Source organism: Arthrobacter sp. UYCu712, assembly GCF_040547005.1.
Lineage (GTDB): Bacteria > Actinomycetota > Actinomycetes > Actinomycetales > Micrococcaceae > Arthrobacter.
Genome location: NZ_JBEPOZ010000017.1, coordinates 1 through 96,782 on the forward strand (window position 1 = coordinate 1; position 96,782 = coordinate 96,782).

At 67.4% G+C, this 96,782-nt stretch carries 95 protein-coding genes and 2 pseudogenes; 40 read left to right on the plus strand and 57 right to left on the minus strand.

The genetic code is table 11. The annotated features are described in order from the left end of the window. Positions 1 to 675 precede the first annotated feature (675 nt). Genes rpsN through rpmB form a run of 3 tightly spaced genes read right to left on the minus strand, consistent with a single transcriptional unit; the run spans position 676 to position 1,390 of the window. Positions 676 to 981, minus strand: coding sequence for a 30S ribosomal protein S14 (rpsN, locus tag ABIB51_RS15545; RefSeq protein ID WP_026266887.1), 306 nt, complete (start codon positions 979 to 981; stop codon positions 676 to 678). 5 nt (positions 982 to 986) lie between these two features. Then, positions 987 to 1,154, minus strand: coding sequence for a 50S ribosomal protein L33 (gene rpmG / locus ABIB51_RS15550; protein WP_164204159.1), 168 nt, complete (start codon positions 1,152 to 1,154; stop codon positions 987 to 989). Beyond that, the gene (gene rpmB, locus ABIB51_RS15555) at positions 1,154 to 1,390 is read right to left on the minus strand and encodes a 50S ribosomal protein L28 (RefSeq protein ID WP_011693744.1); all 237 of its coding nucleotides are present in this window, start codon (positions 1,388 to 1,390) and stop codon (positions 1,154 to 1,156) included. The genes rpmG and rpmB overlap by 1 nt, the downstream gene beginning before the upstream one ends. A 526-nt stretch (positions 1,391 to 1,916) precedes the next feature. On the opposite strand from rpmB, the gene ABIB51_RS15560 reads away from it, so the two are divergent. The 3 genes from ABIB51_RS15560 to ABIB51_RS15570 are packed head-to-tail and all read left to right on the plus strand — an operon-like array spanning position 1,917 to position 4,664. Continuing rightward, complete coding sequence (locus tag ABIB51_RS15560) at positions 1,917 to 3,326, plus strand: ferredoxin reductase family protein (protein WP_354189563.1); 1,410 nt, start codon at positions 1,917 to 1,919, stop codon at positions 3,324 to 3,326. Further along, positions 3,323 to 3,844, plus strand: a complete 522-nt coding sequence (locus tag ABIB51_RS15565) for an FMN-binding protein (RefSeq protein ID WP_354189565.1) — start codon at positions 3,323 to 3,325, stop codon at positions 3,842 to 3,844. The genes ABIB51_RS15560 and ABIB51_RS15565 overlap by 4 nt, the downstream gene beginning before the upstream one ends. Before the next feature lie 55 nt (positions 3,845 to 3,899). Then, complete coding sequence (locus ABIB51_RS15570) at positions 3,900 to 4,664, plus strand: FAD:protein FMN transferase (protein ID WP_502916157.1); 765 nt, start codon at positions 3,900 to 3,902, stop codon at positions 4,662 to 4,664. On the opposite strand, the gene ABIB51_RS15575 is transcribed toward ABIB51_RS15570, so the two are convergent. The 3 genes from ABIB51_RS15575 to ABIB51_RS15585 are packed head-to-tail and all read right to left on the minus strand — an operon-like array spanning position 4,661 to position 7,838. Further along, on the minus strand, positions 4,661 to 5,422 hold the full coding sequence (locus ABIB51_RS15575; RefSeq protein WP_354189569.1) for an SGNH/GDSL hydrolase family protein: 762 nt from the start codon (positions 5,420 to 5,422) through the stop codon (positions 4,661 to 4,663). The two genes, ABIB51_RS15570 and ABIB51_RS15575, sit on opposite strands and share 4 nt — an antisense overlap. A gap of 42 nt (positions 5,423 to 5,464) precedes the next feature. Continuing rightward, entirely contained in the window at positions 5,465 to 7,291 is a 1,827-nt protein-coding gene (glsA, locus tag ABIB51_RS15580; protein ID WP_354189571.1) for a glutaminase A, read from the minus strand. 52 nt (positions 7,292 to 7,343) lie between these two features. Then, positions 7,344 to 7,838 (minus strand): MarR family winged helix-turn-helix transcriptional regulator, encoded by a 495-nt coding sequence (locus ABIB51_RS15585; RefSeq protein WP_354189573.1) that lies wholly within the window; start codon positions 7,836 to 7,838, stop codon positions 7,344 to 7,346. A gap of 102 nt (positions 7,839 to 7,940) precedes the next feature. Here ABIB51_RS15585 and ABIB51_RS15590 point away from each other — a divergent pair, with 102 nt between their 5' ends. Then, entirely contained in the window at positions 7,941 to 8,228 is a 288-nt protein-coding gene (locus ABIB51_RS15590) for a YciI family protein (RefSeq protein WP_354189575.1), read from the plus strand. Positions 8,229 to 8,254: 26 nt separating this feature from the next. Here the strand turns inward: ABIB51_RS15590 and ABIB51_RS15595 are convergent, their stop codons facing one another. From ABIB51_RS15595 to ABIB51_RS15635, 9 genes are all read right to left on the minus strand, one after another. Next, entirely contained in the window at positions 8,255 to 9,076 is an 822-nt protein-coding gene (locus ABIB51_RS15595; protein WP_354189577.1) for an SGNH/GDSL hydrolase family protein, read from the minus strand. A gap of 148 nt (positions 9,077 to 9,224) precedes the next feature. Continuing rightward, complete coding sequence (locus ABIB51_RS15600; RefSeq protein ID WP_354189726.1) at positions 9,225 to 10,232, minus strand: siderophore-interacting protein; 1,008 nt, start codon at positions 10,230 to 10,232, stop codon at positions 9,225 to 9,227. A gap of 65 nt (positions 10,233 to 10,297) precedes the next feature. Next, a complete protein-coding gene (locus ABIB51_RS15605; RefSeq protein ID WP_354189579.1) occupies positions 10,298 to 11,140 on the minus strand; it encodes an ABC transporter ATP-binding protein in 843 nt (280 codons plus the stop codon). Between the two features lies 1 nt (position 11,141). Then, a complete protein-coding gene (locus tag ABIB51_RS15610; RefSeq protein WP_354189727.1) occupies positions 11,142 to 12,173 on the minus strand; it encodes a FecCD family ABC transporter permease in 1,032 nt (343 codons plus the stop codon). 71 nt (positions 12,174 to 12,244) lie between these two features. Then, positions 12,245 to 13,318, minus strand: a complete 1,074-nt coding sequence (locus ABIB51_RS15615; protein ID WP_354189581.1) for a FecCD family ABC transporter permease — start codon at positions 13,316 to 13,318, stop codon at positions 12,245 to 12,247. A 10-nt stretch (positions 13,319 to 13,328) separates the two neighbouring features. Continuing rightward, the gene (locus tag ABIB51_RS15620) at positions 13,329 to 14,417 is read right to left on the minus strand and encodes an iron-siderophore ABC transporter substrate-binding protein (protein ID WP_354189583.1); all 1,089 of its coding nucleotides are present in this window, start codon (positions 14,415 to 14,417) and stop codon (positions 13,329 to 13,331) included. A gap of 239 nt (positions 14,418 to 14,656) precedes the next feature. Next, positions 14,657 to 18,121, minus strand: coding sequence for an ATP-binding protein (locus tag ABIB51_RS15625; protein WP_354189585.1), 3,465 nt, complete (start codon positions 18,119 to 18,121; stop codon positions 14,657 to 14,659). After that, positions 18,118 to 18,921, minus strand: a complete 804-nt coding sequence (locus ABIB51_RS15630; protein ID WP_354189587.1) for a DUF4194 domain-containing protein — start codon at positions 18,919 to 18,921, stop codon at positions 18,118 to 18,120. Before ABIB51_RS15630 ends, ABIB51_RS15625 begins: the two co-directional genes overlap by 4 nt. A 2-nt stretch (positions 18,922 to 18,923) precedes the next feature. Next, positions 18,924 to 20,372 carry a DUF3375 family protein gene (locus ABIB51_RS15635; protein WP_354189589.1) on the minus strand — a complete coding sequence of 483 codons (1,449 nt, stop codon included), beginning with the start codon at positions 20,370 to 20,372 and terminating at the stop codon, positions 18,924 to 18,926. Between the two features lie 153 nt (positions 20,373 to 20,525). Here ABIB51_RS15635 and ABIB51_RS15640 point away from each other — a divergent pair, with 153 nt between their 5' ends. The 4 genes from ABIB51_RS15640 (at position 20,526) to ABIB51_RS15655 (ending at position 24,715) form a co-directional block, all read left to right on the plus strand. Further along, complete coding sequence (locus tag ABIB51_RS15640; protein WP_354189591.1) at positions 20,526 to 21,062, plus strand: PepSY domain-containing protein; 537 nt, start codon at positions 20,526 to 20,528, stop codon at positions 21,060 to 21,062. 185 nt (positions 21,063 to 21,247) lie between these two features. Next, positions 21,248 to 21,562, plus strand: a complete 315-nt coding sequence (locus ABIB51_RS15645; RefSeq protein ID WP_354189593.1) for a hypothetical protein — start codon at positions 21,248 to 21,250, stop codon at positions 21,560 to 21,562. 63 nt (positions 21,563 to 21,625) lie between these two features. Next, the gene (locus tag ABIB51_RS15650; RefSeq protein WP_354189595.1) at positions 21,626 to 23,656 is read left to right on the plus strand and encodes an acyl-CoA dehydrogenase family protein; all 2,031 of its coding nucleotides are present in this window, start codon (positions 21,626 to 21,628) and stop codon (positions 23,654 to 23,656) included. Between the two features lie 168 nt (positions 23,657 to 23,824). Beyond that, positions 23,825 to 24,715: a hypothetical protein gene (locus ABIB51_RS15655; RefSeq protein WP_354189597.1), complete on the plus strand. Its 891-nt coding sequence runs from the start codon at positions 23,825 to 23,827 to the stop codon at positions 24,713 to 24,715. Between the two features lie 96 nt (positions 24,716 to 24,811). Here ABIB51_RS15655 and ABIB51_RS15660 read toward each other — a convergent pair whose 3' ends face one another. Continuing rightward, positions 24,812 to 25,222 carry a YchJ family protein gene (locus ABIB51_RS15660; protein WP_354189729.1) on the minus strand — a complete coding sequence of 137 codons (411 nt, stop codon included), beginning with the start codon at positions 25,220 to 25,222 and terminating at the stop codon, positions 24,812 to 24,814. Between the two features lie 247 nt (positions 25,223 to 25,469). On the opposite strand from ABIB51_RS15660, the gene ABIB51_RS15665 reads away from it, so the two are divergent. The 5 genes and pseudogenes from ABIB51_RS15665 to ABIB51_RS15685 all read left to right on the plus strand — a co-directional run bounded on the left by ABIB51_RS15665 (position 25,470) and on the right by ABIB51_RS15685 (position 29,755). Continuing rightward, positions 25,470 to 26,042, plus strand: coding sequence for a hypothetical protein (locus tag ABIB51_RS15665; RefSeq protein WP_354189599.1), 573 nt, complete (start codon positions 25,470 to 25,472; stop codon positions 26,040 to 26,042). 40 nt (positions 26,043 to 26,082) lie between these two features. Beyond that, complete coding sequence (locus ABIB51_RS15670) at positions 26,083 to 27,087, plus strand: aldo/keto reductase family protein (protein ID WP_354189601.1); 1,005 nt, start codon at positions 26,083 to 26,085, stop codon at positions 27,085 to 27,087. Between the two features lie 4 nt (positions 27,088 to 27,091). Further along, a pseudogene (locus ABIB51_RS15675) lies at positions 27,092 to 27,946 on the plus strand (SDR family oxidoreductase). 172 nt (positions 27,947 to 28,118) lie between these two features. Beyond that, positions 28,119 to 29,258 carry a sulfite oxidase gene (locus tag ABIB51_RS15680; protein ID WP_502916151.1) on the plus strand — a complete coding sequence of 380 codons (1,140 nt, stop codon included), beginning with the start codon at positions 28,119 to 28,121 and terminating at the stop codon, positions 29,256 to 29,258. A 44-nt stretch (positions 29,259 to 29,302) separates the two neighbouring features. Further along, positions 29,303 to 29,755 (plus strand): DUF1003 domain-containing protein, encoded by a 453-nt coding sequence (locus tag ABIB51_RS15685; RefSeq protein WP_354189603.1) that lies wholly within the window; start codon positions 29,303 to 29,305, stop codon positions 29,753 to 29,755. On the opposite strand, the gene ABIB51_RS15690 is transcribed toward ABIB51_RS15685, so the two are convergent. The 4 genes from ABIB51_RS15690 to ABIB51_RS15705 form a co-directional block, all read right to left on the minus strand. Then, a complete protein-coding gene (locus tag ABIB51_RS15690; RefSeq protein ID WP_354189605.1) occupies positions 29,749 to 30,528 on the minus strand; it encodes an SDR family NAD(P)-dependent oxidoreductase in 780 nt (259 codons plus the stop codon). The two genes, ABIB51_RS15685 and ABIB51_RS15690, sit on opposite strands and share 7 nt — an antisense overlap. Positions 30,529 to 30,610: 82 nt before the next feature. After that, positions 30,611 to 32,359, minus strand: a complete 1,749-nt coding sequence (locus tag ABIB51_RS15695; RefSeq protein WP_354189607.1) for a DUF4389 domain-containing protein — start codon at positions 32,357 to 32,359, stop codon at positions 30,611 to 30,613. Between the two features lie 83 nt (positions 32,360 to 32,442). Then, positions 32,443 to 33,498: a zinc-dependent alcohol dehydrogenase family protein gene (locus tag ABIB51_RS15700; RefSeq protein WP_354189609.1), complete on the minus strand. Its 1,056-nt coding sequence runs from the start codon at positions 33,496 to 33,498 to the stop codon at positions 32,443 to 32,445. Next, entirely contained in the window at positions 33,495 to 33,866 is a 372-nt protein-coding gene (locus tag ABIB51_RS15705) for a hypothetical protein (protein ID WP_354189611.1), read from the minus strand. Before ABIB51_RS15705 ends, ABIB51_RS15700 begins: the two co-directional genes overlap by 4 nt. A 337-nt stretch (positions 33,867 to 34,203) precedes the next feature. On the opposite strand from ABIB51_RS15705, the gene ABIB51_RS15710 reads away from it, so the two are divergent. Continuing rightward, on the plus strand, positions 34,204 to 35,709 hold the full coding sequence (locus ABIB51_RS15710; RefSeq protein WP_354189613.1) for an amidohydrolase: 1,506 nt from the start codon (positions 34,204 to 34,206) through the stop codon (positions 35,707 to 35,709). Positions 35,710 to 35,762: 53 nt separating this feature from the next. Here the strand turns inward: ABIB51_RS15710 and ABIB51_RS15715 are convergent, their stop codons facing one another. Continuing rightward, positions 35,763 to 36,272, minus strand: coding sequence for a hypothetical protein (locus tag ABIB51_RS15715; RefSeq protein WP_354189615.1), 510 nt, complete (start codon positions 36,270 to 36,272; stop codon positions 35,763 to 35,765). 258 nt (positions 36,273 to 36,530) lie between these two features. Between ABIB51_RS15715 and ABIB51_RS15720 the strand changes: the two genes are divergently transcribed. After that, complete coding sequence (locus ABIB51_RS15720) at positions 36,531 to 36,758, plus strand: hypothetical protein (protein WP_354189617.1); 228 nt, start codon at positions 36,531 to 36,533, stop codon at positions 36,756 to 36,758. A 300-nt stretch (positions 36,759 to 37,058) separates the two neighbouring features. Here the strand turns inward: ABIB51_RS15720 and ABIB51_RS15725 are convergent, their stop codons facing one another. The 4 genes and pseudogenes from ABIB51_RS15725 to ABIB51_RS15740 all read right to left on the minus strand — a co-directional run bounded on the left by ABIB51_RS15725 (position 37,059) and on the right by ABIB51_RS15740 (position 39,064). Beyond that, positions 37,059 to 37,337: a hypothetical protein gene (locus ABIB51_RS15725; RefSeq protein ID WP_354189619.1), complete on the minus strand. Its 279-nt coding sequence runs from the start codon at positions 37,335 to 37,337 to the stop codon at positions 37,059 to 37,061. Further along, on the minus strand, positions 37,301 to 37,747 hold the full coding sequence (locus ABIB51_RS15730; RefSeq protein WP_354189620.1) for a hypothetical protein: 447 nt from the start codon (positions 37,745 to 37,747) through the stop codon (positions 37,301 to 37,303). The genes ABIB51_RS15725 and ABIB51_RS15730 overlap by 37 nt, the downstream gene beginning before the upstream one ends. Beyond that, positions 37,744 to 38,678, minus strand: a pseudogene (locus ABIB51_RS15735) (ABC transporter ATP-binding protein). The gene ABIB51_RS15730 and the pseudogene ABIB51_RS15735 overlap by 4 nt, the downstream one beginning before the upstream one ends. Next, complete coding sequence (locus tag ABIB51_RS15740) at positions 38,675 to 39,064, minus strand: GntR family transcriptional regulator (protein WP_354189622.1); 390 nt, start codon at positions 39,062 to 39,064, stop codon at positions 38,675 to 38,677. The pseudogene ABIB51_RS15735 and the gene ABIB51_RS15740 overlap by 4 nt, the downstream one beginning before the upstream one ends. Positions 39,065 to 39,270: 206 nt before the next feature. Between ABIB51_RS15740 and ABIB51_RS15745 the strand changes: the two genes are divergently transcribed. Then, positions 39,271 to 39,888, plus strand: a complete 618-nt coding sequence (locus ABIB51_RS15745; RefSeq protein WP_354189624.1) for a uracil-DNA glycosylase family protein — start codon at positions 39,271 to 39,273, stop codon at positions 39,886 to 39,888. A 3-nt stretch (positions 39,889 to 39,891) separates the two neighbouring features. Here ABIB51_RS15745 and ABIB51_RS15750 read toward each other — a convergent pair whose 3' ends face one another. Together ABIB51_RS15750 and ABIB51_RS15755 are read right to left on the minus strand one after the other, a co-directional pair. Continuing rightward, positions 39,892 to 40,887, minus strand: a complete 996-nt coding sequence (locus ABIB51_RS15750; protein ID WP_354189626.1) for a cation diffusion facilitator family transporter — start codon at positions 40,885 to 40,887, stop codon at positions 39,892 to 39,894. Continuing rightward, positions 40,884 to 41,219 carry an ArsR/SmtB family transcription factor gene (locus ABIB51_RS15755; RefSeq protein ID WP_354189628.1) on the minus strand — a complete coding sequence of 112 codons (336 nt, stop codon included), beginning with the start codon at positions 41,217 to 41,219 and terminating at the stop codon, positions 40,884 to 40,886. Before ABIB51_RS15755 ends, ABIB51_RS15750 begins: the two co-directional genes overlap by 4 nt. Positions 41,220 to 41,384: 165 nt before the next feature. Between ABIB51_RS15755 and ABIB51_RS15760 the strand changes: the two genes are divergently transcribed. After that, entirely contained in the window at positions 41,385 to 42,701 is a 1,317-nt protein-coding gene (locus ABIB51_RS15760) for an ATP-binding protein (protein ID WP_354189630.1), read from the plus strand. A 124-nt stretch (positions 42,702 to 42,825) separates the two neighbouring features. After that, entirely contained in the window at positions 42,826 to 43,440 is a 615-nt protein-coding gene (locus tag ABIB51_RS15765) for a transmembrane-type terpene cyclase (RefSeq protein ID WP_354189632.1), read from the plus strand. Here the strand turns inward: ABIB51_RS15765 and ABIB51_RS15770 are convergent. The 3 genes from ABIB51_RS15770 to gluQRS are packed head-to-tail and all read right to left on the minus strand — an operon-like array spanning position 43,437 to position 46,021. Beyond that, positions 43,437 to 44,438 carry an NADP-dependent oxidoreductase gene (locus tag ABIB51_RS15770; RefSeq protein WP_354189634.1) on the minus strand — a complete coding sequence of 334 codons (1,002 nt, stop codon included), beginning with the start codon at positions 44,436 to 44,438 and terminating at the stop codon, positions 43,437 to 43,439. The genes ABIB51_RS15765 and ABIB51_RS15770 overlap by 4 nt on opposite strands. 2 nt (positions 44,439 to 44,440) lie before the next feature. Next, a complete protein-coding gene (locus ABIB51_RS15775; protein ID WP_354189636.1) occupies positions 44,441 to 45,115 on the minus strand; it encodes an HD domain-containing protein in 675 nt (224 codons plus the stop codon). Between the two features lie 9 nt (positions 45,116 to 45,124). Beyond that, positions 45,125 to 46,021 carry a tRNA glutamyl-Q(34) synthetase GluQRS gene (gluQRS, locus tag ABIB51_RS15780; RefSeq protein ID WP_354189638.1) on the minus strand — a complete coding sequence of 299 codons (897 nt, stop codon included), beginning with the start codon at positions 46,019 to 46,021 and terminating at the stop codon, positions 45,125 to 45,127. Positions 46,022 to 46,367: 346 nt separating this feature from the next. Between gluQRS and ABIB51_RS15785 the strand changes: the two genes are divergently transcribed. The 4 genes from ABIB51_RS15785 to ABIB51_RS15800 all read left to right on the plus strand — a co-directional run bounded on the left by ABIB51_RS15785 (position 46,368) and on the right by ABIB51_RS15800 (position 48,412). Further along, complete coding sequence (locus ABIB51_RS15785) at positions 46,368 to 46,841, plus strand: Lrp/AsnC family transcriptional regulator (protein WP_354189733.1); 474 nt, start codon at positions 46,368 to 46,370, stop codon at positions 46,839 to 46,841. A 113-nt stretch (positions 46,842 to 46,954) separates the two neighbouring features. After that, positions 46,955 to 47,761, plus strand: coding sequence for a hypothetical protein (locus ABIB51_RS15790; RefSeq protein ID WP_354189640.1), 807 nt, complete (start codon positions 46,955 to 46,957; stop codon positions 47,759 to 47,761). 92 nt (positions 47,762 to 47,853) lie between these two features. Next, positions 47,854 to 48,177: a hypothetical protein gene (locus ABIB51_RS15795; RefSeq protein WP_354189642.1), complete on the plus strand. Its 324-nt coding sequence runs from the start codon at positions 47,854 to 47,856 to the stop codon at positions 48,175 to 48,177. Positions 48,178 to 48,283: 106 nt separating this feature from the next. Beyond that, on the plus strand, positions 48,284 to 48,412 hold the full coding sequence (locus tag ABIB51_RS15800; protein WP_354189644.1) for a hypothetical protein: 129 nt from the start codon (positions 48,284 to 48,286) through the stop codon (positions 48,410 to 48,412). A gap of 36 nt (positions 48,413 to 48,448) precedes the next feature. On the opposite strand, the gene ABIB51_RS15805 is transcribed toward ABIB51_RS15800, so the two are convergent. Then, positions 48,449 to 48,904, minus strand: a complete 456-nt coding sequence (locus ABIB51_RS15805; protein WP_354189646.1) for an Lrp/AsnC family transcriptional regulator — start codon at positions 48,902 to 48,904, stop codon at positions 48,449 to 48,451. Positions 48,905 to 49,008: 104 nt separating this feature from the next. Here ABIB51_RS15805 and ABIB51_RS15810 point away from each other — a divergent pair, with 104 nt between their 5' ends. Next, positions 49,009 to 49,665, plus strand: coding sequence for a LysE family translocator (locus tag ABIB51_RS15810; protein WP_354189648.1), 657 nt, complete (start codon positions 49,009 to 49,011; stop codon positions 49,663 to 49,665). A gap of 36 nt (positions 49,666 to 49,701) precedes the next feature. On the opposite strand, the gene ABIB51_RS15815 is transcribed toward ABIB51_RS15810, so the two are convergent. Beyond that, positions 49,702 to 50,058, minus strand: coding sequence for a nuclear transport factor 2 family protein (locus ABIB51_RS15815; RefSeq protein ID WP_354189650.1), 357 nt, complete (start codon positions 50,056 to 50,058; stop codon positions 49,702 to 49,704). 85 nt (positions 50,059 to 50,143) lie between these two features. Further along, positions 50,144 to 51,145 carry a hypothetical protein gene (locus ABIB51_RS15820; RefSeq protein WP_354189652.1) on the minus strand — a complete coding sequence of 334 codons (1,002 nt, stop codon included), beginning with the start codon at positions 51,143 to 51,145 and terminating at the stop codon, positions 50,144 to 50,146. A gap of 25 nt (positions 51,146 to 51,170) precedes the next feature. Between ABIB51_RS15820 and ABIB51_RS15825 the strand changes: the two genes are divergently transcribed. Further along, a complete protein-coding gene (locus tag ABIB51_RS15825) occupies positions 51,171 to 52,649 on the plus strand; it encodes a S10 family peptidase (RefSeq protein ID WP_354189654.1) in 1,479 nt (492 codons plus the stop codon). 48 nt (positions 52,650 to 52,697) lie between these two features. On the opposite strand, the gene ABIB51_RS15830 is transcribed toward ABIB51_RS15825, so the two are convergent. The 5 genes from ABIB51_RS15830 to ABIB51_RS15850 form a co-directional block, all read right to left on the minus strand. Then, entirely contained in the window at positions 52,698 to 53,195 is a 498-nt protein-coding gene (locus tag ABIB51_RS15830) for a DUF456 domain-containing protein (RefSeq protein ID WP_354189656.1), read from the minus strand. Positions 53,196 to 53,257: 62 nt separating this feature from the next. Next, positions 53,258 to 53,593 carry a hypothetical protein gene (locus ABIB51_RS15835; protein WP_354189658.1) on the minus strand — a complete coding sequence of 112 codons (336 nt, stop codon included), beginning with the start codon at positions 53,591 to 53,593 and terminating at the stop codon, positions 53,258 to 53,260. Positions 53,594 to 53,955: 362 nt separating this feature from the next. Further along, positions 53,956 to 55,167, minus strand: a complete 1,212-nt coding sequence (locus ABIB51_RS15840) for an NAD(P)-dependent malic enzyme (protein WP_354189660.1) — start codon at positions 55,165 to 55,167, stop codon at positions 53,956 to 53,958. Between the two features lie 293 nt (positions 55,168 to 55,460). After that, positions 55,461 to 56,102 carry a TetR/AcrR family transcriptional regulator gene (locus tag ABIB51_RS15845; protein WP_354189662.1) on the minus strand — a complete coding sequence of 214 codons (642 nt, stop codon included), beginning with the start codon at positions 56,100 to 56,102 and terminating at the stop codon, positions 55,461 to 55,463. 152 nt (positions 56,103 to 56,254) lie between these two features. After that, on the minus strand, positions 56,255 to 57,535 hold the full coding sequence (locus ABIB51_RS15850; RefSeq protein ID WP_354189664.1) for an MFS transporter: 1,281 nt from the start codon (positions 57,533 to 57,535) through the stop codon (positions 56,255 to 56,257). Positions 57,536 to 57,638: 103 nt separating this feature from the next. On the opposite strand from ABIB51_RS15850, the gene rraA reads away from it, so the two are divergent. The 3 genes from rraA (at position 57,639) to ABIB51_RS15865 (ending at position 61,706) form a co-directional block, all read left to right on the plus strand. Next, positions 57,639 to 58,115 (plus strand): ribonuclease E activity regulator RraA, encoded by a 477-nt coding sequence (gene rraA / locus ABIB51_RS15855; protein ID WP_354189666.1) that lies wholly within the window; start codon positions 57,639 to 57,641, stop codon positions 58,113 to 58,115. A 131-nt stretch (positions 58,116 to 58,246) separates the two neighbouring features. Further along, the gene (locus ABIB51_RS15860) at positions 58,247 to 59,905 is read left to right on the plus strand and encodes an MDR family MFS transporter (RefSeq protein ID WP_354189668.1); all 1,659 of its coding nucleotides are present in this window, start codon (positions 58,247 to 58,249) and stop codon (positions 59,903 to 59,905) included. Between the two features lie 313 nt (positions 59,906 to 60,218). Further along, positions 60,219 to 61,706 carry a sugar porter family MFS transporter gene (locus ABIB51_RS15865; RefSeq protein ID WP_354189670.1) on the plus strand — a complete coding sequence of 496 codons (1,488 nt, stop codon included), beginning with the start codon at positions 60,219 to 60,221 and terminating at the stop codon, positions 61,704 to 61,706. 11 nt (positions 61,707 to 61,717) lie between these two features. Here ABIB51_RS15865 and ABIB51_RS15870 read toward each other — a convergent pair whose 3' ends face one another. Both ABIB51_RS15870 and ABIB51_RS15875 read right to left on the minus strand, forming a co-directional pair. Then, on the minus strand, positions 61,718 to 62,209 hold the full coding sequence (locus tag ABIB51_RS15870) for a MarR family winged helix-turn-helix transcriptional regulator (protein ID WP_354189672.1): 492 nt from the start codon (positions 62,207 to 62,209) through the stop codon (positions 61,718 to 61,720). Between the two features lie 66 nt (positions 62,210 to 62,275). Then, entirely contained in the window at positions 62,276 to 62,809 is a 534-nt protein-coding gene (locus ABIB51_RS15875; protein ID WP_502916152.1) for a GNAT family N-acetyltransferase, read from the minus strand. Between ABIB51_RS15875 and ABIB51_RS15880 the strand changes: the two genes are divergently transcribed. After that, the gene (locus ABIB51_RS15880) at positions 62,724 to 64,163 is read left to right on the plus strand and encodes an amino acid permease (RefSeq protein WP_354189674.1); all 1,440 of its coding nucleotides are present in this window, start codon (positions 62,724 to 62,726) and stop codon (positions 64,161 to 64,163) included. The two genes, ABIB51_RS15875 and ABIB51_RS15880, sit on opposite strands and share 86 nt — an antisense overlap. 101 nt (positions 64,164 to 64,264) lie before the next feature. Here ABIB51_RS15880 and ABIB51_RS15885 read toward each other — a convergent pair whose 3' ends face one another. From ABIB51_RS15885 to ABIB51_RS15895, 3 genes are read right to left on the minus strand one after another with little or no spacing between them, the layout of a single operon-like run. After that, complete coding sequence (locus tag ABIB51_RS15885) at positions 64,265 to 65,413, minus strand: mannitol-1-phosphate 5-dehydrogenase (RefSeq protein ID WP_354189676.1); 1,149 nt, start codon at positions 65,411 to 65,413, stop codon at positions 64,265 to 64,267. Beyond that, positions 65,413 to 67,455: a PTS mannitol transporter subunit IICBA gene (locus tag ABIB51_RS15890; RefSeq protein WP_354189678.1), complete on the minus strand. Its 2,043-nt coding sequence runs from the start codon at positions 67,453 to 67,455 to the stop codon at positions 65,413 to 65,415. The genes ABIB51_RS15885 and ABIB51_RS15890 overlap by 1 nt, the downstream gene beginning before the upstream one ends. Positions 67,456 to 67,513: 58 nt before the next feature. Beyond that, positions 67,514 to 68,242 carry a TetR/AcrR family transcriptional regulator gene (locus ABIB51_RS15895; protein ID WP_354189680.1) on the minus strand — a complete coding sequence of 243 codons (729 nt, stop codon included), beginning with the start codon at positions 68,240 to 68,242 and terminating at the stop codon, positions 67,514 to 67,516. Between the two features lie 173 nt (positions 68,243 to 68,415). Between ABIB51_RS15895 and ptsP the strand changes: the two genes are divergently transcribed. The 3 genes from ptsP to ABIB51_RS15910 all read left to right on the plus strand — a co-directional run bounded on the left by ptsP (position 68,416) and on the right by ABIB51_RS15910 (position 70,959). Then, on the plus strand, positions 68,416 to 70,101 hold the full coding sequence (ptsP, locus tag ABIB51_RS15900; protein ID WP_354189682.1) for a phosphoenolpyruvate--protein phosphotransferase: 1,686 nt from the start codon (positions 68,416 to 68,418) through the stop codon (positions 70,099 to 70,101). A gap of 55 nt (positions 70,102 to 70,156) precedes the next feature. Next, complete coding sequence (locus ABIB51_RS15905) at positions 70,157 to 70,579, plus strand: helix-turn-helix domain-containing protein (protein WP_354189684.1); 423 nt, start codon at positions 70,157 to 70,159, stop codon at positions 70,577 to 70,579. A gap of 74 nt (positions 70,580 to 70,653) precedes the next feature. Then, positions 70,654 to 70,959, plus strand: a complete 306-nt coding sequence (locus ABIB51_RS15910; RefSeq protein ID WP_354189686.1) for a hypothetical protein — start codon at positions 70,654 to 70,656, stop codon at positions 70,957 to 70,959. A 21-nt stretch (positions 70,960 to 70,980) separates the two neighbouring features. Here ABIB51_RS15910 and ABIB51_RS15915 read toward each other — a convergent pair whose 3' ends face one another. Continuing rightward, on the minus strand, positions 70,981 to 72,201 hold the full coding sequence (locus ABIB51_RS15915; protein WP_502916153.1) for a PucR family transcriptional regulator: 1,221 nt from the start codon (positions 72,199 to 72,201) through the stop codon (positions 70,981 to 70,983). 215 nt (positions 72,202 to 72,416) lie between these two features. On the opposite strand from ABIB51_RS15915, the gene ald reads away from it, so the two are divergent. Continuing rightward, entirely contained in the window at positions 72,417 to 73,535 is a 1,119-nt protein-coding gene (ald, locus tag ABIB51_RS15920) for an alanine dehydrogenase (protein ID WP_354189688.1), read from the plus strand. Positions 73,536 to 73,629: 94 nt separating this feature from the next. On the opposite strand, the gene ABIB51_RS15925 is transcribed toward ald, so the two are convergent. The 6 genes from ABIB51_RS15925 to ABIB51_RS15950 form a co-directional block, all read right to left on the minus strand. Next, entirely contained in the window at positions 73,630 to 74,685 is a 1,056-nt protein-coding gene (locus tag ABIB51_RS15925) for a Gfo/Idh/MocA family protein (RefSeq protein WP_354189690.1), read from the minus strand. 138 nt (positions 74,686 to 74,823) lie between these two features. Then, entirely contained in the window at positions 74,824 to 76,521 is a 1,698-nt protein-coding gene (locus ABIB51_RS15930; protein WP_354189692.1) for an ABC transporter family substrate-binding protein, read from the minus strand. A 50-nt stretch (positions 76,522 to 76,571) separates the two neighbouring features. Further along, the gene (locus ABIB51_RS15935; RefSeq protein ID WP_502916154.1) at positions 76,572 to 78,818 is read right to left on the minus strand and encodes an ABC transporter ATP-binding protein; all 2,247 of its coding nucleotides are present in this window, start codon (positions 78,816 to 78,818) and stop codon (positions 76,572 to 76,574) included. Then, positions 78,815 to 79,786: an ABC transporter permease gene (locus ABIB51_RS15940; RefSeq protein WP_354189694.1), complete on the minus strand. Its 972-nt coding sequence runs from the start codon at positions 79,784 to 79,786 to the stop codon at positions 78,815 to 78,817. The genes ABIB51_RS15935 and ABIB51_RS15940 overlap by 4 nt, the downstream gene beginning before the upstream one ends. Before the next feature lie 2 nt (positions 79,787 to 79,788). Then, on the minus strand, positions 79,789 to 80,775 hold the full coding sequence (locus ABIB51_RS15945; protein ID WP_354189696.1) for an ABC transporter permease: 987 nt from the start codon (positions 80,773 to 80,775) through the stop codon (positions 79,789 to 79,791). Positions 80,776 to 81,140: 365 nt separating this feature from the next. Next, positions 81,141 to 81,761 carry a TetR/AcrR family transcriptional regulator gene (locus ABIB51_RS15950; protein WP_354189698.1) on the minus strand — a complete coding sequence of 207 codons (621 nt, stop codon included), beginning with the start codon at positions 81,759 to 81,761 and terminating at the stop codon, positions 81,141 to 81,143. Between the two features lie 122 nt (positions 81,762 to 81,883). On the opposite strand from ABIB51_RS15950, the gene ABIB51_RS15955 reads away from it, so the two are divergent. The 3 genes from ABIB51_RS15955 to ABIB51_RS15965 all read left to right on the plus strand — a co-directional run bounded on the left by ABIB51_RS15955 (position 81,884) and on the right by ABIB51_RS15965 (position 84,356). Next, positions 81,884 to 82,447 carry an NAD(P)H-dependent oxidoreductase gene (locus ABIB51_RS15955; RefSeq protein ID WP_354189700.1) on the plus strand — a complete coding sequence of 188 codons (564 nt, stop codon included), beginning with the start codon at positions 81,884 to 81,886 and terminating at the stop codon, positions 82,445 to 82,447. Between the two features lie 130 nt (positions 82,448 to 82,577). Next, positions 82,578 to 83,870 carry an aminotransferase-like domain-containing protein gene (locus ABIB51_RS15960; RefSeq protein WP_354189701.1) on the plus strand — a complete coding sequence of 431 codons (1,293 nt, stop codon included), beginning with the start codon at positions 82,578 to 82,580 and terminating at the stop codon, positions 83,868 to 83,870. A gap of 54 nt (positions 83,871 to 83,924) precedes the next feature. Next, positions 83,925 to 84,356 carry a universal stress protein gene (locus ABIB51_RS15965; RefSeq protein WP_354189703.1) on the plus strand — a complete coding sequence of 144 codons (432 nt, stop codon included), beginning with the start codon at positions 83,925 to 83,927 and terminating at the stop codon, positions 84,354 to 84,356. Between the two features lie 21 nt (positions 84,357 to 84,377). Here the strand turns inward: ABIB51_RS15965 and ABIB51_RS15970 are convergent, their stop codons facing one another. Continuing rightward, a complete protein-coding gene (locus ABIB51_RS15970; protein WP_354189705.1) occupies positions 84,378 to 85,985 on the minus strand; it encodes an AMP-binding protein in 1,608 nt (535 codons plus the stop codon). A gap of 181 nt (positions 85,986 to 86,166) precedes the next feature. On the opposite strand from ABIB51_RS15970, the gene ABIB51_RS15975 reads away from it, so the two are divergent. Beyond that, the gene (locus ABIB51_RS15975) at positions 86,167 to 86,547 is read left to right on the plus strand and encodes a hypothetical protein (protein ID WP_502916155.1); all 381 of its coding nucleotides are present in this window, start codon (positions 86,167 to 86,169) and stop codon (positions 86,545 to 86,547) included. Positions 86,548 to 86,585: 38 nt separating this feature from the next. Here ABIB51_RS15975 and ABIB51_RS15980 read toward each other — a convergent pair whose 3' ends face one another. The 4 genes from ABIB51_RS15980 to ABIB51_RS15995 all read right to left on the minus strand — a co-directional run bounded on the left by ABIB51_RS15980 (position 86,586) and on the right by ABIB51_RS15995 (position 91,600). After that, the gene (locus tag ABIB51_RS15980; RefSeq protein ID WP_354189707.1) at positions 86,586 to 88,079 is read right to left on the minus strand and encodes a dihydrolipoamide acetyltransferase family protein; all 1,494 of its coding nucleotides are present in this window, start codon (positions 88,077 to 88,079) and stop codon (positions 86,586 to 86,588) included. A gap of 27 nt (positions 88,080 to 88,106) precedes the next feature. Continuing rightward, complete coding sequence (locus ABIB51_RS15985) at positions 88,107 to 89,087, minus strand: alpha-ketoacid dehydrogenase subunit beta (protein ID WP_354189709.1); 981 nt, start codon at positions 89,085 to 89,087, stop codon at positions 88,107 to 88,109. Beyond that, positions 89,087 to 90,334, minus strand: a complete 1,248-nt coding sequence (gene pdhA / locus ABIB51_RS15990) for a pyruvate dehydrogenase (acetyl-transferring) E1 component subunit alpha (RefSeq protein ID WP_354189711.1) — start codon at positions 90,332 to 90,334, stop codon at positions 89,087 to 89,089. Before pdhA ends, ABIB51_RS15985 begins: the two co-directional genes overlap by 1 nt. Before the next feature lie 147 nt (positions 90,335 to 90,481). Further along, complete coding sequence (locus tag ABIB51_RS15995) at positions 90,482 to 91,600, minus strand: histidinol-phosphate transaminase (RefSeq protein ID WP_354189713.1); 1,119 nt, start codon at positions 91,598 to 91,600, stop codon at positions 90,482 to 90,484. Between the two features lie 60 nt (positions 91,601 to 91,660). Between ABIB51_RS15995 and ABIB51_RS16000 the strand changes: the two genes are divergently transcribed. Further along, entirely contained in the window at positions 91,661 to 92,089 is a 429-nt protein-coding gene (locus ABIB51_RS16000) for a phage holin family protein (protein ID WP_354189715.1), read from the plus strand. An 11-nt stretch (positions 92,090 to 92,100) separates the two neighbouring features. On the opposite strand, the gene ABIB51_RS16005 is transcribed toward ABIB51_RS16000, so the two are convergent. Further along, positions 92,101 to 93,519, minus strand: coding sequence for an alpha/beta hydrolase family protein (locus tag ABIB51_RS16005; protein ID WP_354189716.1), 1,419 nt, complete (start codon positions 93,517 to 93,519; stop codon positions 92,101 to 92,103). Then, positions 93,519 to 93,827: a hypothetical protein gene (locus ABIB51_RS16010; RefSeq protein WP_354189718.1), complete on the minus strand. Its 309-nt coding sequence runs from the start codon at positions 93,825 to 93,827 to the stop codon at positions 93,519 to 93,521. The genes ABIB51_RS16005 and ABIB51_RS16010 overlap by 1 nt, the downstream gene beginning before the upstream one ends. Before the next feature lie 160 nt (positions 93,828 to 93,987). Here ABIB51_RS16010 and purB point away from each other — a divergent pair, with 160 nt between their 5' ends. From purB to ABIB51_RS16025, 3 genes are all read left to right on the plus strand, one after another. Then, on the plus strand, positions 93,988 to 95,430 hold the full coding sequence (gene purB, locus ABIB51_RS16015) for an adenylosuccinate lyase (RefSeq protein ID WP_354189720.1): 1,443 nt from the start codon (positions 93,988 to 93,990) through the stop codon (positions 95,428 to 95,430). Continuing rightward, a complete protein-coding gene (locus ABIB51_RS16020) occupies positions 95,427 to 96,095 on the plus strand; it encodes a histidine phosphatase family protein (protein WP_354189722.1) in 669 nt (222 codons plus the stop codon). Before purB ends, ABIB51_RS16020 begins: the two co-directional genes overlap by 4 nt. 94 nt (positions 96,096 to 96,189) lie before the next feature. Further along, on the plus strand, positions 96,190 to 96,693 hold the full coding sequence (locus ABIB51_RS16025; protein WP_354189724.1) for a GNAT family N-acetyltransferase: 504 nt from the start codon (positions 96,190 to 96,192) through the stop codon (positions 96,691 to 96,693). Positions 96,694 to 96,782 lie beyond the last annotated feature (89 nt).

Consider the following 96,782-nt stretch of genomic DNA (forward strand, 5'->3'; position numbering starts at 1 on the left):
AACAAAAACAGACACAACCAACACCCCCGGGAAAACGGGACGTGCAGGCCGCACAAAATTTGAAACCAGCTGTAAAAACCAGACCACACCACGGGGTGGCATAATCCAGTCAATTCAACCAATCCATATAAATAAATTGGTATCAACAAACTTGGCACACTATTGAGTTCTCAAACAACAGACACACCCGGCACCACCACAACAACTCAGCCGTGGATCGCTCCGGAGCAACTTTTCAAACTTACCCGGTTCCAGCCCCCGATGCAAATCCCGCTTCCAGGACCACACCAGCAACCAAACCAACCCCACCCGAACCCGCAGCGCACAAAACGCCAACCAGATCCTGGCCTTGAAAATTTAGGGGATTGGCCGCCTCCGGTTCCCAGCATTTCCGCTGGTCTCCCTCGCGGCGACTTAGAAAACAATACACCCACACACCCCCCACCGCAACTCCGATCCGCAGGGTCCTCGGCCACCGGCCAGACCTGCCGATCAGACCCTGCTGGCTGGCCGCCAAAGTCCCCCGGCTCGCCGCCGGATCACCGGCAGCAACCGTCCGGCAACAAACCGTCCGCCGTGAGCCGTCGCCACAGCGACGTCGGATTAAACGCAAGAAGGGCCGGCAACCAAACGGTTGCCGGCCCTTCTCAAGCCACTGGCTTCAGGAGTGCTGAATTACCAGGAAGACTTCGTGATGCCCGGGAGCTCACCGCGGTGAGCCATGTCGCGGAAGCGAACACGGGAGATGCCGAACTTCTGGAAGGTACCGCGGGGACGGCCATCGATGATGTCGCGGTTACGCAGACGTACCGGTGAGGCGTTGCGGGGCAGCTTCTGCAGGCCGAGGCGAGCAGCTTCGCGTACTTCGTCGGTTGAGTTGGGATCAACCAGAGCCTTCTTCAGTTCGAGGCGCTTTGCAGCATAACGCTCGACGATGACTTTACGCTGTTCGTTCTTAGCGATCATTGACTTCTTAGCCATAGTGTTTAGCGCTCCTCTCGGAATTCGACGTGCTGGCGGATTTTGGGGTCGTACTTCTTCAGAACCATACGGTCCGGGTTGTTACGACGGTTCTTGCGCGTCACGTAGGTGTAACCCGTGCCCGCGGTCGACTTGAGCTTGATGATCGGACGTACGTCCTTGTCCTTTGCCACTAGAGCTTCACTCCTCGTGCCAGGATGGCGGCTACGACTACGTCGATGCCACGCACGTCGATGGTCTTGATGCCACGCGCAGAGACCTGCAGCGTGACGTTACGGCGCAGGGACGGAACCCAGTAGCGCTTCTTCTGGATGTTCGGGTCGAACCGGCGCTTGTTGCGGCGGTGCGAGTGCGAAATGCTGTGTCCAAAGCCCGGCTCGGCTCCGGTCACCTGGCAGTGTGCTGCCATGACGACTCTCCTCAAAAATAAACGAAACGGTTGGCGGAGTTCCCACCTCACCGTGCAACAGGCAGCGTCCGCATCCAGCCCCCACCGTGATCGGTAGCCCGCAGGGTTCAGGCAGACGGGATGAACCGGCTGTTTCCTCACTGCGGCGAAGATTGTGGGCCACGGTCACGGGCTGCGGAAACCTTTCGGAAAGCCGCTGCGAAGTGCCGGGATACTGGGCGAATACAGGAGTGCACGCAACTTGAGCCCCTAACTACCGGCCATCGGGACTGTCGATATTGCTGACAAATCCCGCCAACCGGAGCAATTGCACACGCTCCGCGCCACCTAGCGCCTACCAAGTCTACGAGCTAGGCGAATTAAAGGCCAATCCAGCGTTGCGGGGTGTATAAGGGCCCGCCCCGCAAACCCCCGTCAGTCACATCAGCGCCTTAGCGGTTTCACAGCTAATTGAAAGGCCCAAAGCGGACGATGGAGTCATGAATCCGCCACCCCAGTCGACTATTGCCGCCCCAGGCTCCCCGGCTTGACGAACCGTGCAACCGGCTCAGCCGACCCGTTCCGGGCACAGTCCCGCCGGAGGCTGCTCCGGTCGGATCTGCTGACCGTGCTGGCCTGGGCCTCCGTCGCCGGGGCCGTGGCGCTGTGGCTCGCCGACGGCGGCGCTTCCGGGTTCTCAACGGTTGCCGGGTCCTTCACTGCGGTGGGCATCGTCGCCGGACTCACCGGCATGGACCTCGTCTTGCTGATGCTCCTCCTGACGGCCCGGATCCCGGTCATCGACACCACCGTCGGCCACGACCGCGCCCTCGAGTTCCACCGCAAACTCGGGAAGCCGGCGCTGTACCTCCTGCTCGCCCACGGAATCCTGATCGCGGCAGGCTACGGAATGGCCGAGGGCCTGGACCCCGTCAGCGAGGCCGTCGCCTTGTGGGTGCTGGTACCCGACATGTGGCTGGCATTCGTGTCGATCGCCCTGTTCGTCGCCGTCGTGGTCACTTCCCTCGTGGCGGTCCGACGCCGGTTCCCCTACGAATTCTGGTACGCCGTCCATCTGCTGAACTATGCCGCCGTCCTGACTGCGATCCCGCACCAGTTCAGTGTTGGCGGACTCTTCGCCGAAGGCACCTGGCAGCGCTGGTACTGGCTCGCCATCTGCATTGCCACCGGCGCAGCACTCCTGCACTACCGGGTGCTGGAGCCTCTCGTGGCCACGTTCCGGCACCAGCTGACGGTGAGCCGCGTGGTCCAGGTCGCCCCCGGCGTCGTCAGTATTGAGATGAGGGGACGCCACCTCCATGACCTGGCGGGAAGCGGCGGCCGGTTCTTCATCTGGCGGTTCCTCGCCCCCGGCCTGTGGTGGCACCCGCATCCCTTCAGCCTCTCCGCAGAACCCATACAGTTCGACGCCGCGGGAACCGGGGTCCTGCGGATCACCGTCCGCAATCTGGGCCGTGGCTCGAGGCAGCTGGCGGCCGTGAAACCGGGCACCAAGGTGGCTGTGGAAGGCCCGTACGGCCTGTTCAGCACAGCAGCGCGCAGCCGCAGCCGGGTGGTGATGATCGGTGCCGGAATCGGGATCACGCCGCTCCGCGCCCTGCTCGAGCGCACCCCGTTCACGCCCGGCAACGCAACGGTCCTGCTCCGCGGCCACAGTGAGACCGAGCTGTACCTGGGCAAGGAAATCCTGGACCTCTGCAGGCAACGCGGCGCCACCTTGTTCCACCTGACCGGGCCGCCGCCCGCCGGCGGACGAAGCTGGCTCCCGGAGACCGCCGCCCGTGCGGGGCACGGGCTGGCCGACTACGCGCCGGATCTTGGCGATTCCGACATTTACATCTGCGGGCCGGCGGCCTGGGCCCGCAGCGTCATCCACGACGCCCGCGCAGCCGGTGCCGGGGAGGACCAACTCCACTACGAAAGGTTTGACTGGTGAGAATTCGCGCAGCGGTTTCAGCAGCACTCGCGTCCGCCGGAATTCTTCTGGTGGGCTGGCAGTCCGGCGGACAAATCGCCGAAACGGCCAGCACCGCCACGGGAAGCTCGGCCGGCAGCGGCGGGGCCACATCCGGTTCCGCCGGGACGAGCGCTTCGGGCGGCACGACGGGTTCCTCAGGCGCCTCGGGCCCGTCCGGCGCCGCCGGCAGCTCCGGCGCTGCGGCCAAAGCGGCCGGAACGGCCGGAACGTACGACGGCGCCGTCGTCCAGACCCGCTTCGGCGCCGTCCAGGTGCAGATCACGGTGCAGTCGGGCACCATCACCGAGGTAACAGCGCTCCAGCTGACCGATGCGGAAAGAAAATCGGTGCAGATCAGCAACCGGGCGGCACCCCTGCTGCGGGCCGAGGTCCTCAAGGCCCAGTCCGCGAGCGTGCAGACCATCAGTGGTGCCACGGTGACCAGCGTTGCCTATCTGGATTCGCTTCAGGCGGCCCTCGATGCAGCCAACCTCTGAGCAGCAGACCCCGGGTGTGGAACACCCCGCCCTGACGGCCCGGACCTTCGGCTGCATGGGCACGGTCATCAGCCTGGCGATGCCGTCCGCAGCCGCCGCCGCTGGAACTTTGCCCCGGACGAACGTCACAGAACACCCGATCGAGGCGGCCGCCGGCGCCGTCGAACGGGTGTTCGCCGGGCTGGACGGAACATTCAGCCTCTACCGCCCGGCGTCAGAGGCCAGCAGGCTGGCCCGCGGCGAAATCACCCTGCGGGAAGCATCGCAGGAGATGCGGGACCGGAACGCGGAGGCCGCCGGCTGGCGGCTGCTGACGGCGGGCGCCTTCACTCCGGAACGGCCGGACGGGGTGCTGGACCTTTCCGGGATCATCAAGGGCCATGCAATCCAGCAGGCCGGCGACACACTCCGGGCATCGGGGTTTCGGGACTGGTGCCTGAACGCCGGCGGCGACGTCCTGGTGGGCGGCTCCCCCGTGCCGGGGTCCCGGGTATCGTGGCAGTCCGGGATTGTCGACCCGACGGACCGGACGGCGCTCGTGTCGGCGTTTCCGCTGGGCGGTTGCAGCCGTTTCTCCGTACTGGCGACGTCCGGCTCGGCAGAGCGCGGGGAGCATATCTGGACCGCCGGAGCGGGCCGGTCGGCGTTCCTCCAGGTGTCCGTGGCGGCCACGGACATTGTCACCGCGGACGTGCTGGCGACGGCGATCGTGGCCGGCGGGCACACGATGCTGGACCGGGCGGCGGACGAGTGGGACGTGGAAGTCCTGGCCGTGCTGGGCGACGGCGGGCTGCTCGCGACGCCGGGGTTCCGGTCCTAGAGGTGGGCGGGTGTGGCGTAGCGCGGCGCCAGGTTGTCGCCGGAGGACTTGCCGGTGAGCCGGCGGACCACCCACGGCGCGGCGAATTCGCGGACCCAGCGGGCGTTGGCCCGGACCGTCTCGGCCCGGTTCAGTTCCGGCACGGGCGTCATGGGCGGGACGTCGATCGAGTGTTCGTGCTCGAGGACGGTGAGGACGCGTTTGGCCATGTTCGCGTGGCCGGCCGGAGACATGTGCATCCGGTCCGTGGCCCACATGCCCCAGTCGTAGTACTCGCTGAAGCGCCAGTAATCCACCAGCAGGGCGCCGTGGTCGCCGGCGATTCCGCGGACCAGTTCGTTGTAAATGGCGGTGCGGCCGCGCGTCGTGCCGAAGATCTTCGAGCCGCGGGAGTCGAAGCCGGTGAACATGACAACCGTGGCGCCGGTGGCCTTGAGCTTGCGGATGCCGGCGTCATAGTCCGCCAGCAGGTCGTCGATGTCGACCTTGGGCCGGAGGATGTCGTTGGCGCCGGCGTAGATGCTCACGATTGTGGGTTTGAGCGCGACGGTGGCGTCGACCTGTTCGGCCATGATCTGCCGCAGTTTCCGGCCGCGGATGGCAAGGTTCGCGTACCCGAAGCCCGGATCGGCGGCGCCGAGCTGCTCAGCCACGCGGTCTGCCCAGCCCCGGACGCCGTTGGGACGGGTGGGGTCGTCGTCACCGACGCCTTCCGTGAAGGAGTCTCCAAGGGCTACATAGCGGGACGTGAAATCCATGGATCCAGTCTGACAGCAGTTGCCCCAAGCAAACAAAAGCCGCTACTCCCGGATCCGCACCGCCGATTCGCGCAGGTACTGCTCCACGCGGGTGTACGCGTCCCGGGTGAGCGCCTTCCACAAGGCGATGGCCAGCCGCGGGTTGCTGCCTTCCAGTTCTGTGATGGCCTCGGCGCTGAGCACCATGACCCCCACCGGTCCGACCGCCCTGACGGTGGTCTCCTGCCGGCTGCCGCTGCCGAGCGCGAGCTCCCCGAAGGTCATCCCCGCGCTGAGGGTGTTGAGTTTGACCCGTTCGGCGGTGGGCCCCGGGGAGGTGCTGCTGACCTTGCCGGAGGTGATGAAGTAGACCCCGCCGAACCGCAGCCCGACGCGGCGGATGACGTCGCCGTCGCCGTATTGCTTTGCCGTCATGAGCGCCGCCAGGGCCTCGGCGTCCGCCGCGTCCAGCGGCGCGAGGGCCGGCGAGGCAGTCACGGGGACGTGGTCCGGCAGCAGCAGCCGGGTCCCGTAGCGCACCAGCAGGCTGTTTTCGCAGTATTCGACGGCGGCGCTCCGGGTGGCGAACGACGGAACCCCGGGCCCGTCCGCTCCCGAGGTCTCCTCGAGCGCTGCCGCCACCGAGCCGTCTGTTTCGACCAGCACGAGTTCGCGGCCTGCATCGGCCATCCCCTGCCGGGCCAGGGCCAGCATCCTCAGGGCGACTTCGCTCACCAGGTCCGTTCGGCGCAGGTCCAGGACGGCCAGTTCGACGTCGTCCTCGAGGTCGCTGAGCTCGCGCACCATGGATTCGGTCCCGGCGAAGAGCAGGTCGCCGTTGAGCTCGATCACGCGGGCCCGGCGGCCGTGTTCCCGGAGGACATCGGCGGCTTCGTCGTTGCGGCGGATCCCCGACGGCGTCTCGGTGACGTCGTAGGCGGCGCGGATGGCGGAGCGGCCGGTCCGGGCGGCCCGGACAAAATGCAGTTCCATGTCCCGGGACAGCCGCTGCGCCGTCGCAAGCCCGCGCACGCTGCTGCCGTGTTCATCCAGCGGCGGCGAGTAGACCGCCAGCCCGACCTGCCCGGGCAGGACAGCGATGATCCCGCCGGCCACCCCGCTCTTGCCGGGCATTCCGACGCTGCTGATCCAGGCACCGGCGTCGTCGTACATGCCCGAGGTCATCATCACCGACAGCACACGCTCCACCGGGCCGATCTCCAGGACCCGCTTGCCGTTGAGCGGATTCCGGCCGGCGTTGGCGAGCGTAGCGGCCATGATCGCGAGGTCCACGCAGTTCACCAGCACCGAGCACTGGCGGAAATAGTCCTCGAGGACCGGTGTGGGGTCGTCCTCGATGATGTTGAAGGAGCGCAGCAGATGGGCCAGGGCCGTGTTGCGGTGGCCGTGCTTGAGTTCGGATTCGTACACCCTCTCGCTCACCGAGAGCTGCCGGCCGGCGAAGGCAGAGTACGTGCTGAGGATCCGCTTGAAGCCGGACTGGCCGCCGGAGCCCTTGATCAGGGAGGTGGCGGTCAGGGCGCCGGCGTTGATCATGGCATTCGCCGGACGCCCGGTCCCCTCGGCCAGCGAGATCTCGTTGAAGGAATCCCCTGACGGCTCAACGTCGACCTTGGCGTCGACTGCCTCATTGCCCAGGTCCTCGAGGGCCAGACCGTAGGTGAAGGGCTTGGAGATCGACTGGATGGTGAACTCCTCGCGGGTGTCCCCTATCTCGTACACCTTCCCGTCCACGGTGGCGAGGGCGATGCCGAAGTTGTCCGGATCGACATTCGCCATCGCCGGAATGGTGCTGTACGGCTTGCCGTCCCTGAGCTGGGCTATCTCGGCGTGGATCTGGCGCAGGTAGCTCTGGATCGGCGATTCCATAGGACCAACACTAGGCGACGCCGTGCGGCCGGCCGACGGCTGACCTTCTGGCTTACTGCCCGTCCTGGTCGCTCTCTCGCAGGATCCAGTGGTCGTCATCGAGGCGGGCCACGATTTTTTCGCCGATCCGGGCGAGGTCGGCGACGTCTTCCTCGCTGAGGGCGTCGAGGAAGAGCGAACGGACGGCCTCGACGTGGGCCGGGGCGAGCTGTTCGATCGTGGCCATTCCGGTGTCGGTGAGGTGCGCCGTCGTGACCCTGGCGTCCCCGGGGTGCGGGCGGCGCTCCACCCAGCCACGGTTCTGCAGCTTGGTGACCACATGCGAAAGCCGCGAAAGGGAGGCGCTGGTGCGCGCGGCGAGTTCGCTCATGGGCAGGAACCGGCCCTCGGTCTCGGACAGCATCGCCAGCACGTTGTAGTCGAAGAGGGAGAGCTTCCCGGAGTGGTGCAGCTGCGTGTCCAGGGCGGCGGGAAGCAGCGTGTTGATGCTGAGCTGGGCCAGCCAGGCCCTGCGTTCGTCGGCGTTCAGCCAGCGCGGTTCGGTCATGGCTCCATTCTAGGAGACCTGAAGCTTGACATTTCAACTTCACGGATCGGCGTCCGTGGCCCCGCCCGGGTGGGGGCTTTTGGCAGGCGGTAGGCTGACCGTATGTACGTAGTCTCCCTGACCTATAAGGTCCCCGAAGAGATCGTTGACTTCCATCTGCCGGCCCACGTGAAATGGCTGCAGGACGCCTTCGACGAGGGCGTCTTTATGGTTGCGGGACGCAAGATTCCCCGCACCGGCGGGCTGCTGCTCTCCAACGCCGACCGCGCCGACCTGGATACATCGCTGGCCCGGGACCCGTTCTACGTCAACGGGGTGGCCGACTTCGAGGTCATGGAGTTCCATGCCAACCGGGTGGCTCCGGGGTACGAGAACCTGCTGGACAGTTAGAGTTACCGCGGCCCCTTCCGGGCGCTTCAGCCGCGGACAAGTTTCTTTAGTCCCTTCCGCGGGACCCGGACTGGATCCGGCCAGCGCGGAGTCAGCTGGTCACCGAGGGTGACGCCGCGGAGTTTGCGCCCGAACAGCGGAAGCACCCAGTCGAGCACCCAGCGCCGCTGCCGCCGTTCCCAGTCCAGGAGCCCCTGCCGGACGGGGGGATCCCATTCCTTGGGGGTGATTTTGTGGGGCACGCCGAGCTGGTCGAGGACTTGCCCGGCGAGATACCGGTGGCCGGCCTTGGACATATGCAGCCGGTCCGTGTCCCACATCCGCGGGTCATGGAACGCGTCAAAGCACCAGTAGTCCACCAGCACGGCTTCGTAGCGGGCCGCCATGTCCCGCACGCGCTGGTTGTAAACGGCGTTGCGCTTCTTCAGAGGTTCCAGAAGGGGCGAGACCTTGACGTCGAAGCCCGTGAACACCACCACGGTGGCCCCGCTCGCGGCCAGCGTGGCGACAAGCGTTTCGTAGTCCTTCATGAGGGCGTCGATGTCGGTCCCGAAGTCGAGGATGTCGTTTCCGCCCGCGTACAGGGTGACGAGCGTCGGTTCCATGGCCAGCGCCGGCTGCAGCTGCTCGGCGATGACGTGGCGCAATCGTTTGCTGCGGATCGCAAGGTTGGCGTACTCCCATCCCGGTTCCGCCTTGGCCAGCTTCTCCGCCACCCGGTCCGCCCAGCCGCGCACCCCATTGGGCAGCCGGGGGTTGTAGTCCCCCACCCCCTCGGTAAAGGAGTCCCCCAGGGCAACATAAACCCGCCGCCCGCCGGCGCCGCGGGATAGAAAGTTCTCGGTCATGGCGCCACGCTAGCCCCGCCGGACGACGTCGGGGTTAACTAGCGGGGCACGTCAGGTGAGCTGATCACCGGCCACTGCCGGTGGTTTGCGAAGGAGCGCATCGCCGACCAGAGCGGAAGCCCGAAAGGGCCTGGGTCCCGCGACCGCGTCAGAGCTCGGCTTTCCCCTGCCGCCAATACCCCATGAACGCAACCTGCTTCCGGTCGATGCCCACGTCCCGCACCAAGTACCGGCGCAGCTCCTTGATGGCCCCGGCTTCGCCGGCAATCCAGGCGTAGAAGGGCATCACGCCGGCCGGTTTGTCCGGATTCCTGCTGGCTCCGAGTGCGGCGGTATCCATCCGGGCCGGCGTTTCCCACAGGATGTCCTGATCCACGTTGACGTCCTCAGGCTCCGGTCCGGCAGCGTTGCCGGTGGTCTTGATGCCCACCCAGCCGGGCACGGGCACAGCGGCGCGGACCGCTTCGTCCAGGAGTTCGCCGTGCGGCCGCGAACGGCCGATTGCCGCACCGCGCGCCAGCCAGGTGACCGTGATGTCGGCGGCAGAGCTGAGGTCCTGGAAGTCACCGGCCTCCGGGACCTCAAGGATGGCGTGCCCGCTCATGTAGGCCGGGAGGCTTTCGAGGATGGCGCTGATCGCCGGAACAGCGGTTTCGTCCCCGGCGAGCAGCACACGCTGGGCCAGGCCCGGCCGCCACTCGATGCCGGAATAGGTTTCCGCGGTGATGCAGTGGGCGGCCCGGTTGTTGGGTCCGATGAGGGTGAGGGCGTCCCCCGGCTTGGCCGTCAGCGCCCAGTTCGCGGCGGGGCCGCCGTTCCCGGAATCGTCGAAGTGCAGCACGAAGTCGACGTCGATTTCCGGGTAGACGGCGTCGAGCCGTTCCTGCCGCACGGTGTAGGTGCGCATGGATCCCCGGGTGGCCGGGTCCATGGCGAGCCATTCCCGGTACCAGCCGGACTCCGCCATCCGGAACTCCGGCAGCGGCACCTGCGTACCGTCCGCGGCCAAAGAAGGAATCATCAGCTTGATCCGCAGATCCATGGTGCTGCCGTGGACACCGAATCCGCGCAGCGAGTAGCCGCCGAACGTGATCCGGCGGAAGTTGGGGCTGAGCTCCTGGACTGCCGTGACCTGGACATCGAACGCCAGCGTCATCGGCTCGGTGGCCGGCGCGGATTTCACGGACGCGGCCCCGCGGGCCGGGTTTTTGTTGACTGCGCTCATGGGATCAGCTCCAGAGTTGTGGGGACGGCGTTCGGGGACTCGGCGTGGTGGCGGCCGAGCGGGATGATGAGCGGGGTTCCGGAAACCGGATCCGGGACGACGCGGGATTCGAGCCCGAAAACGTCGCGGACCAGTCCCTCGGTGACCACCTCGAGGGAGGTGCCCTCGGCCACGATCCGTCCCGCCTTCATGGCGATGACGTGGTCCGCATAGCGGGCGGCGAGGTTGAGGTCATGCAGCACGATCGCCACCGTGGTGCCGCGCCGGCGGTTGAGGTCGGTAATCAGGTCCAGCACTTCCACCTGGTGGGCGAGGTCAAGGTATGTGGTGGGCTCATCCAGCAGCAGCACTTCGGTCTCCTGTGCCAGGGCCATCGCGATCCACACGCGCTGCCGTTGCCCGCCGGACAGCTCATCGACGTTCCGCGCGGCGAGATCAAGCGTCTCCGTGGCCGTGAGAGCGTCCTGCACTGCCCGCTCGTCGTCTGCCGAGCCGCCCGTCGACCCGGACCGGAAGAAACTCTGGTGCGGGTAGCGGCCGCGGCTCACCAGATCCCGGACGGTGATACCGTCCGGCGCGGTGGGATGCTGCGGAAGCAGGCCGAGGATCCGGGCGACCTCCCGGGCGGGGCGGCGGTGGATGTCCTTCCCGTCCAGGGTGACCATGCCGGAAGCGGGTTTGAGCAGCCTGGACAGGCCGCGGAGGAGCGTGGACTTTCCACAGGCGTTGGCGCCGACAATCATGGTCACCTTGCCCTCCGGGATTTCGGCGGACAGCCCCTCGATGACGGTGCGCTGATCGTACTTGAGCGTCAGGGCTGAGGCGTTCAGAGCGGTCATCTCAGGCATCCTTTCGGTTGGACGTGACGAGGAGCCACAGCAGGAAGGGCGCGCCGAGCGCACCCGTGACGACGCCGACGGGCAGGGCGGTTCCGTCCAGCAGCAGCGGGGCGATGTTCGCGGCGAAGTAGTCCGCGGCGAGGACAATAAGTACCCCGGTCAGGGCCGACGCCGGCAGGCTCGCCTTGCGGACGAACCGGCGCGCAATCGGCCCGGCGAGGAACGCGACGAACGCCACGGGTCCGGCGGCCGCCGTCGCCGCGGCAGCAAGCCCGACGGCGGTGATCACGATGCCCAGCCGGGCCGCACGGACCCGAATACCGAGGCCTGCGGCGGTGTCGTCGCCCAGTTCGAGGATGCGCAGCGGGCCGGCGAGGAGGGCGACGGCTGGAAGCAGCACAAGCATTGCGATGCCGAGGGTTCCGGCCCGGTCCCAGCTTGCGGAATTGAGGGAGCCGTTGAGCCAGATCAGGACTTCGGCGGCGGTACGGATGTCCGCCCGCGTCATCAGGAAGCTGACCACGGCGTGGAGGGCGGCGGCGATGCCGACTCCGGCCAGGATCAGCCGGCTGCCCGCGGCGTCGCCCCGCTGCCCGCCGGACCCGAGGGATCCGCTGCGGGAGATGGCGTAGATGAGGGCGGCCACCCCAAGGGCGCCGGCAAAGGCGGCGCCCGAAACGACGGCACCGGTGGCGCCGAAGACGACAATCGCCGTCACGGCTGCGGCACTGGCCCCGTAGCTGATGCCGATCACGTCCGGGCTGGCCAGGGGGTTGCGGAGCATGGTCTGGAACAGCGCGCCGGAGAGCCCGAACGCGGCGCCGATCAGCGTTCCCACGACGGCGCGCGGCAGCTTATGCTCCATCACGATGAAGCTTGCGCCGGGGATCTTCTCCCCGCCGGTGAGGTGCGCTGCCAGGATCTTGAAGAAGTCGGGGATGGTGACCGTGTAGCTGCCCAGGAGCACGCTCGCGGCGAAGAGCGCCACGACGGCAAGGGCCAGCGCGGCGGTCCGCCAGTGTTGCGCTATCAGTTTTGGTCGCTCAGCCGCGGTTTTGACGACGGGAAGTGATAGGTCAACGGGGGTTTTGGTTTCGGCGAGTGTCACAGTCCGGCCCCCTTGCTGCGCCGGACCAGCCAGACGAACACCGGAGCACCGACGAGGGCCGTCATGATCCCGGCGGGCACTTCACCCGGGAGCAGGATGACGCGGCCGATCACGTCCGCACCCAGCAGCAGGGCCGGGGCCAGGACCAGCGAAAAGGGCAGAATCCAGCGGTAATCAGGACCGGTGAGGAAGCGGACGGCGTGCGGAATGATGAGGCCCACGAACCCGATGGGGCCGGCCAGCGCAGTGGCTGACCCGCAGAGCAGGACGATCCCGAGGGCGGTGATCCCGCGGGACAGCCCCACACGTTGGCCCAGGCCGCGGGCGATGTCGTCACCGAGGGCAAGGTTGTTGAGGATCCGGCCCGTGACGAGCACAATTGCGGCTCCCAGCAGCAGGAACGGCAGGCCCGGGAGGATCACTGACCAGTCGCGGCCGGCGATCCCGCCGACCTGCCAGAACCTGAAGCGGTCGAGGGTGTCCCGGCTGGAGACCAGGATGACGTTCATCAGGGAAAAGAGGCCCGCGCTCAAGGCGGCGCCCGCGAGGGCGAGCTTCACCGGCGTCGCGCCTTCCCGGCCGAACGACGCGATCAGGTAGACCACGACGGCCGCGGCCGCTGCGCCGATGAACGCGAACCAGATGTACCCGGTCAGCGAGGTCACGCCGAAAACGTAGATTCCGGTGACGACCGCCAGCGCAGCCCCGGCGTTGATGCCGATAATGCCCGGGTCCGCCAGGGGGTTGCGAGTGACACCCTGCATCGCGGCGCCCGCGAGCCCGAGGGCGCCGCCGGCGAGCAGGCCCAGGACGGTGCGCGGGATGCGGGCGTGGACTACGGCGTGGTCGCCGTTGGCCGGATCGAACTGGGTCAGCGCCTGCCACACGGTTTCCAGGGCCAGGCCCCGGGCTCCGATGGCGAATGATGCCAAGGTTACGAGCGCAAGTACGACGACGGCGGCCAGCAGCCACAGGAGGCGCGGCCCCCGGGCAGGGGCTGATGCAGCCACGGCTGGGTCCGGGGCGGACCGGGCGGCGGTGCTGCCCGCCGTCGTCGTAAGTGGGCTCATGGAACGGTGCTTACTTGACTTTGTCCGCTGCGCTGGCGAGCTGTGGCAGGAACGTGTCGAGTGCCCATGGCAGGCTCAGCGGCGAGGACGCGGAGATGGACAGTGTCAGGGCGTTGTCCGAGTCGGCAACGAGGGCACCGTTCTTGATGGCCGGGATCTGGCTGAGCAGCGGGTCGGTCTTGATGGCATCGGCGGTCGTTGCGTCGGGGACCCAGGTCACGAAGACGTCGGAGGCGAGTTCGTTGGCCTTCTCCGCGGACCACGGGATGAAGAACTCCTTGGAGCCCTTGGAATTGTCTTCGACGACGGGGGCCAGCTTCATGCCGATCTCGCTGAGGAAGCGGGGGCGGTTGTCATTGGCGGTGTAGACGTTGACGCCGTCGCCCTTGGCGGGCTCCAGGTTGCCGTAGATGAAGCTCTTGCCGGCCAGCTGCGGGTACTTCGAGACCTTGTCCTGGATGGTGGCTTCGGTGTCTGCGACCAGCTTGGTGGCTTCGGCGGTCTTGCCGAGGGCCTTGCCGATGATGGTGGTGGAATCCTGCCATGGCGTTCCGTAGGCGATCTCCGGGTGGGCTACCACGGGGGCGATTTCGCTGAGCTTCTTGTAGTCCTCCTCCGTGAGGCCGGAGTAGGCGCCCAGGATGACGTCCGGGTTGAGCTTGGCGATTTCGGTGAAGTTGACACCGTCAGCCTCGGAGAACTGGACCGGGGCCTTCTCGGTACCGAAGCCGGCGCCGAGCTTCTCGAGCGCGGCGTCCTTCCACGGGGTGGATCCCTTGTCGTTGCCGCCCCATTCGTTCTTCGGGACACCTACCGGAACCACACCGAGGGCAAGCGCCACATCGTCATTGACCCAGGACACGGTGAGGACCCGCTTGGGCTGTTCCTTGATGGTCGTCTCGCCGAACACGTGCTTGATGGTCACCGGGAACGCGGAGCTGGCCGACTGGCTGGGGGCATCCGTCGCCGTGGAGCTGGCCGGACCGGTGGAGCAGGCGGTCAGGGAGAGCGCGACGGCGGCCAGGGCAGCAGTCGCCTGCCCGGTGGCGCGGAGGAACCGGCGTCGGGGCACAGCGCTGCTTGGGGTAGGGAGAGGCATGGGATTCCTTAGGTCAATGATGCGAACCTGAGTAAGGCTAGCCTATCCTTCTGTGAATTAAGCAAACGTTTCGTAACGTAATTGTCTCGATCCGGCTATCCGGGCGGTTTTCGGGCGGTACCGCGGCGTCGAAGACGGTGGCGGTGGACGCCGTTGCCGGGCTGGACGTGCCGCCCCCACCAGACTTCCCGCAGTAATTCCATCGATTTGTTATATTTCCGTGCCCGGCGGCCCGGAGGTCAGCGGAGGACGATGTCCACGGGGTTGGCTTCGGACCGCCAGGTTCCCCCGGAGCCGGGACGCGGACCGATCACGGGAGCCGTGAGCACCCCGGAACGGTTGGTGCGCTTGTCCCGCAGGATCTCGGTGACGGAGCCAAGGTGCCGGGACAGGTCGATCACGTTTTCGGGGGCGGCCAGGAGCAGCTGGAACCCGAACTCGTGCAGGGCCTTGATGCCGGCACCGGCAAACTCCTCCGAGGCGAGCACGAACGCCTCGTCCATCATCACGGTGCCGTAGGTGGTGAAGCCCTGCTCGGCGATGCCCAGCTGGTAGCTCAGGGCCGCGGCCATGATGAACGCGGTGAAGCGCTGCCGCTCGCCGCCGGACATGGAACCGGTGTCCGCATGCATAAAGACGTCGGTCTTTTTGCGGCCGCCCCGGGATCCGGAGCCGTGGGCCTCGCGGTGCTCCTTGCACTGGATGAACAGGTGGCCACGGACGTCGAGCACTTCGGAGCGCCAGCGCCGGTCCTCGGGTGTCTGGGAGCCCAGCCGCTTCACGAGCGTTTCGAGCGACTTGTAGCGGTTGGTGAGCTCGGCGTCGTCATCCGCGTCCGCCCCGGGGGCGGGGCCAACTGCTTTGCCCGGCCGCGTGTGCCGGACCTTTAGCGCGTTCTGGATGGCGTCCTTGAACTGCTTGGCCGTGGCGGGCAGGGTCTGCTTGATGTCGAGTTCCAGGAAGCTGCCCTCGTGGAAGTTGACCTCGGACAGGATCCCGTTGAGCGGCAGGATGCGGCTGGTGATGGAGCGGCGTTCCTCGTCCAGCAGGTGCAGCAGCGTGCTGAAGGACTCGTGGGTGCGCTGGTTGAAGAACTGCCGGAATTCGGCCTCCTGCGCGGGCAGCCCGTCGCTGACAATGGCGTGGTAGCGGCCCTCGAACTCGCCCGCGGCCCCGATCGAGGTGCCGTGGTCCGCGGAGACCGCCGTGCCCCATTCGCGGACGAATCCTTCGAAGATGCGGGTAAGCCGCTCAGAGGTGGCCTGGCCGCGGGACTCGGCGGCGTGCAGCTCGGCGAGGAGCCGGGTCCGCACCTGGTTGGCCAGGTTGTCCAGCTCGTGCATCTCCAGGACGTCGCCGAAACCGGCGAAATACGGTTCCAGCGCGGTCACGGTGGCGTCCGACGGCGGCGACTGCGCCAGGCGGGCCCGCGCGGCGTCCAGCAGCGCATCGGCGGCCGTGAGCTGCGTGTCGAGGGCTTTGTATTCGCTCTGCAGCACGGCCGCGGCCTCGGTGCTGGACTGGTGCTTGTGCCGGGCCGCCTCGATGTTGGCGCGGAGCGGTTCGAGGTCCGCCTGCGCGGCCAGGGCGTCCTTGAGCCGCTGCTCGATCCGGGCGAGCTCGTCCGCGGCCACGGCGGCCGAAACCTGCTCCCACGGCCGGTGGTCGTCGGCGACGCGGCGCAGTGCCTCGAGCTGCCGGGTCATGCCCTGGTGCGATTCCTCCCGGCTCTGGGCCAGTTCGGTGGCCTTGGCCAGTTCCTGCTGGAGATCCTCGACCTGCGCCGCCACAAGTTCCAGCTTGGAGGCGTTGTCGAAGCCGAGGACATAGTCCTGCCGGCCGGTGAAGCGGTCGTCCTTTTCCACCGTGTGGCGGTTGCGTTTGACCACCCCGCCCAGGCTCAGGCCCTTGTCCAGCCGGGCGAGCTCGTCCGGGTCCTCGACGCAGGGGTAGGCGAAGTCGAGGGCGATCCGCTCGCGGATCCACTCGCCGGCCTCCCCGGCCGGTCCGGTGGTGAGGATATCCAGTTTGCCCAGCAGGTCGCCGTCGGCCGCATCCTCCACGGCCAGCGCACCGCCGGCGAGCGGCCTGGACACGTCCACGGCACGGAGCGCGCCGCGGACGGAGTGATCGTTCAGGTACCGGGTCACGGCGGCGAAATGCTCGCCCGGGACCAGCAGCGTAGTGGCGAGGCTCCGCAGTGCACGCTCGGCGGCCGGACGCCATTGTTCCTGGCCCTCGGCAAGGTCGATCAGCTCGCCGCCGAAGGGCATCTGCTCCTCCGACACGCCCGTGGCGGCCGCGATGGCGCTCCGGTTTTCAATGCTCGACGGCGGCAGCAGCGACTTGCGGGTCTTGAGGGAGACCAGCTCCTGCTGGGCCGCGGCCAGTTCCCGCTTCCTGGTGGCGTGGCCGTCGAAGGCCTCGAAACGCAGCTCCTTGAGCGCCTCGGCATCGTCCTGCAGCTCGGCGGAACGTGCGGCGGCGTGCTCGTGCGCCTGCTCCCAGCCGGCCGCTGTCCAGTCGAGTTCCAGGCCGGCGTCGGACAGCGCCTTGCGGGCCGATTCCTCCACCTGCTGGCGGAGCTTGAGCCCCACCCGGGCGTTTTCGAGCGACTGCTCGATCGCGGAGATCGCATTGCCGCCCTGGTTGTTGTAGTCCGCCTCCAGCTGGCGCAGCCCCTTGGCCAGGCCGTCGCGGACGCCGCGCTCGGCGCCGAGCTCCTTGGCCTTCGCCTGGGCGAGGTCCTTGAACCGGGAGAGCGTTTTCTCATGCACGGTGACGGCCAGCTGCTGCTTATACGCCTCGAATTCCTCGCCTGAGAGGTCCCGCAGCCGGTTAGCGTCGAGCAGGGACTGGGCGTATTCCTTATTCAGGCCGGGAACGGGGGCCAGCTGGTCGCGCTGCTGCCGGACGTCCTCGAGGCGCTGCCGGATGGACATCAGGTTGCTGAATTCCTCGACGACGTCGTCCGCGGCGGACAGCGTCGCGGGGGCGTCCAGGACCTGGTCCCGGAAGAAGGTGTTGACGCTGCCGCCGAGGCCCTTGCCGGCCTGGATGACGCGCAGCAGCGGGAGTGCCTGGTCCGAGTTGATGCCGAGAAGGCGTCGGAAGCGTTCCGCGAAGGCCTTGTGGACGTCGAAGACCTGGGCGTCCGGGAAGATCGCGTCGAGGGCGGACTTGGTGAACCGCTTCTCCGCGATGCCTTCGATGGCTGTGAGGTCCAGCGGCTTGTTGTCGATCACGTAATACCGGCCGACGCTGGACTCCGTGCCGTTCTTGGGCAGGTCGAACAGCGCCGAGACCGTCACCCGGGTGCCCGCGGCGTTGTCGAAAGTCAGCCCGACGGCGGACCAGGTGGCGCCGGGGCGCTGGAAGGCACTCGCCGAGCCCTCGCCGACGGCCTTGTCCCCCACTTTGCCGCGCATGTACGTGAACGTGGTCCGCTTGTCCTCAACCGCACCTCCGGCGCGCTGCGCCGCGGCCTCGTTGGAGCGCGGCCGGGCGTCGAAAACCCGCAGCATCGCGTCGAACAGCGTGGACTTGCCGACGCCGGAATTGCCCGTGAGCAGGGTGCCGTTGCGGTCCACGTGCATCGTGTGGGCGCCATGGAACGTGCCCCAGTTGACCACTTGGACCAGGGCGAGGCGCATCTGGCCCGGGTTGGTGAGCTCGCCCATCGGCAGCATGGATGCGATGCTCACTTGGATTCCCCCGCTTCCTCAGTGTGGTCGCCCTCGGTGTCATCCTCCGCCGGAGCTGCCGCGTCGGCGTCGAGCTCCAGCAGGGGTTCTGTTCCTGACTGGTCGGTGGCGGCGGCTATGAGGGCTTCGATTTGGGCCGGGATGTCGCCGATGTTTTCGAACGGGAGGGCCAGCGGGAGGGCGTTGGAGATCGTGTAGACCTCGTCCAGGCCGGTGGTGAGCAGGAGCTGGCGGGCCAGGAGCTTGGTGATGGCGCGGTTGACGACGTCGGAATCGCGCAGGGCGTCCTGCTGCCCGGAGGGCTGGTAGTGGGCCACGAGCTCGGCGATTTCCTCGCGGGTGATCGTGGGGTCCGTCTGGGCTGTGACGTGACGGTCCAGGAGCAGGCGGAGGCGGAGCAGCACGATGGTTTCCACCCGGCTCAGGGCGCGCTGCTGGCGCAGGATGCTGGAACGGGTGCTCCCGCCGATGGCCTCGGGATCCACCGGGCGCAGCACGGCGACCTTGCGTTCGTGGTCCAGCTGGAGGGTCAGGAACAGTTCGGAGAGGCGGCTGCGCAGGATCAGCTGGTTGTCCAGCAGCGTGGTCCACAGTTTCTCGTCCCGGCCGCCGTCGATATAGGGCCCCTTGAGGAGCTTGACGAGGGCCTGGCGGACCTTCATCGGCAGGACGCCCGTGTCACCGGGGAACAGCGCGGCGCCGTCGACGAAGGTGTCACGCGGGCTGACGGTGTAGGGGTCGGCGTGGACGTGCTGGGCAGGCTCCGCAGCGGGGGCCGCCGTCGTGATGTCTTCAGTCATCTTCAATCCTTCTTGAGCGTGACCACAGGCAGGTACGCGGTGCGCGTGGAGCCGTCGATCTGTTCGAAGTCGAGGGTGTCCCAGGCCTCGCGGTCGAAGCCGGCGCCCTCGTGCAGCGCATGGGACAGCAGGGCGCGGATGGAGTTGATATGCCGCTCCCCGGCCGGGAGCTCGGCCCAGGCCGCCGCCAGGGAAGAGGCGCCCGCAAACGCGGCCCGGATCGCGGCGGGGCTCGCTTTGCCTGTCCGCGGCGAGCGCACCCGGTCCGAGTCGCTGAACGCGATGGGATCGGCGAGCTTCGGCGGCGCCGCGAACTCGTCCGGGTCAAAGAGCTTGACCATGGACAGGGACTCGAACCCTGCGTTGAACAGCACCGGGCCGCGTACCAGGCCGGGACGTTCGCGCTCGTACGGGAGCGAGCGGATGGCCTGCTCGGCCTCCCGGAGCACCTTCCGGAGCCGGACCGACTGGCGGAAATCGTCGCTCTGGACATACGTGTTGAGGCTCTCGCTGAGCTTGCCGTAAATCCTCTGGATCTGGCTGTGCTGCGTGCGGAGTTCGGCCACGAGGTTCTTCAGGGTCTCGCGTTCCTCGTGGCTGAGGTCGTCGGCGAACTGCCGGCTGAGCACCTCACCGATCGCCGAGCGGAACCGGAGCTGCTGCTGCGGATCCTCCAGGAACGCCGTGAAGGAGCGGAAGGTCCTGCCCTCGGGACTCTGCCGGAGCCGTTTGTCCGCGTCCAGCACCTGCGCCATGGTGGCGCCCTTGCTGAGCGACTCCTCGATGATCTGGTTGCGGAGCTCCCCCACCAGCTCCTCGATCCGGTCACGCATCTTCTTGTAATCGGCGGGCAGGCTGGCGGCGAGGTCCAGGATGTTGCCGGCGGCCTCCACGGCCTCGTCGTCGTCAAGCAGGCCGTCAAAGTCCCCCGAGCTGATGTCCTCGATGAGCTGCCGGCGTTCGCCGATCTCCTCCTCGAGGGACTCCAGCCGTGCGCTCTGGTCCGGGTTCGTCTCATTGGCGAGCTTTTCGACGTCGCCCAGCAGCGTCCCGAGCCGCGACCCGTTGAGGGTGGAGCGTTCGCTTGAAAGGCTGTCCAGGAACGCGAGGACGCGGGCTGCCGGTTCGGTGACCTCGTAGACGATCTGGCCCGACTGGTTGCGCCGGGTCAGGAAGTTCTTCCGGGTCCACTCGTCGCCGAACGACTTCCCGTTGGCGCTGCCGCCCAGCCCCGGGTCCTGGCGGCGGAGCTGTTCAAGGAAGGCGTCGACGTCGGCGTGGAACTGCTCCAGCGGCAACTGCGGCCGGGTGCGGGTGAAAGAGGCCTGCAGCACGGCGATCACCCAGGGCGCGGAGCGGGTCAGTGCCCAGGCGGGACCCTTGGTGAGGAGTTCAAGGTCGCGGAGGCGGGCGCCGATGGCGTCGGCCGCGGACACGGCGGAGCGGGACACGCATTCTCCTTCAGCTGCCTTGGGGGTCTTGGTGGGCAGCGGATACGGAAAAACTGCCAGCTACAAGGTTAACTCAGGCCCCGGTTTGCATTTATCGTTGTCTGCTTTGCGGTTCAGGAGCAGACTGTTCTCACGACATGCGAGGAGTGAATCATGCGCAAAAAGGCGCTGGTGATCACCGGGGTGGCGGCGGCCGCCGTGATTCTGGGCGGCACGACGGTGGCGGCCGCGAGCGGCACCCTGGCCACCGATGACCAGCCCTTGGGCGGGACGGAACTGCAGCGGGCCAGCGACGCCGCACTCGCGAAGACCGGCGGGGGAACGGTGACCAAGGCGGAAGCGGAAAACGAGGGCGCCACAGCCTACGAGGTTGACGTCCGGCTCCCGGACGGCAGTAGGGTCGAGGTCAACCTCGACAGCTCGTTCCAGGTGGCGGGAGTCGAAGGTCCCGAGCTCGGCGACGATGATGACAACGCACCCGCCCTGAACTCTGCCGACTGGGACCGGGCCGCGAGCGCCGCACTCGCCAGGGTCGGCCAGGGCCGGGTCAGTGAAGTGGAGCGCGAGACTGAAGGCGCCACCGCCTACGAGGTGGAGGTGCGCCTGGATAACGGTTCCGAGGTCGAAGTACGGGTCGGTGCCGATTTCCAGATCGTGGGCCAGGACGCCCCCGAGTTCGACGACGACTGACGGTCTGCGCGGGCACCAAGACGCGGGCGGTGAGGCTTTCGCAACCGCTCCGTGACCTACGCCCCGGTAGCATTTCGATCCCATATCAAGGATCCCGGCACACCCCGAGGACACTGGTTACCTGCGCCTCCTGCACCCTACGCTCAGCCTACTGATTCGGCCGAGGCAACGGTGCAGGAGGAAGAATGCAGTTCGATCTAAGCGCAGTGGAAACGGCAACCATGGTGTTCATTGGAACTCTCGTGTTTGCCCTGGTGATCACACTCTTCATGATGGCGGCAGCCTTCATTTCCCTGGTGATGGTGGGCGTCGGACGCCTCGCCTGGTTCCTCGGGGCCTATCTCCTGCTCGGACTCGTCCAAGGCCTGAACCACGGGTGGGACCGGCTGGTCCACCACGCGTCCACGGTGGAGTTGCCCGGTGAAATCACCGGTGAATTTATGGGTCAACCGGCCCCTAGTACAGGCACCTACCCGCGGGTAGTATTGCGTGACAGCTAAAGGGTCCTCCACCCACGGCGGATCCAGGGCTCAAGCCGGCCACCCGGTTAGAGGAGATGCCCGATGAGCTCCGCCGTCGAAAATCCAGCCACTGAAAATCCCTCAACTGGCATTCCCGCCACGGACAGTCCGCCCTCGGATGTTCCCGTCGCCTCGGACGCCATCGGGCCGGACGCCACGGCGGCCGACGCCCGGGCCATCACCGAGGCCGCCCGCGAGACCAGCTGGGACCGGCCAAGTTTCGCCAAGGGCCTGTACCTCGGCAGCTTCGACCTAAGCCTGATCCACCCGTGGCCGGAGGCCCCCGCGGACGACGTCGAACGCGGCGAGGCATTCATGGCCCGCCTGACGGCCTACTGCCGGACGATGTCCGGACGGGCCATCGAGCGCGACGCCCTGATCCCGGACGAATACCTCAGGAGCCTCGCGGAGCTGGGTGTCTTCGGGATGAAGATCCCCCGTGACTACGGCGGGCTGGGTCTCTCGCTTGTCTACTACGGCCGGGCGCTGGCCCTGTTGGGTTCGGTGCACCCCAGCCTCGGCGCCCTGCTCTCCGCCCACCAGTCCATCGGCGTCCCGGAACCCGTGCGGGTGTTCGGCACGCCCGACCAGAAGCAGGAGTACCTGCCGCGCTGCGCCGCCGGCGCCATCACCGCGTTCCTGCTCACGGAGCCCGACGTCGGCAGCGACCCTGCCCGGATGGGCAGCACCGCCGTCCCCTCGGACGACGGAGAGTCATACGTACTGGACGGCGTGAAGCTCTGGACCACCAACGGCGTGATTGCCGAACTCGTCGTCGTGATGGCGCTTGTCCCGGCCCACACCGATGCGGACGGCACAGCCCACAAGGGCGGGATCAGCGCCTTCGTGGTGGAGATGGACTCCCCGGGCATCACGGTGGAAAACCGCAACGCCTTTATGGGTCTGCGCGGCATCGAAAACGGCGTGACCCGCTTTCATCAGGTCAGGGTGCCGGCGGCAAACAGGCTGGGACGCGAGGGCCAGGGCCTGAAAATCGCGCTCACCACTTTGAATACCGGCCGGCTCTCGATTCCCGCCCTCTGCGTCGCTTCCGGACGGTGGAGCCTGAAAATCGCCCGCGAGTGGTCCAATGCCCGCACTCAATGGGGCCGTCCGGTCGGCAAGCATGAGGCCGTGGGCAAAAAGATCGCCTTTATCGCGGCCAGCGCCTTCGCCCTGGACGCCGTGTTCGAGCTCTCAGCCGAAATGGCGGACGCCGGGCAGAAGGACGTCCGGATCGAAGCGGCCCTCGCCAAGCTGTGGTCCACGGAGATCAGCTGCAGGATCGCCGATGAGCTCGTGCAGATCCGCGGCGGCCGCGGCTTCGAGACGGCGGACTCGCTGGAGGCGCGCGGCGAGCGCGCCGTTCCGGCCGAACAGCAGCTGCGCGACCTCCGCATCAACCGGATCTTCGAGGGGTCCTCGGAGATCATGAAGCTGCTGATCGCGCGGGAAGCCGTGGACGCGCACCTGGCGGCAGCAGGCGACCTAGCGTCGGAGGACGCCAGCCTGTCGGACAAGGCAAAAGCCGCCGTCGGCGCCTCAGGTTTCTACGCGCGATGGCTGCCCAAGCTCGTGGCCGGCGCCGGCATGGATCCGCGGTCCTACAGCGATTTCGGCCGGCTCGCGAAGCAGCTGCGCTTCGTCGAACGGTCCTCGCGACGGCTGGCCCGGCAGACCTTTTACGGGATGGGCCGCTGGCAGGCCAGGCTCGAACACAAGCAGGCGTTCCTGGGCCGGATCGTGGACATCGGTGCCGAGCTGTACGCCATGGCGGCGTGCTGCTCGCGTGCGGAGATGCTGTTGCGTACCGCACCGGAACGGGGCGCGTCGGCCTTCGAGCTCGCCGAGGCCTACTGCGAGCAAGCCCGTGTGCGCGTGGACGAGTACTTTGACCAGCTGTGGAGGAACACGGACGACGGCGACCACGTGCTGGCCCGTAAGGTCCTCGACGGCGAGTTCACCTGGCTTGAGGCCGGTGTCCTGGACCAGTCCGAGGGCACCGGCCCGTGGATTGCCGACGCCAGCCCGCGCGCCTCGACGAAGGAGAACCTGCACCGGAAATACCGCTGAGGCCGGGCGTCGCACGCACGGCTGCCACACCCGCTGAATGATAAGCAACCTTGCTAACCGGCTTTTAGGCGTGGTTAGGTTTAGCGGAGACCTGCACACCGGTCTCCGCAGTGCGGTGCCCGGTCCAAACAATGGATCCGGGTCGATCAGTGAAAGCGAGCAGTCCTCATGAGCAGCACAGCAGGCCCCGAAGATCCAACGCCCCGTCGCGCCGCGGACGGGACCCCCACGCAGGAGGCCCGGATTCACGACGCACGCCAGGACGCAACCCAGAGCCAGCCGGTCAGCAGCGAGCCCATCCGGGATGAGCCCGTCCGCAGCGCTCCGGCGGACGACACGCGGGCCTTCCCGGCCGCCCCGGCGACCGGCCCGGCCACAGCCCGGATGGACACGCCCGTCGGCGGCGAGTCCGTGACGGCGGTCCGGCCCGACGACCCTTCGCGCAGGACCGCCCGGGACGAGGCGGTCCGCGAGGAGGTCCCCACGCGCGAGACCGTGGTTGCCCGTGAGAAGGAGCAGTTCGGCGGGGTCAAGATCGGCTCGGCGTTCTTCGGCTGGCTTGCCGCCACCGGCACCGCAGTCCTGCTGACAGCGTTCGTCGCCGCGGCCGGAACCGCCGTCGGCCTCGCCACCAACACCGACGTCAACGTTGCCGTGTCCGGCGGCAACGAGACGGTGGGATTCGTCGGCGTCATCGTGCTGCTCGTGATCCTGTTCGTGGCGTACTACTGCGGAGGCTACGTGGCCGGCCGGATGGCCCGCTTCAACGGTGCCAAGCAAGGCCTCATGGTGTGGGTCTGGGCCATCATCGCCGCAATCGTCGTGGCCATTCTTGGCCTCGTGGCCGGCCAGAAATACAACATCCTGGCCAACCTGAACAGCTTCCCCCGCATCCCGGTCAATGAGGGCCAGCTCAACACCATGAGCATCATCGCCGCTGTGGTGATCGCTGCGGTTGCCCTGGTCGGTGCCGTGCTGGGCGGACTTGCCGGAATGCACTTCCACCGCAAGGTGGACCGCGCCGGCTTCACCCCGGTGGACACTGTCGAGGAGCGCTAGGCCGCCCGCCAGGCGAAACGTCCGGATCCTGCCGGGCGCCGGGCAACGATGCCCGGCGCCCGGCAGTCCTTTAACCCCGTCAGTCTGATAACCCCGTCAGTCTGACCAGAGCGCGTCCAGGTAGTACCACCGGCGGTCCACCCGCAGGAAACGGCTCTTCTCGTGGTGCACGCCGCGTTCGCCGTCGTGCCGGAAATGGGCCTTGAACTCCACTGTCCCTTCGTTGTCGAGCGGGCCGCCACGGCCGGTCGAGACGATATCCAGACGGCGCCACTGCATCGCCGGATCCAGTTCCAGACCGGCCGGCCGGGTGTCCGGATGCCAGGTCCGCAGCAGGTATGCGGCGTCCAGGAGGACGAAGGCGCTGTACCGGGAACGCATCAGCTGCTCCGCCGTCGGGGCCTCGGATCCCCCGCGGTGGAAGCGGCCGCAGCAATCGCCGTATTGCTCCCCGGAAAGGCACGGGCAGTTCCGGTCCAACGGAGTGTGGTCCTGGGGGTCCGGCACGGGAGGGCCGGAAGCGGGGTGGGTCACAGAGTGTCCTTCCGGGAGGCCGGACGACGCCGGCAGGGCTTACTCCGACTATAGATGCCGGCTCCGACGGCCCTTCCGAATAACAGCTTTGACACGTCTTGGCGGACACCGGTGATCCCTGCGTGTCCGAGGAAAAAAGTCCGTATGGTTAAGAGGTGCTGTCGCCCGCCACGAACTTTTGCGGCGGGCGCGTCGCTGCGGGCCAGACTGGAGAGGTGAAATGGAAGATCCTACAACCATCGCCATAAACCTGACCTTCTTGGGAACCCTCGCAGTGGCGTTCGTCATGTTCCTCGGTCTGTTCGCCGTCTTCGTCACCACACTCGTGATCGCCGGAATCGGCCGGCTAACCGCCGTGATCGTCATGGCCCTCGCAGCCGGAGTTGCCAGGGCCGCCCGGGCGCCCGCCGAACGCAAGTCCCGCAAACTTCCCAAGCAGGCCAAGGCCACCCGGAAGGAAGCCCCCCAGCTGTCGCCCGAGTGGTCCGCCGCCGTCGCGCGGGCGGACGCACGGGCCACCGCGAGGGCCACAGCGGAAGCGCCCCCGCCCGTCAGGGTTTCCGTCCGCGACCTCCCCAGCCCGACGGCTCCGGTGAACGACATCAGCAAAGTGGCGCCGCTCGTGGCGTCGGCCACGGACCGGAACGGCGAGCTCAACGCCGTCCCGCGCTCGTTCAAGAAGCCGCCGATGCCCGCCGCAAAGTCGCTGCTGGACACGGGCTCCTTGGTGTCGCTCGGCCGGCTGCCGCTCGGCACGGACAAGCGCCCCGTGCAGGAGCGCAAAGCCGGCTGAGCCCTTACCGGCCGCTGGCAAGTCGGCTACGGTGAAACCCATGGAATTCAGATACCTCGGGAACAGCGGCTTCAAGATTTCGGAAATCACCTTCGGCAACTGGCTCACGCACGGTTCCCAAGTGGAGAACGACGTCGCCACCCAGTGCGTCCGGGCAGCGCTCGACGCCGGTATCAGCACCTTTGACACGGCGGACGTCTACGCCAACACAGCAGCCGAGACCGTGCTGGGCAAGGCCCTCAAAGACGAACGGCGGCAGTCGCTGGAAATCTTCACCAAGGTATTCGGGCCCACCGGACCCAAGGGCCACAACGATCTGGGTTTGTCCCGCAAACACATCATGGAGTCCATCGACGGCTCGCTGACCAGGCTCCAGACGGACTATGTGGATCTGTACCAGGCCCACCGCTACGACTACGAAACCCCGCTGGAAGAGACCATGCAGGCCTTCGCGGACATCGTCCGGCAGGGCAAGGCGCTCTACATCGGCGTCAGCGAGTGGACGGCCAGCCAGCTCCGGGACGGCCACGCCCTCGCCAAGGAGCTCGGGTTCCAGCTGATATCCAACCAGCCGCAGTACTCGATGCTCTGGCGGGTCATCGAAGCGGACGTGGTCCCCACGTCCGAAGAGCTGGGCATCTCCCAGATCGTGTGGTCCCCGATGGCGCAGGGCGTGCTCAGCGGCAAATACCACCCGGGCAAACCGGCCCCGGAGGGCAGCCGCGCCACGGATGCCAAGGGCGGTTCCAAGATGATCGAGCGCTGGATGTCCGACGAGGTCCTCACCGGCGTGCAGCAGCTCAAGCCCATCGCCGAGGAGGCCGGGCTGACCATGGCCCAGCTGAGTATCGCCTGGGTGCTGCAGAACAAGAACGTCTCCTCCGCGATCATGGGCGCGTCCCGGCCGGAGCAGGTCGAGAAGAACGTGGCCGCCGCCGGCGTGAAGCTTGACCCGGCCATCATGGACAAGATCGACGCAGCCATCGGATCCCTGGCCGAGCGGGATCCTGCCCAGACCAAGTCGCCCGCCTCGCGGGAGGGCTAGGACCATGGCCGGCGCACCCGAGCTCGCCATCACGGGGTCCACCGGACAGCTGGGCGGACTGGTCGCCCGGCAGCTGGCCGGGGCCGGCTCCCCCCAGCGGCTGCTGGTTCGCGACGCCGGGAGGGCTCCCGAGCTGGACGGCGCCGTGCCGGTGGTGTTCACCTACGCCGACCCGGCCCTGGCGAAGGCTGCGCTGGAGGGCGTGAAGACGCTGTTCATGGTCTCCGCCGCCGAGGCCGAGGACCGGCTGCAGCAGCATCACACCTTCGTTGACGCCGCGGCCGCCGCAGGGGTGGAACACATCGTGTATACGTCGTTTTTCGGTGCGGCACCGGACGCCACGTTCACGCTGGCCCGGGACCACTACGCCACGGAGGAGCGGATCAAGGCCTCCGGCATGAACTTCACCTTCCTGCGGAACGACTTCTATCTGGACTTCTTGCCCCTGCTGGCCGGGGACGACGGCGTCATCCGCGGACCAGCCGGGAACGGCATCATGGCCGCAGTAGCCCGGGCCGACATTGCCCGTTCCGCCGTCACGGTGCTCCGGGACCCGGCCCTGCACGTGGACAAAACCTACAGCCTCACCGGGCCGGAGGACATTTCGCTGGCGACGGCCGCCGAGCTGCTGACCGCAGGAACGGGCCGGACCATCACTTTCCGCAACGAATCCCTCGATGAGGCCTTCGCCTCCCGCGCGTCCTAGGGCGCCCCGCCGTGGCAGGTGGACGCCTGGGTGAGCACCTACACCGCCATCGCCGCCGGGGAACTGGCCGGGCCGACGTCCGCCGTGCACGAACTCACCGGCCGCGAGCCGCTGGGACTCGCCCAGTTCCTGGCGGAGGCGCACTCGCTCTAGGCACGGCACTCGCAGCCGCGGCCAGCCGCCGGGCGGCCGCACTCGCCCGCGGCCGGCCGGCTGGGCATGCCGGGCTGAGCCGGTATTGACGGCATCGGGGCTGCGGCGTAGACCTGAAAACGGGTGACACCGGCCAAGACCGGGCTGGTCCGGAGCAGAATCGCAGCACGCCATGCCGAAGCAGATGTCCAGGCGCTCATCCATCCTGAAGGCGCCGCGCCGCCAGGCCAGGAAGCTCACACCTCATCCCGGCGAACCGACTCATGGTCCGCTGACGGCTGAGGAACTCCAGCTCGCCGTGCGGAACCATTCGATGCCACTCGAGGCCCTGCGGAGTGACACCACACCGGCCGGGCTGCACTACCTGCTGAACCATTTCGACATCCCGTTCATCGATGCGGACCACTGGCACCTGCGGATCGGCGGCGCGGTTCAGCGTGCCGTCGAACTGAGTATGCGGGCACTCCGCCGGGCACCCAGCATCACCCTTCCGGTGACCCTGGAGTGCGCCGGCAACGGCCGCTCCCTGCTGCGGCCCCGCCCACTGAGCCAGCCCTGGACGCTGGAGGCAGTCGGCACCGCCGCCTGGACCGGCGTCCCGCTGGCCTACCTGCTGACCCAGGCGGGGGTGGACGACGATGCCGTGGAGGTGGTGTTCACCGGGGCGGACTCCGGAATCCAGGGCGGTGTGAGTCAGCAGTACGCCCGGAGCCTGCCGATCGCCGAGGCGCTGCGGCCCGACGTCGTACTTGCCTACCGGATGAACGGCGCCCAACTGCCGCCGCAACACGGGTACCCGCTCCGGCTGGTGGTCCCCGGCTGGTACGGCATGGCGAGCGTCAAGTGGCTTTCCTCGATTCAGGTGCTGACCCATCACTTCGACGGATTCCAGCAGCAGGTCGCGTACCGCTACCAGCAGGACGCCGACGACCCCGGCACCCCGGTCACGTGGATCAACGTCCGCTCGCTGATGGTCCCGCCAGGGGTGCCGGACTTCTTTACCCGGCGCCGGTTCCTGCCTGCCGGCCCGGTGATGCTCAGCGGCCGGGCCTGGTCCGGACAGGGCGCCGTGCAGCGCGTGGAAGTGGGGATCGACGGCAAGTGGGCGCCGGCGCAGCTCGAGTACCCGGCAGCGCCGTTCGCCTGGTGCGCATGGTCGATGCCGTGGGTGGCCGACGCCGGCGATCACGAGCTGTCCTGCCGGGCCACCGATGCCAGCGGCGCGACACAGCCTCTGGAGCAGGCATGGAATTACCAGGGCATGGGCAACAACGCGGTACAGCGGATCAAGGTCACGGTCACGGTCGAATAGCCTGGTCCGGCCGGCCGGTTTCCCCGGGCGCTTACGCTTGGCACATGAGCGAACAGCGCAAGACCTGGCATGCGACGCACAAAGCACAGCTAAGCAAAGGCCAGCGGGCAGCCGACGTCATGCGGAACGGGATGGGAAGCTGGCCGTTCGTGGGTTCCTTCATCGGCTTCATGATCATCTGGGCACTGTTGAACTCCGCGGTGCTGGCGTCCCACGCGTGGGACCCGTACCCATACATCCTGCTGAACCTCTTCCTGTCCATGCTCGCCGGGCTGCAGGGCGCCATTCTGCTCATTGCCGCCAAACGCCAGGACGCTATTGCAGCTGCCATGGCCCAGCACGACTACGACACGGATCTGCGGTCCAAGGCCGGGATCGACCGTCTCACTGCGATCAACAACCAGCAGCTGGAGATCCTGCGGGAGCTCCGCGAGCTCCGGGGCGGGCGTGTACAGGCCAGCCGGGAGACCCAAGGCGAAGGCACCCCGCGTCAATAGTCGACAATCGCGCCGGCGGAGATGTTCACCGTGGCATCGGTGATGGCCCCGGCCTTGTCCGAGGCGATGAAACACGCGACGCTGCCGACGTCGGCCAGGGTGGCGGTGCGGTTCAGATGCGCGGCCTTGGCGATCTCCTCCACGATCTCCCCACGCCCCTCGGCCTGCCAGGGAATCGTCTCGATGATGCCGCCGGAGACCATGGTGACCACCCGGATCCCGTGTTGTCCCAGTTCAAGCGCCCATTGCCGGCGCAGCCCCTCCATCGCGTCCAGGGCAATCTTAGATCCGCCCAGTCCGGGCAGGGTCTGCGGGCCGGAACCGCCGAACATCAGCACCACCCCGGAGCGCTGCTTGATCATGTGCGTGGCCGCGGCCCGGGTGGTGAGGAAATGGGTACGCGTCGCCAGGGTCACGGGCTGGGTGAAGTCGTCCACATTGATTTCCATCAGCGGCGCCTGGATGTCGCCGAACGAGATGACGTTGAAGGAAATGTCGATCCGCCTGCTCTTCTTGGCCACGCGGGCCACGAAGGCGTCCACCTGTTCCTCGTTGAGGGCATCGACGACGGCGGTCTCGGCTTTGCCGCCGTCCTCGACGATGTCCCGGGCCACCTTTTCCAGCCGTGACTCGGTGCGCCCCGCGAGGTGGACGAAGGCGCCCTCCGCAGCGAAGGCGCGGGCCACGGCTCCGCCGATCGCGCCGCCCGCACCGTAGATCACGGCCGTCTTGCCCTGCAACAAACCGTTTCCCGGTGCTTCGTCGTTCAGCATCGCCGCCTGCCTCCTGCCGCGGGGTGGTAAATTCCCTCAACTATGTTCTTGCCGGGGGCGCGGTGGCAAGGGGCAGGAGACGCTAGGGACGGGGCGGGGCGGTCGGCCCCGTCTCGGGCGGGGCGTCCGGGCCTCCCGGTCCGCCTGTCCCGTCATGATCCTCCGGGCGGACGGACGCCGCGGGGCCGCCGCCCCCGTAGAAGCCGTCCCGGCCGCCGGCCGGCGCCCCGGGTCCGGCGTCGGAAACCGGGTTGCTGTCCGCGGCGGCTACCGGCGGAGTTGCCGCCGGAGGCCCTGCCGGGAGACCGGAAGGGGGAAGCGCCTGGGCGTGGCCCGGTTCCGCTGGCCCCAGGTCCAGGCGGAACGGCGGGTATTCGTCCCGCATCAAGGCAACGTAGGCGACCACGCGGTAGATCCAGCGGTTCAGGCCCAGCAGCAGGTCGAACAGGCCCGGCCAATACTTCCCGGTGAACAGCAGAATGACCCCGGCGATGAATACCAGCAGGCCCAGGAGGGAGATGCCGACGCTTTGGCGCACCCACTCGCCGTCACGCATGACCCACGTCTGTGCCGTCCCCGTCAGCACGGCGACGATGAGCAGGTGGGGAATGGCGAGCAGCCAGGACTTCACCAGCACCAGCCCCCGGGACAGCCGCTCGGGATAGTCGACGTCGAAGTCGGCCGGGTAGTCCGTGCGTGCGAGGGTGAAGGGCGGGTAGCGGTCCGTGCCCAGCGCGCCGTAGGCGTAGAAGGACACCCGCCAGCTCCAGCGGATCACCCCGACGCTGAAGTTGAACAGCGAGCGCGGGTAGCGGCCGGTGAAGAGGATCGCGAACCATGCCACGATCGTGACCACCATGACGGCGAACCAGAGAAAGAACAGGACGATGAAATGCGGGATCGCCAGCAGCCACTTCACGAGCCACAGCCAGCGGGACACGTTGGGGTCCAGGTTGCCGGTGAGCCGCGCCGGGTAAGACCGAACCGCATCGGACTGGGCCGCGAGCGCAGCTCCGGCAAACGGCGGGGAGGCATAGAGCGGACCGGAAGTCGGCTGGCCCGCGGGCGTTTGCCCCCGCGAGCCTTGCGCCCCGTAGGCCGCACCCGGGGTTTGCCCGGGACGTCCGGCAGGTCCGGGAGCGGATGGCCGGGGCCCGCCTCGTCCCAGCCCGGCGGCTCCCGCCACGATCAAGGGCACGCCGACGACGAGGAACAAGAGCCCGGCAGTCAGCAGGCCGATGAAAATCGGCCAGAGCAGGTCCGTGCGGGCTCCGGCTTGAAGGTCAACGGCCACGGGAGTGCCGGCGTCGGCGTTCATGATGACGACGGCCCAGTTCCCCGACCGCAGGTCCCATTTGAGCTCCTGGGTCCCCGGCCCGGAGGCCGACGCCGTCCAGAAACTCTGACCGGCCGGCCGCAGCGGGGCCCTGACTCCGGTGACCTCGCGGTACAGGGCGCGGAATGGGGCAAATCTCACGTCGACGATCTCGGTGTGCCTGACGCCGGCCAGATACGCCGCCACCTCAGCCTGCGGGGCAATCCCGATGAAGATCGTCCTGGCCGCATCGGCCGCGGAACCCCGGATCACGATGCTGCCCGGCACGTTCACGGGACGCGCCCCGGAAAAGCGGCCGTCGGCAATGACATCGAGGGGTGGACTGCTGAGGGCGTAGGAGTTCGCGGTGAAGCGTTCCGTAGGCGTGGTGAAGTATCCGTTGTTGCACTGCACGGAATTGGCCCACCCCGCACCGGCGGCGCCGGCCAGCAGCCCCAGTCCCAGGAGCGCGCTGAGCGTACCCAACACCAGCATGACAATCCGGCCTGGTCGCATGGCCGCCGTCCTTTCACAAGGTCCTTGCCGGACTCCCGGTCCTGCGGGGAAGCAGCCTCATCCTCCCGAAGGGCTGAGGGCGTTCATGCGGTGATCACTACCTTGAGCGCCTTCGTTTCAGCGGCGCGGGCAAAGGTGTCGTAGGCCTCCAGGAACTGGTCGAAACGAAAATGGTGGGTGGCGAACTTTTCCGCCGGCACCTTCTGCTGGGCCACGAGCTTGAGCAGCATCGGGGTGGTGTTGGCGTTGACCAGACCCATGCTGATGTTGATGTTCTGGATCCACAGGTCCTCCACGTGGAGTTGGACCGGTTTGCCGTGCACACCGATGTTGGCCACGCTGCCGCCGGGCCGGACGATGTCAGTGCACATGCTGAACGTCGCCGGGATGCCGACTGCTTCGATGGCGACATCCACGCCTTGTCCATCGGTCAGCGCCAGCACCTGCTCTTTCCAGCCGGCGTCGCCGGACAGGACGACGTCGGTGGCACCGAATTCGCGGGATTTCTCCAGCCGGTTCGCATCGAGGTCGACGGCGATGATGGTGGCGGCACCGTAGAGGCCGGCGGTGGCGATCGCGGCGAGTCCGACGGGCCCGGCCCCCACCACGGCGACCGTGTCACCGGGCTTCACCCTGCCGTACTGCACGCCGATCTCGAAGCCGGTGGGAAGGATGTCCGAGAGCATGACGGCCTGCTCGTCACTGACCCCTTCCGGAAGCAGGTGCAGGGAGTTCTCGGCGTACGGGACGCGGACGAACTCGGCCTGGGTACCGTCGATCAGGTGCCCAAAGATCCAGCCGATGCCGGGCTGCCCCTCCTCGCCCAGGCAGTGGGAGTACAGCCCGGTCTTGCAGTTGGCGCAGTGTCCGCAGGACTTGATGCAGGAGATGATGACGCGGTCACCCACCTTGAGGCTGGTCACGGAGGAACCTGTTTCGGTGATGGTGCCCACGCCTTCGTGACCCAGGATCCTGCCCTTGGCCACGGCCGGGACGTCCCCCTTCAGGATGTGGAGGTCCGTTCCGCAAATGGTGGTGGTGTCCACTTTGACGATTACATCGCTCGGGTTCTGGATGGTGGGATCGGGCACATCCGTCCAGGACATTTCGCCCGGGCCGCCGTAGACGAGCGCTTTCATACGTTGGCCTTGACCCTGAGGATGACCGGTGGATCCACGATCCGCAGCCGGCACGGCGTCACCGAGGCATCGATGCCGGAGGACAGGATTGACTGCCGGGCATGCTCCCGGAGTTCCTCAAAGGCATCGGCCGTCACCCGGGCATGGCCCAGATCGACGACGATTTCGTACCCCGGCAGTTTGGAGACGACGCGTCGGCAGACCACGTAGAGGGCACGGATGTTGGCGGGCGTCACGACACCCCGTACCTCGACCTTCGCAGACTCCGCAGCGGCATCGATGCGGACAAGCACTTTGATGCGCGGATCCCCATGTGACGGGTGGGCGTAGTACGCGCTGGCGCGGTTTGCGTGGTGGCTGTGAGTCACGGGGCATCGGTGCTCCCGCCCAGAAAATGAGTCCCGAAGGACTCGTGGTGAATGTTCATATGGCCGTGGTCTCCTGCCTTTTCCTGCTGAAGCCGGAAAGTGCAAAGTGCCATTTCCTTCCCCAAGGTTCTAGCGAGACCGGTACTGCGGATCGACAAAGCGGTTCATCCCAATGGCCGTGCAGGAACCGCCCCAAATCCAGAATGGCCCCCGGGCTGGCCTCGGGCAAGAGGGCGAAAGTCCCTTGTGCGCCGCGCGGTCCCGGCCGGGTGGGTGGGCGGCGGGACCGGCGGCGTGGAATTGCCACCGCCGGGAGATGCCCCGATAGCCTGTTGCCATGCGTGCACCCGTCGATGTCGCCTCCCGGCCCGATCTCATCCTCGCCTCGGCCCGCCTCCCCGGGGCGGTGGATTCTTGCGACCTTCACATCGCCGACGGGGCCGTCTCGCGCATCACGGACGCCGGGCCCCGGCCCGCGGGTGTGCCTGTGGTGGAGCTCGACGGCCGGTACGTCATCCCGGGGCTCTGGGATGAACATGTCCATATGACGCAGTGGGCCCTCAACGCCAACCGGATCGACCTGTCTGGCGCCGGCACCGCCCGCGAGGCGGCCGACGTCGTCCGTTCGTATCTTGCCGGCCGCAGCCCTGCGCCAGAAGATCGCAGCGCACCGACGCTGGTGGGCGTCGGGTTCCGGGACGCCGTCTGGGCTGACGCTCCGAGCCTGGAGCTGCTCGACGTTGTCACGCAAGGCCTGCCGACGGCCCTGATCAGTCATGATCTGCATTGCGTGTGGCTCAACAGTGCGGCAGCGCAGCGCTACGGCGTGGCGGTGGACGCGAGCGGCCTGCTGCGTGAAGAACCGGCGTTTGGCCTGACCCGCGAGCTGGGCAAACTGCCCGACGCCGTAGTGGATCTGTGGGTCCGGGAATCAGCGGACGCGGCGGCCGCGCGCGGGATCGTGGGGATCGTCGACTTCGAAATGACCTGGAACCGGGACGTCTGGCTGCGCCGCGTGGCGGGGGGCTTCGACTCCTTCCGCGTGGATGCCGGGGTCTATCCGCAGGACCTGGACCGGGCCATCGCGGAGGGCCTGCGGACGGGGGAAGATGTCCCCGGCGGAGCGGGTCTGCTGCGCGTGGGCCCGCTCAAGGTGCTCATTGACGGCTCCCTCAATACCCGCACGGCATACTGCGTGGATCCGTATCCACATGGCGGCCGCGGCCTGCTCACCGTGAGCGAGCCGGAACTGCAGTCTCTGCTGGGCCGGGCCCGGGACGCCGGCTTTGTGCCGGCCGTCCATGCGATCGGCGACGGCGCCAACGAGGTCGCGTTGAACGCGTTTGCTGCCGCCGGGATCAGCGGCAGGATTGAGCATGCCCAGTTTGTGCGGAGCCAGGACTTCGCGCGCTTCGGCGAGCTGGGCCTGACTGCGAGCGTCCAGCCCGCCCATGCCCTGGATGACCGCGACGCCGCCGACGCCAACTGGGCGGGCCGCACAGACCGGGCCTTCCCGCTGCGGTCGCTGCTGGCTGCCGGGGCGACGCTGGCGCTCGGTTCGGACGCCCCGGTGGCGCCGCTGGAGCCGTGGACCGCGATGTCGGCGGCCACCACCCGGGCGCGCCAGGACGGGCGCGGGCCCTGGCATCCGGAGCAGTCCCTCACCCGGCAGGAGGCCCTGACGGCGTCGACGCGCGGCCGGGGCGGCGTCCGGGCCGGTGACCCGGCAGATCTTGTGGTGCTCGACGGCGACCCGCTCGGAGTGTCCGATGCGGTGTTCGCCGCGATGCCGGTTGCCGCGACGCTCCTGGCGGGCCGCTTCACGCACCGCCGCGGTGTCTAACGGCCCATGAAATGGCTGCCCTTGGCTGCCCGCCTTTTGCAACCGGACTTTGGTTACCGGCCTTTGACCCGGGCCTGCACCAGATTGGCGAACGGGAGGCGGCCGAACTCCTCCCGGAACTCGGCGTGGTACTCGGCTTCGGCGGGGGTCAGCTGATCGGCGGGCAGCTCCTTCCAGGCGACGATCAGGGATCCAGCGCCGGCGAGCTGCCAGATCAGTCTTCCGTCCCAGTGGCCCGGCGGCTTGCCCTTGCCGAAGTCGATGAACTCCTGGATCTGCCGGCGGAGCCCGCGGTTTCCCTTGCTGCCGGCGCCGGCCTTCCCGATGTAGAGGACGTCGGCGTCGTCGACCCATTCCGCTGCGAGAAGTTCCGCCGGCAGGGTGGGGTCCTTCTTCTTGAAGATCCCGGCAGTGCTTCTGGCCAGGAACTGCGGCCGGAATCCCTCGGGCCGCAGTACCGCGAAGATCCCGGGTTTCTGCGGGATCCGGTTGATTTCGAGGTCCGCAAGCGTCCGGAATCCGGTGAACCCGTCGGCCTTAAGGGTCTGTCTGTTGGTCGGCAATGAATTCCTTGGATCGGGGCGCGGGGCCGAGGGGGCCGGGAACCCAAGTATCCCCCGAAATATGTCTCAGCCAGCGGTAGGGATGGCTTGGAGCCAGCCACTCGCTCAGTCCAGCGAGCGTCTCCACTTTTCACCGACCACAACCGCGGAATCTCCGTTGACGTGCACTGCAATTCCTGCAGTTCCTGTGGCTCCATCGGCCTATTCCCGCGAAGTGCTAACCTCGCTGAACGGTCCATCGAAAGTACGGAGAAGACAGTGGCAGGCAGTGCTGACAAGGTTGCAGGCGCATTCAAGGCCGGGGGCGCCCACGCGAAGGCTGTCGGCGCGAAAGCGTACGGCATGGCGACTGACCCTGCCGTACAAGCAAAGGCGAAGAGGCTCTATGAGGACGGCGCCAAGATTTACCGGGCGGCGAACAGCCCTGAAGCCAAAAAGGCACTCCGCCAAGTTGCCGAAGTCCTAAAAAAGATCCGCAAGAAGTAAAGGCCCTGCGTCCCGACCGAGGGTGGACGAGCACACTTTGTCGCCTTGGGCACTGGAGATGTAAAAGCCCCCAAGCGAGGCTTCATTTTGCGGACTGACTGGCCCCTTAAAAACGTAGGGCCTGCAGGTGCCTTCGCGATCTCGCTATGGAGATGGCCCGGACACTGAATGTCCCGAACGACCCCTAAATGATGGCTACCTGCAGGCGCTTTAAGCCTACGCCCGGACCGACGGCGCCGGTAGGGCAGAGGTCCCGGAGATTGGGACCTCTGCCCCGGTCGACGGCGCCTCCGCGGCTCCTTAGGGCGTGGCCCGTCGCAGGGTGAGATATGAGCCAATGCCGAGGACTGCGCAGAAGAGCGCCGTCCAGCCCGACACGCTCAGCGGCGTCTGGGCGGCAAACCACGCTCCCACCTGCGGCCACCAGCCCTGCCCGGTGACGAGGCCGATCAGCCCGACCAGCGCGACGGCGATCGCGCTCCACACCACCAGCATCCCGGTCACCCGCCATCTCTTGTACACAGTGGCAAACCAGAACCCGGTCATGTACAGGGCCAGCATGACGACGAAATTGAACATGATCTGCACGATTGCCGGGCTGTCCGCCGCCAGCCCAGGAAGTACAGCTGCCCGTTGAGCCCCCAGCCGTTTGTCGCCGCCTCTACCCTGCCGAGCACGAAGTACAACAGGCTGACTGCCAGGGCCACCACCGCGAACAGTCCGGTGGTGCCGGCATAGAACGTGCGCCGGCTGACGCTCATGGCCTGCGAGAAGGGGAACGTATACGTGAGGGCTTGGATGCCCAGGGCCAGGAAGTACCAGACGACCGCCTGCGAGGCGCCCGAGTAGCGCGTTCCCACGTCGTCCGGGATCATGAGCCAGATGGCATAGGTGAGGGCAAAACTGCCGGAAATGATCAGCGCCGGGATGCCCAGGAACGTCCCCTTGTTGATCAGCTGCATCCGGGCGACGTTGAGGGCGCGGTTCATGGCGCCAGCTCCAGTTCTGTCAGATTGTCGACGGCGTTCCCCCCGGGTGGGGCTGACATCGTCTTGCGGACCACCAGTTGCTGCAGCGAGACCGGGGACAGTTCCAGACCGAGTTCGGTTGCCCGGGCGCGGTCGGCGCCGCCTAGCCGGGACTCGATCGTGACCGACGCCAGCGAGCCAAGGGCTTCCCGGTGCAGGACCTTGTGGCCGGCCGCGAACCCGGCCACCTTCGACTCTTCGCCGGTGACGACGACGGCCGAACCGCGGATGTTCTCGGCGTCGTCGTCAAGGATGATCCGTCCCCGGTCGATCAGGAGGACATGTTCGAGCAGGTTCGCCACCTCGTCGATGAGGTGCGAGGAGAGGATGATGGTGCGCGGGTGCCGGGACTAGTCGTCAACGAGCCGGTCGTAGAAGATCTGCCGGGCGACGGCGTCGAGCCCCAAATACGGTTCGTCGAAGAAGGTGAGTTCGGCCCGTGGGGCCAGTCCGATGACGACCCCGACGGCGGACAGCCGGCCGCGCGAGAGCTTCTTGATCCGGCGCTTGAGCGGCAGCCCGAACTCCTCGGCGAGGCGGTCCGCGAACTGCTGGTCCCAGTTCCCGAAGAACATCGCCGCCGACCTGAAAGCCTGGGCGGGCGAGAAATCATCTGGATACTTCTGGGACTCCCGGATGAAGCACATCCGCGACAGGGCGGCGTCATTCTCATAGGTTGCTGGCCGAAGACCCTGACGTCCCCGGAAGTCTCCGGGTCCTGGGCCGTGAGGATGGACATCAGGGTGGTCTTGCCGGCCCCGTTGCGTCCGAGCAGGCCGTAGATCTTTCCGCCGTTGATGCGCAGGCTCACCCTGTCCACAGCCTTCGTGTCTTTGTATCGCTTGGTGACGTTGGTCAGTTCGATCACCGGCGCCGGCGTGTGCGTATTCACCGTCCCGCGCTCCTTTCAATTAGCACGGGATCTGAATTACTGCGGTTGATCATCTGCGTCAGCGACTCGACGCTGATGCCGAGCTTGCGTGCCTCGCGGGTGAGCGGCTGGACGTAGTCGTGAAAGAACTCTTCCCTCCGTCGCTCCAGCAACCGCGCCCGTGCACCGGTGGCAACGAACATGCCGATCCCCCTTTTCTTGTAGAGAATTCCCTCATCGACGAGCTTGTTGATCCCCTTGGCTGCTGTGGCGGGATTGATCCGGTAGAACGCGGCGAACTCGTTGGTGGACGGCGCCTGCGACTCTTCCGCGAGGGCGCCGGCCACGATGTCGCCCTCGATCAGTTCGGCGATCTGAAGGAAGATCGGGCGGGAATCGTCGAGCACTGCCGGCTGTCCTTTCAGAGGGTTCAGCAGAAGTGGTCTGCTGGTTCATTACTCATGTAGCTAACCCCATAAGCAGATGGTCCACAAGAGGTTATGGACAGCTGCCGGCAGCGCCTCAACGCGGCGCCCAAGAACACGCCTCCGGCCAAAAGCGTAGAGTGGGATCAGACGCCTGATTCTGGACGCCGAGCGCTGAGGGAGAAATCGTGACGATTGACTGGGACGAAAAGAAGACCCTGCTGCAGGAACCGAACATCGCTGCCGTTACGCAGCTTTGCGACGAACTCATGGAAAAGAAGCCGGGGTCGGTTGTCCCCTACATCGATCCCGTCCATGACGAGGATGAATGCAGGATCGTCAGCCTCCATATCGCGCCCGGCAAGGGCACCGAGTCGGGCTTCGTCTCCCATTTCAATGACGACGAAGCAGCCCGCCGGGCCACCTCCATCTACGACGCGGTCGAGCTGGACCCCCGCTACGTGATGCCGTGGAACGCCTACCCCTGGGTCCGCGACCCCGATCTGCCCTCCGCCCTGAACGTCCAGGAGAAAACGGACGGGCTGCGGCCCTTCCGCCAGTTCCTGAAGATCAACAAGCGCGTCTCGGCCGTCATCGCCCACGGCGCCGACGCCCACGCTTTTCTGACCCTGTTCGAGAAGACCTACCACTCCTCACTGAAGAACCGTGGCGTCAAGATCTACAAGGCCACCGCGCTTGGCGGCCGCGCCTTCGCCGTCTCGGCGGCCAAGCAGGAAGAGCTCCTGAGCAAAAACGTCGAGGTCTACAAGGACGCCATGCAGCGGGCGGGCATCCAGCACCTCTAGGTACTACCGGAAACGCGGCACCACCGTCACCGATCCCAGGTGCGGCAGCGCTTTCCGCGCACCTTCTTCCAGGCTCGTCGTGAGCAACGCAAGTTCAACCAGGCTGGCATCCTCCCCGATCGGCACCGTGATCTCGGCGTGCAGCCGGTGGCCGGACCAGCGCAGCCGCGACGTACCGCCGTTCCTCGAATGCTCGTCGACGACGGCGGCGAGCCGGTCTGCCAGCGCGGCGTCGACCCCATCCATCAGCCGGCGCCCGACGTCACGCATGGTGCCCCACAGCAGAACGACGATGGCGGCCGAGATGAGCAGCCCTACGATGGGGTCCGCGAGCGGGAAGCCGAGCCAGACGCCGATGACGCCTACGACGACGGCCAGCGAAGTGAAGCCGTCCGTCCGGGCGTGCACGCCATCGGCCACGAGGGCCGCGGAGCCGATCCGCCGCCCGACGCGGATCCGGTAGATCGCCACGAGTTCATTGCCCGCGAACCCCACGACGCCGGCGGCCAGCACCCAGCCGAGATTCAGCACGGGCTGGGGTTCGAAAAGCCGGCGGACGGATTCGACGGCGGCCACGACGGCCGAGAGTGCAATCATCGCCACGATGAACAACCCGGCGAGATCCTCGGCCCGCCCGAAGCCATAGGTGTAGGTCCGGGTGGCCTTCCGCCGGCCCAGCAGGAACGCGACCCACAGCGGCACCGCGGTCAACGCATCCGAGAAGTTGTGCACCGTGTCCGCCAGCAGCGCCACGGAGCCGCTGATCAGCACAATGAGCAGCTGGAAGACCGCGGTGGACCCCAATCCAAGCAGCGAGAGCTTGACCGCCCGGATGCCCTGCGCGCTGGATTCAAGGGCTTCGTCGATGGAGTCGGCGGCGTCGTGGGAATGCGGCACGAAGACCGACTGCAGCCAGCCCCTCAGCCCCGTGGCGTGTGCGTGCCCATCCGGGCCATGACTGTGGCTGTGGGCGTCCACGGCGTTCGGCTGGCGGCTCATGCCCCGTGACTCGGGGCCGTGCCGAGCGCGTGCTCGGCTTGGTGGACGGCGTCCATCACCAGCTGGCGGGCGTGGTGATTTTGCAGCCGGTAGAACACCTTGGTCCCCTCCTGCCGGGTGGCGACCATGCCGCCGAGCCGCATTTTGGCCAGGTGTTGCGAGACCGCGGGACCCGGCTTCCCCACGTGCTCGGCCAGGGCATTGACCGGCATCTCGCCCTCGCCCAAGGCGAGGATGAGCCGGACACGCGTGGCGTCGGCCAGCATGGCAAACACCTCGACGGCGAGCTCCACGTGCGGACTGTCCACTTCAATCTGCATATCTGCATTCATACGCAGATACTTTCATGATTGTCCGAGCACGGCAACCACTAGCCCGTACTGGGCCACAGCGGCGGCGTAACGCAACGTCCCCGCAACCTCTCGCGCACCCGGTTCGCATATGCTCAGCGGACAGACTCAACATGGCTCAGCGACGAACCACCCGGGAGACAGCTCATGACCAACTGGCGGATCAGGGATTTTCATTCGGCCGATCTTGACGGGATCCTGCACCTCTGGGAATCCCTCAAGGCCACCAACGTCGAGCCGGTCTACGCCCTCTCCGAAGTGCTCGCCTCCTGCGAAAAGGACCATGCCGTCGTCGCGGTGCAGGGCGATCAGGTGGTGGGCGCCGCCGTCGGACGTGCCGCGCACGACCAGGGCTGGGTCGTCTTCCTGGCCACCCTCCCGGAATACCGCGGCCGCGGTATCGGCACGTCGCTGCTCGCCGCCGTCGAAAACCGGATGGCCCCGCACGGGCTGAACAAGCTTTCGGCGCTGATGCCCGAATCCGAGACCAGGGTGGAGGCCTTCCTGAGCCGCGGCTTCGCCCTGAAGAAGAACCTGCGCTACTTCGAGCGGAAAATCCCGGTCCAGCGCCAGGAACTCGAGCCGCTCAGCCAGCTCGGCGGCCGGATCCTGGCCCGCGACCTGTGGGAAAACGTGGCGGGCATGCGCAACGAGAAGGAACTGCTGGAACGCCGGCTCGTCCTGCCGCTCGCCGAGGCCGACCTCGCCGACGAATACGGTGTGGTGCCGCCGCGCGCCGTTGTGCTCTTCGGTCCTCCCGGCACGGGCAAGACAACCTTCGCGAAGGCCATTGCGTCCCGGCTGGAGTGGCCGTTCGTGGAGGTATTCCCCTCCCGCCTCGCCTCGGACCCCAAGGGGCTCGCCGGAGCGCTGCGTGAAACGTTCCTGGAGATCGCCGAACTCGAGCACGCTGTGGTCTTCATCGATGAGGTGGAGGAGATTGCTTCCCAGCGTTCCGGCGAACCGCCGTCGCCGCTGCAGGGTGTCACCAACGAGCTGCTCAAGATCATCCCGGCGTTCCGCGAACAGTCCGGCCGGCTGCTGGTCTGCGCCACCAACTTCATCCGCGCCCTGGACTCCGCATTCCTGCGCCACGGCCGCTTCGACTACGTCATCCCGATCGGCCTGCCGGACCGCCAGGCCCGCGAGGCCATGTGGCAGCGCTTCATCCCCGCTACCGTGGTGGACGACGTCGACGTCGAGCTGCTGGTGGACCGCACCGAGGGGTTCTCCCCCGCGGACATCGAGTATGCGGCCCGCAGTGCCTCCCAGCGGGCGCTCGAGAAAGCCGTGTACGACGACGGCGGCGCGGCGTCCGGGGGCAGCGCCTCAGTCCGCGACGCGGTCCGGAAGGGTCCGGCCACCCAGGACTACCTCGACGCGATCGCCGACACCCGAACCACGGTCAGCGCCGACGTACACCAGCAGTTCCTCGAGGACATCGACGCCCTCGGGCGGGTCTAGCCGCCGGCTGGGGCGCGTTCACTAACCGAACTCGCCGGATGCCTCCGAATTCGCCGTAAAGTTCCGGCGAATCCGCACACCACCGGCGATCTGGCTGTGCGCCGGCAGCGACGAAGAGGAAACCATGATCCTGTTTCTCACGATTGTGAGCGGGCTGGCCTGGACCGTGGCCTACGCCGATGGCATCCGGGTCGGTTTCAAGGACAGGAGCTACGCGATCCCGGTCGCCGCGCTCGGGCTCAATTTCGCGTGGGAGGCCATCTACGCCACCCGCTCCGTCGCGACCGGCATTACCGCCCAGGGGGTCTTCAACATCGCGTGGGGGCTGGCCGACGTCGTGATTGTGTGCACCTTCCTGATGTTCGGCCGCTCCGAGCTGCCGGTCTGGGTGACGCGGCGGCTCTTCCTCAGCTGGGCGCTCCTGCTGGGCGTCACGTCCCTCGGAGTGCAGCTTCTGTTCGTGGCGGAGTTCGGCTGGGAGGACGCGGCCCGCTATGCAGCCTTCCTGCAGAACCTGCTGATGTCCGGGCTGTTCATCGCCATGTTCGTCGCCCGTGGCGGCTCCCGGGGCCAGAGCCTGCTGATTGCCGTGGCGAAATGGATCGGGACGCTTGCGCCCACCATCGTGTTCGGCTGGTACGGCAACTCCCCGCTGATCCTGGGCGTGGGGATTCTCTGCAGCATCTTTGACCTGGTGTACATCGGCCTGCTGTGGCGGCGCCAGCCACAACGGCCCTAGAGGGTGACGACGATCTTGCCCTTGGCACGGCCCCGTTCGAGCGCGGCGAAGGCTGCCGCAATCTCCGCGAACGGGTACGCGCGGTCCAGGACCGGCCGCACGTGGCCGCCGTCGACGAGTGCCGCCAGGGTGCGCAGATCGTCCCCGCTGGGATGCATGAACAAGTAGCGGTAGCTGGCCTTCGCCTTACGGGCGCGGCGGCGGGTGCCCATGCTCATCAGCCGGAACGCGGCGGTGATCCACGGCGGCGAGTCCAGGTCTTTCGTGGCGGTGAGGGGCTCAGGGACGCCGGCGATTGAGACCACGCGGCCGCATGGCCTGAGGATGCGGAACGAATCCCTGAGGCTCGCGCCGCCCACCAGGTCCAGCACCGCGTCGAAATCGTGCAGTACCTCGGCGAAGTTCTCCCGGGTGTAGTCGATGACGCCGTCCGCACCCAGCCGCCGCACCAGCGCCTCGCCGCGGGCCGATGCCGTGGTGGTGACCTCGGCCCCGAAGTACTTGGCGAGCTGGATGGCCAGGGTTCCCACACCACCTGCGCCGCCGGAGATGAAGAGCCGGGTGCCCCGGCCCACGCCGAGTTCGTCGCGGAGGGCCTGCAGCGCCGTGAGTCCGGCCAGCGGCAGTCCCGCGGCTTCGGGGAATCCGAGCGTCGCCGGCATGGCGGCCACAAGTTCCTGCTGCACGCACACCAGTTCGGCGAACGCTCCGAGCCTCGTCTTGTCCACCCGGGCGTAGACACGGTCGCCGATGGCGAAGCGGCTGGCTCCGGGTCCGACCGCCTCCACCGTTCCGGCGAGTTCACAGCCGGCGACGATCGGCAGGCGGACGTGGCTGATGGGACGGAGCGCGCCCTGGCGGAACTTGAAGTCCACCGGGTTCAGCCCGGCCGCCGCGACCTTGATCCGGACATCGCCCGGGCCAGGTTGGGGCGCCGGAACATCCCGGAACTCCATGGCGTCCGGTCCGCCGTAGCGCGTGAGGACGTAGGCGCGCATGGTTAGTCCCGGGCTGGCTCGGTTTCGTCGGCAGGGGTCTCGCCGGAAGCAACCTCCGCAGCTCCTGCCGGGGCGGCGTCGTAGGAGAGGTTCTCGTAGTCGGTGTCGTCCGCTTCGTCGAGCAGGTCGTCCAGTTCGTCGAGCAGCCACGGGTTGATCCGGGCCAGGATCTTCCGGGTCTCCTCGACCGGCACGGCAGCGTAGAGCACCGGGCGGGCGTCGTCGTAGCGTGTGACCGGCGGCTTGTCCGGCCACTTTTCCGCCAGCGCCCTGACCCGTTCGGGCAGCGAATTGTGCGCGTTGTCCGCGATCTTCACGAGCGTGGCGTCGTGGTCCTCGGCGATGTACCGGATGCCGGCCTGGTAGTCGTCCGGGTTCTCGTGCAGGCGCTTCGTGACCCGCTCGATGATGTCCACGGCGTGCTCGGAGACGCCCATGTCCAACAGCGCCTGCCGGGTCATCGGGGTGTCTTCGGCGATGTCATGCAGGTACCCGGCGATCCGGATGTCGTCGTCAAAATCCGCCAGCGCATCACCGACAGCGATCACGTGTTCGCGGTACGGGCGCTTGAGCTTGTCCTTCTGGCGGTTGTGCGCGACCTCGGCAAGGATCTTCGCCGTCTCCACGGTGAAACTCGGTTGGGGGGCGCGTACTTCCGTGAATTCTGGTTCTGACATGATTCCAGCCTACGCGCCGGACCCGCCCAGCCCCGTCCACACCCACGGCTCCTTCGGCAGCACGGCGGGATCGAACACAGCCAGCGCGTTCTCCAGCGGGCCGGGCGGCAGGCCGAGCGATGCCAGCACCGCGTCCCTCACCCGGCCGACGGGCACGCCCGAGGCCGCCAGATCCGCAAGCGTAACGGCGCCGTCGCGTTTGGCCAGCCGGGCGCCGTTGGCGTTGAGCACCAGCGGCACGTGCGCATATTCCGGGACGGGCATATTCAGGAGGCCTGCGAGATACGCCTGCCGGGGCGTGGACGGCAGGAGGTCATCGCCCCGCACCACCTGGTCGATGCCCTGGGCGGCGTCGTCGACCACGACGGCCAGGTTGTACGCGGTGACGCCGTCATTGCGCCGGAGCACGAAGTCATCCACCACTCCTGTGTAGCTGCCATGCAGCAGGTCCTGCACTGTCGCTGCCGTGACGGCGGAACGGAGCCGGAGCGCCGCCGGCCGGACCGCGCGCTTCTCCTCGCGCTCGGCGGCCGCCAGGTTCCGGCACGTGCCGGGATATGCGCCCTGCGGGGCATGCGGCGCAGACGGCGCCTCCTGGATCTCGCGCCGCGTGCAGAAGCACTCGTAGGTCAGGTCCGCCGCGGCAAGCCGGGCGATCGCGGCCGTGTAGAGGGTCCCGCGTTCCGTCTGGCGGACGACGCCGCCGTCCCAGTTCACGCCGATGGCGGCCAGGTCACGGAGCTGTTCCGACTCGGCGCCGGCCCGGGATCTGTCCAGGTCCTCCACCCGCATCAGGAACCGCCGGCCGGTGGAGCGGGCGAAGAGCCAGGCCAGAATGGCCGTCCGCAGGTTGCCCACGTGCAGTTCGCCGGAGGGGCTGGGGGCAAAGCGGCCGGCAGAGGTCATGGGACCAGCCTATGCGGAGCAGCACGAGAGCCCCTCAGCTACCGATGACTTCGGAATATCCGACGTCGGTAGCTCAGGGGCTCTTGCCTGTGGATTACGGAAAATATTTTGTGCGGAGAGACGATGCGTGAACAAGAGTCAATCAGCGGCGGGTTCCTTGCCGGAAGCCTCGTCCAGGGGTCCGGGTGGTGTGCCGGGGTTCCTGTAGCCCTTCAGGATCCGGCGGTGGCCTCGTCCCTTTGTTGTCATCATTTCAACAGAACTCCTACAGTTGGTGCAACGGACATCCCTCGGACTGGTCAGACTGATCAATACCCAACGCGATGATGAACAGGATGTGGTCATTTTGCAGGAACTCGACGCGACGGACCGGCGGATCCTCGTGGCCCTCGATGAAGATCCCCGGGTGCCGATCATGGTGCTGGCCCAGAAACTGGGCCTGGCCCGCGGGACAGTGCAGTCGCGCTTGGAGCGGATGACGGCGTCTGGCGCCCTCCGCCCGAACAGCAGCCGGGTGCTGCCGTCCTCCCTGGGACGGGGCGTCGCTGCGTCGGTGAGCGCCGAACTGGACCAGAGCCATCTCAACGAGGCGATCGCCGCGCTGCGGAACATCCCCGAGGTGCTCGAGTGCCACGCGCCCGCCGGCGACACCGACCTGCTGATCCGGGTGGTGGCGCGGAGCCCCGACGACCTGTACCGCGTGTCCGAGGAGATCCGGCTGTGCCCGGGGATCGTGCGGACCTCCACCAGCATGTTCCTGCGTGAGGTCATCCCGTACCGGACCACCGGGCTGCTGGCAGCCGGGTCCCCAACGCCCTGACTGCACGCCAGGGCGGGGGGAGTCCTCCCCATCGCTGCCGCCCCGGAATGCGGTTGGGCTGACCGCGGCAATCAATCGGGGAAATTGTGGCGGGGAACTTTTACGGGGCGGACGTGGCCCAGTTGCGCCGGCTGGCCAAAGAGCTGCGGGGCGGAGCGCAACGGCTGGACCAGCCCGGGCGGCAGCTCAGCGGCACAATCGGAACGAGCCCCCGGAAGGGGCACGACGGCGAGTGCTCCCGCAGCGGCTGGAACGCCGCGCACCTGAAGGCCCTGAAGGCGGCTTCCGCCGGGATTGAAACGGCAGCCAAGGCATTGCTGCTTAACGCCGATGAGCAGCACAGTGCCAGCCAAAGCGGTGCCGGCGACGCAGGGCCCGGCCTGCCCGGGGCACCCGGTAATGACCGGGCCGGCCAGGAGCTCACGGACCGGCTGGCGGGCATGACCCGGACAGAGCGAGCGGGAATCTTATCTGCTGTCCGAAGAATTCAGGGAATGGATACGCCAGGACCAGCCCATGCCGATGCCGCCGCCGCCGCCAAGCAGGTGGTGGACCAGCTGGTGGACTCCGGCGTCCTGTCCGGGACCGGCTCCGACGGAGTGGTCTTCACCGAAGCCCTGACGGTCCTGGGTGAACCGAGCATCGAGGGCGCCAAGTCCTACTACGAGCAGTCCCCGGCTGTGACCGCGTATATCGACACGGGCAGGTTCCCGCCGGCCGGCCTGGACGGGCACCACGGCAACATTTCGGTCCGCGAGGACCGCTGGGAGTTGATCGACCGGGACACCCTGGGCGCCTATGAGGACTGGCTGCACGGTGAAGACAACCCCTACGGCGAAATGACAAAGCCCATGGCTGGACGCGTGGAAAACTATCGGATGGTACCGAAGGAAATCCGAACACCGCTGGGAGCCCCGTGAAAACCAGATTGTTGCTGATGGTCATGTCGTCGCTGCTGCTGAGCAGTTGCGGCCTGTCATCCCCTCCTGATTCAAACGACAAGGAACCGATCGTGGCTAACGGCAACTCCCAGTTCACCCCCGCAGGCATTGCCGGGATCAAAAATGCCCACAAGGCAGTATTCGACTTCACGGGCCGCCCGCTAAAGATGTCCGAACTCGGATTGGGCCAGGATTCCGACGGTGCCCTGGTTGCGGCCGAATCGGACCAGCCCATTGCGGTCGCCATGAGAACGCCGAACGGCGTGGTCGAAATGGAGACCGATACCATCCGGATCCGGCGCGGCGCGGACAACATCGTTGACCACATCGACATCTTCGTTAACCGTCCGGACGTTCCGGCCGCCAACGAGGAGCTCCCGCAAGGCAGCCGATGAACCTGGCTTCGCCCTGATCCGGAAGGCGGAGCCGTTCGGCGCTGCGTCCCAGGACAGCCCCCGGAGAGAGAAGTGGTATCCCGGCTACGGGAACCCGACGGGCACGGTGTTCTCCGTTGAAATCTACTCAGACCCCGACACCGGCCGGACGACGTTCATCTACTCCGTGCACCTCGCGGACAAGTTCTACACTCCCGAAGCGGCGGAGAAGATCGAGGCGACCGGGAAGCCGTGACACCGCAGGCTTGACGCCGGCCGGTGAGACGTCGGCTCAGACGGGTGGCCCGGCGTTGGCTTTCAGGTTCTTCATGACCAGCGTCGATGTGAGCCGTTCGACGCCGGGCAGCGAGGTCAGCTCGCTGTCGTAGAAGCGCTGGTACGCGGGGAGGTCCTCGGCGATGACCTTGAGCAGGTAGTCGGGCGAGCCGAACAGCCGCTGGGCCTCGACGATGTTCGGATTGTCCGCCACCCGGTTCTCGAAGATCTCCATCGTGGCGCGGTCCACCTGGCGCAGGGTGACGAACACGATTGCTTCGAACCCCAGCCCGACGGCGGCCGGATCGATGTCCGCCCGGTAGCCGCGGATGACGCCCGCGGCCTCCAGATCACGGAGCCTCCGGTGGCACGGCGCCACCGTCAGCCCGACCCTTGCGGCGAGCGCCGTCGCCGTCATGCGGCCGTCCTCTTTGAGGTGGCGCAAAATATTCCTGTCAATATGGTCAATCACGCAATAATCTTACCGCCGTGCACCATTTTGGGGCGAAAAGAGAGAACACTTATGGCCCGGATTTGCCTAGAGTTTCTCCTGTAACCACACCTCAGGAGTTCCGCATGAATCCCCAGCTATTTCTTGCCTTCATGGTTGTTGCCGGCGCACTGGCCTGCACCCCCGGAGTGGACTGGGCGTATTCGATCACCGCGGGGCTGCGGCAGCGCAGCTTTGTCCCTGCCGTCGCGGGGCTCTGCGGCGGCTACGTGCTCCACACTGTCCTGCTGGTGGCCGGGCTGGCTGCCCTGCTGACCGGCATCCCCGGCGTGCTGGGCTGGCTGACCGTGGCCGGCGCCGCCTATCTGCTCTGGCTCGGCGCCACCACCATCAGGTCCTGGCGCGGGGCAAGCTTCGGCGGCGGTGCCGCTGACCTCCCGGCGCCGACGAACCAGTTCCGGACCTTCCTCCAGGGCATGGGGACCAGCGGCATCAACCCGAAGGGCCTGCTGTTCTACGTGGCCCTCGTACCGCAGTTCGTCAGCCCCGAGGCTTCCCTGCCGGTGCCCGTGCAGTCCGGGCTCCTGGGACTGACCTTCGTCCTGCTGGTCGCCGTGGTCTACAGCTGCGTGGCACTGCTGGCCCGGACGCTGCTGCAGTCCCGGCCAGGGGCAGCCCGGCGGGTGACGCTCGCCAGCGGGATCATCATGGTGGCGCTGGGCGCGGCGCTGTTGTCCGAACAGCTGGTGCCGCTGCTGGGGCAGGCCCTGTCCCGGAGCTGAGCTGCGGCGAGCGGCTCGGCCCCCCCTGGCGGCACGTCATTTGCGCGGCATGTACCACTCGGTGAAGGACGATGCACGGCCGTCCGCGGAGAGCAGGATGATCCAGAGGTTGTCGTAGGTGCGGTGATCCACCAGGTACGTGGTGAGTCCCTGCACGAAAGCCCGGCCGCCGTCGACCCCCAGCACCTTCCATTCGAACGTCCAGTCGCCGGGCTTGTCGCGCTCGGCAATCCAGCGCTCCACAATCGCCTCCCGCCCCCGCCACGGCTCCTGCTCATGCGGGCTGGTGAAGTAAACGGCGTCCTCGGTGAACAGCGCCCGGATATCCTCTGGTTCGTTCGAGCTCCAGGCCGTGATGTAATGCTGCACCCAGCGGGCTGCGGCGTCTCTCATGCCTCGTTTGTACTACCTGTTCCAAGGGCCCGCAAGCGTAGCGGATACGTGGATACTGCCCCCTGAACTGGGGCGCGAGCACGCGTCAGCCGTCGTCGCCGTCGGCCGCCCGGCCGTATTCGCGATCCCAGAGTTCATGCATCTCGGCATCCTTCCGGATCGCTTTCACGGTCTCCAGTTCGGCGGGTTTCCGGTGCTGCCAGTCCCGCGGGTGCAGCGACTTCCGGCCGGCGTCCAGCAGCAGCAGGGCGCGGTCGGTGAGGGCGTCGCTGCGCAGTGTGAAGTCCGTCTTCCGGCGGCGCAGGACTTCCTGCAGCGTGGCCCCGGCGGCCCGGTATTCGCCGAGCCTGCGCAGCGAGCGGGCACGCACCAGCAGCAGGGCCGCCGAGAGGTCGTCGCCGTTGAGCAGCCCGTCGGTGTCCGCTGCGACGTCCGCGTGCCGTCCCAGCGCGGCTTCGAGGGAGCAGCGTGCCACTGCCATGGGCAGCGACGGCGGCAGCCCGGCAAGCGCCGCCAGCGCGGCCTCCGCCTGGCCCGTCTCCCGCAACGAGTGGGACAGGGCGAGGAAAACGGCCTCTTCGCTGAACAGGACCGGAACCTCGACCCGCTCGGCGACCTCCACCCGGGTCAGCACGCCGGGAAGGTACTCCGCGGCGTAGCGGTTCGCGTCGTCGTCGTTCCTGATGGACAGGCCGCGCTGGAGCAGTTCGGAAGCCCGCAGGTACCCGCCGTGCGAGTAGGCCAGCAGCCCCGCCATGAGGTAGCAGAGCCCGGACCAGCCGGGGTACGCGCGGGCCAGACCGATCAACCGGTCCGGGTCGGTGCTGTTGAAGGTGGCGGAATGGACCGCTTTGGCCGCCTTTCCGGGCATCCTGCCGGAGACTTTGCCCAGCCGGGGAACCCCGCCCTCGACGGGAAGCGTGCCAGGAGCCCTGCCGGCCATGGCGTCGGCGGCAAGACGGCGCACCCCGCCGGTGAGACCGCGCACCGACGTGCGGATCAGCGCCCGGCGGAAGGGCGTCAGGTCGCGTGTGTCGCGGTATAGAACGGGATACTGGGGGGCGGATTCTGCGGGTCCGGCGCTCATGAACCCATGCTAGTAGGCTCTGGGAATGGCTGAACTCAATGACGACTCCTCCGCTACCGGCACCGCCCGTCCCGCCGCCAAAACACCCGAGGTCAGCGACGACTTCATCCACCGGCGCCACACGCTGCCGTCCGGGCTGGGATACACGACGACGACCGGCCGGCTGGTGCTGCGCCGCGAGGAAGTGAAGGACGGCAAGGCCGACGGCTTCAAGGCCAAAGCGGAGATCTTCGTGGTCAGCTACGTGGCGGACCCGACTCCGGGAGCTCCCGCGGCGAACCCGCGCCCCGTGGTGTTCGCGTTCAACGGCGGACCCGGCTCCTCCAGCGTCTGGCTGCACATGGGCCTGCTGGGCCCGCGGATGGTGGACAGCGGGGACATCGGCAACCTGACCCCCGCGCCGTACGGTGTGGTCGACAATCCCGAGACCATCCTGGAACACGCGGACCTCGTGATGATCGATCCGGTCAACACAGGGTTCTCCCGGGTGGTGGAGGGCGGCACGGCCGAGGAGTTCCATGCCTTCGTCGAGGACCGCGATCTCGTGGCGGAGGTCATCCGGCTCTGGACCACCCGCAATAACCGCTGGCTCTCCCCCAAATACCTCGTGGGCGAGTCCTACGGGACACTGCGGGCCGTGGCGGTGGCCAAGCGGCTCTTCGACGCCTACGGGATGTCCGTCAACGGCCTGGGCCTGATCTCCACCGTGCTGAACCTGTCCACGCTCTACTTCCAGCCCGGCAATGACACACCGTATGCCCTGCACATCCCCACCTACGCCGCGATTGCGCACTACCACGGCCGCCATCGGGGCCGGGAGCTCCGCGAGGTGGTTGCAGAGGCGGAGGCCTTCGCGGGCCGGGAGTTCGGCTATGCGCTCAGCCAGGGGTCCCGGCTCACGGCAGAGGAGCTCGACGGCGTCGTGGCCCGCCTAAGTGCGGTGACCACCCTCGACCAGGACTTCATCCGGCGGACCAACCTGCGCTGGACCTACGGCGAGTTCGCGGCGGAGCTGCTGCGCGGGCAGGGGCTGACGGTAGGCCGGATCGACGGACGCTTCACCCAGCGGCCGGACAACCGCCAGCTCTCCGAGAACTGGGACGATCCCTCGCTGCGCGCCATCAACGGGCCCTACGCTGCGGCGATCAACCATTACCTCCGCGCCGAGCTCGGCTACGAGAACGACCTCCCCTACGAGATCCTGACCGGCCGGGTCCAGCCTTGGAGCTACAAGACCTTCGAAGGCGCGCCGGTGGACGTCAGTGCGGACCTGGAACGGCTGCTCGCCTATAACCCGGAGCTTCGCGTGCATGTGGACTACGGCTATCACGACGGCGCCACCCCGCACTTCGCGGCGGAGTACGTCTGGGCGCACATGGACCTGCCGCCGGAGGCCCTGGCCCGCTTCACGCACCACTATCACGAGGCCGGGCACATGATGTACCTCAATCCGGAGGCCAGGCGTGCCCAGCTGGCGGCGCTGGCGGAGTTTGTGGGCGCCTAGCGTCACGGGGTTCCGGCTTCTGGCTTCTGGCTTCTGGCTTCTGGGAGGCTAGGCCGCGGTCACCCAGAGGCCGATCAGCCAGGTGCTCGCGGCGAGGCAGGCCAGGCCGAACTCGACGATCATGCCGAGGCCGGTGGCTTTCAGCGCGGCCCAGCTCGAGGCCACGGCGGTGCCGAAGGCGCGCGTGCGGTGCAGCTCGCTGAGCAGGAGCCCGGCGGCGAAGCCCACGAACAGCCCCACGACGGGGATGATGAACATGCCCACCACGCCCAGGACCAGCCCGGCGATGACCGAGCGGCTGGGAATGTTGTGCTGTTTGAGCTTCCGCCCGGTCAGGACGGCGCTGGCGGCCATTCCGGCCAGGACGAACACGATTCCGATGCCGAACACCACCCAGCCGGTGCTGCCGGCGCCACCCCAGATGGCCCAGGCTAGCAGGCTGAGGCCGATCAGGATGCTGCCCGGGAGCACCGGGATGATGGTGCCTGCCACGCCCACCAGGATGGCCAGGCCGCAGAGGATCGTCACAACAGTCTCGGGGTTCATCGCCCCAGTCTATGGCCGGGCCCGGGACCGCCGGCGGCGGGCCCGCACCCGGCTGTCGGCCCCTAGCTTCCGGAGGGCTCGCCGTACATGACGGAGAAGTACGAGATGTCCTTGCCCGAGTAGTGCGAGATCGTCACGGACAACTGGCTGGAATAGAAGTAGTCGATCTGTGCGCCGAGGCCCTGCTTGGCCGAACCGGCCTTGACGCAGACGGCGATGATCTCCGCACCGTCGGGGGCGGTGGTTTCCAGCGACTTGATGCCGTCGGCCACGTTGATTTTGCGGGTGTCCCAGTCCGAGCAGAGCTGGCCCGCCGGCGGGGCCGCGTTGGCTGGTGCCAGCCCCCCGCCCAGGAGAACAAGTCCTGCGATGGCCCCGGCAACTAACAACTTCTTCATGTCCTGCTCCTTACTCACGAATCGGAAACGGTCCCGGTGCCGTGAGTGGTTCTGTTCGTGGCACCGGTGTTTGGGCCGAGGAAAGTCCACCGCCGCGACCCGGAGCTCCCGGATGCCTGGTGTGAAGTGAGACTTCGATTCCCGCCCAGCCCGCAGCAGGCCGTGGGGGCCGCTGCGGCTGGAATGCTGGGCCCAGCGTAGGGCCGCGCGGCGGATCTCGGCCCGAGTAGTCGATACTCGGCTTTGCCGGATCACGGACGGAGGCCAGGTTGTTCTTACCGCCGGACGACGGCGGCGACGGTTCCCCCAAGGGAAGCGCCGCCGTCGTCGTCCGGTTTCGGATGCCTTCTGGTGCTGTCCGGCTATTCGGCTTCCACCGCTGCGGCGACGGCTGCCGAGACGGCCGGTGCCACCCGCGGGTCCAGCGGGCTGGGCACGATGTAGTCCGCGGAGAGCTCGTCCTCGGCCAGTGCTGCGATGGCCCGGGCTGCGGCCAGCTTCATGGCCGGGGTGATCCGCCGGGCGCCGGCGTCGAGGGCGCCGCGGAAAATCCCGGGGAACGCGAGGACGTTGTTGATCTGGTTCGGGAAATCGCTGCGCCCGGTGGCGACGACGGCCGCGTACTTGCTGGCGACCTCCGGCAGTACTTCGGGGTCCGGGTTGGAGAGGGCGAAGACGATGGAGCTGTGGTTCATGAGCTTAAGGTGCTCCTCGGCCAGCTTGGAGGAGGAGACGCCGATGAACACGTCCGCACCGAGCAGGGCCTCGCCGGGGCCGCCGGAGATGCCGCGGGGGTTGCTGCGCGCGGCGAGCTGGGCTTTCTTGCTGGCCGGGTCCGCGGCGATGTCGGCGCGGACCTTGTTGATGACACCGCGGGAGTCCAGCAGCACCACATCGCCGATCCCGGCGGTGAGCAGGATCTCGGCGACGGCGATCCCGGCAGCGCCGGCGCCGGAGATCACGACGCGCAGGCTTTCCAGTGTCCGTCCGGTCACCTTCGCGGCGCCGGTCAGGGCGGCGAGGACCACGACGGCGGTGCCGTGCTGGTCATCGTGCATGACGGGGCAATCCAGGGCCTCGATAAGCTTTTCCTCGAGCTCGAAGCAGCGCGGCGCCGAGACGTCCTCGAGGTTGACGGCGCCGAAGCTCGGGCGCAGACGGACGAGCGTCTCAACAATCTCCTCGACGTTGGTGGTGTTGAGCACCAGCGGAATGGAGTCGAGTTCGCCGAAGGCCTTGAACAGGGCGGATTTGCCCTCCATCACGGGCAGTGAGGCGCTGGCCCCGATGTCGCCAAGGCCCAGGACGGCCGTGCCGTCGCTGACCACCACCACGAGGCGCTGGGCCCATGTGAGGGTCTTGGCCAGTTCCGGGTTGGCAGCGATGGCGCGGCTGACCTGGGCGACGCCCGGGGTGTAGGCGATCGAAAGGTCGCGCTTGTTTGCGAGCGGGACGGTGCTGGAAATCGAAAGCTTGCCGCCCTGGTGGGATGCGAAGATCTCCTCGTCGCTGAGCGCGGTGGCCGGCTCGGCCGGGGAAGTGGACTCGGCGGGATTGATCGTTTCTGTGGACACGTCGTTGTCTCCTGGGGGCTCACCGTGGGCGCACGGCTCATGGAAGCTCAAGCACCGGAATGCTCAAGATGGGCTTGCGGAACGTCGGCAGGGCCCAAGGTTGGCGGGCCTGCGGCGAAGCTCCGGAAAATGCTGGCGGCGGTGCCGCTCCGGTTCTGCAATGGTAACCAACGCCGGAGCGCTCCGAGGTGCCGCACGACACACGCTCCCCCGGGGTGAAACGTTTCTCCAGCCGGGGGCATGAGCTATGTCACCGAAAAGTAAGATTTTTCGCCGTTACTGGTCTAGACCTGTTACGTCGCCGGGCGGCAGCGCGACAACAGGGAGCAGGCCTTCTTCAGGTCTCCCTCGGCCTCGAACAGGGACAGTCGGCGGCAGCGGACGGACTGCACCAGGCCGGTGACCGTCAGCAGCACCACACGGGAGACGGCGGCGTCCCCGCTGGCCGCGGTGACGGCCTTTTCCGCAAAGGAGTCGATCTCGCGCAGCAGGCGGGTGGTGTCCGTACCCTTCACGTAGACCGCTTTGCTCAGGCACTGCTCGACGGCGGGCTGCATGAGGCGCATATGGAAAATCTCCATGGCCACGCCGACAAGGGCCTGGGCGGGGGCGTTGCCTGCCGCGGAGGTGCCGGCGCGGGTTTCGGACCGGGCGTCCGGCACCGGGCCCGGCTGGGGCCCCTCGGCGGCGGCGAGCAGTTCCGCGAGCTGCTTGCGGTACAGGGCGAGGACCAGTTGGGTAGCGGAAGGAAAGTAGCGGTAAAGGGTTCCCAGCGGGACATCGGCCTTGGCGGCGACCTCGGAGAGGACCACGGAGTCGAGGCCCTTCCGGGCGAATCCGGCGGCCACTTCAAGGATCCGGGTGTAGCGGAGCCGCTGCCGGGGCAGGGTGGGCGTAGGTGCCATCGGTGGAAGATCTGAGTGATTTTCAGGCATCAGCACCGTTCCGGGGGTCGGTTATTCTCGGCAGCCGGAGGGGGTTCGTCCACAGGCCTGCCGCGGCAATTCCCGTCCACTATACGGCACCATCCCATGCCCGGGGCCAGCCGGACCGGCGCCTCCACGGCAGCGCGCAGGGGCGCCCGCGTTCAGTCGACGCCCTTGATCTTGACCACAAAGACGGCCCCCAGGAGACCGATCACCGCGGCCGCCACGTACAGCGACACGTAGCCTCCCCAGAGCGTCACGAAGGGAAAGGCAATCAGCGGGGCCAGGACCTGCGGCAGTGAATTGGCGATGTTGAGGACACCCAGGTCCTTCCCGCGACTCAGCGCCGTCGGCAGCACCTGGGTGATGAGGGCGAAGTCCACGGCCAGGTAGCAGCCGAAGCCGATTCCGAGCACGGAAGCCCCGATCAGGGCACCGGCCCAGGTCGGCGCGAAGGCCAGGATGAGCGAGGCCACCGCGATGATGACCGAGGAGATGATGACCAGGGGCTTCCGCTTGCCCATCCGGTCGCTCAGCGGGCCGCCGATCACGCTCGTGACAATGACCATCACCGCGTACAGGCCGGTGAGGATCAGGACGCCGAACTCGGGTTCCAGGCCCTGGGTTTCCTTGATGTGGACGGCGTCCTTGAGGAAGAACAGCAGGTAGAGCGTCACCATGTGGTTGCCGATGTTCACCAGCAGCCTCGTCAGCCAGGCCCAGGCGAAGTCCGGGTAGAGCGCCGGGGAAATCCAGAAACCCTTGGCGAAGCCGGCCAGGCTGAACGGGGGCCGGGCCTGCGCGGGCAGCGGGACGTCGTCGTTCTTGAAGAAATACAGCACGACGCCGGCCAGCAGCGCCACCGCACAGACCAGGTATCCGGCGGCGAAGTTTCCGGTGACCGCGGCCGCGATCACCGCACCGATGAGGATCCCGACCGTCTGGCCCATGGCGGCCAGTCCGCCCACTGTGCCGCGCTGCGGGACCGGCACGCGGTCGGGGATGGCGGCGGTGATGGCGGCGTACGCGCCGTTGCAGCCGGCCTGCACGAGGCACCAGAGCAGGGTCATGACGGCCACGTTCGGCGCCCCGGCCAACGCGATGAGGGCTGCGGCGCCAAGGACCGCGCCGAGCAGCACCCACGGCACACGGCGGCCCAGCCGGGAGGTGGTGCGGTCGCTGAAGGCGCCGAACAGGGGGTTGGCCACAAGCGATACCGCGGCGCCGGCCCCGGTCACGAGCGCGAGGATGGCTTCCTTGTCCCCTTCACTGAACGCCGCCGCCTGCTGTCCGAGCAGCACCTGGATCGGGCCGAAGAACGCCGCATTGATGCCGAGGTTGACCAGAACCACGCCCGCGGTCCAGACCGGACGGACCCGGCGCTCCGGTTCGGCGAGCGCCGGCGCGGTCGGAGCTGCGCTCGGTAGGTCGGACAAGCTCATGTGGTTTCTCCCCGGAACTGACGACTCAGTCTGATGATCTGTGTGGGGCCAGACTATCGTGGGGAACACGATCCGCCGTCTACTTTTCAGCCAGGGAGAACCAGTGGCCTCATCCGCCGTCAACACCGCCGACCTTTACGATGACCGGGGCGAGGAGCTCAGCTCCTTGGCCGTGCAGTTCCAGTCCCTCGGCGGCCAGTCGCACTTCAGCGGACCGGCCCGGACCATCCGCTGCTTCGAGGACAACGCCCTCGTGAAATCCACCCTGGCGACTCCGGGCGGCGGCGCCGTCCTCGTGGTCGACGGCGGCGGCTCGCTGCGCACAGCGCTGATGGGGGACTTGATCGCGGCGAGCGCCGTGACCAACGGGTGGGCCGGCGTCGTTATCAACGGCGCCATCCGCGACCGGACCGCCATCGCGGAACTCCCGCTCGGCGTCAAGGCGCTGGGCAGCAACCCGCGCAAAAGCGCCAAGACCGGCGCCGGTGAGCTCGACGTGGAGCTGGAGATCGACGGCGTGACGATCCGGCCGGGTGCCATGATGTGGTGCGACCCGGACGGCATCCTGATCGAACGCTGAGGACGCCGGGAGGGGCCACGCAGCCGCCGTCATCTTCGGCGCAACGGTGGTTGCGGGAACAAAGCGGCATCTAAGATAGTTACTGAAAGCAACTTTCATGCTTGAACCCTAAAACTCCCCTTGGAGCAGTCATGTCCAAAACCAGCTCCGCGCGCGCGGCCGGAGAGGTGCTGACCCACCGTCAGACCATCACAGTCATGGTGGGCCTCATGCTCGGCATGTTCCTGTCCTCGCTGGACCAGACCATCGTGTCCACCTCGATCTACACCATCGCCAATGACCTCGACGGGCTCTCCCTGCAGGCCTGGGCGACCACGGCGTACCTCATCACGTCCACGGTGAGCACTCCGCTCTACGGCAAGCTGAGCGACATCTTCGGCCGGCGCCCGCTGTACCTCGCCGCGATCCTGATCTTCCTGGCCGGTTCGCTGTACGCCGGATCCGTCCACTCGATGACCGAACTCGCGATCGCCCGCGGCATCCAGGGCATGGGCGCCGGCGGTCTGCTGGCTCTCGCCCTGACCATCATCGGCGACATCGTTGCGCTGAAGGACCGGGCGAAATACCAGGGCTACTTCATGTCCGTGTTCGGCATCTCTTCGGTGCTGGGCCCGGTGGTGGGCGGCGCCTTCGCCGGTTCCGCCAACATCCTGGGCTTTGACGGCTGGCGTTGGGTGTTCTTCATCAACATCCCGATCGGCCTCGCCGCCCTGGCCGTCGTGTTCCTGTACCTGCACCTGCCGGCCAAGCACGTGAAGCAGAAAATCGACTACTGGGGTGCCGCTGCCATCACCCTGGCGATCGTCCCGCTGCTGCTCGTGGCTGAACAGGGCCGCAGCTGGGGCTGGACGTCCGCGAGCTCCCTCCTCTGCATCGGACTCGGCGTGTTGGGGGTCGTGGCGTTCCTTCTGGCGGAGAAGCGCGCCGGCGACTACGCCCTGATCCCGCTCCGCCTCTTCCAGAACCTCACCTTCGGCCTGTCCTCGCTGCTCAACTTCATCATCGGCATCGGGATGTTCGGGGCCATCGCGATGCTGCCGATGTACCTGCAGCTGGTCAAGGGCCTCACCCCCACCGAGGCCGGCCTCATGATGATCACGTTCACCGTGGGCATCCTGACCGGTTCCATCACCGCGGGCCGGACCATCTCGGCGTCGGGCACGTACCGGATCTTCCCGATCCTGGGCACCGCCATCCTGACCGGCGCCGCCACCGTCATGGGTTTCTCCCTCGGGGTGGACACCCCGCTGTGGGTCCCCGGCGCCATCGCCGTGTTCTTCGGCCTGGGCCTGGGCTTCTGCATGCAGCCGCTCACCCTGGCCATGCAGGTCTCGGTGCCCGCCAAGGACATGGGCGTGGGGACGTCCTCCGCGGCGTTCTTCCGCTCCATGGGCGGCGCCGTGGGCACGGCCGTGTTCATCTCCCTGCTGTTCAGCATGGCCGCGGACAAGGTGGCCACCGGGATGAAGGACGCGATGCAGAACGCCGACTTCCTCTCGGTCCTGAAGGACCCGGCCGTGGCCGCCGACCCCGCCAACGCCCCGCTCTACGCCTTCTTCAAGAACGGCGCGGGCAACGACTCGCTCAATGACACGAGCTGGCTGCACCAGGCCAACCCGGTCCTGACGCGCCCCATCACCGAGGGTTTCGCCCAGTCGATCGACGCCGTCATGCTCACCGCCGCGGTCCTCACCGGCATCGCGTTCCTGATCAGCTTCGCCCTGCCGAACAAGAAGCTCACGGACCCGAAGGCTGCCGCCAGGGAGGGCGCCGCGGCCGCCGCCCACTAGTACTACAGTCGCGTTTGCCGGCTGTAGTACTTAGGCCGGGAACGACGGCTGGAACACGTCACGGCAGGCAGTCTTTTGGACTGCCTGCCGTTGTCGCCTGCCGCAAAACCGGGCCCCGCGGACCGGCCCGACGCCGCAAGCCTGCTCTGCGTGACGCCTTCGGGTCCCGGCCCGGCAGGCACCCCCGACGGCACGGGCGAAGTGTATGTTTCGTCTCACTTTCGGCTGATTGTGACAGGCGGCACGCCGGGTCGGGTGCAAGACTGGGTAGTTGCGGCGAAGGCCGTGGACCGCGAACCGCCAAGGGAGCCGTATGACCATCACCCAGGACCAGACCGCCGCCAAGATCCCCCAACGGGTGATCTGGCTCGCCGTTGCGGGCGCCGTCGGCGGCTTCCTCTTCGGCTTTGACTCCTCGGTCGTCAACGGCGCCGTCGACGCGATCAAGGAGGAGTTCGCGCTGAGCGAGGCCGTGACCGGCTTCGCCGTCGCCGTGGCCCTCCTCGGCTGCGCGGCAGGCGCCTACCTGGCCGGCAAGATCGCCGACCGTTACGGACGCATCCCCGCGATGAAGATCGGCGCACTGCTGTTCCTCGTCAGCGCCATCGGCACCGGCTTCGCGTTCGGCGTCTGGGACCTGATCTTCTGGCGCCTGGTGGGCGGGCTCGGCATCGGCCTGGCCTCGGTGATCGCTCCGGCCTACATCTCCGAAATCTCCCCCCGCCACGTCCGTGGCCGCCTGGCCTCGCTGCAGCAGCTGGCGATCACCACCGGCATCTTCGCCGCCCTGCTCTCCGACGCCCTGTTCGCAAACTCGGCCGGCGGCGCGGACCAGGCCCTGTGGTTCGGGCTGGAAGCGTGGCGCTGGATGTTCATGGCCGCCGCCCTTCCGGCCGTGGTCTACGGCTGGATCGCCTTCACCCTGCCCGAATCTCCGCGGTTCCTGGTGTTCAAGGGCAAGGACGAGGAGGCCCTCAAGGTCTTCAAGTCGATCGCCCCGAACGACGACTCGGACCGCCACCTGCGCGACATCAAGAAGGCAATCGACGAGGACAAGCTCGCCGGCCAGAAGGGATCCCTGCGCGGCAAGGCATTCGGGCTGCAGCCGGTGGTCTGGATCGGCATCATCCTGTCCGTGCTGCAGCAGTTCGTCGGCATCAACGTGATCTTCTACTACTCCACGACGCTGTGGAAGGCTGTGGGCTTCCAGGAAAAGGATTCGCTCACCATCTCCGTGGCCACCGCCATCACCAACATCCTGGTGACGCTCGTGGCGATCGCCCTGGTGGACCGGATCGGGCGCCGTCCCATCATGCTGGCAGGCTCCATCGGCATGGCCGTCTCGCTCGGCACCATGGCCCTGGCCTTCAGCTCGGCTACCGGGTCCGGCGACGCGATCTCGCTGCCCGGTGCCTGGGGTCCGGCCGCGCTGGTCGCCGCCAACGTCTTCGTCATCAGCTTCGGCGCCTCCTGGGGCCCGCTCGTCTGGGTGCTGCTGGGCGAGATCTTCCCGTCCCGCATCCGCGCCCGGGCCCTGGGTTTGGCCGCGGCGGCACAGTGGATCGCCAACTTCGCCATCACCCTGAGCTTCCCGGTGATGGCCGCCGCGTCCCTGCCGCTCACCTACGCCATGTACGCGCTGTTCGCTGCGGCGTCGTTCTTCTTCGTGATGTTCAAGGTGCCGGAAACCAACGGGATGTCGCTGGAGCAGGCCGATACCCTGTTCGTACCCAAGGGTTCTGCCAAGGGTTCTGCCAAGGGTTCTGCCAAGGAGTCCGCGAAGGAGCCCGCCAAGTCCTGACCCGGCCCGCCTCACCGAGGTGGAGTACCCGGCCGGGCGGGCGGAAGGATCCCCGGGGACTGCAGTGTCTCGTTGATCTTTCCGATCACCGGCAGGGCGGACGCCAGGGCCGCCCGGTCTCCCGCCGGGAGGGACCCAAGGATGGCGGCCATGATGGCGTTGCGGCGGGCATTGGCGGAGGCGACGGCGGCCCGGCCCGGCGCCGTGAGCCGCACCCGGACCCCGCGGGAATCGTCTGGGTCCGGATCCCGCCGGACCAGGCCGGCGCGTTCGAGTTTGATGATCTGCTCGGTGGCGCTGGGGACCTTCACACCGAGGTTCCGGGCAATTTCACCCACCCGGGCGCCGTCGGCCTCGAGCATCTTGAGCGTGCTTAGCTGGGCGGCGCTGAGTTCCCCGTCGGCGTCGAGGCGCCGGACCAGGTAGATGCTGTGGCGGAGCGCCTCGCGGAAATCCTGCGCGAGGGCCAGCAGCCCGGCGTCGTCCGTTTCGTCTGGGTCCATGGGTCGGTAGCCTAGCGGCCGCGCCGCCACGCTCCAAGGGCCGGGGCGGGGCGGGGCGCAAGGTCTTCAGAGGGCCAGCTTCATCCCCTCATGGCTCGCCGAGAAGCCCAGCCGCTCGTAGAACCGGTGGGCGCCCGTGCGGGATTTGTCCGTGGTGAGCTGCATCAGGGAACAGCCCCGGCGCCGGGACTCGTCGATGGCCCACTGCACCATCGCTGCGCCCACCCCGTGGCTGCGCAGCTCCTGCGCGACCCGGACGGCTTCCAGCTGGGCGCGCCACGAGCCCCGCCGGGACAGTCCCGGCAGGAAGCTGAGCTGGAACGTGGCGGCCACGCGACTTCCGGTCCCGTCGCCGGGAGTCCACTCCCCCGCCATCAGCAGATGGGCCGGATCGGCGTCGATCGCCTCGAACGCGGCCAGGTACGGGGTCAGATCCGAGGGGTCCTCGCGGCCCGACCCCAAGCGGTCATCGGCCAGCAGCCGGAGAACGGCCGGCAGGTCCTCCCGCTCCGCGGTGCGCAGGCGGAACGTCCCGCCGCCGGCGTCCACCAGCGGGCCGAATGCTAGCAGGGCAGGCTGGTCACTCGAATTTGAAGTCACCCCCCCAGCCTGCCATGGCGGGTGGGGCGGCGCCGGCAAGACGATTTCGGTGGCCGGGCCGTCCGTGATATTCGTGTACATGATCATCGGCTTCATGCTGTTCTTCGTCATGCGGGCCATGGGCCAGCTGCTGCTGTCCAACCTGAACTACAAGTCCTTCAGCGACTTCGCCGGCGACCTCCTGGGCCCCTGGGCTGGATTCTTCACGGGCTGGACGTACTGGTTCTGCTGGGTGGTCACCGGCGTGGCCGACGTGATCGCGATCGCGGGCTACGCAGAGCAGCTCTGGCCGGGCATCCAGCTTTGGGTTCCGGGCGTTGCCACCATCATCATCCTGCTCCTGCTGAACCTGCCCACCGTGAAGGCCTTCGGCGAGACCGAGTTCTGGTTCGCGCTCATCAAGATCGTGGCCGTCGTGGCGCTGATCGTGGTGGGCCTGGTGATGATCTTCACCGGGTTCCAGTCCAACGCCGGCACCGCCACCTTCACCAATCTGTGGAGCCACGGCGGCTTCTTCCCCAAGGAATTCATGGGCTTCGTGGCCGGTTTCCAGATCGCCGTCTTCGCGTTCGTGGGCATCGAACTCGCGGGCACCGCCGCGGCCGAGACCAAGAACCCGGAGCACAACCTGCCCCGCGCCATCAACGCCATCCCGTTGCGCGTCATGCTGTTCTACGTCGGCGCCCTGATCATCCTGATGTCCGTGACCCCGTGGACCGAGTTCAAGGCCGGCCAGAGCCCGTTCATCGCGATGTTCTCCCTGGCCGGGCTGGGCATTGCGGCCACCGTGGTTAACCTCGTGGTGCTGACCTCGGCCATGTCCTCCGCGAACTCCGGCATCTATTCCACGTCGCGGATGGTGTTCGGCCTGGCCAGCGACGGCGACGCCCCCAGGCTCTTCGGCCGCCTCTCCCGCCGCAAGGTCCCGCAGAACGCGCTGCTCCTCTCCCGGGTGCTGCTGCTCGCGGGTGTCGCGCTGCTCTACGCCGGCAAGGACGTCGGCGAGGCGTTCGACATGGTCACCACCGTCTCCGCGGTCTGCTTCATGTTCGTCTGGAGCATCGTCCTGGCCAGCTACCTCGTGTTCCGGAAGCGCCGCCCGGAGCTGCACGCGGCGTCGCCGTTCAAGATGCCCGGCGGCATCCCCATGGTGTGGGTGGTCTTCGCGTTCGTCGCATTCCTGGTCTGGGCCCTGACCACACAGCCGAACACGCTGACGGCCCTGCTGGTCACCCCGGTCTGGTTTGCCGTCCTGGGCGTAGCGTACGCCGTGGTCCGCCGCTCCCCGGTGCACCAGGCGCGCGTCGCGGAATGGAAGGCCATGTCAGACGCCGAAACCGCCGCGGCCGGTTAGCGCCGCCGCCGCTTCTGCCGTCGACGGACGGCGCAGAAACGCCGACGCCGGGACCCGTCAGGGTTCCGGCGTCGGCGTCTGGTCCGGTGTTCCGGGCAGGCCTAGGCGTTTGCCTTGGCTTCCTCCACCACGGCTGCCACGGCCGGAAACAGCGGATGGTCCGGGGACAGCCCGGTGACCTGCTCCGTCGCCTCCTCCGGGGTGGAGGCGGCGAGGATTTTCGCGAGCTCCACGGCCTCGGCGTCGGCCGGGTCGTTGAAGCGCAGGGCCGCGGCGATCGCACCGAGCAGGGCCTCGGGGACGATTCCGCGTTCGGCCAGCTCCGCAGCCGGTCCGATGAAGCGTTCGTGCCGGCTGAGCTTGCGCAAGGGCGCGCGGCCCACGCGGTTCACGGTGTCCGGCAGGTGCGGGTTGGTGAAGCGGCCCAGGATCTTCTGGACGTAGGCTTCCTGCTCGTCCCGGTTGAAGCCGTGCTTGGCCACCAGCAGCTCCTTGGTCTCGTCCAGGACGGCGCGCACATCCGCCGCCACGTCCTGATCGGCCATGGCCTCGGAAATCTTCTCCACCCCGGCCTCGAAGCCGAAGTACGCGGCCGAGGCGTGCCCGGTGTTCACGGTGAACAGCTTCCGCTCGATGTACGGCCCCAGGTTGTCCACGAACGTCGCACCCGGAATCACCGGCTCGCTGCCCGCAAACGGGGTCCGGTCGATGACCCATTCGTAGAACGTCTCCACGGTGACGTCCAGGCCCTGTCCGGCCTCCTGGTTGGGCACGATCCGGTCCACCGCCGTGTTCGCGAACACGGCGACAGCCTCAAGGGAGCCGGCAGCCGGATCCCACTGCTGGGAGATCTCGGACTTGAGGATGTCCGTGGCGTTGATGGCGTTTTCACACGCCATCACCTGCAGCGGAGCCAGTCCTGCCGGCCGCGCGGCGATTCCCCTGGCGATCACGGGCGCCACGAACTTGAGGATGTGCGGCCCCACCGCCGTGGTGACGATGTCCGCCGTCGCGATCTCCGCGATGACGTCCGCTTCCTCGCTGCCGGAGTTCAGCGCGCGGAAGTTGCCCACGGTGCGGACGGTGGGGTGTTCCCCCACCTCGTGGACCTGGTAGCTGTCCGCGGCGGCCAGCTGGGTGATCAGGGCGTCCGCGACATCCGCGAACACCACCTCGTACCCTGCCTCGTGCAGCAGCAGGCCCACGAATCCGCGCCCGATGTTTCCGGCTCCGAAATGAACAGCCTTCACTAGGAATTGACCTTTCCGAACAGGTCCAGGACTTCCTCGACCGTGGTGGCGGACTCAAGCTGCGCCACCTGCGCCTTGTTGGTGAAGACCTTCGCGATCGAGGACAGGATGTGCAGGTGCTCGTTGTTGATGCCTGCGACGCCGACGACGAACTTCACCTCTTTGCCGTTCCAGTCGATGCCGTCCGGGTAGCGGACTACGGAAACCGCGGACTTCATGATGTGGTCCTTGGCGGCGTTGGTGCCGTGCGGGATGGCGAGGAAGCTGCCCATGTACGTGGACACGGATTCCTCGCGTTCGTGCATGGCGTCCAGGTAGCCGGTATCGACGGCGCCGCGGGCCAGCAGGAGCCTGCCGGCTTCGTCTATCGCGGCGTCGCGGGTGGTTGCCTTGCCGTTGAGGACAACACTGTCGGCCACCAGGATGCCGGCGGGACCGGCCCCTTCCAGGTCGGTGTCCGAAATGGTGTCTCCGGCAGCGCCTGCTACGGCGCCTGCGGCCGGGGCGGCTGCGCCGGGCGCACCCTGGTCCGCCGACGCGTCCGAGTTGCTGCCCTTGACCAGCTCAACGATCTCGTCGTAGCGCGGGCTGTTCATGAAGTTGTCCACGGACACGTGCACTGCGCTGCCGGTCGCGGGCATGGCCCGCTCGGTCAGGTCCTGGTGCGTGATGACGATGTCGTAGGTGTCGCTGAGGTTGGCAATCGCGGAATTGGTGACCTTGACGTCCGGGAAACCGGCGGCCCTGATCTTGTTCCGCAGTACCGAGGCGCCCATCGCGCTGGACCCCATGCCGGCGTCGCAGGCAAAGACGATGTTGCTGACCGGGCCGGAGAGCACTGCTACGCCGCCGCCGCCCGCACTGCCACCGGTGAGGAGGGAGGAGACAGAACTCTTCTTGCCCTTCATGGCCTCCATTTTCGAAGTGGCGGCGCTGAGGCCGTCTTCCTCGGCTTCACCCTCGGGAGTCTTGCTGGACCTCAGGATGACCGAAGCGATCAGGAAGGAGACGGTGGTGGCGAGCAGCACCGAAAGGATCACGCCGAAGTAGCTGTCACGGGCGGTCTGGGCGACCACCGCGATGATGGACCCTGGCGCCGCAGGCGCTACGAGGCCGGAGTTGGTGATGGCCAGCGTCGCGATCCCGGTCATGCCGCCGCCGATCGCGGCGAGGATGAGGATCGGCTTCATCAGCACGTACGGGAAGTAGATCTCGTGGATGCCGCCGAAGAAGTGGATGATTGCCGCGCCGGGCGCCGACGCCTTGGCCAGGCCCTTGCCGAAGAACATGTACGCGAGCAGGATGCCGAGGCCCGGGCCGGGATTGGCCTCCAGCAGGAACAGGATGGACTTGCCCTGTTCAAGTGACTGCTGGATGCCCAACGGAGTCAGCACGCCATGGTTGATGGCGTTGTTGAGGAACAGGACCTTGGCGGGCTCGATGAAAATGCTGGTCAGGGGCAGCAGGCCGTTATTGACCAGGAACTGGACGCCGTTGCCAGCGGCCGTGCTGAAGGCGGTGACCAGCGGGGAGATTCCGTAGAAGCCGAGCATGGCCAGCAGCGCGCCCCAGATCCCGGCGGAGAAGTTGTTCACCAGCATCTCAAAGCCGGGCCGGATCTTCCCGTCCCAGATCGAGTCGATCTTCTTCATGGTCCAGCCGCCGAGGGGGCCCATGATCATGGCACCAATGAACATCGGAATGCCGGCACCGACGATCACGCCCATGGTGCCGATGGCGCCAACTACGCCGCCGCGGACGTCATAGACCATCCGGCCGCCGGTGTAGGCAATCAGGAGAGGCAGCAGGTAGGTGATCATGGGACCCACAAGGCCCGTATTCGGCACTCCCTCCGCGTCCGTGCCGAAGCCACCGAGCTGCGGGACCGGAATCCAGCCCTTCTCGATGAAGAGCGCCGTGATGAGGCCCCAGGCGATGAAGGCGCCGATGTTGGGCATGATCATTCCGGACAGGAACGTCCCGAACTTCTGGACGCCAACCCGCATGCTGGTGCGGGGTTTTGCAACTGTCTCTGTTGCCATGTGATTTCCTAACCGTGATTCCTGCTGCACCGCAGGATGGTCCGATAATTTCGACGAGCTAGCTGGTGGAGCTGGTGGAGATTCGGTGGAGCCATTCGAGGAACAGCTTGAGTTCAGAGCTGGAGAGCTGGTCCGAGTGCGACGCCTGGAGGGCCGCGTTCAATGCGATGGCCGCCACGACCACTGAGGATTTTCCGGAATCTTCAGTCCCGGCGGTCCCGGCCTGGTCCGTGGAAACGGCAAAGATCATGGCGTCGCGGGTCATGGCGGAAAGCTCAAGATTCCGCTCGGGGGCTTTTTCGGCGATCAACATGAGCGTCACGCCCACGTTGGCCGCCAGGATGCTCCGGGCCGCTTCCCGGGGCGGGACATTGAGCTGGCCCGTGACGGCGGCCTTGTTCAGCAGCTCCTCCATCAGGGCCTCCGCATCGGCGACGATGGCCGGACGGCTCTCAGGGCGGATATTGCCGAACATGACCAAGTACAGTTCCGGCTGCTTAAGCCCGAACTTCACGTGCTTGTCCCACATCCGCCGGATATCTTCCAGCGGATGCCCGGACGGCGCGAAATCGCGTTCGTCCGCCACATACTCTTCAAAACCGGCCGCGACGACGGCGTCAAACAGCCCTTCCTTGTCACCGAAGTGGTGGTAAAGGGTGGGGGCTGTCACCCCCGCCAGCTTGGTGATCTGGCGGGTGGAGACCGCCGCTCCGGCTGAGTTGGCCAGCAGCTCGGCGGCTGCACGGAGCAGTCGCGTTTTTGGCGGAAGCTGGCCATCGAAACTCATAACCGCTACCCTAGCACCTATAGCAACGCTATATGAAGTGCATCACATACAATTTTTTCAGGTACCGCGATCCGCCGGCTGACGTAGCCGTCACCCGCCCGCATAAAGGATCCAGCGGATCAGCGGCGGCACCTGAACCGGCTTCCGGCCACGGCAGAGAATGAGGACCTTCAGTGCAGAACTTCCCAGGAGTAGGCGTCAGCCCCGGCCGCATCATCGGTACCATCCGTCAGATGCCCAAACCGATCAGCGAACCCCCGGCCGGCGAGCAACTGCCGGCGGGCGTCACGCCGGACGAGGCCTCGGCGGCGCTCAAGACGGCCGCCAAGGCGGTCCACGACGAGCTCAAGGCCCGGTCCGAGACGGTCAGCGGCGACGGGAAGGCGGTCCTGGAGGCCACCGCCCTGATGGCCACGGACACCATGCTCCTGAAAAGCGCCGCCAAGCTGATCGGCCGCGGCACCTCCGGCCAGCGGGCCATCTGGGAGGCCGGCGCCTCGGTCTCAGAAATGCTGCACAATCTGGGCGGCTACATGGCCGAACGCGCCACCGACGTCCTGGACGTCCGCGCCCGGATCGTGGCCGAACTCCGCGGCGTGCCCGCCCCCGGAATCCCCACCTCCCCCACTCCGTTCATCCTCATCGCCGAGGACCTCGCCCCCGCGGACACCGCCACCCTGGATCCCGAGAAGGTCCTGGCGCTGCTCACGGCCGGCGGCGGCCCGCAGTCCCACACGGCCATCATTGCCCGCTCGCTAGGCCTGCCCGCCGTTGTGGCCGCCGCCGGGGTCGACCAGCTCCCGGACGGCACCGAAGTCTACGTCGACGGGGCCGCCGGCCTCATCACTGCGGACCCGGACGAATCCCAGCGCGCCGCGGCGGCCAGCTGGGCCGCCACCGCCTCGCTGCTGGCCGAGTTCGACGGCATAGGCACGACGGCGGACGGCCACCTCGTACCGCTCCTGGCCAACGTCGGCGGGGCCAAGGATGCCATGGCCGCCGCCAAGCTCAATGCGCAGGGCGTGGGCCTGTTCCGGACCGAGTTCTGCTTCCTGGAACGCGACACGGAGCCCACCGTGGACGAGCAGGCCGCGGCCTACAAAGGCGTCTTCGACGCCTTCCCGGGCAAGAAAGTGGTCCTGCGGACACTGGACGCCGGCGCGGACAAACCCCTGCCCTTCCTGACCGACGCCACCGAGCCCAACCCCGCCCTCGGAGTCCGCGGTTACCGGACGGACTTCACCACGCCCGGCGTGCTGGAACGCCAGCTGCAGGCAATCGCCCGGGCCGAGCAGGAATCCGAGGCGGACGTCTGGGTCATGGCACCGATGATCTCGACGGCCGAAGAGGCCGCCCGGTTCGCCACCATGTGCGGCGCTGCCGGGATCAAGGCCCCCGGCGTCATGGTGGAGGTCCCCTCCGCGGCCCTCACCGCCGAGGCGATCCTCCGGGAGGTGGGCTTCGCGAGCCTGGGAACCAACGACCTCACCCAGTACGCCATGGCCGCGGACCGCCAACTCGGCCCGCTGGCGGCGCTGAACACGCCATGGCAGCCCGCCGTTCTCCGGCTCGTGGGCCTGACAGTCGAGGGCTCCGCAGCCGAAGGCCACAACAAGCCGGTCGGTGTCTGCGGCGAGGCCGCGGCGGACCCGGCCCTCGCCGTCGTCCTGACCGGGCTCGGCGTGACCACGCTGTCCATGACTGCGCGGTCGCTCGCGGCCGTGGCCGCCGTGCTCAAAACCGTCACCCTCGCCGAAGCGCAGGGGCTGGCCAAGCTGGCTCTCTCCGCCCCGAGCGCCACGGAGGCGCGCGCGTGGGTCCGGGAGAAGCTGCCGGTGCTGGAGGAGCTCGGGCTGTAACGCCGGAGCCCGGCAGAGGCGGTGCAGCTCAACCCGGGGCGCTAGGATGCAGTCCATGGCACAGATAGCTCCCCGGGTAACGGCCGGCCTTCCGGCCGAGGACGCGCAGAAACTCAAGTACGCCCTGAACGGCAGCCACGACATCACGGTGTTCGTGGACGGCACCGTGCACCGGCTGCCGCCGGCGGCGCGGGACGGCGTCGTCGATCTGCTGGACAGGTTCAGCAGGGGCGAGTCCGTCACGGTCAGCAGTGTCGAGGAAATGCTCACCACTTCGAGGGCCGCGGAGCTGGCAGGCATCTCGCACACCTACCTGCGGAACATGACGGACCGGGGTGAGATCCCGGTGGAGTACCGGGGAACGCACCGGCGGATCAGGCTGGCGGACATCATGGCCTGGCTCGAAACGCAGAAGAAGAACAGTACGTCCGACGGAGTGTCGGCGCCCGAGCATGACGGCGCCGCCGATGCTTCGTGAAGGCGTGATAAGGATCAAGCAACGATCTTGGCCATGCGCGGGAACGCGGAGAAGGCCGGGGTTACGCTTGAAACGTGGGTAAGTTCAGAGGGTGGCACATCGTGGCTGGCATAGCCGCCATGGTGCTCACCGGCATCCTCGGAACCGCCATGGGGCTGAACAACACAGCCACCTTCATGTCCAGTTGCGTCGCGTTCGTGGCCGTGTCGCTGTGGTTTGATAGCAGGATTTCGCGCCGCAGGCGAGAGGTAGCGCGAGAGGTAGCGCGGGAAACAGCGCGCCGGGACGCCGCCCGCGACGACACCGACGAGGCCCGCGAGTCGGCCCCTGGCCTGGCCTTCGACGCCGACAGCCCCAAACGGGACGGCCACGGCAGCTGATCCCCCGGCTGCGGGACGAAGCTAGATCCTGGGGCGGGCCGCCCAGCGCCGCGCCTTCAGCGCCGCATGGAGTTCCAGCCGGACCATTCCCTTGAGCGGGTCGACGCCCAGGAGCTGGCGGATCCGGCCGAGCCGGTTATAGATGCTGCTGCGGTGCAGATGCAGTTTGTTCGCTACTTCCTGGACCGAGCCGTCATTGTCGTAGAACAGCTCAAGCACGGGCAGCAGCTCACCGTTCCGATCCTGGTCCTCCAGGATCCGGAAATAGACCGAGCCGGAGTCCGCCCAGGCCCCGGCGCCGCCGCCGGCGGAGGCCAGCAGCTGGTACGGGCCGGTGGCGCGGGAGTCAACGAGTTCGCCCAGCTGCGGATCCACCGCCGCGGCCTGCGCCGCCTGCCGGGACTGCCGGTAGGCTTCCGCGAGTTCCCGCGGTTTCGCGAAGCCCTCGCTGGTGCCGAGGATGATCCGCCGGACGGGGCGGCCGGAGCGCTTGGCCAGTTCCAGCTGGTAGTGGACCAGGACCTGGGCGTGGTTCGCCCGGCCCGTGGATTCCCGGAACAGCACCACGGCGTGAGTCTCGGTGCCGGCGCTGAACAAGGCGGCGTCCACGCCGATGGTCGCCTGCAGCGCGGCGGAGCGGTGGATCAGGGTGGCGGCGATCGGGTCCGAGTCCTCGGCCCAGCCGTCGGCGTCGAGTACGGTCACCAGCTGCCAGGGCCCGCGCCCCTGCACTTCCTTCCAGCCGGCCACGGCCGCCACGGCGTTGGGCTCGCCGCGGCAAGCGGCCAGGAATTCCTGCTCGCGGCGGCGCCGGAACTCCGATTCGGCGGTGTTGGAATCCAGCAACAGCGCGGAGAGCTGCTCCAGTTCGCCGGCCACCTCCGGCAACTGCGCGAGCACGGACGTCGCACTGGGCTCTTCGGTGTCCAGCTGCACCCACAGGTACCCCACCCGGAATCCGCGCACCATCAGCGGTACGCAAACCCGGCCCAGCATGCCCAGCTCCTCGTTCGCCGGCACGACGACCGGGCGCACCGCCGTCGCGATCCCGTGCGAGAGCTGCCAGGCGCTCACGTCCACCGGGACCCGCTTGCTGAGGAGGAAGTTCACCCGGACCCGATCCGCGTGCGACTGGTTGGAGCTGTAGGCGAGCAGGAGCCCGTCCAGGTCTTCGAGGGAGAGGCCCCGGCCCAGTTTTAGGGCCACCCGCTCCACGAGCTGTTCCACGTCCTGCTGCTGCATGCTGCCAGACTACTGCCGGACGGACACGAGGCGACACCTGACGCTCGGCGGGTCGACAAATGTCTATTCGAGGTTTTCAAGATCCGCGGAATTCCGGGGAACGCCCCGAACGACGGCTGCCCGGACCTGTCGCCTGCCTCACAGCGGGATTTATTCTGGAATTACGACATCCCACACACCCCGGCCCACAAGGCCACCAGCACTGGAGCCCAAAAATGATCATCGGTGTACCCAAAGAAATCAAGAACAACGAATTCCGCGTCGCCATCACTGCTGCTGGCGTCCACGAGTTCCGCACCCACGGCCACTCGGTCCTGGTGGAGCGTGGCGCAGGCCTGGGCTCGGGCATCACGGACGAGGAATACGCGATCGCCGGCGCCGAGATCGTGGCCGACGCCGATGACGTGTGGGCGCGCGCCGACATGGTCATGAAGGTCAAGGAACCGGTAAAGGCCGAGTACCACCGCTTCCGCAAGGGCCTGATCCTCTTCACCTACCTGCACCTGGCCGCCGAGCCGGAACTGACGCAGCAGCTCATCAACAGCGGCGTCACCGCCATCGCCTACGAGACCGTCCAGGAAGGCCGCACGCTGCCGCTGCTGGCCCCGATGTCCGAGGTTGCCGGCCGCCTGTCCGTCCAGGTGGGCGCCACCTCGCTGATGGCTCCGGCCGGCGGCAAGGGTGTGCTGCTCGGCGGCGTTCCCGGTGTCCGCCCGGCCAAGGTGGTCGTCCTCGGCGCCGGCGTCGCCGGAACCAACGCCGCCGCGATGGCGCTGGGCCTCGGCGCGGACGTCACCATCCTGGACATCAACATCAACCGCCTGCGCGAACTGGATGCCCAGTACCAGGGCCGGCTCAAGACGGTTGCCTCCAACGCCTACGAGATCGAGAAGTCCGTGGTCGACGCCGACCTCGTCATCGGCTCCGTGCTGATCCCGGGCGCCAAGGCACCCAAGCTGGTCACCAACGAACTCGTCTCCCGGATGAAGCCCGGCTCCGTGCTGGTGGACATCGCAGTGGACCAGGGCGGCTGCTTCGAGGACACCCACCCCACCACGCACCAGGAACCGACGTACAAGGTCCACAACACGATCTTCTACTGCGTTGCCAACATGCCGGGCGCTGTCCCGAACACCTCCACTTACGCGCTGACCAACGTCACCCTGCGCTACGCCGTCGCGCTGGCGAACCTGGGCGTCAAGGCCGCGTTCGAGCGCGACGCCTCCCTGGCCGCCGGCCTGAACATCGCCGGCGGCAAGGTTGCGCACCGCTCGGTGTCCGAGGCGCACAACCTGCCCCTGGTCGCCGACTGGCACGAGCTGGTCTCCGCGTAACCAGCCGGCCTCCGCGCAGCCAGTCAGCATCGGCTGCTCCGTAACTGCCCTTCTGAACCCTCAGAACGGCAGTTACGGAGCAGCCGATTGCTTTTTAAGCCAGCGCCCGGGCCTGTTCGATCAGCCGCAGCACTTCCACCGGGCCCGCGGGGTCAACCGGGAGGGGCAGCGCGGAGGCCGCGCCGCCGTCGGTGAGCTTGTCCGCCAGGAGCCGGTAAAACTCCGGGTAGGCGCCGCGTTCGGTGGGCAGCCGGTCCAGGTGCCCGTCGCGGCCCAGCATGCCCGTCCATTCGCGGTCCTCGATGCCGTAGTCCGGATCCGACGGGCTCCCGCCGGCGACGATGAAGGGTTCCTGCGGGTCCACGCCGTGTTTGGTGAAGCCGCCCCCGCTGCCCAGCAGCCTGTAGCGCGGGCCCTGCTGGGCGCAGAGCATGTTCATCCACAGGTGGCTGGTGACCCCGGAATCATGCCGGAGGGCCAGGAAGACGTCGTCGTCGACCTTCTCCCCCGGCCGCCTCGCCTGCAGTTCCGCGTGGGTCACCGTGGCCGGGCCGAAGAGCTCGAGGGCCTGGTCCAGCAGATGGGTGCCGAGGTCGAACAGTACGCCGCCGCCGTCGTCCGCCGTCGCGGAGGCCTTCCAGGCTTTGGCGACCCCGGGCGACCACCGCTCGAAGCGAGATTCAAACCGCGAGACGGTGCCGAGTGCGCCGCAGTCCAGCAGGGCCCGAACGGTGAGGAAGTCCCCGTCCCAGCGCCGGTTCTGGAAGACCGTGAGGACCCGGCCCAGCCGCCCGGCGAGGGCGATCAGCTCCTCGCCCTCGGCGCTGTGCACCGCGAAGGGTTTGTCCACGACGACGTCGAGCCCGGCTTCCAGCGCGGCCTTCGCGAGCGGATAGTGCGTGGCCGGGGGCGTGCCCAGCACCAGCAGGTCCAGCTCGCCCGCACGCTCGAGGATGGCCGCGGGGGTGTCCACGGTTCTGGCTCCCGGGTAGGCGGCGGAGGCTGCGGCCTGCCGGCCGGCGTCAGAGGTGGAGATGACGTCAAGGGAGAAGGCGGGGTTCGCCGCGATCAGCGGCGCGTGGAAGACGCTGCCGGAGAGACCGAAGCCCGCGACGGCGGTGCGGATGGGCCGGAGGGGGTCTGTTGTCATGGCTCCAACGCTACCCCCGCACGCCCCCCGAATCCCTGGACGGGACGGCGAGGAGCCGGCACCCGTCCGGAGTACCCAGGGGATGCCGGCCCGTCTCGGAGGCCGTATTACATAAACCGCGTTACGGGCGGGAAGGGTTTACTTCTTTTCCCAGCCCACAACGCTCCAGTCCGGGGTCTGGAACAGGGCTGCACCGTAGTTGGCCAGACCGGTGCGCGCGAAGTAGACCTGCGGACCGTTCATCACAACGCCCATGGAGAAGTAGTTCTCCACGTGCTTCTTTTCAACATCCATGGCGGCCTTGTTGCGCTGGGCATCATCTTCAATCGAGGCGAGGTCCTTGATTGCCTTGTCCAAGTCGTTGTCGCCCAGCTCGTTTTCGTTGGTCTTGGAGTCGTAGTACTGCTTGACGGCAGCGGTGGCGTCGGATCCGACGGTGTAGCCGCTGATGGTGAGCTGAAAGTCACGGCTGCCAACTACTTTGCCGAAGTCTGCGTCGCCGCGCTGTTCGATGCCGACCTCCATGCCGGCGGCCTGGAGCTGTTTCTGCAGGGTTTGTACGGTGGCGAGGCTGGTGGGGTCGTCACCGAAGTTGGTGATCTTGAACGAGGCCGGCACGCCGTCCTTCTCCATAGTGCCCTTGTCGTTGGCCGTGTAGCCGGCCTCGGTCAGGACCTTCTTGGCGGCGTCAGCGCCGGTTTCCTTGACCGGATAATTGTCCTGGTAGTACTTGGAGAATGGCATCAGCATCATCGATCCGGAGCTATTCTCCTCCCAGTTCAGGCCAGCAAATCGAACGCCGCGGATAGCCGGACGGTCGACGGCCGTGAAGATCGCCTTGCGGAGTGCCACATCGGTCAGCGGCGCCTTCTGGGCGTTGAGGTTCAGCCCACCTGCGAAGAGGCGCTGGCCCCGGCGGACGTCGGAGTTCTTGGTACCTTCAAGCTGCTTGTACCTCGTTAGCGTGCGGCCGTCGGCCAGGTCGATCTCGCCGTTCTTGAAGGCTGCTATCTCGGCGCTGCTCTCCAGCTGGCGGAAGATCACCTTGTCGAGAACCGGTTTCTCCCCCCACCACTTGTCGTTCGGAACAAGGGCAACGGTTTTCGCTGCAGTGTCATACTTGTCGACCTTGAACGGGCCGGCCATCCACTCGGGGTGCATCTCGCCGGTGAATCCGGTGTTGAAGATTTCCGGGGTGTTGACGGCCTGGGGGATGAATCCACCGAACATGTCCCGCAGCGGGTACACCGGCTGGGTGGTGGTGACTATGACTTCCTTGTCGCTACTACCGGCCTTGACTGAGTCGATGAACTCGTAGGCGCCGGACGAGACGATGTCGATCTCCTTGTTCTGACCGTTGAGCATCTTCCACGTGTTTTCGAAGGTCGCGGCGTTGATCGGAGTGCCGTCGTTGTAGGCAGCCTTCGGGTTGATCTTGATGGTGATGGTCTGCTTGCCGTCCTTGACCTCACTCTTGAAGTCTTCGCAGAAGTTCTTATTGAGGTTGGCGGTGCCGTCGAAATCGAGCTTCCAGCATCCTACATACCCCGCTTCATCAATCGGGTAGTGCATTTCAGTGTTGTCCGCTGAATTGCCCGTGTTGGAGAAGCCATTGAAGTCCGGTCCGATGTTTCCCAAGGGCAACGTCACCGTGCCGCCCTGCTGCAACTCGCTAAGCTTCTTGGCGTTGACGCTGATGAGCTTGCTGATATCGCCAGAGGCGTCTTGGGCCTTGGCGCTCTCCGCCGAGGTGGTCGCACCCCCGGCCCCGCAAGCGGTCAGCGCGAGCGCTGCCACGACGGCGGTAACCCCGCCGATCCTGGTCAGATTCTTCATGGTGTTCCCTTCATTTCTTGCTGCGAGTTGTGATGCGTGTGACTGGTAGGTCAGTTGGTTTGGTGGAGCACGAGCATGTCCGCGTCCAGTCCGCCGTCCGGGTAGAAGCAGGCGAATTGCTGGTCTGTGGGGGCTGCGGGCACTGCCGCGGCCGAATCCGCGCCGTGGTCCGGCTGCGGCGCCGCGGCCGTTTCCAGGCGCGGCTCGATGGTGAGGCACTTCTCCTGCTTCGCGGCAGGCAGCGCGGCAAATACCGGGCAGCGCGAGGCGAAGTTGCAGCCCTTGATCGCGTCCAGCGGCGAGGGCAGGTCGCCCTGCAGGATGATGCGTTCGCGGGTGCGCTCCAGCTGCGGGTCCGGGACGGGGATCGCTGACAGCAGGGCGCGGGTGTACGGGTGGCGCGGGTTGTCGAAGACGCTGTCCACGTCCCCGACCTCCACGATTTTGCCCAGGTACATGACCGCCACGCGGTTAGAGATGTGGCGCACCACAGACAGGTCGTGGGCCACCATCAGGTAGCTCAGCCCGAGTTCGGCGCGGAGCTGGTCCAGGAGGTTGATCACGCCGGCCTGCACGGACACGTCCAGGGCAGAGACGGGCTCGTCCAGGACCACCAGCTTGGGGTTCACGGCGAGGGCGCGGGCGATGCCTACGCGCTGCCGCTGGCCGCCGGAGAACTGGTTGGGGAAGCGGTTGACGTGGTCCGGCTGGAGCCCCACGAGCTCCATCAGTTCGAGGATGCGCTTCCGGATGTCCTGCTTGGCCATCCCGGCGTTGACCAGCGGTTCGGCCAGGACCTCATACACGGTGAAGCGCGGGTCCAGGGCGCCCGTGGGGTCCTGGAACACCATCTGGAGTTCCTTGCGCATGGCGGCCTTGGTGCTGGCGTCGGAGGCGGCTTTGTTGCTCAGTCCGCCGATGGTCACCTCGCCGTCCTGGTTCTTGTGGAACTCCATGATTTCCAGGAGCGTGGTGGTCTTTCCGCAGCCTGATTCGCCGACGATCGAGAAGCACTCGCCCTCGCGGATGTCGAAGCTCAGGCCGTCGACGGCCTTCACCGTGCCGATCCGCCTCTTGATCAGCGCGCCCTTCATCAGCGGGAAATGCTTCTTGACGTCCTTGAGTTCCAGGACGGTCTTGCGTTCCTCGCGGGGGATCGAGTCAAAGCGCGAGACCGGGACGGCCGGGGCCCGGAAGATTTCGTGGACGTCCACCTCGGTGCCGAGGGAGTCGGTCTTGATGCAGGCGGCCTTGTGCTCCATGTCGCTGCTCCCCCCGCTGCCGGCGACCGGCCAGAGCTCCGGTTCCCCGTGCAGGCAGGCGTCGCTGACCAGGGGGCACCGCGGCGCGAAGGAGCACCCGGTGGGGGTGTGGATCAGGTTCGGCGGGATGCCCTCGATCGGCACCAGCGAGGACTTCTCCGCGGTGTCCACCCGCGGAACGGCGCCCAGCAGGCCCATGGTGTACGGCATCCGCGGGTTGTAGTAGATGTCGTCCACGGTGCCGGTCTCCACCGGTTTGCCCGCGTACATCACCATGATGTCGTCCGCCATGCCGGCAACCACACCGAGGTCGTGGGTGATCATGACGACGGCGGCGCCGGTCTCCTCCTGCGCGGTGTGGAGCACCTCCAGCACCTGGGCCTGGATGGTGACGTCGAGCGCCGTCGTCGGTTCATCGGCGATGAGCACGCGCGGGTTGTTGGCGATCGCGATGGCGATCATGACGCGCTGGCGCATGCCGCCCGAGAACTCGTGCGGGAAGGCCTTGAGCCGGTCCTTCGGGCTGGGGATGCCCACCATGGCGAGGAGTTCGGCGGCGCGGGCCTCCTTGGCCTGCTTGCTCATGGTGGGGTTGTGGACCGTGAGGGCCTCGATGATCTGGTTGCCCACCGTGTAGACCGGGGTCAGGGAGGACAGCGGATCCTGGAAGACCATGGCAATGTCGTTGCCGCGGTAGTGGCACATGGCCTTGTCGCTGAGTCCCAGCAGTTCCTTGCCCTTGAGCCGGACCGAGCCGGTGATCTCCGCTGTCGGGGGCAGCAGGCCCATGATGGCCATCGAGGTGACCGACTTGCCCGAGCCCGATTCGCCCACGATCCCGAGCGTCTTTCCCGGCAGGAGGTCGAAGTCGATGCCGCGGACGGCGTGCACCACACCGTTCTCCGTGTTGAAGCGGACGTTCAGGTCGCGGACCGAGAGCGCAGCATCCGTGGGGGCGTGCAGCCCCGCCACGTGCAGCCGTTCGACGGTGTCCATCTCGGCAGATTCGGTGTTGGCAGTGATTTCGCGGCTCATTTGGTCATCTTCTTCGCGGTCTTCTTGGCGCTGCCAATGGAGCTGGAGCTGGGGTCGAATGCGTCGCGCAGGCCGTCGTTCATCATGGCCAGCGAACCGGTCAGGAGGAACATGACAGTCAGGGGAACCCAGAACATCCACGGGAACGTGGACACCTGCGAGGTGGCTTGGCCGATCAGCACGCCAAGGCTGACGTCCGGGACCTTGATGCCGATGCCGATGAACGAAAACGCGACCTCCGCCAGGATGGCGCCGGTCACGCCGCGGGTGATGTCCAGGACCAGCAGCGAGCCGATGTTGGGGACGAGGTGCCGCCAGACGATGCGGCGCGGCGGGATCCCCATGTACTGGGCCGCCTTGACGAAGTCGCGCTGCATGAGGGACATCGAGAGGGAGCGGATGAGGCGTGCGGTGCCCATCCAGCTGAAAACCAGGAGCACGATGATCAGCAGCAGCCAGCTGGGAAGGTTCTGCTGCAGCCCGTTGCCTCCGCCGCTTGTGGCCACGGCGACCACCAGGAGGGCCGGCATCATGATCAGGGCCTCCAGGACGAACAGCATGACTTTGTCCACCTTGCCGCCGAAGTACGCCATGCTGCAGCCGTAGACGGCGGCGATCAGCACGGACACGAGGCCGACGACGAGGCCGATCAGGATCGAGATCCGGGTGCCTTCCACGGTCAGGGCGTACAGGTCGATCCCGGCCTGGGAGGTGCCGAGCCAGTGCTCCGCGGACGGCGGCGTGCCGATGTTGAAGGGATCGATGGTCTCCTTGTCCCAGCTGGTGAAGAAGCCGCCCACAAAGGAGAAGATCGTCAGGGCCAGGAAGATGGCCAGGCCCGCGACGGCGGTCTTGTTGCGCAGGAAGCGCCGCAGGATGATGGTGGACTTGCCGATCACCACGTCGTTGTTCTCGATTTTTGCCTCGGCGGCAACCGCGGCGGGATCAATGGCGTTCAGGTTGGTCATGGCTACTGCACCCGCACTCTCGGGTCGACAAGCGTGGTGGCAAAGTCAGCCAGGATGGCGCCGATCGCGAAGATGACGGAGCCGTAGGCCAGGGTGGCGGTGGCCGCGTTGACGTCCTGCAGGGCGATTGCGTCGATGGACCAGGAGCCGACGCCGTGCCAGGCGAAGATCTTCTCCGCGAAGAAGCCGCCGGCGAAGATGGCCGGGATGGTGAAGGCGATGCTCTGCGCCACCGGTATGAAGGAGACCCGCAAGGCGTGCCGGGAGATGGCCTGGTTGCGGGTGAGGCCTTTCGCCCGGGCCGTGCGGACAAAGTCGGCGTTGACGTTGTCGAGCAGGTACTGGCGCTGGGCGATCTGGTAGGTGCCCCAGCCCACGATCGTGATGGCGAAGGTCGGCACCGCGTAGTGGGCGAGCATGTCCACGAACTGCGCCCAGCCGTCGCCGTCAAGGCCCGGGGTGGAGATGCCGGTGACGAAGAAGATCCGTTCGCCCACCGTCTCGTTGACGTTGATGGCACCCAGCTGGACGAGGAAGTAGGCGATGGGTGCCGGCACGATGTACACAAGGTAGCTGTACGAGGTGATGACACGGTCCGAGGCCTTGTACTGCCGCGCGGCGGTGTACACGCCCAGTGCGACGCCGATGATCAGGGTGAGGACGATCGAGGCCAGGAAGAGCCGGGTTGAGATCCAGACCCGGTCGCCGAACTCGGCGCTGATGAAGGCGCCGTTGGGGCTGCGCCCCCAGTCCCAGCGGGTGACGATCGCCGTGAGCCAGTCGACGTAGCGTTCCCAGGGGCTGAGGGTCGGGTCGAGGCCCTTCAGCCGGAAGGAGTTGACCACCTGTTCAGGCGTGGGGCGCGGGATGCGTTCCTGTTCCAGCAGCGCCGGCTTCAGCGTGCTGACCGCCAGGAAGTACCCGGCCGTCGTGGTCAGGAAGATCATGAAGACGTAGGTGACGGCGCGCTTGGCGAGATATCGGAGCATGGGGCGTCTAGTTCTGAATCGCCGTTGTCTGTGCAGGGCCGGAGGTTGCGGGGCGGGCCGCAAAGGCCTGCCTGCGCGCCGGATTCTTTACAAGATTCACAACGATGATCCTTCCGTAGTCCCCTTCCAGCAGGGGGTTTCCGCTGCCGATCCGGGATCATGGCCAGCGGGTGTCTGGCCGTGCCCGCGAGCCTCTCGGCGGAGTCCTTGTGGACTATGTTGCGGGTCACATTCAAGAGGAAACTACCACATAGAGATCGCCGTCACGGGCACGTCGGAGGCAGAACCGCAGGTCCACTACCAGATCGTTATGAATGATTCACTGCAATGGATTTGACTGACCGCGCAGAGAAATCTGAGCTATTTTACGCCCTGCAGGCGACGCGCGATACCAGCTCGCGCCAGGACCCTGCGAGGCGCTCGGGAGCAATCCCGTGCACCCGGACGGCGTGCAGGATGCGCTCCGGTTCCACGGTGGCGCTCAATGAGGTGGCCATAAGCCAGGGGTCCGCCGGCCCGCCGGCTTCACGCAGCAGCATTTCGAGGTGCCGGTGCCAGAGCACCGCCGCCGGCACGTCGAACCGGTTGTGGGCAGAGACATCCGCGGCCCGGGCCAGCTCCCCGAATTCCAGCACCCAGGCTATGCGTTCGACGCCGGCCGCGATGAGCCGTTCCAGCGGAGGGACTCCCGGGCCCAGCGGCGGCGGCCCGAACATGAACCGGCCCTGGAAGCCTGCCTCGGCGTCGCTGAGCAGTGTCATCATGAGTCCGGCCCGGCTGCCGAAGCGCCGGAACACCGTGCCCTTGCCGACGCCGGCGCGCTGGGCCAGCGTCGCCATCGTGAGGCCGTCCACCCCGCGTTCCTCGATGAGCTCGCGGGCGGCGTGGAGTAGCAGTCCGCGGTTCCGGGCGGCGTCGCTGCGTTCGGATTCTGCGCCGGGAGCGGCGCCGTTACCTGCGCCGGGCCGCAGTGGGATTGAGCTCACACGGCTAATTGTAGCCCCGGGGAATATTAACCGGACCGCAGTCCGTTTAGCCCTATGAAGGCACCGAAGCCTCCATAATCAGCCAGCCGCAGGAACGCCGCGGCATGACACCAGGAGTACACATGTCCAAGAACACCGTTCTCACCCTCGTCGGCAGCCTCCGCGCCGGTTCCACCAACCAGCAGCTCGCCGAGGCCATCCAGCTGAACGCGCCGGAGCAGGTCGAGGTCCTCATCCACGAGAGCCTCGGCAACATCCCGTTCTACAACGAAGACCTCGACGTCGAGGGCCAGGTCCCCGCTGCGGCAGCCGCCCTCCGCGCCGCCGCCAACGAGGCCGACACCCTGCTCCTGGTCACCCCGGAGCACAACGGCACCGTTCCCGCCTCGCTTAAGAACGCCATCGACTGGCTGTCCCGCCCGTTCGGCGCCGGCGCCCTCAACGGCAAGCCGACCGCCGTCGTCGGCACCGCATTCGGCCAGTACGGCGGTGTGTGGGCCCAGGACGAGGCCCGCAAGGCCGTCGGCATCGCCGGCGCGCAGGTCCTCGAGGACGTCAAGCTGGCTGTTCCGGGTTCGATGGTCCGCTTCGCCGAGGTTCACCCGAAGGACGACGCCGAGGTTGTTGAGCTGATCAAGGGCGTCTTCGACGCTCTGGAAGTCTCCCGCACGGTCGCCGCAGCCTAAGCGACACCCCCCGATTCACCGCCCGGCGCCCCCGGCCAGCCTCAGGCTGCCGGGGGCGTGCTGCGTCCGGCCCGGCTCCTTTGTGAACAAAAGTTTTCTCGGCAACAACAAGGGCTGTATTGTTGGGAATGTGACCAACGAAACACTTGATGCCGCCGCAGAAGTACTTCCGGCCGAGGCAATTGACGCAATCGAACGTGCGGCTACGTCCGCCCACCGCCACGAGCTGCTTTTCTCGGAGCGCGCAGCAAACATCAAGCAGTCGGCAGTCCGTGATGTCTTCGATATCTCGATGCGGCCCGGACTCGTCTCCCTTGCGGGCGGCAGCCCCTACCTGCAGTCGCTCCCACTGGAACGCCTCGGCCAGACCGCCGCGAAAATCATCGCCGAACAGGGCATGAAGGCCCTGCAGTACGGCGGCGGGCAGGGCACGGAAGAACTCCGGACCCAGATCTGTGAGGTGATGGCCGCCGAGGGAATCCTCGATGCCAAGCCGGAGAACGTTGTGATCACCGCAGGGTCGCAGTCCGCCCAGGACGTCGCAACCAAGGTGTTCTGCAACCCCGGCGATGTGGTCCTCGTCGAGGATCCCACCTACGTTGGCGCCCTGAACACCTTCGAGGCCTACCAGGTGGAGGTGGCGACGGTCCCGATGGATGAGGACGGCATCATCCCGGACCTGCTCGAGGCCAAGATCGCCGCGCTGCAGACAGCAGGCAAGAACATCAAGTTCCTCTATACGATCCCGAGCTTCAACAACCCCTCCGGGATCACCCTCGCCCAGGAACGCAGGCAGCAGGTCGTCGATACATGCCGCAACGCGAATATCTTGGTGCTCGAGGACAACCCCTACGGCCTGCTCCGCTTCGACGGCAAGCCACTGACACCCCTGCGCGCGGCTAACCCGGACGATGTCATCTACATGGGCTCCTTCTCCAAAATCTTCGCCCCCGGGCTACGGATCGGCTGGGCCCTCGTGCCCGCACACCTCCAGCGCCGCTACTACCTTGCCTCGGAGGCCGTCACCCTGTGCCCGCCGACGCTCAACCAGATGCTCGTCTCCGCCTATCTGCGGGACTACGACTGGCACGGCCAGATCGAGACGTACCGCGGACTCTACAAGGTACGCTGCGACGCTATGCTTGCTGCCCTTGAGGAGTTCATGCCCGACGGACTGAGCTGGACACAGCCCGAGGGCGGCTTCTTTGTCTGGGTGACCCTGCCTGAGGGCATCGACACCTATCCCCTGCTGAAGAAGGCAATCGACGCCGGCGTCGTATTCATTCCCGGCGCGGCATTTACGCCGTCCGATGAACCGTCCAACAAGATCCGCCTGGCCTTCAGCGCCGTCCCGCCGGAATCCATCCGCGAGGGTGTCCGTCGGCTGGCACCTGTCCTGCGGGAAGCCGTCGAGGCGTTGTAGCCTGAATCATCACCGTGTCTGACCGAAGACGACCGTAGACCCAAGGAGCATTTCATGACCGGAATTATTGTTGTCGGCGTCGACGGCAGTGAGACAGCCTTGAAGGCTGCACACACCGCCAAGGATCTGGCCGCCACGCTCGGGGCCACCCTGCACGTAGTCAGCGCGTTCGACAGCGACCGGACCGAGGTCTTCGGCAGCGGCAGCGACAAGTGGATCGTCTCCGATGCCGGCGAGGCGGAAAAGGTCGCGAAGGGTGTCGCGGACAGCCTCCGCACGCCGGCCGTCAACGTCACCTACGCCGCCGCCCGGGGAAAGCCCGCCGAAGCCCTGATCAAAGAGGCTGAGCGGGCGGGGGCACGGATGATCGTGGTCGGCAACAAGCGCATGCGCGGAATCGGCCGGGTGCTCGGGAGCGTTGCGAACAGCGTGGCCCACAACGCCCCCTGTGACGTCTACATCGCCAAGACCGACTCCGTCGACTAAACGACGACGGACAAGAACACGTCAGGCCGTCCCGGTACCCGCCGGGGCGGCCGTCTTCAACATCCGGCGCAGGATCTTGCCTGAGGCGGACTTCGGCACGGCGTCGATGAACTCCACCCGGCGGACCTTCTTAAACGGCGCCACGTTGGCTGCCACGAAGTCCATCACGGCGGCCTCGTCGAGCCGGTCGCCGAGCTCCCCGGGCTGCCGGACCACAAACGCCATCGGCATCTCCTGGCCGTCGGCGTCAGCGGTCCCGATCACCGCGGCATCGGCGATCCCGGGGTTCGTGAGCAGCAGCGCCTCAAGCTCGGCCGGGGCGATCTGATAGCCCTTGTATTTGATGAGCTCCTTAAGCCGGTCCACGATCGTTACGACGCCGTCCGCCCGCACTGTCGCAACGTCCCCGGTGCGCAGGAAGCCGTCGGCGCCGAGCGTGTCCGCCGTTTCCTCCGGCCGGTTGAGGTAGCCGAGCATCACGTTGGGACCGCGGCACAGCAGGTGCCCCGGCATGCTGGTGCCCTCGGCAGGTAGCTCGATCTCCTCCCCGGTAGCAGGGTCCACGAGGCGGCAGTCCATGTTCGGGACGGTGTAGCCGACCGAACTGACCGGCACACCCTCCGCATCCACCGGGATAAGGTGCGAGACCGGGCTCAACTCGGTCATGCCGTAGCCCTGCAGCACGCGGCAGCCCAGGCGCCCGCCCAGGCTGGCGCCGAGTTCGCCGTCGAGCGGAGCGGCACCGGACAGCGTGGTGTGCACCGAACTGAGGTCGTAGTCGGCGACGAGCGGATGCTTGGACAGTGCGACGGCGACTGGCGGGGCGATGAACAGGTAGCTGCACTTGTGGTCCTGAATGATCCGCAGGAACTCGGACAGCTCGAATTTCGGCATCGTTACCAGCCGGGCGCGCTGCCGCAGGGCCAGGTTGAGCAACACGGTCAATCCATAGATGTGGAAGAAGGGCAGGAGCGCCAGCAGCCGGTCATCCGGGGAGACGTTGAGCAGGCCGCGTGATTGTTCGGCATTTGCCACGAGGTTGCGGTGGCTGAGCATCACGCCTTTGGGCCGGCCCGTGGTCCCGGAGGAATATGGCAGCACGGCCACGTGCGTGGCGGGATCGAAGCTGACCTCGGGGGCGGGTGCGCCCGCACCGAGCAGGTCGCGGAGCGAGGGGTGGCCCTCGGCGCCGTCAAGCACCACGAGCCGCCCGGCCGGGATCCCGGCCTGCGCGGCTGCTTCCCGGGCGCCGGGCAGCAGCGCCGAGACGGTGAAGAGCCACTCCGCGCCGGCGTCGGCGAGCTGCAGGGCGATCTCATCGGCCGTGTAGAGCGAGTTGACCGTGGTCACCGTGGCGCCGGCCCGCAGCAGCCCATGGAACACGGCGGCGAAGGCGGGGACGTTGGGGCACAGGAGCGCCGCGACGCCGTCGACGCCGAGCCCCCGGGCCGCGACGGCTCCGGCCACGGCGTCGATCTGCCCGCGCAGTACGCGGTACGTGGTTTCCGCTCCGCTGGTGCCGTCAACGATGGCGATCCGGTCCAGGTCCTCCTCCCGGAGGCCGCCAAAAAGGTAGTCGTAAATGCTGACGTCGGGAATATCGACGTCGGGGAACGGGCTCGAAAACACGCAACATCTCCTTTGATCCGCGTCCGCCCGGCTGGCGGCGGCTGGTGCCACTCTAATGCCGCCGGCGGCCCCCGGACAGGAAAGCGGCCTATTGACCCACGTCACCCCCGCTGGTGGGCAGCCTCACCCGCGTTGTGGGCCGCCCGCAAAATGCCCGCCGGTAAAATTAGAGACGGCCCCGATGGTGCGGACACCCCAAAACCCAGCGATCCGGGAGACCCCCCTGCGTACATATCAGCGCCGCCAGCTTGTAGGCCACGACATCCTCCTGGCCCGACACGGAAACCACATCAGCGCCATGCGCGTGGACCGCAGCGCCGGCCGCGTGGTCGCTCTCTTGGACGACGGGTCCACGGACAGCGCGCCCAACATGATCTCCCCCGGGCTCCGGATGCCCGACACGGTGCGCAGTGTCCTGCGCGAGGACTGGAAGTTCCTTGCCGTCCTGACCGCGTGCGGAACCGGCCTCGCCGGCGCCATGGTGGCGGCCGTGGTCTCCGTTGCCGGCCTGGTCGGCGACGACCCTGCCCTGGCCCAGATGCTGACCTACGCCGGCAGCTGAGTCCCGGAACCGGGCCGGCTGCACCCCGCCCCGGCGCGTCAGTCCAGCAGCAGCGCGGGTTCTTCCAGGATGGATGCGACGTCGGCCATGAAGCGGGCCGAGAGGTCCCCGTCGACGACGCGGTGGTCGAAGGAGCCGCCCAGGGTGGTAATCCAGCGAGGAATGACCTCGCCGTCCAGGACCCAGGGCTTCTGCTTGATGGTGCCGAAGGCAACGATCGCGACTTCGCCGGGGTTGATGATCGGTGTGCCGGTGTCGATACCCAGGGCACCGATGTTGGTGACCGTCAGCGTGCCGCCCTGCATCTGGGCGGGCTGGGTCTTGCCGGCGCGGGCAGTGGTCGCCAGCTCGTTCAGGGCCAGGGCCAGTTCCTTGAGCGAGAGGTCCTGGGCGTTCTTGATGTTGGGCACCATCAGGCCGCGGGGGGTCGCGGCGGCGATGCCCAGGTTCATGAAGTGCTTGATCTGGATCTCGGCCGATTCACTGCCGTCGGCGTTGTCCACCCAGGTGGCATTGACGCTGGGGTTGCGGGCGGCGGCCCAGATGACGGCCTTGGCGAGGATCAGCAGCGGTGAGACCTTGATGCCCTCGAAGTCGCGGGAAGCCTTGAGCCGCTTGACGAACTCCATGGTCCGGCTGGCGTCGACGTCCACAAAAATGCTGACGTGCGGCGCGGAAAAGGCCGACTCGACCATGGCCTTGGCGGTGGCCTTGCGGACGCCCTTGACCGGGATCCGCTCGATCCGCTGTTCCTGCGGGCGGCCGGACTTGCCCCAGAAGGTGTCCGCCTTGTCCAGCTCGGCGTCGCGCTGGGCCTGGTAGCTGACCAGGTCCTCACGGGTCACTTCGCCGCGGACGCCGGTGGGGACGACGTCGGCGAGGTCGATGCCGAGGTCACGGGCGATCTTCCGGACGGGTGGCTTGGCAAGAACCCTGTTGACGAGGCCACTGATGGCCCCGCCGAGGGTGGGCCGCAGATCGGGCGTCTCCGCGGGGCCGGTCCGCTCCTCGTCGGCAACGGGCTGGGGGCTGACCCGTGCGACCGGCGGCTCCGCGGGTACGGCGGCCGGGCCGGGGACGGTGGTTGCGTGCGTCGAACCCGACGGTGCGGCGGAAACCCGCCGGCGGCGCTTGACGGCGTCGGCCTTGGGTCCGGAACCCACCAGCGGACCGCCGGCCGGGCGCCCGGCGGCCTCGACGGCGTCGGAGGCGTCCGCTTCCAACTTCCCGTACAGGGGCTGCTCAATGACCGGCGCAGGAGCCGCAGCGGCGGGCGCGGCATCCGGGGCCGCCGCGTCGGTGACGCTGATGATCGGGGTCCCGACGTCGACCGTCACACCCTCCTGGACCAGCAGTTCGGTCACGGTCCCGGCAAACGGGGAGGGCAGCTCGACGAGGGACTTGGCGGTCTCGATCTCGCAGATGACGTCATTGACGGCCACGGTGTCGCCTGCCTTGACCTTCCAGGAGACGATTTCGGCCTCGGTCAGCCCTTCGCCCACATCGGGGAGGTTGAACTTGTTAAGCGTCATGGGGTCCTCGGTTTTCGAAAGGCGACATCAGTAAGAAAGGGCCCGGTCCAGTGCTTCAAGGATCCGGTCGATGTCCGGCAGGTAATCTTCCTCCACCCTGGCCACGGGGTAGGGCATGTGGAAACCGCCGACACGGATGACCGGCGCCTCGAGCGAGTGGAAGGCCCGCTCGCTGATCCGGGCCGCGATTTCGCCGCCGATGCCGCCGAACGTCGGGGCCTCGTGGGCCACGATCAGCCGGCCGGTCTTCTTGACCGAGGCCGTGACGGTGTCAAAGTCGATCGGCGAGATGGAGCGCAGGTCGATCACCTCGACGCTGTGGCCGTCCTCGGCGGCGGCGTTCGCCGCGGCGAGGGCCACCGGGACCAGCGGGCCGTAAACCACCACGGTGGCATCCGTTCCTTCGCGCAGCACGTGCGCCTTGAACGGATCCGCGGCGGTTCCGGGGTTTTCGGTGTCCACCTCGCCCTTGAGCCAGTAGCGGCGCTTGGGTTCGAAGACAATCACGGGGTCCTGGCAGTCGACGGCCTGCTGGATCATCCAGTAGGCATCGTGCGGGTTGGACGGGGTGATGATGCGCAGGCCGGCCGTGTGGGCGAACAGCGCCTCGGGCGACTCCGAGTGGTGCTCGATCGAGCCGATGCCGCCGCCGTAAGGGATCCGGATGACGACGGGAACGGTCAGGTTGCCGTTGCTCCGGGAGTGCATCTTGGCCAGCTGCGTGGTGATCTGGTTGAAGCCCGGGAAGACGAAACCGTCGAACTGGATTTCGCAGACCGGCAGGTAGCCGCGCAGCGACAGGCCGATCGCGGTGCCGATGATGCCGGATTCCGCGAGCGGGGTGTCGAGGACGCGGTCCGCGCCGAACTCGGCGATGAGCCCGTCCGTGACGCGGTAGACGCCGCCCAGGGCCCCGATGTCCTCGCCCATAAGCAGCGAGCGGGGGTTGTTGTTCAGCGTCGCGCGCAGGCCCTCATTGATGGCCTTGGCAATGGTCATGGTGGTCATCAGCGGCTCGCCCCTGTTTCTGCCTCGGCCGGTTCCGCCTGGTCGGCGAACCCTGCGCTGTACTCCTCGAACCAGGCCAGCTCCTCGGCCACCAGCGGGTGCGCTTCCACGTACGTGTTGGCGAAGGCGGTCCGGATGTCCGGGGTTTCCAGGTCATGGGTGGTCCTGCGGACATAGGCGGCCAGCTCATCGCCGTCGGCCCTGACCTGCTCGAAGAAGGCGTCGTCGGCGAGGCCTTCGGCACGGAGGTACTTTTCCAGGCGTTCCAGCGGATCCTTGGCCCGCCACAGGGTTTCCTCGGCGGATTCCCGGTACTTGGTGGGGTCATCGGCCGTGGTGTGCGCGCCGACGCGGTAGGTGAACGCCTCGATCAGCACGGGGCCGTGGCCCTCGCGGGCCCGCTCCAGCGCCCATTCCGTCACAGCGTGCACGGCGATGACATCGTTGCCGTCCACCCGGATGCCGGGGAAGCCGTAGCCCTTGGCACGGTTGGCCAGCGGGATGCGCGTCTGCACCGAGCTGGGCACCGAGATGGCCCAGTGGTTGTTCTGGCAGAAGAAAACCACGGGCGCGTTGTAGGAGGAGGCGAACACCATGGATTCGTGGACGTCGCCTTCGGAACTGGCCCCGTCGCCGAAGTAGACCACGACGGCGGCCTTCGGTTCCGCCGGCTGGCCCCCGGCCTCGGCCGCCGCGGCTGCCGCGAGCTTCTGGTCCCGCTGGATTCCCATCGCGTACCCGACGGCGTGCGGGGTCTGCGCCGCGAGGACCAGGGTGTAGAGATGGAAGTTGGTGTCCTTGGGGTTCCAGCCGCCGTTGGAGACGCCGCGGAACTGGCGCAGCAGCTCGGCGAGGTCCACGTTGCGGGTCAGCGCCACACCGTGCTCGCGGTAGGTGGGGAAGATGTAGTCCTGCGGCTGGCTGGCGCGGCCGGAACCGATCTGCGCGGCCTCCTGGCCGGTGAGCGGGACCCACAGGGCAAGCTGCCCCTGGCGCTGGAGGGCGGTGGCCTCGACGTCGAAGCGCCGGATCTTTGCCATGTCGGCATAGAAGCCCCGCAGCTTCTCCGGATCCAGCCGCTTGGCATACTCCGAGTAGACCGGGTCGGTGCCCAGGGTCCCGTCGGGGGCCAGCAGCTGCACCATCGGCTCGGCCGGGTCGCCCAGCCGGGCTTCAGCCGCCGCCTCGCGCTGGTCATCCATCTCGGTACCGTCGAACTCGGTAGAGGGCAGATGTGTGGCGCCCATACCGTCTCCTTGCTTGCCGCATCCGAATGCGCCGCAATCGCTGGGATATATGCCGGACCGGTAATACATTCCCGGCCCGGCATATATTTTGGCTTACTCGTCCCTACTTTATCCGCAGGCCCTTGCCTGCGGGCGTTATGTTAAGCGCTAGGAACGCCGTGGCGGTTTTGTATAGATCGCACAGAGTTCCAGGAAGCGGGTGTTGGCCTCGGCCTCGCCGATGCTGACCCGCACCCCCTCGTCGCCGAAGGCACGGACCGACAGGGCCCGATCCCCCGCGAGGGCGGCGAATTCCGCGCTGTTGGCGCCCAGGTTGAGCCAGACAAAGTTGCCCTGCGCCTCCGGGACGAACCAGCCAAGCTCGCGGAGACCGGCCGTGACGCGGTCACGTTCCTCCACGAGGCTTTGTACCCTTTCTACAACCTCGCCGAAGTGCTGCAGCGACGTGACGGCGGCGATCTCGGCGATCTGGGACACCGCGAAGGGCGTGGCCGTGACGCGCAGGTGCTGGGTGAGGTCCGGGTTGGACACGCTGTACCCGACCCGCAGCCCGGCGAGGCCGTGGGCCTTTGAGAAGGTGCGGAGCACCACGACGTTGCGGTATTTGCGGTACATCTCGATGCCGTCCACGGCGGCCTCGGCGCGGACGAACTCCTGGTACGCCTCATCGATGACGACGACGACATCGGCGGGCACCGACTTGATGAAGTGCTCGGTTTCCGCCGTGGTGATGATGGGCCCGGTGGGGTTGTTGGGCGTGCACAGCAGGATCATCCGGGTGCGTGCGGTCACCGCGGCGGCCATCGCTTCAAGGTCGTGGCGGCCCTCGGCGGTCAGCGGGATCCGGACGCTTTCTGCGCCGGCGACGCCGACGCAGATCGGGTACGCCTCGAAGGAGCGCCAGGCGTAGATGACCTCGTCCGGCTTGCCGTCATCGTTCTGCCCGGCGAACGTCGCCAGCAGCTGGTTCAAGGCCCCGAGGCTTCCGGCTCCGGTGACAATGTCCTCGGCGGGAACGTCCAGGAACTCGGCGAGAGCGCCGCGCAGCTTGCTGCTCAGCGGATCCGGGTAGCGGTTGAAGTCGGTCTGCGCCGCGATGGCCTGCTGCACTGCAGGGATCGGGGGCAGCGGGTTTTCGTTCGAGGAAAGTTTGTAGCTGACCAGGCCCTCGACGGGGACGGGCGGTTTGCCGGCCGCGTAGCGGGGAAGGAGGTCTACCACCGGGCGGGGCCGGATGCCCCCGGCCGTGTTCTCTGATGAAGTCATGCAAACTAGCCTACTTCGCGTCCCTGCCGCTGCCCGGTGGGGATATGACAGCATGGGGCCATGCGCTCAATAATCGTTCGGGTCATCATCAACGGACTGGCCCTGGGAATCGCCGCCTGGATCCTCCCCGGCCTGGAGATCACCACCTCCGCCACCACTGCCGCGGTGGGCAACAGCGGCCTCACGCAGGGCACGGACACCATCGGCATCATCCTGGCGTATCTGTTCATCGGCTTGATTTTTGGTGTGGTCAACGCCTTCGTCAAACCGATCGTCAGCCTGCTGTCGCTGCCGATCACCATCCTCACCCTGGGCCTGTTCACGATTGTCATCAACGCCGCGATGCTCTACCTGACGTCGTGGCTGAGCAGCTACACGCCCGTGCATTTCACCATTTACGAGTTCTTCTGGACCGCGGTGTTCGCGGCCATCATCACCACGGTGGTTTCGCTCGTGGCGGGCCGGCTCGCGGGTGCCGGCAGGCGCTGAGCCCCTGCCGGTCAGGCAGCGGCCTTCCGCGGCCCGGCGCGCCGGGCCTGCGGCCTCCGGTCCGCCTTCTGCGCCGGCATCGCTTCGCGGCGGAGTGAGAACCGGGTGACGGTGGCCGCCCCGCCACTTCCCACGACGGCAGCGAGCGCCACGGTGGACGCCTGCAGCGAGGGGTCCTTACTCACGGCGACGGCCTCCGCCCCGAACGCATAATTGCCGAGCCGGTGCCCGGGGCCAAGCCCGAAGTCGGCCAGCGGCGGGACGTCCAGCGGATTTGTCAGCGTGACCGTCACCCGGTCCTTGGTGTCGGCATTGGACTGCCCGTCGGCCCCCGGCACCCAGTCCTGTTCGTGCTCCAGATGCAGGCTGCTGATTCCCGGCTCCGGGGTAATACCGCCCACGGGCGAACCTGCGGTCAGCACGAATTTCAGATCGTATTCGGCCAGGAACGCCTTGTCCTGGCTCAGGTTCATGGCATGGATGCCGCCCTGGCTGTAGCCCACGGCGGCGAGCGGCTCCCCCGCCTTCGCGCCGGCCTCCCGCAGGGCCTGCCGGATGGCCGCCGCCGTCTCCGCCGATCCGTACGCCAGCCCCTCCGCGATGCCGCCGGAATCGAACGGGTTGGTACCCGCAGGCAGCCCGTCCAGCTGCGTGCCCGGGATAACGACAACCCAGGCGCGCCCGCTTCCGCCGTCGAGCTGCAGCACCTCAATTTCGCCGCTCCTGCCGCCGACAGCCTCGGCACGGAGCAACAGCCCTGCCGGCGAGGCGTCGACGTCTTCCGTCCTCGTCTCCGCGCCGGCGATCCGCACCGGCCGGGGCCGGAGGAACTCGAAGCCGGACGCCGTCCCCAGCCCACGGACCGCGTCCCCGACGCCGGGAGGGCCGCCGGACCCTCCGAGCGCGCCGGCGAGGGCGCCCGGAACTCCCAGCAGGATTGCCATCCGCCCGGACGCCCGGGCCGCCCCATCTTCGGCGATGTCACGGACTGTCAGCGCCGGCATACCGAACCGGCCCCACAGCGGTCCGAAGGCGGGCCCGATCCGGCCCATCCGCAATAGCAGGCTGTTCCGCGCTTCGGTGAACTCGTACTCCCGGTGGCTTGCCGAGACGTCGCGGCAGAGCCGTTCGAGGTCCGCCCGGACCCGCCCCACGGCCCGGGCGGCCTCACCGGCCGCAATGACGGCACGAGTGCCGCTGGCGTAGGCATCGGACTGGTAGGCGAACAAGGCGCGCCGCACCGCGTCGGCTTCCGATTCAAGGGACCCCAGCTGGCCCACGACCGTGTCGAGCGCCGCGGCCCCGGCGAGCAGCTCCTCGAACTGGAACGTAAGACCGCCGACCCCGCCGCGGATCTGCAGCATCCCGTCGGCGGCCGGTGCAGCGGGCCGGGGGGCTCCGCCGGCACCGGCCGGGGACGACTCGGCCATCAGGGACCCGCCCGGCCGGAGGTCAGCATCACCTTCTGGGCGTGTCGGAGCACCACCGTGACGGCGTCCTGCAGGGAATCCCGGCTGCGGCGCAGCGAAGCGGCCTGCAGGGACAGCGATGTCCGGTAGGCGCGCCCGGCCGGGGACTGCCAGCCCTGCATCTCCAGACGGGCCAGCTGGCGGAGCACGGCATCGGCCTGGTCCGCGCAGACCGCCAGCCGCGCAGCGAGCTGCTGGACCTCGTGGCTGCGCGAGGCGCACGCCTCGGCATCGGCGGCGATGAGGTTGCCGGCTACTGCTCCGGTCATTCCCGTGATCATGGCACCGACGCTATGGCCTCCGGACGACGCGCTGAAGCTGCCCGCGCGGCTATGTGGACAACCCGGGCCCGGCCCCCGGCCGGCCGCCCGCAAGTCACACGGAACAGCGCGCTTAAGGCACAGTGCCACTTCGTGAAAGAATCGGGGCATGCCTGAAACTGCCGCCACAGCTGATATCCGCACGCCGTCCGGACGCCTGGCCCTCGCCGCGTCCTCACAACAGATCGCGCTCGGCCCGCTGGACGGCCGCTACCAGTCCGCCGTCGCGCCGCTGGTCGACTACCTCTCCGAAGCCGCCCTGAACCGCGACCGCGTGGCCGTGGAAGTGGAATGGCTCATCCACCTGACCAGCAACAACGTGGTTCCCGGCGCCGGACCGCTGACCGCGGAGCAGCAGGAGAGTCTGCGCGCCATCGTGACCGAATTCGAGGCCGGCTCCGTGCGCGAACTGGCCGACATCGAAGCTGTCACCGTGCATGACGTCAAGGCCGTGGAGTACTACATCGGCCGCCGCCTGGCCGGCATCGGGATCGAACACCTGACCGCCCTGGTGCACTTCGGCTGCACCTCGGAGGACATCAACAACCTTGCCTACGCCCTGGGCATCAAGGGCGCCGTCGAGGACGTGTGGCTGCCGGCCGCCCGCAAGCTCGTCGCGCAGATCAGCGCCATGGCCGAGGAAAACCGCGCCGTCCCGATGCTGTCCCGCACCCACGGCCAGCCCGCCACCCCCACCACCCTGGGCAAGGAACTGGCTGTTATCGCGCACCGGCTGACCCGCCAGCTGAACCGCGTCGGCAGGACCGAGTACCTCGGCAAGATCAACGGTGCCACCGGCACCTACGCGGCCCACGTAGCCTCCGTTCCGGGCGCCGACTGGCAGCAGGTGGCGAAGTCCTTCGTCGAAGGGCTGGGGCTGGCCTGGAACCCGCTGACCACGCAGATCGAAAGCCACGACTGGCAGGCCGAGCTGTACGCCGACGTCGCACGCTTCAACCGGATCCTGCACAACGTCTGCACCGACATCTGGAGCTACATCTCGATCGGCTACTTCGCGCAGATCCCGGTCGCGGGCGCCACGGGCTCCTCCACCATGCCGCACAAGGTCAACCCGATCCGCTTCGAGAACGCCGAAGCCAACCTGGAGATCTCCTCCGGACTGCTCGATGTGCTCGGCTCCACGCTGGTCACGTCCCGCTGGCAGCGCGACCTCACCGATTCCTCCTCGCAGCGGAACATCGGCGTCGCCTTCGGACACTCGCTCCTGGCCATCTCCAACGTGGCCAAGGGCCTGGACCGGCTCGATGTCGCCGAAGCCGTGCTGGCCGCAGACCTGGACACAAACTGGGAAGTCCTGGGCGAGGCCATCCAGATGGTCATGCGCGCCGAGGCAATCGCCGGCGTCGAAGGCATGGAGAACCCCTACGAGCGGCTCAAGGACCTCACCCGCGGCCAGCGCGTCGACGCCGCCCGGATGCAGGAGTTCGTCCAGAGCCTGGGACTTTCGGCCGACGCCGAGGCCCGGCTGCTGGCGCTCACGCCCGGCAAGTACACGGGGATCGCGGACCAGTTGGTGGACCACCTCAAGTGAGGCTCCTGCTCATCCGCCACGGCCAGACGCCCGGGAATGTCCTCGGCCAGCTGGATACGGCCTACCCGGGGCCGGGGCTGACCGAACTCGGCGAACGGCAGGCTGCTGCCCTGCCGAGGTCCCTGGCGAATGAGCAGATCGACCTCCTCTTCGCGTCCACGTTGATCCGCACGCAGATCACCGCGTCGCCGCTGGCCACCGCGCGGGGGCTCGGCGTCGAGGTACTGGCGGGGCTGCGGGAGATTGAAGCCGGCTCGCTGGAAAAGCACACCGACCGGGAATCGCACCTGCGGTACCTCGGGACCGTGTTTGCCTGGGCCGACGGCGAGCTGGACCGGCGGATGCCGGCCGGCCCCAGCGGCCACGATTTCTTTGAGCGCTACGACGCCTCCATAGAGCGGATTGCGGCCGCGGCCGCGGCGGGCAACACCGGGACGGTGGCCGTGCTCAGCCACGGCGCCGCCATCCGCGTCTGGGCGGGCCTGCGGGCCGACAACGTGGAACCGGGCTTCGCGGCCCGGCATGTGCTGGCCAACACCGGCATCGTTGCGCTGGAAGGGGACCCCGACGGCGGCTGGCGGCTGATCCACTGGGACGAGAGTCCGGTGGGCGGCCTGGTCCTTTCGGACCCGGCGGCGGAGGATCCCACCGGCCGCTCGGTGTAGCGGAGTTCTCCGAAGCCTTACGCGCAGGAAACACGGCCGAAACCGGCGCTGCATAGCCTTGATCTGCATAACCCTTCGGCGAATCGAGGCAGTCATGCAGACCAACCCGCGACTCAACATCAGACAGGTCACCTGGGCCAACCCCGTGGGCGCCGATCTGCGAGCGGCCCAGCAGGCCGAACTGGACGCCCGCTTCGGCACCAGCGACCACGAACCGGGCCCGCCGCCGTCGGAAGCCGACACCGCCGTGTTCCTTGTCGCGCACGACAAGGCCTCAGGCCAGCCCGTCGGGTGCGGCGGACTGCGGATTCTGGACGGCCACACGGCCGAGATCAAAAGGCTCTACGTGCTGCCGTACACCCGCGGCTCCGGTGTGGCCAGCTCGATCCTGGCGGCGCTGGAAGCCCATGCCCACGCCCACGGCATCACCTCCATCACGGCCGAGGCAGGTTCCGCCCAGCCCGACGGCCGGCATTTCTACGAGACCTCCGGCTTTGAACCGGTGCCGAACTTCGGACCGTACGTCGGGGTGGAGCACTCGTACTGCTACGCCAAGGCCATCGATTCGCACAGCGCCGCGCACACTGCCATGGCCTAGGGTGTGTTGCTAAACCCCTGATTTGATCCAGATCAGGGCCGAGGCGAGCGTGACGCCAGCGAGGTAGCTGCGTGCCGTTTTGTCGCTTC

What these genes read in the sequence shown, in the direction of transcription:
- rpsN (WP_026266887.1), bottom strand. Translation starts at nt 981, where the DNA reads ATGGCTAAGAAGTCAATGATCGCTAAGAACGAACAGCGTAAAGTCATC.
- rpmB (WP_011693744.1), bottom strand. Translation starts at nt 1,390, where the DNA reads ATGGCAGCACACTGCCAGGTGACCGGAGCCGAGCCGGGCTTTGGACAC.
- ABIB51_RS15570 (WP_502916157.1), top strand. Translation starts at nt 3,900, where the DNA reads ATGGGCACGGTCATCAGCCTGGCGATGCCGTCCGCAGCCGCCGCCGCT.
- ABIB51_RS15575 (WP_354189569.1), bottom strand. Translation starts at nt 5,422, where the DNA reads ATGGATTTCACGTCCCGCTATGTAGCCCTTGGAGACTCCTTCACGGAA.
- glsA (WP_354189571.1), bottom strand. Translation starts at nt 7,291, where the DNA reads ATGGAATCGCCGATCCAGAGCTACCTGCGCCAGATCCACGCCGAGATA.
- ABIB51_RS15585 (WP_354189573.1), bottom strand. Translation starts at nt 7,838, where the DNA reads ATGACCGAACCGCGCTGGCTGAACGCCGACGAACGCAGGGCCTGGCTG.
- ABIB51_RS15590 (WP_354189575.1), top strand. Translation starts at nt 7,941, where the DNA reads ATGTACGTAGTCTCCCTGACCTATAAGGTCCCCGAAGAGATCGTTGAC.
- ABIB51_RS15595 (WP_354189577.1), bottom strand. Translation starts at nt 9,076, where the DNA reads ATGACCGAGAACTTTCTATCCCGCGGCGCCGGCGGGCGGCGGGTTTAT.
- ABIB51_RS15600 (WP_354189726.1), bottom strand. Translation starts at nt 10,232, where the DNA reads ATGACGCTGGCGTTCGATGTCCAGGTCACGGCAGTCCAGGAGCTCAGC.
- ABIB51_RS15605 (WP_354189579.1), bottom strand. Translation starts at nt 11,140, where the DNA reads ATGACCGCTCTGAACGCCTCAGCCCTGACGCTCAAGTACGATCAGCGC.
- ABIB51_RS15615 (WP_354189581.1), bottom strand. Translation starts at nt 13,318, where the DNA reads ATGAGCCCACTTACGACGACGGCGGGCAGCACCGCCGCCCGGTCCGCC.
- ABIB51_RS15620 (WP_354189583.1), bottom strand. Translation starts at nt 14,417, where the DNA reads ATGCCTCTCCCTACCCCAAGCAGCGCTGTGCCCCGACGCCGGTTCCTC.
- ABIB51_RS15630 (WP_354189587.1), bottom strand. Translation starts at nt 18,921, where the DNA reads ATGACTGAAGACATCACGACGGCGGCCCCCGCTGCGGAGCCTGCCCAG.
- ABIB51_RS15640 (WP_354189591.1), top strand. Translation starts at nt 20,526, where the DNA reads ATGCGCAAAAAGGCGCTGGTGATCACCGGGGTGGCGGCGGCCGCCGTG.
- ABIB51_RS15645 (WP_354189593.1), top strand. Translation starts at nt 21,248, where the DNA reads ATGCAGTTCGATCTAAGCGCAGTGGAAACGGCAACCATGGTGTTCATT.
- ABIB51_RS15650 (WP_354189595.1), top strand. Translation starts at nt 21,626, where the DNA reads ATGAGCTCCGCCGTCGAAAATCCAGCCACTGAAAATCCCTCAACTGGC.
- ABIB51_RS15655 (WP_354189597.1), top strand. Translation starts at nt 23,825, where the DNA reads ATGAGCAGCACAGCAGGCCCCGAAGATCCAACGCCCCGTCGCGCCGCG.
- ABIB51_RS15665 (WP_354189599.1), top strand. Translation starts at nt 25,470, where the DNA reads ATGGAAGATCCTACAACCATCGCCATAAACCTGACCTTCTTGGGAACC.
- ABIB51_RS15670 (WP_354189601.1), top strand. Translation starts at nt 26,083, where the DNA reads ATGGAATTCAGATACCTCGGGAACAGCGGCTTCAAGATTTCGGAAATC.
- ABIB51_RS15680 (WP_502916151.1), top strand. Translation starts at nt 28,119, where the DNA reads ATGCCGAAGCAGATGTCCAGGCGCTCATCCATCCTGAAGGCGCCGCGC.
- ABIB51_RS15685 (WP_354189603.1), top strand. Translation starts at nt 29,303, where the DNA reads ATGAGCGAACAGCGCAAGACCTGGCATGCGACGCACAAAGCACAGCTA.
- ABIB51_RS15690 (WP_354189605.1), bottom strand. Translation starts at nt 30,528, where the DNA reads ATGCTGAACGACGAAGCACCGGGAAACGGTTTGTTGCAGGGCAAGACG.
- ABIB51_RS15695 (WP_354189607.1), bottom strand. Translation starts at nt 32,359, where the DNA reads ATGCGACCAGGCCGGATTGTCATGCTGGTGTTGGGTACGCTCAGCGCG.
- ABIB51_RS15700 (WP_354189609.1), bottom strand. Translation starts at nt 33,498, where the DNA reads ATGAAAGCGCTCGTCTACGGCGGCCCGGGCGAAATGTCCTGGACGGAT.
- ABIB51_RS15710 (WP_354189613.1), top strand. Translation starts at nt 34,204, where the DNA reads ATGCGTGCACCCGTCGATGTCGCCTCCCGGCCCGATCTCATCCTCGCC.
- ABIB51_RS15725 (WP_354189619.1), bottom strand. Translation starts at nt 37,337, where the DNA reads ATGTTCAATTTCGTCGTCATGCTGGCCCTGTACATGACCGGGTTCTGG.
- ABIB51_RS15730 (WP_354189620.1), bottom strand. Translation starts at nt 37,747, where the DNA reads ATGAACCGCGCCCTCAACGTCGCCCGGATGCAGCTGATCAACAAGGGG.
- ABIB51_RS15750 (WP_354189626.1), bottom strand. Translation starts at nt 40,887, where the DNA reads ATGAGCCGCCAGCCGAACGCCGTGGACGCCCACAGCCACAGTCATGGC.
- ABIB51_RS15755 (WP_354189628.1), bottom strand. Translation starts at nt 41,219, where the DNA reads ATGAATGCAGATATGCAGATTGAAGTGGACAGTCCGCACGTGGAGCTC.
- ABIB51_RS15760 (WP_354189630.1), top strand. Translation starts at nt 41,385, where the DNA reads ATGACCAACTGGCGGATCAGGGATTTTCATTCGGCCGATCTTGACGGG.
- ABIB51_RS15765 (WP_354189632.1), top strand. Translation starts at nt 42,826, where the DNA reads ATGATCCTGTTTCTCACGATTGTGAGCGGGCTGGCCTGGACCGTGGCC.
- ABIB51_RS15770 (WP_354189634.1), bottom strand. Translation starts at nt 44,438, where the DNA reads ATGCGCGCCTACGTCCTCACGCGCTACGGCGGACCGGACGCCATGGAG.
- ABIB51_RS15775 (WP_354189636.1), bottom strand. Translation starts at nt 45,115, where the DNA reads ATGTCAGAACCAGAATTCACGGAAGTACGCGCCCCCCAACCGAGTTTC.
- gluQRS (WP_354189638.1), bottom strand. Translation starts at nt 46,021, where the DNA reads ATGACCTCTGCCGGCCGCTTTGCCCCCAGCCCCTCCGGCGAACTGCAC.
- ABIB51_RS15810 (WP_354189648.1), top strand. Translation starts at nt 49,009, where the DNA reads ATGAATCCCCAGCTATTTCTTGCCTTCATGGTTGTTGCCGGCGCACTG.
- ABIB51_RS15815 (WP_354189650.1), bottom strand. Translation starts at nt 50,058, where the DNA reads ATGAGAGACGCCGCAGCCCGCTGGGTGCAGCATTACATCACGGCCTGG.
- ABIB51_RS15820 (WP_354189652.1), bottom strand. Translation starts at nt 51,145, where the DNA reads ATGAGCGCCGGACCCGCAGAATCCGCCCCCCAGTATCCCGTTCTATAC.
- ABIB51_RS15825 (WP_354189654.1), top strand. Translation starts at nt 51,171, where the DNA reads ATGGCTGAACTCAATGACGACTCCTCCGCTACCGGCACCGCCCGTCCC.
- ABIB51_RS15830 (WP_354189656.1), bottom strand. Translation starts at nt 53,195, where the DNA reads ATGAACCCCGAGACTGTTGTGACGATCCTCTGCGGCCTGGCCATCCTG.
- ABIB51_RS15835 (WP_354189658.1), bottom strand. Translation starts at nt 53,593, where the DNA reads ATGAAGAAGTTGTTAGTTGCCGGGGCCATCGCAGGACTTGTTCTCCTG.
- ABIB51_RS15845 (WP_354189662.1), bottom strand. Translation starts at nt 56,102, where the DNA reads ATGCCTGAAAATCACTCAGATCTTCCACCGATGGCACCTACGCCCACC.
- ABIB51_RS15850 (WP_354189664.1), bottom strand. Translation starts at nt 57,535, where the DNA reads ATGAGCTTGTCCGACCTACCGAGCGCAGCTCCGACCGCGCCGGCGCTC.
- ABIB51_RS15860 (WP_354189668.1), top strand. Translation starts at nt 58,247, where the DNA reads ATGTCCAAAACCAGCTCCGCGCGCGCGGCCGGAGAGGTGCTGACCCAC.
- ABIB51_RS15865 (WP_354189670.1), top strand. Translation starts at nt 60,219, where the DNA reads ATGACCATCACCCAGGACCAGACCGCCGCCAAGATCCCCCAACGGGTG.
- ABIB51_RS15870 (WP_354189672.1), bottom strand. Translation starts at nt 62,209, where the DNA reads ATGGACCCAGACGAAACGGACGACGCCGGGCTGCTGGCCCTCGCGCAG.
- ABIB51_RS15890 (WP_354189678.1), bottom strand. Translation starts at nt 67,455, where the DNA reads ATGGCAACAGAGACAGTTGCAAAACCCCGCACCAGCATGCGGGTTGGC.
- ABIB51_RS15895 (WP_354189680.1), bottom strand. Translation starts at nt 68,242, where the DNA reads ATGAGTTTCGATGGCCAGCTTCCGCCAAAAACGCGACTGCTCCGTGCA.
- ABIB51_RS15905 (WP_354189684.1), top strand. Translation starts at nt 70,157, where the DNA reads ATGGCACAGATAGCTCCCCGGGTAACGGCCGGCCTTCCGGCCGAGGAC.
- ABIB51_RS15915 (WP_502916153.1), bottom strand. Translation starts at nt 72,201, where the DNA reads ATGCAGCAGCAGGACGTGGAACAGCTCGTGGAGCGGGTGGCCCTAAAA.
- ald (WP_354189688.1), top strand. Translation starts at nt 72,417, where the DNA reads ATGATCATCGGTGTACCCAAAGAAATCAAGAACAACGAATTCCGCGTC.
- ABIB51_RS15925 (WP_354189690.1), bottom strand. Translation starts at nt 74,685, where the DNA reads ATGACAACAGACCCCCTCCGGCCCATCCGCACCGCCGTCGCGGGCTTC.
- ABIB51_RS15930 (WP_354189692.1), bottom strand. Translation starts at nt 76,521, where the DNA reads ATGAAGAATCTGACCAGGATCGGCGGGGTTACCGCCGTCGTGGCAGCG.
- ABIB51_RS15935 (WP_502916154.1), bottom strand. Translation starts at nt 78,818, where the DNA reads ATGAGCCGCGAAATCACTGCCAACACCGAATCTGCCGAGATGGACACC.
- ABIB51_RS15940 (WP_354189694.1), bottom strand. Translation starts at nt 79,786, where the DNA reads ATGACCAACCTGAACGCCATTGATCCCGCCGCGGTTGCCGCCGAGGCA.
- ABIB51_RS15945 (WP_354189696.1), bottom strand. Translation starts at nt 80,775, where the DNA reads ATGCTCCGATATCTCGCCAAGCGCGCCGTCACCTACGTCTTCATGATC.
- ABIB51_RS15955 (WP_354189700.1), top strand. Translation starts at nt 81,884, where the DNA reads ATGTCCAAGAACACCGTTCTCACCCTCGTCGGCAGCCTCCGCGCCGGT.
- ABIB51_RS15965 (WP_354189703.1), top strand. Translation starts at nt 83,925, where the DNA reads ATGACCGGAATTATTGTTGTCGGCGTCGACGGCAGTGAGACAGCCTTG.
- ABIB51_RS15975 (WP_502916155.1), top strand. Translation starts at nt 86,167, where the DNA reads ATGGTGCGGACACCCCAAAACCCAGCGATCCGGGAGACCCCCCTGCGT.
- ABIB51_RS15980 (WP_354189707.1), bottom strand. Translation starts at nt 88,079, where the DNA reads ATGACGCTTAACAAGTTCAACCTCCCCGATGTGGGCGAAGGGCTGACC.
- ABIB51_RS15985 (WP_354189709.1), bottom strand. Translation starts at nt 89,087, where the DNA reads ATGACCACCATGACCATTGCCAAGGCCATCAATGAGGGCCTGCGCGCG.
- pdhA (WP_354189711.1), bottom strand. Translation starts at nt 90,334, where the DNA reads ATGGGCGCCACACATCTGCCCTCTACCGAGTTCGACGGTACCGAGATG.
- ABIB51_RS15995 (WP_354189713.1), bottom strand. Translation starts at nt 91,600, where the DNA reads ATGACTTCATCAGAGAACACGGCCGGGGGCATCCGGCCCCGCCCGGTG.
- ABIB51_RS16000 (WP_354189715.1), top strand. Translation starts at nt 91,661, where the DNA reads ATGCGCTCAATAATCGTTCGGGTCATCATCAACGGACTGGCCCTGGGA.
- ABIB51_RS16005 (WP_354189716.1), bottom strand. Translation starts at nt 93,519, where the DNA reads ATGGCCGAGTCGTCCCCGGCCGGTGCCGGCGGAGCCCCCCGGCCCGCT.
- ABIB51_RS16010 (WP_354189718.1), bottom strand. Translation starts at nt 93,827, where the DNA reads ATGACCGGAGCAGTAGCCGGCAACCTCATCGCCGCCGATGCCGAGGCG.
- purB (WP_354189720.1), top strand. Translation starts at nt 93,988, where the DNA reads ATGCCTGAAACTGCCGCCACAGCTGATATCCGCACGCCGTCCGGACGC.
- ABIB51_RS16025 (WP_354189724.1), top strand. Translation starts at nt 96,190, where the DNA reads ATGCAGACCAACCCGCGACTCAACATCAGACAGGTCACCTGGGCCAAC.